Source organism: Branchiibius cervicis (assembly GCF_042661605.1).
GTDB lineage: Bacteria > Actinomycetota > Actinomycetes > Actinomycetales > Dermatophilaceae > Branchiibius > Branchiibius cervicis.
The window spans coordinates 563,345-673,687 of sequence record NZ_JBHSWJ010000002.1 but is presented as its reverse complement, the minus strand read 5'-3'; the positions used below and the strand labels follow the sequence as shown (position 1 = coordinate 673,687).

General features: G+C 67.6%; 122 protein-coding genes and 5 pseudogenes (2 of these 127 only partly in view). 50 read left to right on the top strand and 77 right to left on the bottom strand.

Going from position 1 to position 110,343, the window contains the following annotated elements; translation table 11 throughout:
* The 6 genes in view from ACFQBT_RS03805 to ACFQBT_RS03780 are tightly spaced (at most 56 nt apart) and all read left to right on the top strand, a layout consistent with a single transcriptional unit that may run on beyond the window.
* Window positions 1-840, top strand: the 3' portion of a protein-coding gene (locus ACFQBT_RS03805; RefSeq protein WP_377820501.1) for an ABC transporter permease. It extends 135 nt beyond the left edge of the window; only the last 840 of its 975 coding nucleotides appear in the window; its start codon lies beyond the left edge, outside the window; the stop codon is at window positions 838-840.
* Window positions 837-1,862, top strand: a complete 1,026-nt coding sequence (locus ACFQBT_RS03800; RefSeq protein WP_377820500.1) for an ABC transporter ATP-binding protein — start codon at window positions 837-839, stop codon at window positions 1,860-1,862. The genes ACFQBT_RS03805 and ACFQBT_RS03800 overlap by 4 nt, the downstream gene beginning before the upstream one ends.
* Complete coding sequence (locus ACFQBT_RS03795; protein WP_377820498.1) at window positions 1,859-2,968, top strand: ABC transporter ATP-binding protein; 1,110 nt, start codon at window positions 1,859-1,861, stop codon at window positions 2,966-2,968. The genes ACFQBT_RS03800 and ACFQBT_RS03795 overlap by 4 nt, the downstream gene beginning before the upstream one ends.
* A 49-nt stretch (window positions 2,969-3,017) precedes the next feature.
* On the top strand, window positions 3,018-3,737 hold the full coding sequence (locus ACFQBT_RS03790) for a VIT1/CCC1 transporter family protein (protein WP_377820496.1): 720 nt from the start codon (window positions 3,018-3,020) through the stop codon (window positions 3,735-3,737).
* 56 nt (window positions 3,738-3,793) lie between these two features.
* The gene (locus ACFQBT_RS03785) at window positions 3,794-4,690 is read left to right on the top strand and encodes an alpha/beta hydrolase (protein WP_377820494.1); all 897 of its coding nucleotides are present in this window, start codon (window positions 3,794-3,796) and stop codon (window positions 4,688-4,690) included.
* A 4-nt stretch (window positions 4,691-4,694) separates the two neighbouring features.
* Entirely contained in the window at window positions 4,695-5,375 is a 681-nt protein-coding gene (locus tag ACFQBT_RS03780; RefSeq protein ID WP_377820493.1) for a helix-turn-helix transcriptional regulator, read from the top strand.
* Here ACFQBT_RS03780 and ACFQBT_RS03775 read toward each other — a convergent pair.
* The 6 genes from ACFQBT_RS03775 to ACFQBT_RS03750 form a co-directional block, all read right to left on the bottom strand.
* Complete coding sequence (locus tag ACFQBT_RS03775) at window positions 5,372-7,000, bottom strand: solute symporter family protein (RefSeq protein ID WP_377820492.1); 1,629 nt, start codon at window positions 6,998-7,000, stop codon at window positions 5,372-5,374. The two genes, ACFQBT_RS03780 and ACFQBT_RS03775, sit on opposite strands and share 4 nt — an antisense overlap.
* The gene (locus ACFQBT_RS03770) at window positions 6,997-7,341 is read right to left on the bottom strand and encodes a DUF485 domain-containing protein (RefSeq protein WP_377820490.1); all 345 of its coding nucleotides are present in this window, start codon (window positions 7,339-7,341) and stop codon (window positions 6,997-6,999) included. Before ACFQBT_RS03770 ends, ACFQBT_RS03775 begins: the two co-directional genes overlap by 4 nt.
* 190 nt (window positions 7,342-7,531) lie before the next feature.
* Window positions 7,532-9,043, bottom strand: coding sequence for a sodium/solute symporter (locus ACFQBT_RS03765; RefSeq protein WP_377820488.1), 1,512 nt, complete (start codon window positions 9,041-9,043; stop codon window positions 7,532-7,534).
* Window positions 9,040-9,306: a DUF485 domain-containing protein gene (locus tag ACFQBT_RS03760; protein ID WP_377820487.1), complete on the bottom strand. Its 267-nt coding sequence runs from the start codon at window positions 9,304-9,306 to the stop codon at window positions 9,040-9,042. Before ACFQBT_RS03760 ends, ACFQBT_RS03765 begins: the two co-directional genes overlap by 4 nt.
* Before the next feature lie 108 nt (window positions 9,307-9,414).
* On the bottom strand, window positions 9,415-10,170 hold the full coding sequence (locus ACFQBT_RS03755; RefSeq protein WP_377820486.1) for a LytR/AlgR family response regulator transcription factor: 756 nt from the start codon (window positions 10,168-10,170) through the stop codon (window positions 9,415-9,417).
* A 14-nt stretch (window positions 10,171-10,184) separates the two neighbouring features.
* Window positions 10,185-11,360, bottom strand: a complete 1,176-nt coding sequence (locus ACFQBT_RS03750) for a histidine kinase (protein WP_377820485.1) — start codon at window positions 11,358-11,360, stop codon at window positions 10,185-10,187.
* A gap of 148 nt (window positions 11,361-11,508) precedes the next feature.
* On the opposite strand from ACFQBT_RS03750, the gene ACFQBT_RS03745 reads away from it, so the two are divergent.
* The gene (locus ACFQBT_RS03745) at window positions 11,509-12,666 is read left to right on the top strand and encodes an NAD(P)/FAD-dependent oxidoreductase (RefSeq protein WP_377820483.1); all 1,158 of its coding nucleotides are present in this window, start codon (window positions 11,509-11,511) and stop codon (window positions 12,664-12,666) included.
* A 148-nt stretch (window positions 12,667-12,814) separates the two neighbouring features.
* Window positions 12,815-14,299: an APC family permease gene (locus tag ACFQBT_RS03740; protein ID WP_377820481.1), complete on the top strand. Its 1,485-nt coding sequence runs from the start codon at window positions 12,815-12,817 to the stop codon at window positions 14,297-14,299.
* Here ACFQBT_RS03740 and ACFQBT_RS03735 read toward each other — a convergent pair.
* Window positions 14,296-14,766, bottom strand: a complete 471-nt coding sequence (locus ACFQBT_RS03735; RefSeq protein ID WP_377820480.1) for a glutathione peroxidase — start codon at window positions 14,764-14,766, stop codon at window positions 14,296-14,298. The genes ACFQBT_RS03740 and ACFQBT_RS03735 overlap by 4 nt on opposite strands.
* Before the next feature lie 23 nt (window positions 14,767-14,789).
* Here ACFQBT_RS03735 and ACFQBT_RS03730 point away from each other — a divergent pair, with 23 nt between their 5' ends.
* Both ACFQBT_RS03730 and ACFQBT_RS03725 read left to right on the top strand, forming a co-directional pair.
* Entirely contained in the window at window positions 14,790-15,515 is a 726-nt protein-coding gene (locus ACFQBT_RS03730; protein WP_377820478.1) for a Type 1 glutamine amidotransferase-like domain-containing protein, read from the top strand.
* Window positions 15,515-15,940 carry a DUF1990 family protein gene (locus ACFQBT_RS03725; protein WP_377820476.1) on the top strand — a complete coding sequence of 142 codons (426 nt, stop codon included), beginning with the start codon at window positions 15,515-15,517 and terminating at the stop codon, window positions 15,938-15,940. Before ACFQBT_RS03730 ends, ACFQBT_RS03725 begins: the two co-directional genes overlap by 1 nt.
* 3 nt (window positions 15,941-15,943) lie before the next feature.
* Here the strand turns inward: ACFQBT_RS03725 and ACFQBT_RS03720 are convergent, their stop codons facing one another.
* Together ACFQBT_RS03720 and ACFQBT_RS03715 are read right to left on the bottom strand one after the other, a co-directional pair.
* Window positions 15,944-16,387: an SRPBCC family protein gene (locus ACFQBT_RS03720; RefSeq protein WP_377820475.1), complete on the bottom strand. Its 444-nt coding sequence runs from the start codon at window positions 16,385-16,387 to the stop codon at window positions 15,944-15,946.
* Window positions 16,380-16,850: a DinB family protein gene (locus ACFQBT_RS03715; protein ID WP_377820473.1), complete on the bottom strand. Its 471-nt coding sequence runs from the start codon at window positions 16,848-16,850 to the stop codon at window positions 16,380-16,382. Before ACFQBT_RS03715 ends, ACFQBT_RS03720 begins: the two co-directional genes overlap by 8 nt.
* Before the next feature lie 70 nt (window positions 16,851-16,920).
* On the opposite strand from ACFQBT_RS03715, the gene ACFQBT_RS03710 reads away from it, so the two are divergent.
* Window positions 16,921-18,174 carry an SLC13 family permease gene (locus tag ACFQBT_RS03710; RefSeq protein ID WP_377820472.1) on the top strand — a complete coding sequence of 418 codons (1,254 nt, stop codon included), beginning with the start codon at window positions 16,921-16,923 and terminating at the stop codon, window positions 18,172-18,174.
* Window positions 18,175-18,192: 18 nt separating this feature from the next.
* Window positions 18,193-19,416, top strand: coding sequence for a kynureninase (locus ACFQBT_RS03705; protein WP_377820470.1), 1,224 nt, complete (start codon window positions 18,193-18,195; stop codon window positions 19,414-19,416).
* Here ACFQBT_RS03705 and ACFQBT_RS03700 read toward each other — a convergent pair.
* Both ACFQBT_RS03700 and ACFQBT_RS03695 read right to left on the bottom strand, forming a co-directional pair.
* Complete coding sequence (locus tag ACFQBT_RS03700) at window positions 19,382-20,074, bottom strand: alpha/beta hydrolase family protein (RefSeq protein ID WP_377820468.1); 693 nt, start codon at window positions 20,072-20,074, stop codon at window positions 19,382-19,384. The two genes, ACFQBT_RS03705 and ACFQBT_RS03700, sit on opposite strands and share 35 nt — an antisense overlap.
* Entirely contained in the window at window positions 20,064-20,273 is a 210-nt protein-coding gene (locus ACFQBT_RS03695) for a TOBE domain-containing protein (RefSeq protein ID WP_377820467.1), read from the bottom strand. The genes ACFQBT_RS03700 and ACFQBT_RS03695 overlap by 11 nt, the downstream gene beginning before the upstream one ends.
* A 53-nt stretch (window positions 20,274-20,326) precedes the next feature.
* Here ACFQBT_RS03695 and ACFQBT_RS03690 point away from each other — a divergent pair, with 53 nt between their 5' ends.
* Window positions 20,327-22,207, top strand: coding sequence for an ABC transporter ATP-binding protein (locus ACFQBT_RS03690; protein WP_377820465.1), 1,881 nt, complete (start codon window positions 20,327-20,329; stop codon window positions 22,205-22,207).
* Window positions 22,208-22,220: 13 nt separating this feature from the next.
* On the opposite strand, the gene ACFQBT_RS03685 is transcribed toward ACFQBT_RS03690, so the two are convergent.
* The 5 genes from ACFQBT_RS03685 to orn form a co-directional block, all read right to left on the bottom strand.
* On the bottom strand, window positions 22,221-23,975 hold the full coding sequence (locus ACFQBT_RS03685; RefSeq protein ID WP_377820463.1) for a DUF429 domain-containing protein: 1,755 nt from the start codon (window positions 23,973-23,975) through the stop codon (window positions 22,221-22,223).
* A gap of 4 nt (window positions 23,976-23,979) precedes the next feature.
* Window positions 23,980-24,348: a type II toxin-antitoxin system VapC family toxin gene (locus ACFQBT_RS03680; RefSeq protein WP_377820462.1), complete on the bottom strand. Its 369-nt coding sequence runs from the start codon at window positions 24,346-24,348 to the stop codon at window positions 23,980-23,982.
* Complete coding sequence (locus tag ACFQBT_RS03675) at window positions 24,345-24,542, bottom strand: type II toxin-antitoxin system VapB family antitoxin (RefSeq protein ID WP_377820461.1); 198 nt, start codon at window positions 24,540-24,542, stop codon at window positions 24,345-24,347. Before ACFQBT_RS03675 ends, ACFQBT_RS03680 begins: the two co-directional genes overlap by 4 nt.
* A gap of 119 nt (window positions 24,543-24,661) precedes the next feature.
* The gene (gene ychF / locus ACFQBT_RS03670) at window positions 24,662-25,732 is read right to left on the bottom strand and encodes a redox-regulated ATPase YchF (RefSeq protein ID WP_377820459.1); all 1,071 of its coding nucleotides are present in this window, start codon (window positions 25,730-25,732) and stop codon (window positions 24,662-24,664) included.
* Window positions 25,666-26,331: an oligoribonuclease gene (gene orn / locus ACFQBT_RS03665; RefSeq protein WP_377820457.1), complete on the bottom strand. Its 666-nt coding sequence runs from the start codon at window positions 26,329-26,331 to the stop codon at window positions 25,666-25,668. The genes ychF and orn overlap by 67 nt, the downstream gene beginning before the upstream one ends.
* Before the next feature lie 38 nt (window positions 26,332-26,369).
* On the opposite strand from orn, the gene ACFQBT_RS03660 reads away from it, so the two are divergent.
* Window positions 26,370-27,557 carry a DNA recombination protein RmuC gene (locus ACFQBT_RS03660; protein ID WP_377820455.1) on the top strand — a complete coding sequence of 396 codons (1,188 nt, stop codon included), beginning with the start codon at window positions 26,370-26,372 and terminating at the stop codon, window positions 27,555-27,557.
* Between the two features lie 17 nt (window positions 27,558-27,574).
* Here the strand turns inward: ACFQBT_RS03660 and ACFQBT_RS03655 are convergent, their stop codons facing one another.
* Together ACFQBT_RS03655 and ACFQBT_RS03650 are read right to left on the bottom strand one after the other, a co-directional pair.
* On the bottom strand, window positions 27,575-28,198 hold the full coding sequence (locus tag ACFQBT_RS03655) for a hypothetical protein (protein ID WP_377820453.1): 624 nt from the start codon (window positions 28,196-28,198) through the stop codon (window positions 27,575-27,577).
* 147 nt (window positions 28,199-28,345) lie between these two features.
* Window positions 28,346-29,272, bottom strand: coding sequence for an NADP-dependent oxidoreductase (locus tag ACFQBT_RS03650; protein WP_377820451.1), 927 nt, complete (start codon window positions 29,270-29,272; stop codon window positions 28,346-28,348).
* A gap of 124 nt (window positions 29,273-29,396) precedes the next feature.
* On the opposite strand from ACFQBT_RS03650, the gene ACFQBT_RS03645 reads away from it, so the two are divergent.
* Entirely contained in the window at window positions 29,397-30,305 is a 909-nt protein-coding gene (locus tag ACFQBT_RS03645; RefSeq protein ID WP_377820449.1) for an AraC family transcriptional regulator, read from the top strand.
* An 18-nt stretch (window positions 30,306-30,323) separates the two neighbouring features.
* Here the strand turns inward: ACFQBT_RS03645 and ACFQBT_RS03640 are convergent, their stop codons facing one another.
* The 3 genes from ACFQBT_RS03640 to ACFQBT_RS03630 all read right to left on the bottom strand — a co-directional run bounded on the left by ACFQBT_RS03640 (window position 30,324) and on the right by ACFQBT_RS03630 (window position 33,611).
* On the bottom strand, window positions 30,324-31,694 hold the full coding sequence (locus tag ACFQBT_RS03640) for an HNH endonuclease signature motif containing protein (RefSeq protein WP_377820448.1): 1,371 nt from the start codon (window positions 31,692-31,694) through the stop codon (window positions 30,324-30,326).
* A gap of 262 nt (window positions 31,695-31,956) precedes the next feature.
* Window positions 31,957-32,598 (bottom strand): pentapeptide repeat-containing protein, encoded by a 642-nt coding sequence (locus tag ACFQBT_RS03635; protein WP_377820446.1) that lies wholly within the window; start codon window positions 32,596-32,598, stop codon window positions 31,957-31,959.
* A 5-nt stretch (window positions 32,599-32,603) separates the two neighbouring features.
* Window positions 32,604-33,611 carry a 4-hydroxy-3-methylbut-2-enyl diphosphate reductase gene (locus tag ACFQBT_RS03630; RefSeq protein WP_377820445.1) on the bottom strand — a complete coding sequence of 336 codons (1,008 nt, stop codon included), beginning with the start codon at window positions 33,609-33,611 and terminating at the stop codon, window positions 32,604-32,606.
* 138 nt (window positions 33,612-33,749) lie between these two features.
* On the opposite strand from ACFQBT_RS03630, the gene ACFQBT_RS03625 reads away from it, so the two are divergent.
* The gene (locus ACFQBT_RS03625) at window positions 33,750-35,363 is read left to right on the top strand and encodes an ABC-F family ATP-binding cassette domain-containing protein (protein ID WP_377820444.1); all 1,614 of its coding nucleotides are present in this window, start codon (window positions 33,750-33,752) and stop codon (window positions 35,361-35,363) included.
* A gap of 4 nt (window positions 35,364-35,367) precedes the next feature.
* The gene (gene xseA, locus ACFQBT_RS03620) at window positions 35,368-36,594 is read left to right on the top strand and encodes an exodeoxyribonuclease VII large subunit (RefSeq protein ID WP_377820443.1); all 1,227 of its coding nucleotides are present in this window, start codon (window positions 35,368-35,370) and stop codon (window positions 36,592-36,594) included.
* A gap of 6 nt (window positions 36,595-36,600) precedes the next feature.
* Here xseA and ACFQBT_RS03615 read toward each other — a convergent pair whose 3' ends face one another.
* From ACFQBT_RS03615 to ACFQBT_RS03605, 3 genes are all read right to left on the bottom strand, one after another.
* Entirely contained in the window at window positions 36,601-37,845 is a 1,245-nt protein-coding gene (locus tag ACFQBT_RS03615; RefSeq protein ID WP_377820441.1) for an MFS transporter, read from the bottom strand.
* Entirely contained in the window at window positions 37,845-38,429 is a 585-nt protein-coding gene (locus ACFQBT_RS03610; protein WP_377820439.1) for an ArsR/SmtB family transcription factor, read from the bottom strand. The genes ACFQBT_RS03615 and ACFQBT_RS03610 overlap by 1 nt, the downstream gene beginning before the upstream one ends.
* Window positions 38,430-38,496: 67 nt before the next feature.
* Window positions 38,497-39,573, bottom strand: coding sequence for a glycosyl hydrolase family 18 protein (locus ACFQBT_RS03605; RefSeq protein WP_377820437.1), 1,077 nt, complete (start codon window positions 39,571-39,573; stop codon window positions 38,497-38,499).
* 150 nt (window positions 39,574-39,723) lie between these two features.
* On the opposite strand from ACFQBT_RS03605, the gene ACFQBT_RS03600 reads away from it, so the two are divergent.
* Window positions 39,724-39,948, top strand: coding sequence for an exodeoxyribonuclease VII small subunit (locus ACFQBT_RS03600; RefSeq protein ID WP_377820436.1), 225 nt, complete (start codon window positions 39,724-39,726; stop codon window positions 39,946-39,948).
* Window positions 39,945-41,114, top strand: coding sequence for a cytochrome P450 (locus ACFQBT_RS03595; protein WP_377820434.1), 1,170 nt, complete (start codon window positions 39,945-39,947; stop codon window positions 41,112-41,114). Before ACFQBT_RS03600 ends, ACFQBT_RS03595 begins: the two co-directional genes overlap by 4 nt.
* Here ACFQBT_RS03595 and ACFQBT_RS03590 read toward each other — a convergent pair.
* Complete coding sequence (locus ACFQBT_RS03590; RefSeq protein WP_377820433.1) at window positions 41,084-41,680, bottom strand: DUF4245 family protein; 597 nt, start codon at window positions 41,678-41,680, stop codon at window positions 41,084-41,086. The genes ACFQBT_RS03595 and ACFQBT_RS03590 overlap by 31 nt on opposite strands.
* Before the next feature lie 78 nt (window positions 41,681-41,758).
* Here ACFQBT_RS03590 and glpX point away from each other — a divergent pair.
* A pseudogene (gene glpX, locus ACFQBT_RS03585) lies at window positions 41,759-42,750 on the top strand (class II fructose-bisphosphatase).
* Window positions 42,751-42,755: 5 nt separating this feature from the next.
* Window positions 42,756-43,676, top strand: coding sequence for a carbohydrate kinase family protein (locus ACFQBT_RS03580; RefSeq protein WP_377820431.1), 921 nt, complete (start codon window positions 42,756-42,758; stop codon window positions 43,674-43,676).
* Here ACFQBT_RS03580 and ACFQBT_RS03575 read toward each other — a convergent pair.
* From ACFQBT_RS03575 to ACFQBT_RS03555, 5 genes are all read right to left on the bottom strand, one after another.
* A complete protein-coding gene (locus ACFQBT_RS03575; RefSeq protein WP_377825339.1) occupies window positions 43,673-44,362 on the bottom strand; it encodes an SDR family oxidoreductase in 690 nt (229 codons plus the stop codon). The two genes, ACFQBT_RS03580 and ACFQBT_RS03575, sit on opposite strands and share 4 nt — an antisense overlap.
* A 6-nt stretch (window positions 44,363-44,368) precedes the next feature.
* Entirely contained in the window at window positions 44,369-45,619 is a 1,251-nt protein-coding gene (locus tag ACFQBT_RS03570) for an ABC transporter ATP-binding protein (protein WP_377820430.1), read from the bottom strand.
* 30 nt (window positions 45,620-45,649) lie between these two features.
* Window positions 45,650-46,450 (bottom strand): carbohydrate ABC transporter permease, encoded by an 801-nt coding sequence (locus tag ACFQBT_RS03565; protein WP_377825338.1) that lies wholly within the window; start codon window positions 46,448-46,450, stop codon window positions 45,650-45,652.
* A 63-nt stretch (window positions 46,451-46,513) separates the two neighbouring features.
* Window positions 46,514-47,467, bottom strand: coding sequence for a carbohydrate ABC transporter permease (locus ACFQBT_RS03560; protein ID WP_377820428.1), 954 nt, complete (start codon window positions 47,465-47,467; stop codon window positions 46,514-46,516).
* The gene (locus tag ACFQBT_RS03555) at window positions 47,464-48,693 is read right to left on the bottom strand and encodes an extracellular solute-binding protein (protein ID WP_377820427.1); all 1,230 of its coding nucleotides are present in this window, start codon (window positions 48,691-48,693) and stop codon (window positions 47,464-47,466) included. Before ACFQBT_RS03555 ends, ACFQBT_RS03560 begins: the two co-directional genes overlap by 4 nt.
* Before the next feature lie 146 nt (window positions 48,694-48,839).
* On the opposite strand from ACFQBT_RS03555, the gene ACFQBT_RS03550 reads away from it, so the two are divergent.
* From ACFQBT_RS03550 to ACFQBT_RS03535, 4 genes are all read left to right on the top strand, one after another.
* On the top strand, window positions 48,840-50,519 hold the full coding sequence (locus ACFQBT_RS03550; RefSeq protein WP_377820425.1) for a fumarate hydratase: 1,680 nt from the start codon (window positions 48,840-48,842) through the stop codon (window positions 50,517-50,519).
* Window positions 50,516-51,139 carry a carbonic anhydrase gene (locus ACFQBT_RS03545; protein ID WP_377820424.1) on the top strand — a complete coding sequence of 208 codons (624 nt, stop codon included), beginning with the start codon at window positions 50,516-50,518 and terminating at the stop codon, window positions 51,137-51,139. The genes ACFQBT_RS03550 and ACFQBT_RS03545 overlap by 4 nt, the downstream gene beginning before the upstream one ends.
* Before the next feature lie 70 nt (window positions 51,140-51,209).
* Complete coding sequence (locus ACFQBT_RS03540) at window positions 51,210-52,925, top strand: APC family permease (RefSeq protein WP_377820422.1); 1,716 nt, start codon at window positions 51,210-51,212, stop codon at window positions 52,923-52,925.
* A 10-nt stretch (window positions 52,926-52,935) separates the two neighbouring features.
* Window positions 52,936-53,739, top strand: coding sequence for an MOSC domain-containing protein (locus tag ACFQBT_RS03535; protein WP_377820420.1), 804 nt, complete (start codon window positions 52,936-52,938; stop codon window positions 53,737-53,739).
* Here ACFQBT_RS03535 and glmM read toward each other — a convergent pair.
* The 3 genes and pseudogenes from glmM to rplM all read right to left on the bottom strand — a co-directional run bounded on the left by glmM (window position 53,736) and on the right by rplM (window position 56,302).
* Window positions 53,736-55,082: a phosphoglucosamine mutase gene (gene glmM / locus ACFQBT_RS03530; protein ID WP_377820418.1), complete on the bottom strand. Its 1,347-nt coding sequence runs from the start codon at window positions 55,080-55,082 to the stop codon at window positions 53,736-53,738. The genes ACFQBT_RS03535 and glmM overlap by 4 nt on opposite strands.
* A gap of 228 nt (window positions 55,083-55,310) precedes the next feature.
* A complete protein-coding gene (gene rpsI / locus ACFQBT_RS03525; RefSeq protein WP_377820416.1) occupies window positions 55,311-55,814 on the bottom strand; it encodes a 30S ribosomal protein S9 in 504 nt (167 codons plus the stop codon).
* Between the two features lie 39 nt (window positions 55,815-55,853).
* A pseudogene (gene rplM, locus ACFQBT_RS03520) lies at window positions 55,854-56,302 on the bottom strand (50S ribosomal protein L13).
* Window positions 56,303-56,529: 227 nt separating this feature from the next.
* On the opposite strand from rplM, the gene ACFQBT_RS03515 reads away from it, so the two are divergent.
* Window positions 56,530-57,075 carry an ArsR/SmtB family transcription factor gene (locus tag ACFQBT_RS03515; RefSeq protein ID WP_377820414.1) on the top strand — a complete coding sequence of 182 codons (546 nt, stop codon included), beginning with the start codon at window positions 56,530-56,532 and terminating at the stop codon, window positions 57,073-57,075.
* A gap of 4 nt (window positions 57,076-57,079) precedes the next feature.
* Here the strand turns inward: ACFQBT_RS03515 and ACFQBT_RS03510 are convergent, their stop codons facing one another.
* Window positions 57,080-58,072 (bottom strand): hypothetical protein, encoded by a 993-nt coding sequence (locus ACFQBT_RS03510; RefSeq protein WP_377820412.1) that lies wholly within the window; start codon window positions 58,070-58,072, stop codon window positions 57,080-57,082.
* A 22-nt stretch (window positions 58,073-58,094) separates the two neighbouring features.
* A complete protein-coding gene (locus tag ACFQBT_RS03505; protein WP_377820410.1) occupies window positions 58,095-59,777 on the bottom strand; it encodes an ABC-F family ATP-binding cassette domain-containing protein in 1,683 nt (560 codons plus the stop codon).
* Window positions 59,778-59,886: 109 nt separating this feature from the next.
* Between ACFQBT_RS03505 and ACFQBT_RS03500 the strand changes: the two genes are divergently transcribed.
* Window positions 59,887-60,741 (top strand): DUF3105 domain-containing protein, encoded by an 855-nt coding sequence (locus tag ACFQBT_RS03500; RefSeq protein ID WP_377820408.1) that lies wholly within the window; start codon window positions 59,887-59,889, stop codon window positions 60,739-60,741.
* A 4-nt stretch (window positions 60,742-60,745) separates the two neighbouring features.
* Here ACFQBT_RS03500 and ACFQBT_RS03495 read toward each other — a convergent pair whose 3' ends face one another.
* Both ACFQBT_RS03495 and mshB read right to left on the bottom strand, forming a co-directional pair.
* Window positions 60,746-61,510 carry a DinB family protein gene (locus tag ACFQBT_RS03495; protein ID WP_377820407.1) on the bottom strand — a complete coding sequence of 255 codons (765 nt, stop codon included), beginning with the start codon at window positions 61,508-61,510 and terminating at the stop codon, window positions 60,746-60,748.
* 41 nt (window positions 61,511-61,551) lie between these two features.
* Entirely contained in the window at window positions 61,552-62,487 is a 936-nt protein-coding gene (gene mshB / locus ACFQBT_RS03490) for an N-acetyl-1-D-myo-inositol-2-amino-2-deoxy-alpha-D-glucopyranoside deacetylase (protein ID WP_377820406.1), read from the bottom strand.
* 34 nt (window positions 62,488-62,521) lie between these two features.
* On the opposite strand from mshB, the gene ACFQBT_RS03485 reads away from it, so the two are divergent.
* From ACFQBT_RS03485 to ACFQBT_RS03445, 9 genes and pseudogenes are all read left to right on the top strand, one after another.
* Complete coding sequence (locus ACFQBT_RS03485; protein WP_377820404.1) at window positions 62,522-63,631, top strand: DNA glycosylase AlkZ-like family protein; 1,110 nt, start codon at window positions 62,522-62,524, stop codon at window positions 63,629-63,631.
* 62 nt (window positions 63,632-63,693) lie between these two features.
* Window positions 63,694-64,488: a protocatechuate 3,4-dioxygenase subunit beta gene (gene pcaH / locus ACFQBT_RS03480; protein WP_377820403.1), complete on the top strand. Its 795-nt coding sequence runs from the start codon at window positions 63,694-63,696 to the stop codon at window positions 64,486-64,488.
* Window positions 64,481-65,053 (top strand): protocatechuate 3,4-dioxygenase subunit alpha, encoded by a 573-nt coding sequence (gene pcaG / locus ACFQBT_RS03475; RefSeq protein ID WP_377820402.1) that lies wholly within the window; start codon window positions 64,481-64,483, stop codon window positions 65,051-65,053. Before pcaH ends, pcaG begins: the two co-directional genes overlap by 8 nt.
* A gap of 8 nt (window positions 65,054-65,061) precedes the next feature.
* On the top strand, window positions 65,062-66,276 hold the full coding sequence (locus ACFQBT_RS03470; protein WP_377820400.1) for a lyase family protein: 1,215 nt from the start codon (window positions 65,062-65,064) through the stop codon (window positions 66,274-66,276).
* Entirely contained in the window at window positions 66,276-67,058 is a 783-nt protein-coding gene (locus ACFQBT_RS03465) for an alpha/beta fold hydrolase (RefSeq protein WP_377820399.1), read from the top strand. The genes ACFQBT_RS03470 and ACFQBT_RS03465 overlap by 1 nt, the downstream gene beginning before the upstream one ends.
* A gap of 168 nt (window positions 67,059-67,226) precedes the next feature.
* Window positions 67,227-67,460 (top strand): carboxymuconolactone decarboxylase family protein, encoded by a 234-nt coding sequence (locus tag ACFQBT_RS03460; protein WP_377820397.1) that lies wholly within the window; start codon window positions 67,227-67,229, stop codon window positions 67,458-67,460.
* Entirely contained in the window at window positions 67,457-68,656 is a 1,200-nt protein-coding gene (locus ACFQBT_RS03455; protein WP_377820395.1) for a thiolase family protein, read from the top strand. Before ACFQBT_RS03460 ends, ACFQBT_RS03455 begins: the two co-directional genes overlap by 4 nt.
* Window positions 68,656-69,348 (top strand): 3-oxoacid CoA-transferase subunit A, encoded by a 693-nt coding sequence (locus tag ACFQBT_RS03450; protein ID WP_377820394.1) that lies wholly within the window; start codon window positions 68,656-68,658, stop codon window positions 69,346-69,348. Before ACFQBT_RS03455 ends, ACFQBT_RS03450 begins: the two co-directional genes overlap by 1 nt.
* Window positions 69,345-69,994 (top strand): annotated as a pseudogene (locus ACFQBT_RS03445) (3-oxoacid CoA-transferase subunit B). The gene ACFQBT_RS03450 and the pseudogene ACFQBT_RS03445 overlap by 4 nt, the downstream one beginning before the upstream one ends.
* 7 nt (window positions 69,995-70,001) lie before the next feature.
* On the opposite strand, the gene ACFQBT_RS03440 reads toward ACFQBT_RS03445, so the two are convergent.
* Window positions 70,002-70,796 carry an IclR family transcriptional regulator domain-containing protein gene (locus ACFQBT_RS03440; protein WP_377820392.1) on the bottom strand — a complete coding sequence of 265 codons (795 nt, stop codon included), beginning with the start codon at window positions 70,794-70,796 and terminating at the stop codon, window positions 70,002-70,004.
* Window positions 70,797-70,924: 128 nt separating this feature from the next.
* Between ACFQBT_RS03440 and ACFQBT_RS03435 the strand changes: the two genes are divergently transcribed.
* The 10 genes from ACFQBT_RS03435 to ACFQBT_RS03390 all read left to right on the top strand — a co-directional run bounded on the left by ACFQBT_RS03435 (window position 70,925) and on the right by ACFQBT_RS03390 (window position 81,448).
* Window positions 70,925-71,707: a crotonase/enoyl-CoA hydratase family protein gene (locus ACFQBT_RS03435; protein ID WP_377820390.1), complete on the top strand. Its 783-nt coding sequence runs from the start codon at window positions 70,925-70,927 to the stop codon at window positions 71,705-71,707.
* Window positions 71,704-73,674 (top strand): acetoacetate--CoA ligase, encoded by a 1,971-nt coding sequence (locus tag ACFQBT_RS03430; protein WP_377820389.1) that lies wholly within the window; start codon window positions 71,704-71,706, stop codon window positions 73,672-73,674. Before ACFQBT_RS03435 ends, ACFQBT_RS03430 begins: the two co-directional genes overlap by 4 nt.
* A gap of 8 nt (window positions 73,675-73,682) precedes the next feature.
* On the top strand, window positions 73,683-74,570 hold the full coding sequence (locus tag ACFQBT_RS03425; RefSeq protein WP_377820388.1) for a 3-hydroxyacyl-CoA dehydrogenase NAD-binding domain-containing protein: 888 nt from the start codon (window positions 73,683-73,685) through the stop codon (window positions 74,568-74,570).
* Entirely contained in the window at window positions 74,567-76,063 is a 1,497-nt protein-coding gene (locus ACFQBT_RS03420; protein ID WP_377820386.1) for an acyl-CoA synthetase, read from the top strand. The genes ACFQBT_RS03425 and ACFQBT_RS03420 overlap by 4 nt, the downstream gene beginning before the upstream one ends.
* A 17-nt stretch (window positions 76,064-76,080) precedes the next feature.
* Window positions 76,081-76,947, top strand: a complete 867-nt coding sequence (locus tag ACFQBT_RS03415; RefSeq protein ID WP_377825336.1) for an amidohydrolase family protein — start codon at window positions 76,081-76,083, stop codon at window positions 76,945-76,947.
* Window positions 76,948-76,977: 30 nt separating this feature from the next.
* Entirely contained in the window at window positions 76,978-77,418 is a 441-nt protein-coding gene (locus tag ACFQBT_RS03410) for a MarR family winged helix-turn-helix transcriptional regulator (RefSeq protein WP_377820385.1), read from the top strand.
* A 49-nt stretch (window positions 77,419-77,467) separates the two neighbouring features.
* Window positions 77,468-79,159 (top strand): MFS transporter, encoded by a 1,692-nt coding sequence (locus tag ACFQBT_RS03405; RefSeq protein ID WP_377820383.1) that lies wholly within the window; start codon window positions 77,468-77,470, stop codon window positions 79,157-79,159.
* A gap of 94 nt (window positions 79,160-79,253) precedes the next feature.
* Window positions 79,254-79,997, top strand: coding sequence for a LamB/YcsF family protein (locus ACFQBT_RS03400; RefSeq protein WP_377825334.1), 744 nt, complete (start codon window positions 79,254-79,256; stop codon window positions 79,995-79,997).
* 18 nt (window positions 79,998-80,015) lie between these two features.
* Complete coding sequence (locus tag ACFQBT_RS03395; protein WP_377825332.1) at window positions 80,016-80,588, top strand: 5-oxoprolinase subunit B family protein; 573 nt, start codon at window positions 80,016-80,018, stop codon at window positions 80,586-80,588.
* Complete coding sequence (locus tag ACFQBT_RS03390; protein WP_377820381.1) at window positions 80,585-81,448, top strand: 5-oxoprolinase subunit C family protein; 864 nt, start codon at window positions 80,585-80,587, stop codon at window positions 81,446-81,448. The genes ACFQBT_RS03395 and ACFQBT_RS03390 overlap by 4 nt, the downstream gene beginning before the upstream one ends.
* A 136-nt stretch (window positions 81,449-81,584) precedes the next feature.
* Here the strand turns inward: ACFQBT_RS03390 and ACFQBT_RS03385 are convergent, their stop codons facing one another.
* Window positions 81,585-82,193 (bottom strand): TetR/AcrR family transcriptional regulator, encoded by a 609-nt coding sequence (locus ACFQBT_RS03385; protein WP_377820380.1) that lies wholly within the window; start codon window positions 82,191-82,193, stop codon window positions 81,585-81,587.
* Here ACFQBT_RS03385 and ACFQBT_RS03380 point away from each other — a divergent pair.
* Window positions 82,187-82,726: an MFS transporter gene (locus ACFQBT_RS03380; protein WP_377820379.1), complete on the top strand. Its 540-nt coding sequence runs from the start codon at window positions 82,187-82,189 to the stop codon at window positions 82,724-82,726. The genes ACFQBT_RS03385 and ACFQBT_RS03380 overlap by 7 nt on opposite strands.
* Here the strand turns inward: ACFQBT_RS03380 and truA are convergent.
* Window positions 82,672-83,499 (bottom strand): tRNA pseudouridine(38-40) synthase TruA, encoded by an 828-nt coding sequence (gene truA / locus ACFQBT_RS03375; RefSeq protein WP_377820377.1) that lies wholly within the window; start codon window positions 83,497-83,499, stop codon window positions 82,672-82,674. The genes ACFQBT_RS03380 and truA overlap by 55 nt on opposite strands.
* A 35-nt stretch (window positions 83,500-83,534) precedes the next feature.
* Here truA and ACFQBT_RS03370 point away from each other — a divergent pair, with 35 nt between their 5' ends.
* A complete protein-coding gene (locus ACFQBT_RS03370) occupies window positions 83,535-83,888 on the top strand; it encodes a hypothetical protein (protein ID WP_377820376.1) in 354 nt (117 codons plus the stop codon).
* Between the two features lie 29 nt (window positions 83,889-83,917).
* On the opposite strand, the gene rplQ is transcribed toward ACFQBT_RS03370, so the two are convergent.
* From rplQ to infA, 7 genes are all read right to left on the bottom strand, one after another.
* A complete protein-coding gene (gene rplQ / locus ACFQBT_RS03365) occupies window positions 83,918-84,478 on the bottom strand; it encodes a 50S ribosomal protein L17 (protein ID WP_377820375.1) in 561 nt (186 codons plus the stop codon).
* Between the two features lie 59 nt (window positions 84,479-84,537).
* A complete protein-coding gene (locus ACFQBT_RS03360; protein WP_377820373.1) occupies window positions 84,538-85,563 on the bottom strand; it encodes a DNA-directed RNA polymerase subunit alpha in 1,026 nt (341 codons plus the stop codon).
* A 146-nt stretch (window positions 85,564-85,709) separates the two neighbouring features.
* Entirely contained in the window at window positions 85,710-86,318 is a 609-nt protein-coding gene (rpsD, locus tag ACFQBT_RS03355; RefSeq protein WP_377820371.1) for a 30S ribosomal protein S4, read from the bottom strand.
* Window positions 86,319-86,347: 29 nt separating this feature from the next.
* Complete coding sequence (gene rpsK, locus ACFQBT_RS03350; protein ID WP_377820369.1) at window positions 86,348-86,749, bottom strand: 30S ribosomal protein S11; 402 nt, start codon at window positions 86,747-86,749, stop codon at window positions 86,348-86,350.
* 65 nt (window positions 86,750-86,814) lie between these two features.
* On the bottom strand, window positions 86,815-87,189 hold the full coding sequence (gene rpsM, locus ACFQBT_RS03345; RefSeq protein WP_109683765.1) for a 30S ribosomal protein S13: 375 nt from the start codon (window positions 87,187-87,189) through the stop codon (window positions 86,815-86,817).
* 279 nt (window positions 87,190-87,468) lie between these two features.
* The gene (gene rpmJ, locus ACFQBT_RS03340) at window positions 87,469-87,582 is read right to left on the bottom strand and encodes a 50S ribosomal protein L36 (RefSeq protein WP_013862061.1); all 114 of its coding nucleotides are present in this window, start codon (window positions 87,580-87,582) and stop codon (window positions 87,469-87,471) included.
* A gap of 103 nt (window positions 87,583-87,685) precedes the next feature.
* Entirely contained in the window at window positions 87,686-87,907 is a 222-nt protein-coding gene (gene infA, locus ACFQBT_RS03335) for a translation initiation factor IF-1 (RefSeq protein WP_006946284.1), read from the bottom strand.
* A gap of 539 nt (window positions 87,908-88,446) precedes the next feature.
* Between infA and ACFQBT_RS03330 the strand changes: the two genes are divergently transcribed.
* A complete protein-coding gene (locus tag ACFQBT_RS03330) occupies window positions 88,447-89,778 on the top strand; it encodes a cytochrome P450 (protein WP_377820366.1) in 1,332 nt (443 codons plus the stop codon).
* Between the two features lie 6 nt (window positions 89,779-89,784).
* On the opposite strand, the gene ACFQBT_RS03325 is transcribed toward ACFQBT_RS03330, so the two are convergent.
* The 4 genes from ACFQBT_RS03325 to ACFQBT_RS03310 form a co-directional block, all read right to left on the bottom strand.
* Window positions 89,785-90,006, bottom strand: a complete 222-nt coding sequence (locus ACFQBT_RS03325) for a LuxR C-terminal-related transcriptional regulator (protein ID WP_109688295.1) — start codon at window positions 90,004-90,006, stop codon at window positions 89,785-89,787.
* Between the two features lie 14 nt (window positions 90,007-90,020).
* Entirely contained in the window at window positions 90,021-90,452 is a 432-nt protein-coding gene (locus tag ACFQBT_RS03320) for a response regulator (RefSeq protein ID WP_377820365.1), read from the bottom strand.
* Window positions 90,449-92,704, bottom strand: coding sequence for a sensor histidine kinase (locus ACFQBT_RS03315; protein ID WP_377820364.1), 2,256 nt, complete (start codon window positions 92,702-92,704; stop codon window positions 90,449-90,451). The genes ACFQBT_RS03320 and ACFQBT_RS03315 overlap by 4 nt, the downstream gene beginning before the upstream one ends.
* 85 nt (window positions 92,705-92,789) lie before the next feature.
* On the bottom strand, window positions 92,790-94,154 hold the full coding sequence (locus ACFQBT_RS03310) for an FAD-dependent oxidoreductase (RefSeq protein ID WP_377820362.1): 1,365 nt from the start codon (window positions 94,152-94,154) through the stop codon (window positions 92,790-92,792).
* 313 nt (window positions 94,155-94,467) lie between these two features.
* Between ACFQBT_RS03310 and ACFQBT_RS03305 the strand changes: the two genes are divergently transcribed.
* Entirely contained in the window at window positions 94,468-94,725 is a 258-nt protein-coding gene (locus tag ACFQBT_RS03305) for a hypothetical protein (RefSeq protein WP_377820361.1), read from the top strand.
* Here the strand turns inward: ACFQBT_RS03305 and map are convergent.
* The 26 genes and pseudogenes from map to ppsA all read right to left on the bottom strand — a co-directional run.
* Entirely contained in the window at window positions 94,722-95,582 is an 861-nt protein-coding gene (map, locus tag ACFQBT_RS03300; RefSeq protein WP_377820360.1) for a type I methionyl aminopeptidase, read from the bottom strand. The two genes, ACFQBT_RS03305 and map, sit on opposite strands and share 4 nt — an antisense overlap.
* Window positions 95,583-95,591: 9 nt before the next feature.
* A complete protein-coding gene (locus ACFQBT_RS03295) occupies window positions 95,592-96,176 on the bottom strand; it encodes an adenylate kinase (protein ID WP_377820359.1) in 585 nt (194 codons plus the stop codon).
* Window positions 96,176-97,495, bottom strand: a complete 1,320-nt coding sequence (gene secY / locus ACFQBT_RS03290; protein WP_377820358.1) for a preprotein translocase subunit SecY — start codon at window positions 97,493-97,495, stop codon at window positions 96,176-96,178. The genes ACFQBT_RS03295 and secY overlap by 1 nt, the downstream gene beginning before the upstream one ends.
* Window positions 97,496-97,629: 134 nt before the next feature.
* Window positions 97,630-98,097 carry a 50S ribosomal protein L15 gene (rplO, locus tag ACFQBT_RS03285; protein WP_377820357.1) on the bottom strand — a complete coding sequence of 156 codons (468 nt, stop codon included), beginning with the start codon at window positions 98,095-98,097 and terminating at the stop codon, window positions 97,630-97,632.
* A gap of 1 nt (window position 98,098) precedes the next feature.
* Complete coding sequence (gene rpmD, locus ACFQBT_RS03280; protein WP_377820356.1) at window positions 98,099-98,281, bottom strand: 50S ribosomal protein L30; 183 nt, start codon at window positions 98,279-98,281, stop codon at window positions 98,099-98,101.
* Window positions 98,281-98,976 (bottom strand): 30S ribosomal protein S5, encoded by a 696-nt coding sequence (gene rpsE / locus ACFQBT_RS03275; protein WP_377820355.1) that lies wholly within the window; start codon window positions 98,974-98,976, stop codon window positions 98,281-98,283. The genes rpmD and rpsE overlap by 1 nt, the downstream gene beginning before the upstream one ends.
* A 34-nt stretch (window positions 98,977-99,010) precedes the next feature.
* On the bottom strand, window positions 99,011-99,391 hold the full coding sequence (gene rplR, locus ACFQBT_RS03270; protein ID WP_377820354.1) for a 50S ribosomal protein L18: 381 nt from the start codon (window positions 99,389-99,391) through the stop codon (window positions 99,011-99,013).
* A 3-nt stretch (window positions 99,392-99,394) separates the two neighbouring features.
* Window positions 99,395-99,934: a 50S ribosomal protein L6 gene (gene rplF / locus ACFQBT_RS03265; protein ID WP_377820353.1), complete on the bottom strand. Its 540-nt coding sequence runs from the start codon at window positions 99,932-99,934 to the stop codon at window positions 99,395-99,397.
* A gap of 22 nt (window positions 99,935-99,956) precedes the next feature.
* A complete protein-coding gene (gene rpsH, locus ACFQBT_RS03260; RefSeq protein ID WP_291520748.1) occupies window positions 99,957-100,355 on the bottom strand; it encodes a 30S ribosomal protein S8 in 399 nt (132 codons plus the stop codon).
* A 92-nt stretch (window positions 100,356-100,447) separates the two neighbouring features.
* Window positions 100,448-100,633, bottom strand: a complete 186-nt coding sequence (locus ACFQBT_RS03255) for a type Z 30S ribosomal protein S14 (RefSeq protein WP_377820352.1) — start codon at window positions 100,631-100,633, stop codon at window positions 100,448-100,450.
* A 3-nt stretch (window positions 100,634-100,636) separates the two neighbouring features.
* Entirely contained in the window at window positions 100,637-101,221 is a 585-nt protein-coding gene (gene rplE / locus ACFQBT_RS03250; RefSeq protein ID WP_377820351.1) for a 50S ribosomal protein L5, read from the bottom strand.
* Entirely contained in the window at window positions 101,221-101,592 is a 372-nt protein-coding gene (rplX, locus tag ACFQBT_RS03245; RefSeq protein ID WP_109683752.1) for a 50S ribosomal protein L24, read from the bottom strand. Before rplX ends, rplE begins: the two co-directional genes overlap by 1 nt.
* A gap of 3 nt (window positions 101,593-101,595) precedes the next feature.
* The gene (gene rplN, locus ACFQBT_RS03240; RefSeq protein ID WP_109683751.1) at window positions 101,596-101,964 is read right to left on the bottom strand and encodes a 50S ribosomal protein L14; all 369 of its coding nucleotides are present in this window, start codon (window positions 101,962-101,964) and stop codon (window positions 101,596-101,598) included.
* A 119-nt stretch (window positions 101,965-102,083) separates the two neighbouring features.
* Window positions 102,084-102,365, bottom strand: a complete 282-nt coding sequence (rpsQ, locus tag ACFQBT_RS03235; RefSeq protein ID WP_377820350.1) for a 30S ribosomal protein S17 — start codon at window positions 102,363-102,365, stop codon at window positions 102,084-102,086.
* Window position 102,366: 1 nt separating this feature from the next.
* Window positions 102,367-102,615, bottom strand: a complete 249-nt coding sequence (gene rpmC, locus ACFQBT_RS03230) for a 50S ribosomal protein L29 (protein WP_377820349.1) — start codon at window positions 102,613-102,615, stop codon at window positions 102,367-102,369.
* Window positions 102,615-103,034: a 50S ribosomal protein L16 gene (gene rplP, locus ACFQBT_RS03225; RefSeq protein WP_377820348.1), complete on the bottom strand. Its 420-nt coding sequence runs from the start codon at window positions 103,032-103,034 to the stop codon at window positions 102,615-102,617. Before rplP ends, rpmC begins: the two co-directional genes overlap by 1 nt.
* Window positions 103,034-103,897 (bottom strand): 30S ribosomal protein S3, encoded by an 864-nt coding sequence (gene rpsC, locus ACFQBT_RS03220; RefSeq protein ID WP_377820347.1) that lies wholly within the window; start codon window positions 103,895-103,897, stop codon window positions 103,034-103,036. The genes rplP and rpsC overlap by 1 nt, the downstream gene beginning before the upstream one ends.
* The gene (rplV, locus tag ACFQBT_RS03215) at window positions 103,897-104,265 is read right to left on the bottom strand and encodes a 50S ribosomal protein L22 (RefSeq protein ID WP_377825330.1); all 369 of its coding nucleotides are present in this window, start codon (window positions 104,263-104,265) and stop codon (window positions 103,897-103,899) included. The genes rpsC and rplV overlap by 1 nt, the downstream gene beginning before the upstream one ends.
* A gap of 62 nt (window positions 104,266-104,327) precedes the next feature.
* Entirely contained in the window at window positions 104,328-104,609 is a 282-nt protein-coding gene (gene rpsS / locus ACFQBT_RS03210) for a 30S ribosomal protein S19 (RefSeq protein ID WP_109683745.1), read from the bottom strand.
* A 3-nt stretch (window positions 104,610-104,612) separates the two neighbouring features.
* Window positions 104,613-105,449, bottom strand: a complete 837-nt coding sequence (rplB, locus tag ACFQBT_RS03205; RefSeq protein WP_377820346.1) for a 50S ribosomal protein L2 — start codon at window positions 105,447-105,449, stop codon at window positions 104,613-104,615.
* 24 nt (window positions 105,450-105,473) lie between these two features.
* Complete coding sequence (rplW, locus tag ACFQBT_RS03200; protein ID WP_377820345.1) at window positions 105,474-105,779, bottom strand: 50S ribosomal protein L23; 306 nt, start codon at window positions 105,777-105,779, stop codon at window positions 105,474-105,476.
* Window positions 105,776-106,433, bottom strand: a pseudogene (gene rplD, locus ACFQBT_RS03195) (50S ribosomal protein L4). The gene rplW and the pseudogene rplD overlap by 4 nt, the downstream one beginning before the upstream one ends.
* Window positions 106,434-106,438: 5 nt before the next feature.
* Window positions 106,439-107,092, bottom strand: a complete 654-nt coding sequence (gene rplC / locus ACFQBT_RS03190; protein ID WP_377820344.1) for a 50S ribosomal protein L3 — start codon at window positions 107,090-107,092, stop codon at window positions 106,439-106,441.
* 14 nt (window positions 107,093-107,106) lie between these two features.
* Complete coding sequence (gene rpsJ / locus ACFQBT_RS03185) at window positions 107,107-107,415, bottom strand: 30S ribosomal protein S10 (RefSeq protein WP_006946210.1); 309 nt, start codon at window positions 107,413-107,415, stop codon at window positions 107,107-107,109.
* Between the two features lie 534 nt (window positions 107,416-107,949).
* Window positions 107,950-109,590 (bottom strand): outer membrane protein assembly factor BamB family protein, encoded by a 1,641-nt coding sequence (locus ACFQBT_RS03180; RefSeq protein ID WP_377820343.1) that lies wholly within the window; start codon window positions 109,588-109,590, stop codon window positions 107,950-107,952.
* A 3-nt stretch (window positions 109,591-109,593) separates the two neighbouring features.
* Window positions 109,594-110,343 (bottom strand): annotated as a pseudogene (ppsA, locus tag ACFQBT_RS03175) (phosphoenolpyruvate synthase) (it continues 1,619 nt past the right edge of the window).

The following is a 110,343-nucleotide window of genomic DNA, read 5'->3' as shown; positions in this document are numbered from 1 at the left end:
CGGCGGCTGCGTCACAACCCGATGTTCCTGTTCGGACTGGCCATCGTGGCGATCTTCCTCTTCGTGGCGATCTTTGCCCCTTTGCTTGCGCGGCACGATCCCGTCACGCAGTACCTGATCAGCCAGGTCACCCCCAACACTCCGATCCCGCCGGCCCAACCGGGCTTCCCGCTGGGTGGCGACGACCAGGGCCGCGACTTGCTGTCCCGGTTGATCTGGGGTTCGCGCCAGACGCTGCTGGTGGGGGTCGGCGCGACCGTCGCCGGTCTGCTGGGCGGTCTGATCCTCGGCACGCTGGCCGGCGCACTCGGCGGCTGGGTCGACTCGGTGGTCATGCGCATCGTCGACGTGATGCTGTCGGTGCCGTCGCTGCTGCTGGCGGTCTCGGTCGCGGTGCTGTTCGGTCAGGCGTCGCAATGGACCGTCATCCTGGCCATCGGTATCGCGCAGGTACCGATCTTCGCCCGCTTGCTGAGAGGTTCGATGCTCGCCCAACGCGGCAGCGATCACGTCCTCGCGGCCCGGGCACTCGGCGTACGGGAACGATCGATCGTCTTCCGGCACATGCTGCCCAACTCCCTCGGACCGGTCCTCGTCCAGGCCACGATGGTGGTGGCGACCTCGATCATCGACGCCGCCGCTCTGTCCTTCCTGGGTCTGGGCAACCCCGACGACTCCTCACCCGAATGGGGCCAGATGCTCGGCAACTCAGAGCAATTCATCGACACCTACCCGCACATGGCCTTCTACCCGGCGATCTGCATCATCGTGGTCGCGCTCGGCTTCACCCTGGTCGGTGAGTCACTGCGTGAGGCTCTGGACCCCAAGAGCCGGCGATGAACACCGAGCAGGCGATGAACTCCGAGCAGGCGGCGAGCGCGCCGTTGCTGAGCGTGCGCGACCTCACGGTGACCTTCGGCCGCGGTGACAGCGCGTTCCGGGCGGTCGACGGCGTCGACTTCGATGTGCGGGCCGGGCAGACCGTCGGCCTGGTGGGTGAGTCCGGTTGCGGCAAGTCGGTCACGTCGCTGGCGATCATGGGCCTGCTGCCACGGCGGGGCAACACCGTCACCGGCACGGCCACCTTCGACGGCACTGATCTGCTGTCGCTGTCGCCGCGGGCGATGCGCGACCGCCGTGGCCGCGATCTGGCGATGATCTTCCAGGACCCGCTGTCCTCCTTGAACCCGGTGGTGCCCATCGGCACCCAGGTCACCGAGGTCATGACCCGCCACCGTGGCTTGTCCAAGAAGGCCGCCACTCCCCTGGCCCGGGACCTGCTGGAGCGGGTGGGGATCCCGGACCCGGACCGGCGGCTGAAGGAGTACCCGCACCAGCTGTCCGGCGGGATGCGCCAGCGCGCGTTGATCGCCATGGCATTGGCGTGCGAGCCGCGGCTGCTGATCGCCGACGAACCGACGACTGCGTTGGACGTCACCATCCAGGCGCAGATCCTGGCGCTGCTCAAGGAGTTGGTCACCGACTCCAACACCGCCTTGGTCATGATCACCCACGACCTGGGCGTCGTGGCCGGCTTGTGCGATGAGGTCAATGTGCTGTACGGCGGCAAGATCGTCGAGCGCGCCTCCCGCCATGAGCTGTTCGAGAGTCCGCGCCATCCCTACACCAATGGGCTGCTGGGCTCGATCCCCCGGCTCGATGCCCCTCGCGGGGAACGGCTGAACCCGGTCCCAGGGTCGGTTGCCGACAACCTGCCATGGACGCACGCGTGTGCCTTCGCGCCTCGGTGCTCGCAACCGGTCGAGGCGTGTGTGCAGCAGATGCCGCAGTTGACCGACGACGGGGACCGGTTGTTGCGGTGCCACAACCCGGTCCGGGCCGAGCAGGAGGTTTCAGCGTGAACCTGGTGGATGCCAAGGACGTCGCGGTCCACTTCCCGATCAAGGGCGGCCTGATCTTCGACAAGACCGTCGGTTACGTCTACGCGGTGGACGGCATGGACCTGCAGATCGAGGAGGGCGAAACCTACGGCTTGGTCGGCGAATCCGGTTGCGGCAAGTCGACTTTCGGTCGCGCGCTGCTGTGGTTGGACGAGCCGACCGGAGGCAGCGTCACGATCGACGGCGATGACCTCGCATCGCTGTCGAAGGAGGCGCTGCGGCGCAAGCGCAAGGACATGCAGATGGTCTTCCAGGACCCGCTGTCCAGCCTGGATCCGCGTCAGACCGTCGAGTCCCTGCTGCTGGAGGGGATGGCCGCACACGGCCTGGCCAAGGACAAGAAGGCCGCGGGCACCCGTCTGCGGGAACTGCTCGCCGCCGTCGGTCTGCCGCCCCAGGCGTTGTCGAAATACCCGCACGAGTTCTCCGGCGGCCAGCGGCAGCGCGTCGGTATTGCACGGGCGTTGTCGGTCGACCCCAAACTGATCGTGGCCGACGAACCGGTGAGTGCCCTGGACGTTTCGGTGCAGGCACAGGTGATCAACCTGCTGGAAGACCTGCAGGAGCAGTTCGGCCTGACCTACCTGGTCATCTCACACGACCTGGCGGTGGTGCGGCACATCAGCGACCGGGTCGGCGTGATGTACCTGGGCTCGCTGGTCGAGGAAGCGCACGCGGACGACCTCTACGCCGCGCCGCTTCACCCTTACACGCGAGCGCTCATGTCCGCCGTGCCCGTCCCCGACCCGACCGCCGAGGACACCCGCGAGCGGTTGCTGCTGACCGGTGACCTGCCCAGCCCGGCCAACCCGCCCAGTGGCTGCCGGTTCCACACCCGGTGCCCCTGGAAACAGGAAACCCGCTGCGACACGGAGCGGCCGCAGCTGCGATCGGTAGCCATCGACGGCGTCCCCGAAACTCACCGAGTGGCATGCCACTTCGCGGAAGGAATCTTCGACGGCAGCCTGAAGCAACATGAGGTCGAGGCGGTGGTCGTCGATCCGGCAGCGGCCGGCGCACCCGATGAAGGCGACCTGTTCCAACACGGTTCGGTCTCGGAGTTGTAGAGCCTGACCTTCCTGGACGTCCCCGCTGGTCGCCGGGCACAGTATTGCCGTGAGTGAGCAGACGGTAACCCCGCACGAGGGCGAGGCCCATCACGAAGGTGTCGCCTCGAAGCTGAACTGGCTGCGAGCCGGTGTGCTCGGCGCCAACGACGGCATCGTCAGTGTCGCCGGCATCGTGGTCGGTGTGGCAGGCGCCAGTTCGGAGCGCTCCGACATCGCGGTGGCCGGCGTGGCCGGCCTGGTGGCCGGCGCCCTGAGCATGGCGGCCGGCGAGTACGTGTCCGTGAGCACCCAACGCGACACCGAGAAGGCGTTGATCGCCAAGGAGAAGGCCGAACTGCGGGACATGCCCGAGGAGGAGTTGGAGGAGCTCACCCAGATCTACCAGGGCAAGGGCTTGGACCGGAACCTGGCCGAGCAGGTCGCCCATCAGCTCACCGAGCGCGACCCGCTCGCCGCTCACGCCGATGCGGAGCTGAACATCGACCCAGAGGAACTGACCAACCCCTGGGAGGCCGCGTTCGCCTCGTTCCTGGCGTTCACGGTCGGCGCGGCCCTGCCGCTGCTGGCGATCCTGCTGCCCGGCCCGACGTGGCGGGTGCCCATCACCTTCATCGCCGTGATCATCGCCTTGGTCATCACCGGTTCGGTATCAGCCCGCCTGGGCGGCGCCCCCGTCGGGCGTGCGGTGCTCCGCAACGTCGCCGGCGGCGCGCTCGCCATGGCCATCACGTACGGCATCGGCCACGCGATCGGCATGGCCATCTGACATCCGCCCGGGAACGGTGACACTACGTTGTCGCTCTGCCGTCCCACGCTGGACCCATGGACACCACCACCAGCACCCTGACCCCCGCCGAATCCGCGCTGGCCACCTTTGGTCATGAAAGTGCCGAGCTGAGTGCGCAGCACGCTGCGCAATGGTCCGCCAACACCGGCGACCTCTACGAACTCCCCGCCGGAATGACCTGGCCGCAATATCGGGCCAGCGCCTCGATCGGCGAGCCGAGGCTCGACCCGGGCGGGCGCGATGAGGTGATCGGCGGCGTACCCGTCCGGATCATCGAACCGATCGCGCGGCCCATCCGCGGCACGTACCTCTACCTGCACGGCGGCGGGTGGTGCCTGGGCTCCCATCGCACAACCGATAGCCGGCTGCGGGCGATCGCCGAGCACACCGGAATGCGAGCGATCTCGGTGGGTTACCGGCAACCGCCCGAGCATCCCTTCCCGGCCTGCCTGGAGGACTGCGTAGCGGTCGCGGACGCGACACAGGGGCCGCGACTGATCGGCGGTGATTCAGCCGGGGCTCACGTGGCCGCGCTCGTGCTGCAACAGCGCCCGGGCTCCTGGCTGGGCGCGCTGCTCACCTTCGGTGTCTACGACCTTGCCGGTACGCCGAGTGCGGGCTCCCGCTTGGACACTCCCGTGGCCATGTTGCTGGCCGGGGTCCCGCAGGAGCGGTGGCGCGAGCCGCAGTTCTCTCCGCTCTACGGTGACCTCACGGGGATGCCGCCGGCCCTCTTCACCGTGGGCACCCGTGACACGCTGTTGGACGACACGTTGTGGATGGTCGCTCGCTGGCGACAGGTGGCGCTGGCCCGATTGGAGGTCGTCGCCGGCGCCGGACACGCCTACACACTGGCCGATCTCCCGGCTCGCTACGAGACCGAGAGGCTCTACCGGGACTGGCTCACCGAGCGCCTTGAGGCAGCACACTGAACTCATGACACGGCTGGATCGTCTCTTCGCGCTCACGGAGAGGTTGCGGGCAGCCAGTCCCCGGCTCGTGACGGTCGCCGTGCTCGCGGCGGAGCACGACGTCAGTGAGCGCACAATCCAGCGGGATTTGCAGACGCTCATGGCCAGCGGCGTGCCGGTGCGCTTCGAGGATGGCCGCCGCGGCGGCTGGACGATCGATGCGCAGCACAGCCTGCCGCCGCTGAATCTGACCGAAGGCGAGGCCGTCGCCGTGCTGCTCGCGCTCACCGAGACCGGACGCATGCCCTACGGCTCCACAGCGGAGTCAGCGTTGCGCAAGGTCCGGGCCGGCCTGGGGTCGCGGGCCAAGGATCACGTCGGACAGTGGGATTCGCAGGTCGCCGTGGTCGCCAAGGAACCGGTGGCCCGCGACATCCTGCGCGCCATCGAGACGGCGGTGACGACCTCGACGGCGCTCACCCTGGACTACACCGCGGGCGACGGCGCGATGAGTGAGCGCGTTGTCGAGCCGGTCGGCATGCTGCGCGGACAGGATCATTGGTATCTGATCGCCTGGTGCCGGACCCGGCAGGGTTTCCGCGCCTTTCGCACCGACCGCATGCGTCGCGCCACCGGCAGCGACGAGCCGGTGGCGCGACGGGACCTGTCCGCGGTGTTGCGGGAGGAAGGCGTGCAGATCCGCTAGTGGTCGACTGCTCCTTCAGCCCCCACGCCGGTGAGCGAACGCACTTCCAGCTCAGCCCACTTCGCCTCGTTGTGCTCCTTGCTGGTCACGGTGCCGAGCCAGCCGAGGAAGAAGCCGATCGGGATCGAGACGATGCCCGGGTTGTCCAGCGGGAACCAGTGGAAGTCCACGCCCTGCAACATCGATTCGCTCTTGCCGGTCGCCGCGACCACCGGCTTACCGGACACCACCGGGGAGAAGATGATCAGCGTCACCGACGAGATCAACCCGCCGTAGATGCTCCACACGGCGCCGCGGGTGTTGAATCGCTTCCAGAAGAGGGAGTACAGGATCGTCGGCAGGTTCGCACTCGCGGCGACCGCGAAGGCCAGTGCCACCAGGAAGGCGACGTTCTGGCCGATGGCGAAAATGCCGCCGATGATCGCCACCGCACCCAGCGCCAGTGCGGACAACCGGGCGACCTTGACCTCCTCCTCGGGGGTCGCGGTGCCCTTCTTGATCACCGAGTTGTAGACGTCGTGCGACAAGGAGGCGCTGGCCGTGATGGTCAGACCCGCCACGACCGCGAGGATCGTCGCGAACGCGATGCCGGCGATGATGCCCAGCAGCACCGTGCCGCCCAGTTCGAACGCCAGCAACGGGGCGGCCGAATTCGCTTTACCGGGAGCAGCATTGATCTTCTCGGAGCCGACCAGGGCCGCGGCGCCGTACCCGATGACCAGGGTCAGCAGGTAGAAGATACCGATCAGCCAGATGGCCCAGACGCCCGAGCGACGAGCCTCCTTGGCCGACGGCACGGTGTAGAAGCGCATCAGCACGTGCGGCAGACCGGCCGTGCCGAGCACCAACGCAAGGGACAGCGAGATGAAGTCGATCTTGGTCGTGGTGTCCTTGCCGTACTTCGCACCCGGGTTGAGCAGCTTCTCCCCGCCGGCGTCGGCGGCCCCGCCGAGCAGGCTGGACAGGTTCATCCCGAACTTGCCGAGGGTCCAGACACTCATCACGAAGACGCCGATGATCAGCAGCGTCGCCTTGATCATCTGCACCCAGGTGGTGCCTTTCATCCCGCCGACCAGGACGTAGACGATCATCAGTACGCCGACCGCGATGACCACGATCCGCTGGCCGACGGCGCCGTCGATGCCCAGCAGCAGCGCGACCAGGCCGCCGGCACCGGCCATCTGGGCCAACAGGTAGAAGAAGGACACCGCCAAGGTGGAGATCGCCGCCGCCATCCGCACCGGGCGCTGCTTGAGCCGGAAGGACAGCACGTCGGCCATCGTGTACTTGCCGACGTTGCGCAGTAGTTCGGCGACGAGCAGCAGGGCGATCAGCCATGCGACCAGGAAGCCGATCGAGTAGAGGAAGCCGTCGTATCCGGTCAAGGCGATGGCTCCCGCGATGCCGAGGAAGGACGCCGCCGACAGATAGTCACCGGCGATCGCGATGCCGTTCTGCCGCCCGGAGAAGGCGCGTCCGCCGGCGTAGAAGTCGGTCGCCGACCGGTTCGTGCGCGAGACGCGCAGCACGATGTAGAGGGTGAAAGCGACGAACAACAGGAAGATCCCGATGTTCAGCGCCGGGCTGCCGACGGTCGCTGCGGCCTGGATGCTGAGCGTGTTCATTCGCCCTCCTCCGCCATTCGCGCTTTCATCCTGCTGGCGATGGCCTCGGCCCGCGGGTCCAACTCCTTGTCGGCCCAGCGCACGTAGAGCATCGTGATCGCGAACGTCGACACGAACTGCAGCAGGCCGAAGATCAATCCGATGTTGATGTTGCCGATCACCTTCTTGGACATGAAGTCGTGCGCGAACACCGCGCACAGCACATACAGGAAGTACCAGGTCAGGCCGGCGATCGTCATCGGGAAGACGAAGCCGCGGAACTTCTTTCGCATCTCGATGAACTCGTCGCTGCGCTGCACCTCCTCGGCGAGCGTCGGTTCTTCTTGGACGTCGTTGGCCACGGGCGCCACCTTCCTTGCGTTCTGTGTCGAGGCGTTCTGCGTCGACCACCGGCGGATCGATCCGCCCTAGAGTGACCTGGATCACAGGACGGGCGGGGCGCCCCCGGCTCCCGATGCGCCAGGCGCACGGTTCGGATCGGCGTACGGCGAGGGGTCGGGCGACGAGCGGTAGGCGAGCCGCGACGAACGGTCAGCGCGCGCTGACCCCGACCTGCTCGGGAGTGTGCAGCCGCATCAGCACCCCGACGGTGCGCGCCGGGACACTGCCCGGGGTGGCCAGTGAGACGACGGCCATCACCGCGAAGGTCAGCGGCGTGCACCACGCGGCCGGTTGGCTGAGTAGTGCGCCCGGCCAACCGGCCAGGTCGCGGTTGACCATTGTGATCACGACCGCGCCTGTGGCCGTGAGGCCGCCGACGAGTAGGCCGGCCACCGCGCCGGCCCGGCTCAGGCCGCGCCACCAGATCCCGAGCACCAGCAGCGGCGCGAAGGTGGCTGCGGCGACTGCGAACGCCAGGGTGACCGTGGTTGCCAACCCGACGGAGGGCAGCAGGATCGAGGCGACGTACGGCGTTCCGAGCGCCGCGAGCGCCGCCACCCGGAAACCGCGCAGCGGCTGGGAGCCCCTGGAGCCACGGCCCTCCCACAGGTCGTGGTGCAGAGCGCCGGTGACGGACATCGCCAGTCCGGAGGCGGTCGACAGGAAGGCGGCGAACGCTCCGCCGGCGACGACCGCGGTCAGCAAGTGGGCCGGGACACCGGATGCGGTCGCGTCGGGCAGCCCGAGCACGACGGCATCAGTCGTCGCAGCGGTCTGCGCCGGGTCCAGGTAGACCCGCGCGAGCACGGCCCACAGCGGCGGGAAGAGATAGAAGACCCCCAGCAGGGCGATCACCGCGACGGTGGTGCGGCGGGCGTCGGTGCCGTCGGGGTTGGTGTAGAAGCGCACCAGGATGTGCGGCAGACCCATCGCTCCCAGCGCCAGGGCGACCAGAGTGCTCCAGGTGGCGTAGACCGGATGGCCGTGCTGCCCGAGGCCCCACAGCGGACCTGCCCATCCCGGATCCGGAGGGGCCATCCCAGGCCGGTCCTGCACCCACCAGTAGGCCAGCAGGATGCACACCGGAACACTGATCGCCGTCAGCTTGAGCCAGTACTGCATCGCCTGGACGGCCGTGATGGATCGCATCCCGCCGGAGGCAACGTTGGCCAGCACGACGACCGCCACGATCAGCCCGCCGATCCAGGTGGGCCAGCCCGTCAGGTGGGTCAGCGCGAGCCCGGCGCCCTGGAACTGCGGCAGCAGGTAGAGCCACCCGATCGCGATCACCAGCACCGCGGCGAGTCGTCGCACAGCCACCGAGTCCAGCCGCATCTGGGCAAAGTCGGCCAAGGTGTAGGCACCCGAGCGGCGCAGCGGGGCGGCCACGAGGACGAGCAGTACGACGTAGCCGACGGTGTATCCGACCGGCAGCCACAGTAGGTCGACCCCTCGTTCGTAGACCAGAGCAGCTACCCCGAGAAATGATGCGGCAGAGAGGTATTCGCCGCAGATGGCACTTGCATTGCGCCACGGGCGGACCGTCCGACCGGCGACGTAGAAGTCGCTGGTGGGACGTGACCATCGCAGGCCCCAGGAGCCGACCGCCAGCGTGAGCACGCACACCGCGAGGACGGCGCCGAGCGAGAGCCACTGCGTCACGCACTGTCCTCCGCGACGGCATCGGCGAACTGTTGCTCGATGCGGGTACTGGCCCGCACGTAGAACCGGGCGGCCAGATAGGCGGCCGGGTACACCAGAACACCGAGCAACCACCAGGGCACGCCGATCCCGGCGATGCGCGTGGTGCCGATGGCCGGCACCAGGGAAAAGGCGAGCGGCAGTCCGCCGAGCACCAGGGCGCCCACCGCCAGGACCGTCAGGCTCAGCCGTAGCTGGGCGCGCATCAACCCGGCGAGGTACACCTCCCCGACGTCGCTCTGCTCCCGCAGTTCGACTGCGCGCGGGCGGTTTCGGGGGCTCGGGCAGCGGTCGCGGAACTGGTGATCCGCACCCGGCGGGACTCGGCCATGTCAGCCGGTTTGCCGCAGGAGACGGTCGCGCAGCGCCCGCGTGTGCCGCCGACTGACGCTGAGTTCCTCGCCGTCGACGACGACCGTGCAGTGGCCGTCGCGCATCCGCACCTGACCGACGTATCTGGTCGAGACCAGGATGCTGCGGTGAATACGGATGAATCCGGCTGCTTCCCAGCGCTGTTCGAGAGTGGCCAGCGGGATGCGCACCAGGTAGGAGTCGGTGTCGGTGTGCAACCGCGCGTAGTCCCCCTGCGCTTGGACGTACCGGATCTCGTCGCGTCGTACGAACCGGGTCACTCCGGCGCGCTCGACCGGGATGGTTTCCTCATCCGATGCCGGCTCCTGCGGGCCCGGGAGGGCTCGGGCACCGCTGACCCGACGTACCGCTTCGGCCAGGCGCTCGGCCCGCACGGGCTTCATCAGGTAGTCGGCGACCTGCAAGGCGAACGCGTCGACGGCGTACTGCTGATGCGCGGTCACCAGCACGACCTGGGGCCGCTGCGCGAACCGGGCGATGACCCGGGTCAGGTCCATGCCGTCGAGGCCGGGCATGCTCACGTCGCTGAAGACGACGTCGATCTCCTGAGCGTCCAGGATGCGCAGCGCCTCCGACCCGCTGGCCGCGGCGTGGACGGGCCCGATGCGGTCGTCGGCCGCGAGCAGATGTACCAACTCGTCCCGGGCAGGAGCCTCATCGTCGACCACCAGCACCCGCAACGGTGCAGAGGGTGTGATGGGCGACACAGGACTCACGGGTCCAACCTATTTCACGCGTGCACGTGCTCCGCGAACTTGGGCACGTGAAGAGTCACCTTCGCGCCCTCACCCGGCGCGGTCTCGACGACCAGGCCGTAGGAATCGCCGTAGACCTCCCGCATCCGCGCGTCCACGTTGCCCAGCCCGATGGAGTCCGAACCCTGACCGTCCAGGGTCCGCTGGATGGTCTGCGGATCGGCCCCGACGCCGTCGTCCTCGATGACGATCTCAGCCACCGGGCCGGCGTCCCGGGCGGTGATGCTGAGGACGCCGACCCCTTCCTTGGCGGCCAGCCCGTGCCGGACCGCGTTCTCCACCAGCGGCTGGACGGCCAGGTAGGGCAGCGCGACCGGCAGGACCTCGGGCGCGATCAACAGCTCGATCTGCAGCCGGTCCCCGAACCGCGCCTGCTCCAGCTCCAGGTAGCGCTGCACGTTGCGCAATTCGTCGGCGAGCGTGGTGAACTCCCCACCGCGCAGTGAGTAGCGGGTGAAGTCGGCGAATTCCAGCAGCAGATCCCGGGCGCGGTCAGGATCGGTGCGTACGAAGGAGGCGATCGCGGTCAGGCTGTTGTAGATGAAATGCGGACTGATCTGCGCGCGCAACGCCCGCAGTTCCGCCGCCATGGCGCGGGTGCGCTCACGCCCCACCTCGGCGACCTCCAGCTGGGAGGAGACGTACCCGGCGACCTGCTCGGTGGCGCGTACCAGGCCGGGGCCGGTCTGCGGCCCGTACGCCGCGAGGGTGCCGACCACTCGCTGGTCGACCACCAGCGGGGTCACCAGACCGCTGCGGATCGGACAGTCCGGGTCGGCGCACACCAGGTCGCCGGGATCGATCAGGACCGTGCGGCCCGTCTCGATCGCCCGGCGGAGGTGAGCGGGCGCCGTACGTCGATGGTGGGCTTCCCCGGCGCCCTCCCAAGCCAGCACCCCGCTCAGATCCCCCAGCGCCACAGCGGGCGTACCCAGGATCGCCTGCAGCGGCCGCGCCGCACGGGCAGCGCCGTCCGGGGTCAGGCCCTCGCCGAGGTCACCGGCCGCGTCGGCCGCGGTGCGCAGGGTGCGGTAGGTCGCGCGATCGACATCGGACACGAAACCGGTCGCGCTCTGCCGGCGGTGGAGGGCGACCGCGGCCCACAGGAAGACGAAGAAGGCCGCGACCACGGCAGCGGTGGGCCAATGCATTCCTGCATCGAACCATCCGCGAACCCTTGCCTGGCACCGCGGATTGTGAGTAAATCATTCCGGCCCACGAACGAAACCGAAGCGTTGGAGCAATATCACAGTGGCTTATGAGCATCTATACCGCGATGCGCGACGGATTCCGTTCTGGTTGGACACTCCCGACCGGCCAGCCCCGCGACCGGCTCTGACCGGCGACGTTACGTGTGACCTGGCGGTCGTCGGCGGCGGATTCAGCGGCCTGTGGACGGCACTGTTGGCCAAGGAGGCCGACCCCTCCCGCGATGTCGTGCTGTTGGAGGGCGATCGCCTCGCGTGGGCCGCGACCGGTCGCAACGGCGGCTTCTGCGCGGCAGACCTGACGCACGGCTACGACAATGGCCTGTCCCGCTTCGGTGAGGCGGCGATGCCGGGGATCCAAGCCCTCGGCATGGCCAACCTCGACGCCATCGAAGCCACGGTGCGGAACCTGGGCATCGACTGCGATTTCGAACGCACCGGTGAGATCGACGTCGCCACGCAGTCCCATCAGCTGGCCGAACTCGGCGACGACGTCATGACCGCGCAGGAGGTGCGCGCCGAACTGGACTCCCCCACGTTCCTGGGCGGCGTCTGGGACAAGACCGGTGTCGCAATGCTCAACCCGGCCAAGCTCGCCTGGGGGCTGGCGGACGCCGCGGAGGCACTCGGCGTACGTATCGTGGAGAACACCCCGGTCCGCTCACTGTCGGCCGGGTCGCGCATCGCCTTGGGCACCGACCACGGGACCGTGCACGCCGACCGGGTTGCCCTCGGCACCAACGTTTTCCAGCCACTGCTGCGGCGGCTGCGGCTCTACACCGTCCCGGTCTACGACTACGTGCTGATGACCGAGCCGCTGAGCGACGCGCAACTGGACTCGATCGGTTGGCGCAACCGGCAGGGCTTCGGCGACGCCGGCAACCAGTTCCACTACTACCGCCTGTCCGCGGACAACCGGATCCTGTGGGGCGGCTACGACGCCATCTATCACTTCGGCCGCAAGATCAAGCCGGAGTACGACGACCGGCCGGCGACGTTCGAGACGCTCGCTGCGCACTTCGTCGAGACGTTCCCGCAACTGGCGGGGCTACGGTTCAGCCACCGCTGGGGCGGGGCCATCGACACCTGTACCCGGTTCTTCGCGTTCATCGACACAGCGATGGACGGCCGGGTCGCGTACGCGATGGGTTACACCGGATTGGGTGTCGGGGCAACGCGATTCGGCGCCCAGGCGATGCTGGACCTGCTCGACGGCAAGGACACCGAGATCACCCGATCCCCCTGGTAACGACGAAACCGTTGCCCTTCCCACCAGAACCTCTTGCCTACACGGGGATTCAGCTGACCCGGGCGTCGTTGGCCCGGGCGGACTCACATGAGGGCCACCGCAACCTGTGGCTGCGGACCTTGGACCGGTTCGGGTTGGGGTTCGACTCATGACGTCTGACCGAGAGCTGCGGACAGTTCACGTCCTATCCCGGCAGCTGAAGACCCTGCCGTTGGTCGGGATCATCTTCTTCAGCGTGTCCGGCGGCCCGTTCGGGCTCGAGGAGTCGATCAGCAGCGGCGGCGCGGGTATGACGATGCTGATGCTGCTGTTGATCCCGGTGGTCTTCGGCATCCCGGTGTCCCTGATGGCGGCGGAGCTGGGCTCGGCCATGCCGGTCGAGGGCGGCTACTACTACTGGGTCAAGGCCGGCCTGGGCCGGTTCGCCGGCTTCACCGAGGGCGCCTGGCAATGGATGAACAGCTTCCTGGACACCGCGCTCTACCCGATCGTCTTCGCCGACTATCTAGCGACCTACTGGTCTCCGGCCGAACGCGGCCAGGGAGTGTTGTTCTCCTTCTTCGACGGCCAGTTCAGTGTCGACACGCACTGGATGGTCGCGGTCGTCTTCATGGTCATCCTGGCCGCGCTCAACATCCGGGGCTCGCGGGTGGTCGGCGACAGCTCGCTGCTGCTGTTCGTCGTCGTCATGGTGCCGTTCGCGGTCTTGTCGGTCTACGGCATCGTGCACAACTTCCAGCACAACAGCTGGGACAAGGTCGTCTCGCCGTTCACCCTGCCCGACCAGACGTCGTTCAGCGCGTTCGGGGCATGCCTGGGCATCGTGATCTGGAACTACATCGGCTGGGAGAACCCCTCGACGCTGTTGGCGGAGGTCGACAGACCGGCCCGCACCTTCCGTCGGGCCCTGCTCATCGCGATCCCGTTGATCACCGTGAGCTACGTACTGCCGATGATGGCGGCGCTCGGTTCGGGGTTGCACGAAGATCTGGGTGACTGGGCGGACGGCGACTTCGCCTCTGTGGGAACGCTGCTCGCGGGCCACTGGCTCGGGCTGCTGATCGCCTTCGGTGTCGGTATCGCCCAGATCGGCCTCTTCTCCTCGCTGTTGATGAGCGGCTCACGAGTGCCGCGGGTCCTCGCGGCGGACGGTTACTTACCGCGCTGGGTCGCCAAGGACCACCCGAAGTACAAGACCCCCGTGGCCGCCATCGTGTTGTCCGTGGTCATCTTCGCGATCTTCTGCACCATGGACTTTTCCGCGTTGGTCGACGCCGACGTGCTGACCAACATGGCGGCCATTCTGCTGGAGTTCGCCGCGTTCATCGCGCTGCGCCGCAAACTGCCGGGCATGGTGCGGCCCTACAAGGTCCCCGGTGGCATGGCGGGAGCGCTGTCCCTGGTGGTCTTCCCGCTGATCTTCACGATCTGGCTGGCATGGAGCACCTTCACCGACGAGCCGGCCGCCTTCTGGATCGGCATCATCATCCTGGTGCTGGGCGTGGCGCTCTATCCAGTGGCCAACCGGATGCTCAAACGCGGCGAACCGGACGCGCCGGTGGAGTCGGACCTGGTCGACCTCGGACCATCGGTCGACACCACCGCTGCCCTCAACCGCGGTCTGACGGTCTAGGCGATCACCTGCTGGATCGCGGTGACGACCTCGGGCGCGTCGGGTTCGGTGCGTGATCCGAACCGGGCGACGACGTTGCCGTCAGCGTCGATCAGGAATTTGGCGAAGTTCCACTCGATGTCCTCGCCGTCGCCGATCAGTGTGCGGTAGATCGGGTGGCGGCCCTCACCATTGACCTCGATCTTCTCGCTCAACGGGAACGTCACCCCGTAGGTGGCGCTGCAGAACTCGGCGATCTCGTCGGCAGAACCCGGCTCCTGCCCGTTGAACTGGTTGCACGGGAAGCCGACGACCGCGAATCCGTTGTCGGCATAGTCCTTCTCGAGTTGCTCCAAAGCGGTGTACTGCGGGGTCAGGCCGCACTTGGAGGCCACATTGACCAGGAGGGCCGGCTGGCCGCCGGTCAGGTCCCGCAGGGTGCCCGGCGTGCCGTCGAGACGGGCGATGGATTCGTCGAGGATGCTCATGACCCTCACTCTAGAGTCGGAGTATGACCGCGCCTGAGCCGACCATTCTGGCCACCTCCGGCGGACTGCGCTCCGGTGAGCGCACTTACTGGGAGTTCGCGCCACTCACCACCTATGCCGTCGACCTTTCGGGGGTCGCGGGGCGCGCACCGAGGGTCTGCTTCATCTCCACCGCGGTGGGTGACAACCCCATGGTCATGCACAACCTGTCCGAAGCCGGCCGGGTCGCGGGGTACGCCGTGTCCCACCTCCAACTGTTCGGCATGCCCAACGTGTCCTCCATCGAGGAGCACCTGTTGACCCAGGACGTGGTGTGGGTGATGGGCGGTTCCGTAGCGAACCTGTTGGCGGTGTGGCGGGTGCACGGCGTCGACGTCGCGTTGCGCAACGCGTGGCGGGCCGGCGTCGTGCTGACCGGAGTGTCAGCCGGCTCGATCTGTTGGCACGTGGGCGGGACCACCGATTCCTTCGGCCCGCAGCTGGCGCCCATCACCGATGGACTGGGACTGCTGCCCTACGGGAACGGCGTGCACTACGACACCGAGGAACGACGCCGGCCGCTGCTGCAATCGCTCGTTGCCGACGGGACCCTACCGGACAGCTACTGCACCGATGACGGGGTCGGGATCGTGTATCGCGGTACCTCGTTCGCGGAGGCCGTGGCTGAAACCGGTTCCGGCGGCGCGTACTTCGTCACCCGGTCGGGTGACGGCGCGCAAGAGGACGCGATCGACGTACGGCGATTGTGATGGCCTGGCACGAATTCGAACGCTCCGTCGTGCTGGATTCCCGCAACGTGGCGGGGGCTCGAGCGGCCCTGTTCAACTGGCAGGTTCACCGGGACGCAGGGCTGCGGGTCACCCCCTGCTGCCCGATCACACTGGGTCAGAACGCAACGCTGATCTGGGCCTGGGGCATCGTGCGGGTAACTGCTCCCGTGCAGGTCATTGCAATCACCGAGGACGGGTTCACCTACCGAGCACTACCGGGACACCCCGAAGAGGGCGAGGAAACCTTCACGCTCCGGCAGGACGCCGACGGCTCAGTGCGGTTCACCGTCTCGGCCCGCTCGCGGCCGGCGACCTGGTGGGCCCGGATCGGCACTCCCCTGACGTCGTTGGTCCAGCGGCGGATAACGGATCGGTATCTGGGTGCCGCTCGCAGGCTGCCCTGAGGGCTACGCCTCCGCTAAAGCGGCGAGCCGGTCCAAGGACGCGCGCAACTGATCGGGCCCGGTAGCCCGAGCGCGCACCAATCGCTTCTCGTCGGTGAGGTCAGACCAGTCGTAGACGTGCGTGACCTCGGCACTTGTAGGGCTCAACGGCTTGATCTCCCAACGCCATTCATGTCCTGGTGAGGCCCCGCCCACCTCCGAGGGTCGCCATGCGATGACGCGACCCTCATCGAAAGCCACAACGTGGTTTTCGCGCACGTTGCCGTTGTTGAGGTGCATGACAAAAACGTCGCCTACCGCGTGCACGCGTTGCCCGGCATCCGCGTGGCCGAGGTTGTCGTTGCCGTCCCATCGCGGTTGGTTGGCCGGGTCGGCGATGAGCTCGAAGACGGTCGCTGCGGGGGCGTCGATCACCCGGCTGGCGGACACCCGGCGTAACTCAGTCATGGGCCCATCCCAGCACATCACGAGTGAGTTCGAGTTGACCAAGGTGCTGCGCAAGCTCGTGAATCACATGCAGGACGACCCACTGCGGCGTCACTGTTTCCAGATCGACGCTCGCCGTGGTGCCCCGGGCGTCCCGTCCGGTGATCCCATCCGCGGTGATCTGTTCCATCCAACCGGCGGTATCGGCACGAACCTGCGCGATCCTGTCCAGCAATTCGTCGGCCGTGCCGCTCGCCCGGAACTCGCCGCTGCGGTCCCGCGGCAGACCCAGGCCGCAGCCGAAAGTGCCCAGCCACCAACGACTCATCTCGATGCAGTGATGGACGATCGCGTACGCCGAGTTGGCGCCTTCCAGCCGCGGCCGCCGGTTGACCGCCGGATCACCGAGCTCCGTCACGATCACGGCTATCGCGGTCCAACAGCGTTCGCTGGTGTCCTGACATGCCTGCATCCAATCCGCCACGTCAGCACTCTGGCACAGGCCCCGGGTCGACCTCTCATAGTGTGGCAATGCACAGACCGAAGGAGTTCCCGTGTCATTCGTCCAACTGTTGTCGCTGATCCTCCTAGCGGGCGTCCTCGTCATTGCCATCTGGCGACGGATCAACATCGGAGTTCTCGCGCTGGCCGCCGCGTTCCCGGTGATGCTGATCTCGGGAGTCGACGCTGACACGTTGTACAAGTCCTTCCCGGGCAATCTGGTGGTCCTCATCGCCGGGGTGTCGATGTTGTTCGCACACCTGGAACGCAGCGGTGCACTCGCGGTGATCGTCGAACGGGTCTACGCGACGGTCGGTGACCGGACCTGGTTGCTCCCGTGGGCGGGGTTCTTCCTGGCAGCGGCTTTTTCGACAGCCGGCGCATTCTCGACCGCGCCGATCGCTTTCCTGGTGCCGATGATCGCGCACGTCACGACGCGCTATCGCGCCAGTTTCCTGCTGTGCGAACTGGGCGTCATCATTGGCGCCAACAGCGCCGGCTTGTCACCGCTCAACCCCACCGGGGCAGTCATCAAGACCGCGGCTGACAAGGCCGGCGTGCACTACAACACCTGGGCGCTGTGGGCGGCGTCGATGGGTGCGGCCATCATCGTGGTGGCCGTCCTGCAGGTCATCGATCGCGCGCGAGCCCGGAAGGGGCGCCAGTTCGCTCCCGAACCGGCGCCTGCGCAGGACTCATCGAGCGCCTCGTCGGCAACCCCTGCCTACGCATGGGCCAGTGCCGTCGGCCTGCTGGCCTTCGTGGTCTGCGTCGTCGTCTTCAAAACCGATGTCGGCATCACCTCGATGGTGGTCGTGGTCGTGCTGCAGCTGGTCTTCCGGCCCAGCGAACGGGCGATCCTGGGGCGTATTCCGTGGCCGAGCATCCTGCTGTTGACCGGTCTGCTGACCTACCTGGGCCTGATGAAGGACGTCGGCACGATGGACTCCATCGAGCGCGGCCTGGAGCACATCGGCACCGGAGCGCTGCTGATCCTGGTGATTGCCTACATCACCGTGCTCCTGTGCAACATCGAAAGCTCCACGATTGGGATCTTCGGCCTGATGACGCCCTTGGTATTCGTGTCGTTCGGCGACCAGGCCGGTCTGATCTGGGTGCTGATCGCGGTCTGCGTGCCCGCGGCATTGATGGTGATGAACCCGATCCATGTCGCCGGAACCCTCGTCATCGCCAACACCGCCACCAAGGACCAGGACCGACTCTTCCGCTACCTGTTGGGTACGGCGGTCAGCCTGGCCATCGTCGTACCTGCCGTCCTCTGGGTGCCCGCCGCGCTCCTGACCTGAGACCGGCATGATGGAGTGGTGGACCTGCTCGCCGACGCCGCCGAACGTGACCGCACCGACCCGCTCGCGCATACCCGGGACTTGTTCGTTCCGAGCGCGACACCGCTGGTCGCCTACCTGGACGGCAACTCCCTGGGCCGCCCGTTGAAGGCAACCCGCGAACGGCTCACTGCCCTGGTGGACGGCGCGTGGGGCACGCGGTTGATCCGATCGTGGGATGAGCAGTGGATGGACCTGCCGTTCGTCGTGGGCGATGCCCTCGGCGCCGCCTGTCTGGGAGCCGCACCGGGCCAGACGGCGATCGGTGACTCGACGACGGTCCTGCTCTACAAATTGTTGCGCTCTGCGGTCGCCCACGCCGGTCCTTCCCGTCCCGAGATCGTCCTGGACTCCGAGAACTTCCCTACGGATCGCTATGTGGCAGAAGGCATTGCGGTCGAGACCGGGGCGAAGTTGGTGTGGCTGCACCCGGACCCGTCACGAGGGGTGACCGTCGATGACGTCGCCGCCGTCGTCGGTCCGCACACCGGAGTCGTGCTGCTCTCGCACGTCGCCTACAAATCGGGTTACCTTTCCGATCTGCCGTCGATCACGCGAGTCGCCCACAACGCGGGGGCACTGGTGCTGTGGGATTTGTGCCACTCAGCCGGATCGGTGCCGGTCACACTCGATGCTGCCGGTGTCGACCTGGCTGTCGGATGCAGTTACAAGTACCTCAACGGCGGACCGGGAGCGCCAGCTTTCTGTTACGTCGCCTCGCGACTTCAACCGGTGCTCTCCCAACCGATCCAGGGTTGGATGGGCAACAGCGACGTGTTTGCCATGGGTCCGTCCTACGCACCCGCGGCAGGTATGCGGCGGTTCATCTCCGGGACCCCACCGGTGTTGGCGATGACCGGAATCCAGGACACCATCGCCTTGATCGACTCCGTGGGCATCGAAGCGGTCCGCGAAAAGTCCACCGGGCTCTGTGAATTCGTCATCGCGTACGTCGATTCGTCCTTGGCCGAGTACGGCGTGCAGGTGGCCTCGCCGCGCGACAGCGCCCAGCGCGGCGGCCACGTGACGCTGTCGCATCCGGACGCGCGTTCGCTCGTCGCAGCCCTGTGGGAGCGCGATGTGATCCCGGATTTCCGGGAACCGGACGGCATCCGGATCGGGGCTGCGCCGCTGTCGACCAGCTACGCCGAGGTGGCGCAGGGCCTGCTCAGCCTCGAATCGCTGCTGCGATCTGCGCCCTGACCTGCGGCCAGTACGGCGAGGCCGGATCTACGAGATCGAAGTGATGCGCGCCGCTGATCCACTGGGCGGGCAGATCGGCATTGACGTACGGGGGCACCGACTCGTCACCATCGCCATGCACGATGATCAGTCGCTGCCACTCGCCGATCCCGCTGGGATCCAACGCATTCCAGTCCTTCGGCCGCTCCTCGGGGGTCCCTCCGATCCAGTCACGTACGGCGTGGCTGCCGTGACCGCCGGCATGGGACTTCGCGAAATCACCGACCGGTGCCAGAGCGACCGCACGCCGACCGAGGGTGTTTGCATGGAGCATGACCAGCGCTCCGCCGGCCGAGTGCCCGACCCACGTCCCGTCACCGATCGCCTCGTCGAGGTCGTGTAGATCCCGCACGCTGGCCCACGGGTCACCCGGTAGGCGCCGGTACTCGGCCAGGGCCACGCGATGGCCCTCAGCAGAGAGCGCCGCGGCCATGGGCCGCAGGTGGGTTCGGTCGACGGACGGCCGGAAGTAGCCCCCGTGTACCAGGACGATCAGCGGATGGTGCGGGTCGCCGTACTCCTCCCAGACCTGATCGGGATCCGGCCCGTACGCCGAGAGCCGGCCCGTTGGCTCGTCGTTGGCGAGCAGCCGGGTGAGGACATCGTCCTCAGTCGTCAATCGCAACCATTACGTCGGAGGCCTTGACCACGGCGTACGCCTGCTGACCGACGGTCAGGCCCAGGTCGTCGACGGCCTCGTTGGTGATGGCGGCGGTCACGGTCGAACCGTTGACGTCGAGGCGGACGTGTGAGGTGGTGGCACCTTTCACGATATCCACGACGGTTCCCTGCAACTGGTTGCGAGCACTGATCTTCATGGTCCGAACCTACCAAGGAGCGTGGTGTCGGACCCTCGGCGTAGTTTCGGGGGATGGACGTCCACTCCGCCGCTCGCAGCGCGGTCTACCGGTCCATGCAGTCCCGGCAGGACAAACGACCCATCTCACGCACGTTGCTGCGTCGGATCTGGGGGTTCGGCCGTCCGCACCGCCGCGAGCTCGCGTTCTTCTTCCTCGTCAGCATCATCACCGCCGTCCTCGCGGTCGCCAGTCCGTTGGTCGCCGGGCAGGTCGTCGACGCGATCACGGCCGCTGATCCGGCCTCCCGGGTCGTGGGGCTGGCGCTGCTCATCGCGCTCATCGCCCTCGGCGAGGCCGGTTTCGGCATGTTGCAGCGCTGGCTGTCAGCCCGCATCGGTGAGGGCCTGATCCTGGACCTGCGCACCGCGGTCCACGACCACGTGCAACGCATGCCGGTCGCGTTCTTCACCCGCACCCGCACCGGCGCCTTGGTGAGCCGGCTGAACAACGACGTGATCGGTGCACAACGCGCATTCAGTACGACGTTGTCCGGCTTGGTGGGCAACCTCGTCACGCTCATCCTGACGCTGATCGTGATGATCAGCATCTCGTGGCTGGTGACCCTCGTCGCGCTGGTCCTGGTGCCGCTGTTCTGGTTACCGGCCAGGCTCCTGGGATCCCGCCTCGCGGCCGCTTCACGGGAGGCAGCCGAACACAACGCAGCGATGAGTACCCAGATGACGGAGCGTTTTTCGGCTCCGGGTGCCACGCTGGTGAAGCTCTTCGGCCGACCCGATGAGGAGTCGCAGGAGTTCGCTCGACGGGCCGGACGGGTCCGCGACATCGGTGTCCGCTCCGCCATGATCCAGCAGACGTTCGTGACGTCGTTGACCTTCATCTCGGCACTGGCCCTGGCTGTCGTCTATGGCTTGGGCGGCGTCCTGGCCCTCGGCGGCACTCTGCAGGCCGGCGCGGTCGTGTCGCTGGCGTTGCTGCTGACGCGTCTGTACGCACCGTTGACCGGGTTGGCCAGCGCGAGGGTCGACGTGATGAGCGCGTTGGTCAGCTTCGAGCGGGTCTTCGAGATCCTCGACCTCGTGCCGCTGATCACCGATCCGGCCTCGCCGCAGCCGCTGCCGGAGGGCCCCATCTCGGTCAGGTTCGAGCACGTTAGCTTCGCCTACCCAGCACCGGACAAGGTGTCTCTGGCCTCGCTGGAGGATGTGATGACGCTCGACGCGCGCGGTGGCGAGGAGGTGCTGCACGACATCTCCTTCGAAGCCGAGCCGGGCCAGATGCTGGCGCTGGTGGGTAGCTCGGGGGCGGGCAAGTCGACCATCGCGTCACTGATCCCCCGGCTCTACGACGTGGACAGCGGGTCGGTTTCCATCGGCGGCGTCGACGTCCGCTCGTTGTCGGCGGCGACGCTGCGTGCCGCAACCGGCACCGTGACCCAGGACGGCCACCTCTTCCATGACTCGATCCGGGCCAACCTGCTCTACGCCCGGCCGGACGCCACCGAGGCCGAGCTGACCGCGGTCATCGAACGAGCCCGGCTGGGCGATGTGCTGGCCGCGATGCCCGACGGGTTGGACACGGTGATCGGCGAGCGCGGCTACCGACTCTCCGGCGGCGAACGTCAGCGGCTTGCGATCGCCCGCCTCCTGCTGGCCGGCCCGCGGGTGGTCATCCTGGACGAAGCGACCGCTTCGCTGGATGCGACCAGTGAGGCCGCGGTCCAGGCCGCGCTCGCCGAAGCCCTTGCTCGGCGTACGTCGATCGTCATTGCCCACCGCCTGTCCACCATCAGGGCGGCCGACCAGATCCTGGTGATCGAGGCCGGGCGCATCGTCGAGCGCGGCACGCACGAGACGCTCCTGGCCAGGGGCGGCAGGTACGCGCAGTTGTACAGCACGCAGTTCGACGAGCAGTCGACGACGACCCCTGCCTGAGCGGCTTGTCGTTCTAGTTGTCGGCGAGCTTGCTCAACCGAGCGCGCAACCGGTCGCGCCGGTGGGCGTTGCCGGGCAACGTCACATACCGCTCGCCGAAACTGGCCAACAGCACGTCGTCCAGACGCCGGACCGCACCGGACGGGCGGCGATACCCCATCTGGCGGGTGATCGCGTCGGCATCGGCGGCGCGGATGGTGGCGGCCAGGTCCGACAGACGCGTGATACCAAGAGCTTCGACCAATCCGGCGATCCAGGCGTAGTGCTGGGGCCGGGACCAGTCGGCACCGGGGAATTCGCCGGCCAGGAAGGCCGCCAGTTCACGGGGTGTGATGCCGGTTCCGGTGGACTGTCGCTCCGGTTCGGGGGTGCGCACCTCGTGCTGGAGGCGCTCGCGGATCGTCGCGAACTCCTGATCGGCCAACTCGATCAGCCCGGCCGCCAACGTGAACCGCCGGTCGAAATCTGCTCGATACTCCTCAGGGACGGTGCCCTTGTACCGGATGTCGTGCTCGAACTCGGCCCAGGCGTGCTGCAACACGGTGCGGATCTGGACCTGGATCTCACGATCACCGACCACCGGGTGCTCGCGTTGATCCTCTGCCGAGAGACGGATGCTCAGATGCCTACTGGCGTAACCGAATCCGCCAGTGCTCGCAGTCTCCCGACCCATGTCCCGGTCGTCGAGAATGATCGCCTCGTCGGCCAGCAGGGCTGCCACCGCCGTCACATCGCTGGGGACGTAGGTGATGACCCGCAACCCGATGGTGTCGTGGATCTGCGCCGACGGATCGTCGTAGAGCGGCGCGCCGTCCTTGGCGCGGGCGGCCTTCTCGGCGAAGGAGGCAACCGACTTCGCGCGGCCGGTCACGCTCAGGTAGTTCAACCCGGCGTCGTCGAGAATGCCCGTCACCACGTCAATGGCTTCGGCAGCCGCTGCCCGCAGCGCGGGGTATTCGGCTTCGTAGGCGGCGACGGCCTTGCGTACCTGCTGGACCTGGCCGGAGATGCGCGGCGGCCGCGGTGACGGGGCTAGACCTGCGGGCAGCGTCGGGGTGACGATGGCACCGTCGGGGTACACGCCGTACGTCGTGGTGTCCGCCGGTCGACGCTCCTGGAAGAGCACCACGTAGGCGCAGATGACGGCGTCGACCTGGTCTTCGGCGACGCGCAGCTGCGCCTTGGTGGTGGCCGACTCCACTGCGGCCACCTGCGCGCGCCACTCGTCGTTGCCGGTCAGCCGCAGCGGTGGGTTCGCTGTGGCCAATGACTCCAGCAACCCGATCAGGGTCAGCAACTCGTCGCGCAGCTGGGCAACCGATCGGCCCTGCTTGTTCTTGTACTTCAGCGTCCGACCGAGGTGGAAGAGCGCCACCGTCGCCGGATGCGGGTAGACCTCGACGGCCCGGCCGTCCCGACCGGAATCCGGGTTGAGATCCAGGCTGAGCCGCGCGCTGATCCGGGCGCCGCGGGTGCCGTCGGCGAAGGCCGGGTTGGCGGTGTTGGCCGGGTGCGCACCGGCGTCGAAGCGGGCGAAGTCGGCGTTGAGGGCCTTCTCGGCGGCGCGGTTACCGGTGGGATTGTTGACCACCAACGGGGCGTCGATCCCGACGACGGCGCCGCCGGGCAGGAAGGGTTGCACTGCGTCGACGACCTCGTCGTCGGTCCGCATGGTGGTGAGCTGGATCAGCGCCCCCGTTTCGTCGAGCACGGCCACACCCGTCGGGTTGCGCTCACCCCACGCCAGGTCGATCCCGATGAAGTGCATGTGCTCAGCTTCTCCTACCCGGCCAGTTCAGTCCTCCGGCAGCTGCGGCCAGTCGTTTGTCCCGGGTCCAGAGCCTGGCACCAGGTACCAGTTTGACCGCCCCGAGAAGGGCGGCGTCGACCATGCTCAGCCCTTGCCCCCAGAGCTTGTTTCCGCCCACCAGCTCCAGGAGTTCGCTATCGGTGAGCACGGGAAAGCAGGCAAGGTTCGACAGCAGATCGATCACCACCTCGCGGTCTGCGATGGACCCCAGCGCCAGTTCGGCGATGACATACGGGTGACAACCGACCTCGTCAGCCTCCAACAGGCTGATCAGGTCGGCGTCGGCTCGGTGCAGATGATCGACCCAGATCGAGGTGTCGACCAGAATCATTGCGCCGACGGGCGGCGGCGTGGACCAGGGGTCGCAGACGGGTCAGTGCCGCCCAATGCGGCAAGTCGTCGAGCGCTCTCCACACGCACCAAGGTGCGAAGACCATCCCGAATCAGCGTCGAGCGCTCGTGCACACCGGTCAGCGCCGCTGCTTTCTTGATCAGTTCGTCGTCTACCGTCACGGTCGTTCGCATCACGCACCTCCGTGTGCATCATACGGTGCTATTTGTGATGCTGGATCGATATCAACCGACCAGGGTGACCATCCCGCGACCGTAGTCGTCCAACCAGGTCAAGACCTCTTCGTCGTGTGTCACACGTTGAAGCGGAACTCCACGACGTCGCCGTCCTGCATGACGTAGTCCTTGCCTTCCATCCGCGCCTTGCCAGCGGCCCTGGCCTCGGCGACGGATCCGGTGGCGACCAGGTCATCGAAGGAGATGACCTCGGCCTTGATGAAACCCTTCTGGAAGTCGGTGTGAATGACACCGGCCGCCTGCGGGGCGGTCCAGCCCTTGTGAATCGTCCAGGCGCGCGACTCCTTCGGCCCGGCGGTCAGGTAGGTCTGCAGACCGAGAGCGTGGAAACCCTTACGCGCCAACTGATTCAGACCAGACTCCTCGACGCCGTACGACTCCAGGAGCTCGGCCGCCTCGTCCTCGTCCAGTTCGGTCAGGTCCATCTCCAGCTTGGCGTTCAGGAAGATTGCATCCGCACCGCCGACAAGGTCGGCCAGCTGTGCCTGCAACTCCTTGTCTCCCAACTGGTCCTCATCGAGGTTGAAGACGTAGAGGAACGGCTTGGCGGTCATCAGGCCCAACTCGCGGATCGGCTCGACGTCGACGCCGGCGGCGAACAGCGTCGTACCTTCCTCCAGCACCTTCTGCGCCTCGAGCGCAGCATCCAGCACGGACTTGTCGACCTTCTTGCCACTGACCTCTTTGGTGAGGCGCGGCACGGCCTTCTCCAACGTCTGCAGGTCGGCCAGGATCAGCTCGGTGTTGATCGTCTCGATGTCTGAAGACGGTGAGACCTTGCCGTCGACGTGCACGACGTCGGGGTCGTCGAAGGCACGGATCACCTGGCAGATCGCATCGGCTTCGCGGATGTTGGCCAGGAACTTGTTGCCCAGGCCCTCCTCCGACGCGCCACGCACGATGCCGGCGATGTCGACGAAGGACACCGTGGCGGGCAGGATCTTCTCGCTGCCGAAGATCTCCGCGAGCACCTTGAGCCGCGGGTCCGGCAGCGGCACCACTCCGACGTTGGGCTCGATGGTCGCGAACGGGTAGTTCGCGGCGAGCACGTTGTTGCGGGTCAGGGCGTTGAACATGGTGGACTTGCCGACGTTGGGCAGTCCGACGATTCCGATGGTGAGGGCCACGGGTTCAAGATTCTATGCCGAATTGCCCGAACCCCGAAGTTCACCTCGGCAGCCGGGATCTGCAGGTACGAGGTGTAGTCGACCAACTCCGCGATGGACTCGCGGATGTCGTCCAGCGCCCGGTGCGCTTCGCCCTTGGCGTGCGTCACGCCGTACTTGCCCTGCATGACCAGCTTCCAACTGGAGACGTCGAGCATCCGGTAGTGCAGGCGCTTCGCCAGCCGCGGCCACTCGCGGTCGATGAACTTGCGGTCCTGGTGGATCGAGTTGCCGGCGAGCACCACGGGCGAGTCGGCCGGGAAATGCTCATCGAGGAAAGCAAGCAAACCCTCTTCGACCTCTTCGGCCGGGGTGCCGCCCTCGTTCTGTGCCGCCAGCGCCTCGCGCACGTGCGCGAACTTCTCCCAGAACTCCCCCACCATCCGCCGTCGCACCCGCTCCGGCTCCACGTGCTGCACCGCCTCATAGGTGCCCAGTTCCGCGAAGGACCAGTCGGTGGCGATGGCGGCAACCTCCAGGATCCGGTCCTCCACCGGGTCAAGACCGGTCATCTCCAAGTCCACCCACAACAGCGTCGCGCCCACGTCCGTCGATGTCATTCCCCTAGGTTGTCAGACCCCGCTGACACCCTTGATCCATGAACGTTTTCCTCGCCGCTGTCGCCGGCCTAGCCCTGGGTGCCCTGCTCACCTGGCTCCTGGTCCAGAGCAGGTACGCCGCGCGCCTGGCCTCCGCCGTCACCGAGCGTGACGGGCTGCGCACCCAGGTCCACGCCTTGACTGCCGCATCCGATGAGGATCGCCAGGTAGCCGCCGAGTTGGGTCCGCTGCGCGCGACCCTGCAGCACGTGCACGAGCAGGTGGCCGAGTTGGAACGCGCGCGGGAACACCAGTTCGGCGCCCTGGGCGCAGGGTTGGTCGACGTACGCCGGGTGACCGACCAGTTGCGATCGGAAACCGCAACGCTCACCGGGGCTTTGAAGACTTCGACGCACGCCGGGCAGTGGGGCGAGGCCGAACTGCGTCGGATCCTGGAGGCGTCCGGCATGCTGCCGCGCGTCGACTTCGAGGAACAACTCTCGGGGACCAATCGCGACGGGACCGGCGTGCGCCCGGACGCCGTGGTGAAGTTGCCCGGGGACAAGCTGCTGGTGGTGGACGCCAAGGCGCCGACGGGCAAGTTCCTGGCCGCGAGCGCCGCTGGGTTGACGGACACCGAACGTGCAGCGCTCCTGGCTGAGCACGCGAACGCGCTGCGCGGGTACGTCGATTCGCTGGGCAAGAAGGCGTACTGGACCGCGTTCGACAACACACCCGAGTTAGTGATCTGCTTCGTGCCCAGCGAAGCGCTGCTCGCCGCCGCGTTACGTACTGACCCGGCGCTGTTCGAGCGGGCGATCACCCAGAAAGTGGTACTGGCCTCCCCCGCAAGCTTGTTCGCTATCCTGCGGGCAACTTCCCTTGCCTGGCAGCAGGATTCGCTGACCGCCAATGCCCAGCATCTCCTGCAGGTCGGCCGCGACCTCTACGACCGGCTCAGCACCTTGGGCATCCACGCCGCGACCTTGGGCAAGTCGCTGGAGAAGTCCGTCGCCTCGTACAACGCACTGGTCGGAAGCCTGGAGTCACGGGTGCTGGTCACAGCGCGAAAGCTGCACGAGTTGGGTATCGCCGACCAGCCGCTTGCCGTCACTCACCCTCTCGAAGCATCGCCGCGCAGCCTGTCCGCACCCGAACTAGTCGATGCGCTACCGGATGTGGACCGACCGCAGCTGGATTACCGGATCACGCCAACGGAGCCGATCCAGGACCGGGACAGCGCCTAGCAGCAGCCCGGCTTGCCTCAGATAACGAGGCCCAACCCGTAGACAACTGCCGAAACGATCAGCGAGATTCCAAGAGCGCACCCGAAGCCTTGCCAGCCGGGGCGGCGAGGCGTTCGCACGGAGGGTTGGCGAAGCAACTCAACGACAGCAAAGATGACCATCCCCACGCCAAAGCTGGCCATGCAGATCCAGAACCAGAATCCTTGACTTCCGATCCGCGGCAGCTGGCCACCGAAGAGTGCAGCCATCCCAGCGAGATACAGCATTGACGCGAGAATCAGCACGATGACTGGGATATTCGGTCCACCGGGACTCGCGTCTTCACCGTGACGCACGTTGTACTTATCCGTCAGCCACTGGTTGACCAGTTCTGTGCGTCCGAGTGCGCCCGGATCGATACCTTCGGCTGACGCCACGTGCTTGACGTCTGTCCAGTACTGCATGCGCCCGCCGGTGCTCCAGTGCAGCACTGCGTCGCCGCTGTCCCATCGCAGGAGCCCGAACGGCCCGTGGAGGTCGCTGCTGACAACAGGCGGTCGCGAAGCGAACTCCCACCCCGTGATCGAACCGGTGTCCGCCGCCGAACGCAGTTCGGTGACCGTTGCTTCTCTTGGAGCGGTCCACACCAACGCAGCGATCAAGCCCACCCAGAGGGAAATCAGCAACGCTCCGGTCCACTGTCGTGACAGTCTCCACCAGCGCCCAGTGGTAGCTGGCGCCTGGGAGCGGGCGCCAGCCGGCAACACATCGGTCACAGAGCGAATGGTGGCAGAACCGGGGCAACCTGGCTACGGGATCAACACGATCTTCCCACGGGTACGACGCTGCTCCAGTTGGGTGAACGCGGCGCCGACCTGGTCCAGCGGGTAGGCGCGCTCGATGGGCAACTCGAGTCGGCCGTCGGCCAGTCGATTGACCACCTCGCCGAGGACCGCAGCTGTAGACCCCTCAGCGCTTCCAGCCCCAAGAACGCCGTTCCTGCCCACCTGATCGAAATCGATGATCGTGTTGATCCGATCGCCGGCAACACCCAGATCGAGCGCCAGTTGCACGTAGCCGCCGCCGAAGAGATCAACGAACGCATCAATTCCGTCCGGTGCGGCATCTCGCAACCGGTCCGCGATCGCACTGATCCCGCCGCTGCGATCGATCGGGGTGACTCCCTTACTGCCCAACCAGTCGGCGTTCTCGGCGGACGCGATCCCGAGCACTGTTGCCCCGCGCTCCACCAGCAGCTGCGACACCAGTCCCCCGACACCGCCTGCGGCAGCCGAGACGGCGACCACGTCACCCTTCATCGGACGCACTGCATCCGTTGCCGCCCAGGCAGTCCCGCCCGCCACGAAGACGCCGCCGGCGACCTCCCACGGCAGACTCTGCGGCTTCTGCACCAGGTGCGCTGCGGGGACGGCGACGTACTGCGCGTGACTGGCCCGGGTGTCCACCCACCCCACGACCTCGTCCCCCTCCTGCCAGTCGGTCACCGAAGAGCCCACCTGGGCAATCACTCCCGCGAGATCGCTGCCCTCCCCGGACGGCAACGTCGTGGGATAGAACGCTTCGAGTAGTCCCTTCCGGATCGAGGCTTCTCCTGGGTTGATCCCGGCCGCTCGGACCTGGACCACGACTTCGTCCGCAGCGGGACTCGGCGGATCGACCTCGACAACGTCCAGAACGTCGGGACCGCCGAACTGGCTGAAGCGCACTGCTTTCATCAGGACTCCTCGTGTGTTGTGTCGTCATAGACGCTGCGGATGACCCGCTGACGCCAGTTCACTCGGTCGTACCGGGACGATCCATCCTTGAATGTCCACATTTCTTGTGTCATCGTCCACCCTCATGGACGTTCTGAGTGATCTCCTGCAGCGCTCGCGAGCTCGAGGCGCTGCGTTTTCCCGCACCACGATGTACGGCGATTGGTGCGTGCGATTTCCGGCTGGTGGCACCCTGGCGGTGCACTCCATCATCGAGGGCGACCTCAGGGCGTGGACCGTTGATGACCCGAAGCACCGTGTCCGCGCGGTGGACGGTGACCTCCTGCTTCTTCGTTCCACACCCCACCTCATGGCGTCAGACCCGGACGCGCCTCCCCAGCCGCTGCCTCGCAGCGACGTCTCGCGTTCTGCGTCGGCCGGAGATTCGAAATCAGAACAACGGGCTCAATTCTTCTGCGGTGCGTACGTCTTCGAGGGTGACCTGTCGCGTTCGTTGCTCGCATCGCTCCCGCCGATCGCTCGCCTAAGACCACGGGCCGGGAGCGCGCTCCGAAGCACCCTCGACCTGCTCGTCGGTCAGGTCGACGTAACCGACGCCGGTCAGCAGGTACTGCTCGACCGGTTGCTCGATGCCGTCCTGGTCCTGGCCTTACGCGACTGGTTCACCGCATCGACCGCCGCCCCCGCATGGCTGCGCGCGTTGGACGACCCGGCGTTGGCACCGGCCCTCCAAGCTATTCATGCTCAACCGGAGCAAGCATGGACGGTCTCTTCGTTGGCGGGACTGTCCCACCAGTCTCGCTCCGGCTTCGCGCGCCGCTTCACTGAAGTGCTCGGAGTACCGCCGTTGCAGTACGTCGCGGACTGGCGGATGGCCCTGGCCAAGGAGGCGTTACGTGACACCGACGACAGCATCGGCACCATTGCGACCTCGGTCGGTTATGGGTCGGAGTATTCGTTCGCGGCCGCCTTCAAGCGGCTCACTGGTCAGGCCCCCGGCCGATGGCGTACGGCGCAACGAAACGCTGCGTAGTCGTTCTCCGGCGCGTGGTCAGCTGACGTCGACACCCCAGTCCACTCTCAGTCGGATTGTGAACCGTTGGATGCGGTCGCGCATTGCGCAGGCGCTGGGCGTACGACCCGGCGGACTAGGTGGTCGACTGGTTTCTTCCAGTCCACGGACCGTGATTGTGTACTGATCGGCGTCCCCGCGCTCGGTGACATCGGGGTTCTGTTTCGCGTAGTTGCATTGCGCGCACTTGCCATCCGCGTTGTCCACACTGGTCGCACCACCTTCGGCGTACGGCGTGATGTGATCCGTGTGCTGAATCTTTCCACCGCAGAACGGGGTTCGACACACCTGATCTCTCAGCCGAACGAAGGCGGCCAGCAAGCCCGGGAACGCGCGGGCTCGTGAATCCATGGCGACCAACTGGCCGCTACCCGGGGCGGTGAACACCCGGCGGATCAACCCACCGGCCTGCTCATGATCGGCCAGGAACTGGCGGACGACGTCTGATGGGATGGGTCCGAACCCGTCCAGATGACCTTCAGCGTTGCCGGACAAGGCTTCCATCGGCACCAACAGATGCACCGCGACGGGCGACGATACGGGCCGGGTATCCGCCGTCACCGAACCGGTCTGCCCCTGCGAAACTGGCTGCCCCTCTGCGGCGGGTGGCTGTGCCGGGGCGTATCGCGCCGGTCGACCGGTCAGCCGCTCGACCAAGGCGTCAGCCATCAGCTGGCCCTTCCCCCGGTCATCGTCGGGTCCGCTCGCGCCCTCTCCGCCGAGTGCCGCATAGCAGGCAACACCGTCGGCCACCGGCAGCAACGCGGTGAGCAGCGTCATGCAGTCCGGCGCGGGTCGTAGCGACACCCGGCGGTCCTTCTCGGCCTTCGACCGGCGCGCCACCGCTGCCTCGGGGTCCGCCCGATAGGCCGCAGCCCTGGCTGCCCCGGCCAGGCGGGAGTCCGGCACCTTGCCGAGGATGTCTTTGACGGCGCTATCGACCAGCTGCCGGTCGGCGAGGGACAGGAAGGCGGTTTCGGCCACGACCTGCGTCGCCTGCCATTCACCGATGACACCAGAGCGCAAGGCGGATGCAGTGTGCGGCATCTCCGTCATAGCTCGCGCCACCCCGAGGAACCGTCGTCCCAACCGAGGACTACACCGACGAGCCAAGCCCACCTGGACGCCGACGACACGAGCGGTCTCGTTGGCACCGATCCCACGCGCCTTGTCGGCGGCCGTCTGCGCGTCATGCACGACGACCGTGAGTGCCGCCTGAGCAGCGGTCGCAGCGTTCTTGACCTCCTCCAGGACGCGGATCAGCGTCAGCGCCTCATCCGGATCGATCGCTCCCAGATCAGAAGAGACACGATCCTGGAATGCACGCACCTCCCCAACAGACAGTGACACCTGGCCAACCTCCCCCTGCGACCTAACCGACCCTCCCCAGAGCCGCTGCCCCCATCATACCGGACAGATGTCCACCCCGGGTAGAGAACATTCGCCCAGTTCGCCTGCAGCGCAACGGTATTCATGACCGCAGTGCAAGACACACATCCTCGAAACGACTCTATCGTCGACCACCGACAGCCTCGGCGTTCTCAGTCCCCGCGACCGCGAAATCTCTGCCAGTACTTCGCACCCTGCAGGCAGTCGCCCGCACGGCGCAGGCTCACTCCTCGACGAGTAGCCCGGTCTCCGCAGCCAGCAGCGGTGCCACCAGTGAGAGCTGAAGATCACTGACGGTGGCACCTCGCGAGCCCGAGATCGACCGCAGCGCAGCGAAATCCAGACCCCGCAGATCAAGATCGACATTGCTGCAACCCCGCAGGTCGATCTCCTCGCACCGGCAGTCCACGAACGCCACCCGCTCCGACGACGCACCCGGCATGTCCACCGACTCGAAGACGCAGTCCTCGAAGAGCACATCGGTCAAGCGGGCATCGCGCAGGTTCACGTAACCGAATCGCAGACCGCGCACGAGCACTCCGCGCAGCGTCGCCGCCGACAAGTCCCAGGACCCCACCCGGCCCGCGCCCACAACGCAGTTGCGCCAGATCGAACCCGCCGCCGCCCACGTCACCGCCTGCACCGATGACATCGATACGTCCACGAACGTCGTTCGTGCAGAAACGAATTCATCCAACCTGAGCGAGGTGAACGAGCATTCGAAGAACTCTGCCCGGTCCACGTCGAGCGCGCCGGACAGATCGGCGTACGCCATGCCCTCGGCGTCGTCCTCAGCGCGCGGTGGCAGCGACGCGGCCACCACATCGGAAACGGACGGCGCCAACAGGCGCGGGGCCGCGACCATGGGTCTTAATGCAGCGAGCCAGCGTCGTGCCGGACCTTGGTGCCCTGCCCGGCGGCCTTCAGGTCTCGGCGCAACTCGTTCGGAAGCGCGAAGAGCAGCGACTCCTCGGCGGCGGTCACGGGCTGGACGTCGTCGTACCCGCGGTCGGCCAGGAAGGTGAGCACATCGCGCACCAGCACCTCCGGCACCGAGGCACCCGAGGTGACACCCACCGTCGACACCCCTGAGAGCCACGCCTCGTCGATCTCGTCGGCGTAGTCCACCAGGTGCCCGTCGCGAGCGCCGTGCTCCAACGCCACCTCCACCAACCGCACCGAGTTGGAGGAGTTGCGCGAGCCCACCACGATCATCAGGTCGGTCTCCGGCGCCATCTGCTTCACCGCCAGCTGACGGTTCTGCGTGGCGTAGCAGATGTCGTCCGACGGCGGATCCTGCAGCGCGGGGAACTTCTCCCGCAGCCGTCGCACGGTCTCCATGGTCTCGTCCACCGACAACGTGGTCTGCGAGAGCCACACCACCTTCGAAGGGTCCCGCACCTCGACCTGATCCACGTGGTCGGGCGACTGCACCAGGATGATGTTGTCCGGCGCCTCACCGGAGGTCCCGACGACCTCTTCGTGACCCTCGTGGCCGATCAACAGGATGTCGTAGTCGTCGCTGGCGAAACGCTTGGCCTCGCGGTGCACTTTGGTCACCAGCGGACACGTCGCATCGATGGTCTTCAGGCTGAGCGCCCGCGCCTCCTCGTGCACGATCGGTGCCACACCGTGCGCCGAGAAGATCACCGTCGCGCCTTCCGGCACCTCGTCGGTCTCGTCGACGAAGATCGCGCCACGCTTCTCCAACGTGGTCACCACGTGCTTGTTGTGCACGATCTCTTTGCGCACGTAGACCGGCGGACCGTAGAGATCCAGCGCTTTCTCGACCGTCACCACGGCCCGGTCCACGCCGGCGCAATACCCGCGGGGAGCCGCGAGCAGGACCCGCTTCGCTGAGGACGTCATGGGTTCCATGGTAGGCGGCGCCCGGAAATCGATTGGTCACCCGGCAACCACCCGGCGTACCGTGAGACACATCATGAAGAACTGACCGAGCCCCGTCCCGCGCCGAGGATGACCCCTCGGGATTGTTCTCGACTGCTCGGAGTCTTCATGTCGAACACGTTTTTCGCTGACCCCCTGGGTCCCCTGATCGCCGAGGACGTCACCCGCTCCTTCGACGGCCGGACCGTCCTCGACCACCTCTCCTTCACCGCCGCACCGGGCACCCGCCTGGCCGTCGTCGGCGAGAACGGCGTGGGCAAGACCACGCTGTTGCGCATCCTGGCCGGTGTCGACGGGCCCGATTCGGGTCACGTACGCCGACCCGCCGACCTCGTGTACGTCCCCCAGGACCCGGATCCGGTCGCCGGCACCGTCGCCGACCTGCTGGCGGCGGCGCTGCGACCGCTGCGGGAGGCGGTACTGGAACTGCAGCGCTTGGGCGAGGCCCTCGATAGCCCGGATCCGGACGGCACGCGCGCCGCGGCGTACGACCGGGTGCTGGCGTGGGTCACGGCCTACGACGCCTGGTCGGCCGACGAACGGGTCGCGGCCACCGCGAGCGCCCTCGGCGTCGCGGACCTGACGCCGGAGCGACCCGTCGGCAGCCTCTCCGGTGGTCAACGCACGCGGCTCACCCTCGCCGCCGCGCTGGTGCGGCGGCCGGCTCTGCTGATCCTCGATGAGCCGACGAACCACCTGGACCCGGCCGGTGTCGAACTCCTGGAACACGAATTGCCAACGCTGCCAGGGGTTGTCGTCTTCGCCAGCCACGACCGGACCTTCCTGGACCGAGTGCCCACGCAGTTGCTCGATCTTGATCCGAACGCGTTCGGGACCGATGGCGAAGGTGGCCGGCGCTTCGGCGGCGGCTGGTCGGCGTACGTCGATCATCGCGACGCGGCCCTGGCCCGGTGGGCGCAAACCCACCACGAGCAGCAACAGGAGCTGCGCGCATTGCGTGCACAGACCCGGCTCGGCACCGAGTCAATCGCCCACAACCGGCCGCCGCGCGACAACGACAAGTTCATCTACGGCTTCAAAGGGCAGCGGGTGCAGAAGACCCACGCCCGCCGGCTGGCCCAGACGGAGCGACGCCTGGCGGACGCGGAGCGCACGCAGGTGCGAAAGCCCCCGCGGCGGTTGAGCTTTGACGCTCCGCTGACCGCAGGAGCGCGCGCGTCCGGTGAGGTGGTCCAGCTGCGCGACGTGCACGTGAGCGGCCGGCTCCGTCTCGACCGACTCGACGTCACTGCGGGTGAGCATCTGCTGGTCACGGGCGCGAACGGAGCCGGGAAGTCGACGTTGCTGGCGGTGATCGCCGGACGGCTCACCCCGGATCACGGGACCGTGCGCGTCACCGCACGACGGATCGGCTACCTGCCCCAGGACGTCACGTACGACGACCCGGACCGTACGCCGGCCGACCTCTTCGGCGCGGACCACCCGGTCACCCTGCGCGAACTGGGCCTGTTGCTGCCCCGGGACGAACACCGTCCCGTCGGAGACCTCAGTTCCGGGCAGCGACGACGATTCGCACTCGCTCTGCTTATCGCGCAGGCACCGGACCTGTTGCTGCTGGACGAACCCACCAACCACATCTCGCTGCAACTGGCCGGCGAACTCGAGGAAGCTCTTGGCCGCTCACCCGGCACAGTGGTCGTCACCTCCCACGACCGGTGGCTGACGCAGCACTGGGCCGGGCCGAGCGTGGCTTTACGGTAGGGCCATGGCCTCCCTGCCCGACCGCGCGCTGGACACCAGCGCCGAGCAACCCTGGCCGGTGCGCGTGCTCTCGATGAAGATCGAGGAGTACGTCGCGAAGATGTCGCCGCTGTGGGTCGAGGGGCAGATCGTCCAACTGACCCGGCGACCGGGATCACCCACCTGCTACGTCACGCTGCGCGACCCCGAGGTCGACATGTCGCTATCGGCCACCGTGCACACCAACACGCTGGCCGCGATGGGTCCGAACATCGCCGAGGGCACGCGCGTGGTGGTGCATGCCAAGCCGACCTTCTGGACCAAACGCGGCACCCTGCATCTGGACGTGCGCACCATGCGGCACGTCGGCGTCGGCGAACTGCTCGCCCGTCTCGAGCACCTGAAGCAGCTCTTGCGCTCCGAGGGCCTCTTCGACGCTTCCCGCAAGAAGCCGCTACCCTTCCTGCCGCGCCGGGTCGGCCTGATCTGCGGGCGGGGTAGCGCGGCGGAGAAGGATGTCGTCGAAAACGCTGTGCGCCGTTGGCCGGCAACGCGATTCGAGATCCGCACGGTTGCGGTTCAAGGCATCGGCACGGTCGAACAGGTTAGCGCGGCGCTCGCCGAACTCGACGCGGCCCCGGAGGTCGACGTCATCGTGATCGCCCGCGGCGGTGGGTCGTTCGAGGATCTGCTGCCGTTCAGCAACGAGGCGCTGCTGCGCGCTGTCGCGAGCGCCCGCACCCCCGTCGTGTCCGCGATCGGCCACGATGTCGACACTCCGTTGCTGGACTACGTCGCCGACGTGCGAGCCTCCACGCCCACCGACGCGGCATCGCTGATCGTGCCGTCGCTGGCCGAGCAGACCGCGCTCCTCGCCGCGTTGCGACAGCGCTCCGGCCAGCTGCTGCGAGCCCGGGTGGCCGGCGAGCGCCGCCACCTGCGAGCGCTGACCAGCCGACCGATCATGGCGCAGCCGGGCACGATGGTGACCACTCGGCGTACGTCGATCGAGGACTTGCACGAGCGTGCGCTCCGGGCGACCTCCCGCCGGCTGGAGCGGGAACGCACCGCCGTCACTCATCAGCGAACCCATCTGCGCGCGCTGTCTCCGCTGCAGACGTTGCAGCGCGGGTACGCCGTGGTGCGTCTGGCCGATGGTTCGGTGGTGACCGCCGAAGGGCAGGTCACCACCGGGGACGCGCTCACCGTCACCGTCGCCGACGGCCGGTTCCGCGCCACCCGCACCGACTGATCCTCGCTACGGCGACGACACCGCCGGAGCGCCCGCAGCGAGCGGTTGTCGGTCGTCCATCTCCCGCCACCGCGGGTCCAGCGCGGGAAGCATCGTGACCAGGAAGTACGCCGCGCCCACCGCCGCCAGGGCCCAGGAGATGCCCAACCGGCTGGCCAGCAGCCCACCGAGCAGGCCGCCCAACGGCATCAACGACCAACAGATCGCGGTGGTCAGTGACGACACCCGGCCCATCAGCGGCTCCGGAATGCGCTCGTAGATCACGGCACCCAGCACCGGGTTGATGAAACCGGACGCGAACCCGGCCCCCACCGCGACCAGCAGCAACGCGATGAGCGGTACGTCGATGGCCATGGCGATGAATCGCGGAGCTCCGGCGACCAGGAAGGCCACGAGGTAGACCGCGTAGCGGGGTAGCCGCTGCGCCCAGACCGATGCGACCAGAGCACCGAGCGCGGCAGCCGCCCCGAAGGTCGCGAACAACAGCCCGATGACCCGGGCGCCTCCCCCGCTGTCGACCGCCCAGACGGGGACGAGCACGGTGCTCCAGGAGGCATCCAGCAGGTTGGTCAGGGCCACCATCGCCGTGATACCGACCAGCACACGGTCCGTGCGCAGGAAGGCGAACCCCTCGCGCAGGTCGGCCACGTAAGACGATGAGGACGCTGTCGAAGACTCGGGAGAGACCCGCAGAGCCGTTGTGGCCCAACCGAATACAACCGCCGACACGGCGAAGCTCGCTGCGTCGATGAGGAGCGCGTTCGCGGCTCCGGCGCTGGCGATGAGCAGTCCGCCCAGCGCAGCACCGACCATGGATGCGGTGCGTTCGATCGTTCCGAACAGCCCCGTGGCCCGCTCCATGGGGATCGCGGCATGCCGCACCACCGACGGAATGATCGCGCTCTTGGCCGCGTCACCGGGACCCCGCAGCGCACCCGCAAGCGCAACCAACGCCACGAACACCGGGAACGGCAACCGGTCGGTGTCGTGCAACACCGGGATCGCGCCGACCACCACCGCCGAGCCCAGATCGCAGGCGATGGCCACCGGGCGAGCTCCGAGCCGGTCGATCACCGGCCCCACGAGCACTTTGCCGACCACCAGGGGTAGCGCCTCGGCAAAGGCGACCACGCCGGTCTTCGCGGCGCTGCCGGTGGTGGCGAGTACGTAGAGCGGGATCGCGATCATCGTGATCCGTGTGCCCAGCAGCGAGATGGCCTCGGAAACGAGGGTTCCGACCAGCGCCCGCATCACTCCTCCTCGGGCAGGTCGTCCCCGGGGGCGATCGCGCCGGGGTAGGGGAAGGCGTTGATCTGCACGACGAATCGCTCGGCGCCCGGGTCGTCGTCCTCCGGCAGCCCGGACAACCAATCCTCGAGCTTGGCCGTCAGCTCCTGGGCGTGCTCGGGCGTCATCCGGTGATGGAAGTCGCTGAACGTCGAGGCTCGACGCCACTGAGCCGGTAGCAGAGGTCGTTCCTCCACGGCGCGCTGCAACTGCTGCTGGTAGATCGTTACGACCGTCTGCAGATAGGCCTCGACCTGGTCCCGCTCCTCGGGGGTCGCAACCTCCTCGGCGTCGACGCTGGTGGAGGTGTGCCTGGCCCGCCACCAGCGCTCGCGGCCACCGGCGCGGTCGGGGTCATCCTCGATGAACCCGTGCTGGGCCAGCTGCCGCAGGTGGTAGGAGGTCGCCCCGGTGTTCAGACCCAGCTGCTGCGCCAGGGAACTAGCGGTCTGCGGACCGTTGACGCGCAGCAGCCCGAGCATGCGCAACCGGGCCGGATGCGCCAAGGCGCGCAATTGATGGGGCGAGGGGCTCACGGAATCAGGCACACCCCGAGTGTGCCACTCCAAAGAACCGTTTGCAAAGACTTCTTTGCAAACGGTTCTTTGCGAGAGGTTAGAACCAGGAGGTGAAGCGGGCGTACGCCGTGCTGAAGGCCCATGGCGACTGAGCGATACCGGAGCAGTCGTTCTGGCCGGCCTTTCCGGCGCAGGTTCCGTTGTCGCGTTGCAGGGCCCAGAAACTCATCAAAGACACACCCTTCTGCCGCGCCCAGGACACCAAGGACCTCGCCTGGTCGACGCTGTAGGTCTCCGTCGGGCCGAAGTCGTCGATCCCGATCATCTGGGTGATCCCCACACTGCGCCACAACTGCGTGGTCGTCGCGTGCGGCAGGATCGTCGACTTCAGTTGGGCGGTCAGACCGGTCGCGGCCGTCTCGGCATCGGCCAGCATGTCGTGCTGGACGCCGTCCCAGTAGTCGAAGGTCATGATGTTGACCACGTCGATCTTCGCGTGGAACTTCGCCGCGGACGCCAGCACCGCCAGCCCGCTGGGCGCAAGACCCTGGGGCGTCGAGGGTAACGTGTAGGAGAAGGACACCGGGTAGTGGTGTCGCCTACCCCATTCCTGCACCTTCGCAATGGCCAGGTTGCGACGATCGACACCTGCGGCGTTGTTGATGGAGTCGGCTTCGATGTCCAGGTCCACCCGGTGCACCCGATACGTGGTGAAGAGCTTGATCAGCGACGCGGCGATCTTGTCCGGGTCGCTGCAACTGTCGCCCAGTTCGGTGCCCGTGGTGTCCGCGGTGTATCCGCCCAGCGACGGGATCACGTTGCCACCACGCCGCTGGATCGTGCGGATCTGGTCGCCGAAGGCGGCAGCCTCGACGGGCTTGGTCGCGTCGCCGGCCCAGGTCAGATCGCAGGAGCCGGGAGCAGCGGTTTGCAGGAAGGCCAAGGTGAGGAACCGCGAACCCGACTGCTGGGACACCGCGGCCAGATCGTCGACCTCGGTGACATCGACGTACGGCGCGGCCACCTGTGAGGGCAGACCGGACGTGACGATGGACGGCGGCCAGTGCCACCCGTGCACCGCCGCCGGGTTCGTCGTGGCCGTGGCCGTACCCATCCCCGTCGTGACCGTGGCCAGCGCGGCGGCCAGGCCGGCCGCGTACCGAATTTTCCTCATGATGACCTCTTTAGTAAGGATTGTTAACAAATCCCGCCGGTACCCACGCTATTGCAGTCACGACGGCCGTGGCGCTGTGCGCTCAGGCCGATTCCGGCGGCAGCCACCAGCCGTCCGCAGTAACGGTCCCGTGCGCCTACGCTGGAGCGCATGACCGACCCGCAGATCGAGGACCTGTCCTACGAAGAGGCGCGTGACGAACTGACGGCCATCGTTGCGACGCTGGAGGCGGGCAACCAGAGCCTGGAGGAGAGCATGGCGCTGTGGGAGCGCGGCGAAGCCCTGGCCCAGCACTGCCAGCAGTGGCTCGACCAGGCCGAGAAGCGCATCGAGGCGATGACCGCCGAGCAGATCCAGGAGTTGCACGAAGAGTGACCGCGCTCGACACCGCCGACCCCGGATTCATCGACGATCCCTATCCCACCCTGGCCGCGTTGCGGGCTGAAGCGCCCGTCGTGTGGCATGACGGCTGGGGCATGTTCCTCGCGACGACGCACGCCGCCGTCACCGACACCCTGAAGAGCCGCGACTTCGGTCGTATCTGGTCCGACTTCGAGCCCGAGGACCAGATGGCACAGGTCAACTCATTGCACCGCAACCAGTTGATGGAGAACGAGCCGCCCGCGCACACCCGGCTGCGCCGACTGGTCGCCGGCGCGTTCGGACGTGGGCACGTCGAGCGGATGCGCCCCCGCGTGACCGCCCTGGCCGAAGAACTGATCGACTCGTTCGAGGGCGGCGACATCATTGCCCAGTACGCCGAGCCGCTGCCCGTCTTCGTCATCGCCGACCTGTTGGGTGTCCCCCGGACCGACCACGCCGACCTGCGCCGTTGGTCGCAGGCGATCGTGCACCTCTACGAACCCGGCACCACGCAAGCCACGAAAACCGCTGCGGCACAGGCAGCCGATGAGTTCTCGGCGTACGTGCGGGACGTCGTCGCCTTCCGCGAGCAGCACCCGGGCGATGACCTGATCACCGGGTTGATCGCCGAGCGCGCGGAAGGCGACCGGCTCAGCGAGGACGAACTGGTCGCGACCGTGGTCCTGCTTCTGAACGCCGGCCACGAGGCGAGCGTCAACGCGTTCGGCAACGGTCTGGTCGCCGCGCTGCAGCACCCTGACCAATGGCGGCGCCTTGTCCGGGCGGAGACCGACATAGCCGTCGCCGCCGAGGAATGGCTGCGTTTCGACGCGCCGCTGCAATTGTTCGAACGCACCGCCGTTGCCGACACCCAGGTCGCGGGTGTCCCCATCGCGCAGGGTCAGAAGATCGCCTGCCTGATGGGTTCGGCCAACCGCGACGAAACCGTATTCGGCGAGAGCGCAAACCGATTCGACCTAGGGCGCGACCCGAACCCGCACGTCGGGTTCGGTCTGGGGCGGCACTTCTGCGTCGGTGCCCCGCTCGCCCGGGTGGAGTTGCAGGCCTCGATCGCGACCGTCGTACGCCGATTCCCGGCTCTGCGACTCGAGGCCACCACGCGGCGACCGACCTGGGTCCTTCGAGGCTACGAAGCCGTCGAGGTCTTCAGCGCCTGACTGATCGGCTGGAGGGCGCCGGCGAACTGCTGCAGTTGCTCCCAGCTACCCAGCCCGGTCACCGCGGTCGACAACCCGGACAACGGGGTGCTGCGCACGAGCGACTTCTGGTCCTTGCTGGCCCGGTCGTACTTGGTCCAGGTGACCCCGTCGATGGTGACGGTGCCCGCCGGCACACCGGAATAGGTCTGCTGCTTGACCCAGTCCGCGTCACCGTCCTTGGTCTGCAGAACCGCGACGTAGCCGCCGTTGGGTGCGTCGTAGCCGGCCTGCCATGTGGCGGGCTGCTTGTCGAACGTGAGCAGCGTGACGTTCTGTGCGGCCCAGCCCTCCGGTAGACCGACCGGGATCGCGACATCCCACTTCTGCCGGGCGCCGATCTCCCGCGCGATGCCCTGGGGGTCGGCGACCGGCGTACTGACCGAACTGACCCGCGGCACCATCGCGACCCACACCGCGACGGCGGCCAGCAACACGATCATCGAGATCACCATGCTGCGCACGCCACCACGCATGCGGCGCGGCGCCGGCGCGGGGGCCTCTTCCTGCGTTGCGGTGTCACTCACCGGTCCATCTTCCCTCATCGGGCCCGATAGGCTCGGATCGGCCGACGCCACCGGGCGATCGGGAGCAAAGGAGCACCCATGTCTGAGATCAGCGACATCCCCGACCGCAACCTCGCCCTCGAACTGGTGCGGGTCACCGAGGCGGCCGCGATGGCCAGTGGCCGGTGGGTCGGCCGCGGCGACAAGAACGCGGCCGACGGCGCTGCCGTCGAGGCGATGCGCAAGCTCATCTCCTCGGTCTCGATGCGCGGCACCGTCGTCATCGGTGAGGGCGAGAAGGACGAGGCACCGATGCTCTACAACGGCGAACTCGTCGGTGACGGCACCGGTCCGGAGGTCGACGTGGCGGTCGACCCCGTGGACGGCACCACTCTCACCGCCAAGGGCATGAACAACGCGGTCTCGGTCATGGCGGTCAGCGAGCGACACTCGATGTTCGACCCCAGCGCCGTCTTCTACATGGACAAATTGGCGGTCGGCCCGGAGGCCGCCGACGTCGTCGACATCCGCCTCCCGGTGAAGGAGAACGTCAAGCGGGTAGCAAAGGCCAAGGGCAGCAGCGTCTCCGACGTCACCGTAGTCCTGCTCGACCGGCCGCGGCATGCACAGATCGCCGAGGAGATCCGCGAGGTCGGCGCCCGCATCCGCTACATCTCCGACGGTGACGTGGCCGGCTCGATCAGCGCCGCCCGCCCCGGCACGGGCATCGACCTGCTGCTGGGTATCGGTGGCACCCCCGAGGGCATCATCAGCGCCTGCGCCATGAAGTGCCTGGGCGGCACCATCCAGGGACGGCTGTGGCCCAAAGACGACGACGAGAAGCAGAAGGCACTGGACGCCGGCCACGATCTGGACCGCGTCCTGTCGACCGATGAACTGGTCACCGGCGACAACTGCTTCTTCGTGGCCACCGGGATCACCACCGGCTCCTTGCTCAAGGGCATCCGCTACTACGCCGGCGGCGCCACGACGTACTCCTGGTGATGCGTTCCAAGAGCGGCACGATCCGCACCATCGAGGCCGAACACCGCCTCGACAAACTGCGCACCTACGCACCCGGTGTGAAGTAGGCGCGATGGCCCGGGTTCTCGTCGCCGGAGAGGCCTTGATCGACGTCGTACGGCGACAGGACGGATCCGTCGAAGCGCACGTGGGCGGCAGTCCACTCAACGTCGCCGTCGGGCTGGCCCGCCTGGGCCACGAGACCGAACTGGCGACCCACATCGCTGGGGACCCCTACGGTGCGCTCATCGTGGGCCAGCTGGCCGAAGACGGCGTCGGTCTCACCCCCGGCTCGGACACCGCGGCCCGGACCAGCACCGCGCAGGCCACCTTGGCCCAGGACGGTTCTGCCAGCTACGCGTTCGACATCGACTGGCGGTTCGAGCAGCAGCTCTCCCACGACTTCGGGCATTTCCACACCGGCTCGATCGCCGCCGTCCTGCAGCCGGGAGCGATCCAGGTCGAGCACGCCGTCCGCACCGCCCGCGAACACGCCACCGTCTCCTTCGACCCCAACGCGCGACCGTCTTTGATGGGCGACCCGCACGATGCTCGCGCACAGGTCGAGCAGTTGATCGGCCTGTCCGACGTGGTCAAGGCAAGTGATGAGGACATCGCCTGGCTCTACGGCCAGGAGGCCTCCCTGGATGCGGTGCTGAACCTGTGGGGTCAACTCGGCCCGTCGCTCACGGTCGCTACTCTCGGCCCGTCCGGCGCACGGATGCACCTCACGCGTACCGGGGAGTTCGCCGACGTGCCAGGGGCTTCCGTGGATGTCGTGGACACGGTGGGCGCCGGGGACTCGTTCCAGTCCGGGCTGATCTCAGGCCTGCTGGGCGCCGGGCTGCTCGGCGGCCCCGAGTCCCGCACCGCCCTGCGCTCAGCCGGCCTTCAGGACGTCCTACCCGCTGCCCTACGGGCGATCGCCTGCTCGGCGATCACGGTCTCCCGCGCAGGGGCCGACCCGCCCCGCCGCGACGAACTCCCGGTCTAACGCGGGCCGGGGCGGATCGAGAGCTCCTCGATGCAGGCATCCCGACCGATGGTGAGCGCCAATCGCACTGCGGCAGCAACGGATTCGGGTTTGAGGTAGAGCGACTCGTCGTACTCCTCCCCTTCGATCTGCTTCAACTCCCGCTGCATGTCGGTTGCCACCCGACCGGGATGGATGCCGGACACTCGTACGCCGTGCGACCGCTCCTCCTCCCGCAGCGCGTCGGTGAACGCCCGCAGAGCGAACTTGGAGGCGGAGTAGAGACCACCCTTCGCGTTGGACCGCAGGCCGCTGCCGGAGTTGATCGTGACCACGGTCCCCCGTGCTGCCCGCAACAGCGGCAGCAACTCACGCGTCAGGTCGGCAACCGCAACCACGTTGAGCTCCAGCGTCTTACGCCAGTCATCACGTGACAGGTCGGCAACCGTGCCCGACCCGAGGACGCCCGCCGAGTGCACCACCGCATCGAGGCGCTCCACACCGGCCACCGCCGCCGCGACCTCGGAGGGCGAGGCCAGATCGGCTACGAAACCCGACGCCGACGGGTACGACGCGACCGCTTCGGTCACCGACGAAGCCGACCGTCCGCCGATCAGCAGGTGATGATCGGGCGCCAGGGACTCGGCGACGGCGGCGCCGATCCCGCGCGTGCCGCCGGTGATGAGGACAACGGGAAGCTGCACGATGCCAGCTTAGGAGGCGATCTTCTCCTCGCGCGCCTTCGCCCGGGACAGGGCGGCCTTGCGCGCCTCCTCCGACTCCTTGGCGATCTCGGCGGCCTTCTCGTCGTCGCGGGTGAGATTCTCACCGGTCTCCGGGTCGAAGACGTGCATCGTGCCCGGGCTGAACACGAAGGTCACGTCGTCTCCCTCCAGGATCCGGGAGCGCGAGTCCAGGTTGACCACCAGTTGGGTGCGCATGCTCTCCCCGTCCAGGTCCCGGTCGAGGTCGGCGAGCGCCTGGGCCACCTTCGGGTCGGCGTCGAACGGCACGTAGGCGTACTGCTCGTTGCCCAGCCACTCGGTGACGTCGACGACCGCGTTGAAGGCGGCTCCGTCGTCGATCGGGTTGACCTCGGCGTGCTTGATCTCCTCCGGCCGCAGCCCGACGATGACGACGTCGTGGCCGGAGACTTTCTCAGCGAGATCGTCCGGGATCGGCACGTCGACGAAAGGCAGCTTCAAGGTGTTCCCGTCGACCTGGGCGGGCAGGAAGTTCATCGGCGGTGAGCCGATGAAGCCCGCGACGAAGAGGTTCACCGGCTGTTCGTACAGCTCCCTCGGTGAGGCCACCTGCTGCAGAACGCCCTTGGAGAGTACGGCGACCCGGTCCCCCAGCGTCATGGCTTCGACCTGGTCGTGGGTCACGTAGATCGTGGTGATGCCCAGTCGGCGCTGCATGCGGGCGATCTCGGTGCGCATCTGGCCGCGCAGCTTGGCGTCGAGGTTCGACAGCGGCTCGTCGAAGAGGAACGCGTCGGCGTCTCGCACGATGGCCCGGCCCATGGCGACGCGTTGACGCTGGCCACCGGACAGGTTGGCGGGTTTGCGCTCCAGGTGCTCGGTCAGCTCCAGCATTTCCGCGGCCCGGTCGACCTTGGCCTGGATCTCCTCCTCGGAGTGCTTGCCCTTGGCCAGCCGCAACGGGAAGGCGATGTTCTCGCGCACCGTCAGGTGCGGGTAGAGCGCGTAGTTCTGGAAGACCATCGCCAGGTTGCGATCCCGCGGGGCGAGGTCGTTGACCCGCTTGTCGTTGATGTCCAGCTCACCGGAGGTGATGTCCTCCAGTCCCACGATCATTCGCAGCAGGGTGGACTTACCGCAGCCGGACGGGCCGACCAGGATGACGAATTCCCCGTCGGCGATGTCGAGCGAGACGTCGTTGACGGCAGGGAACCCATCGCCGTACTTCTTGACCAGGTGTTTGAGTTCGATGTGTGCCATGGGCGCTCCTCGGGAGTCGGAATGGTCGCGTTAGCCCTTGACCGCACCGGACGTCAGTCCGGTCACGATACGACGCTGGAAGACCAGCACCAGGATGACTACGGGAATGGTGACGACGACGGCGGCCGCACAGATGGCACCCGTCGGTTGTTCGAACTGGCTCGCGCCGGTGAAGAAGGCCAGGGCGGCTGGGACGGTGCGCGCGTTGGACGAGGTCAGGTTGGAGGAGAAGACGAAATCGTTCCACGCGGTGAAGAAGGAGATGATCGCCGTCGTGAAGACGCCGGGCGCGGCCAGCGGCACGATGACCTTGCGGAATGCCTGCCAACTGCTGGCGCCGTCCACCTGAGCGGCCTGCTCCATCTCCCACGGGATCTGCTGGAAGAACGCCGTCAGCGTCCAGATGGCCAGCGGCAGCGTCAACGCCAGATAGGGGATGATCAGGCCGGGGATGGTGTCGAACAGGCCGATCTGCCGCCACAGGTTGAACAGCGGCGTCACCATCGCGATCACCGGGAAGAACGACACCGCGAGTGCTGTGCCCAGGATCAGCTTCTTGCCGGGGAAGTCCAACCGCGCGATCGCGTAGGCGCAGAACGTTGCCAGGATGACCGCGATCAGCGTCGCGATCAGGCACACCACGATCGAGTGCCACAGCGCCGGCACGAACAGATCCTTGGCGCCACCGGTGAAGATCAGCGAGTAGTTGTCCCAGGTGGGCTCCTTCGGCCAGAAGTTGCCGAAGGAGTTCTGGGTCGGATCACCTAGCGCCGCAGTTGATTTCAGCGACGTGGCAAAGATCCAGAGCAGCGGGATGATCGTCCACAGCATGATCGGGATGGAGACGGCGAACAGTCCCCACTTGGTGCGGTTCTCTCTCGCGCTGGCCACGGTTCAGCTCCTCCCTGCCGTCAGGTCGACCTTGAATCCCTTGATGAAGATCCAGGCGATGATCAGGACGAAGATGAACAAGATGACGGCCAGGGCCGAGCCCATCCCGATCTCGACCCGGTTGATCGTCTCGTTGGCGACCAGGATCGACAGTGTCGTGGTGTTGTTGGCCCCGCCGGTCATGATGAAGGGGTTGTCGTAGATCCGGAAGGCGTCCAGGGTCCGGAAGAGCGCGGCCACCAGGATCGCGGCCTTCATGTTCGGCAGCACCACCCGGGTCATCCGCTGCCACCAGGTGGCTCCGTCGACCTCGGCAGCTTCCTCGAGTGAGGAGTCGACGTTGGCCAGACCGGCCAGCAGCAGCAACGACACGAACGGCGTGGTCTTCCAGATCTCCGACAGGCAGATGATGAAGATCGAGGTCCACGTGCCGCCGAACCAGTTGAAGTTCAGGTCCCACGCCCCGAAGGTCAGGGTATGCAGCCAGTGGTTGATGAAGCCCGTGTCGACCTGCGCGGCGTACTTCCAGCTGAAGGCGGACACCACGGTGATGATCGCGTACGGGATGAGTACGACGGTGCGCAACGTGCGCCGCGGGATGACCACCTTGTTCATCACCAGCGCGATCAGGAAGCCGAAGATGAGCTCGAAGAAGAGGGTGATGACCGTGATCACGACGGTGACCCCGACGGCCCGCCAGAACAACGGGTCGCCGAAGGCAGTGATGTAGTTCTGTAAGAAGACGAATCTGCGGCCCGAGGGGTCGGTCAGACGGTAGTTGAACAACGACAGGTAGACCGCGTAGGCGATCGGATACAAGGTGACCAGCAACATGATCACGAACGCCGGGCCGGCCAGCTTCCAGCCCAGTGACCGTTCGGCCTTGGCCCGGTCGGACAACCGCGGCTTGTTCTCGTTGCGTGCGCTACGCGTCTGCGGCGCTTCCACCGCGGTCACAACAGGGCCTTCCCGTTGAGCACGTCCAGGATGAACTGCTGCGCCTTGGCCGGAGTCTGCTGGTTGACGGCATTCGGCGGGCTGAACTTCTGCTGGATCCCGGTGGAGATGTCGCCGTAGTACTGCGACTGCGGACGCGGCGCGGCCTGTTGCAGCGACTGCTGGATCAGGCTGGCCATCGGGAACGCCTTCTTCACACTTGCCTCCTCGAAGACCGCCTTGCGGCTGGCCGGGTTGCCCGTACCGAGCATGTACGTCGTCTGGTTCTTCTCGTTACTGATGCAGGCCGCCGCCTGGTAGGCCAGATCCTGATGCGAGCTCTTGGCGCCGACCCCGAGCTCGATACCGCCGAACGGCGGCCGGGCCTGCTGGCCGGCGACCGTTTGCGGGTAGGTGGTCCAGCCGATGTCGTTCATGAACGGCACCTTCGCGGTCTGCAGCGCCGCGTAGGTGTAAGGCCAGTTCACCAGGAACCCGCTGGTGGTGGTGTTCTGGAACAGGTTGAGCGCCTCGGTCTCGGTGGCTGAACCCATGGCCGGCCCGCCGACCCCCGTGGCGGACACCTGCTGGATCACCTTGGCCGCGTCGCGCCCGGCCTGACTGTCCAGACCGAGCTTCAACTCGTCGTACGTCGCGCCCGGGTTCTCGACGATCTTGCCGCCCGCTCCCGCCACCAGCGCATTGATCCAGACCATGTAGCCCTCGTAGAGCGAGGCCTGCACGCCCAGGGTGGTCTTGGTCTTCTGCGCGGCCGAGATCACCTGGTCCCAGGTGACCGGTTTGGTCATGTCCAGCCCGGCCTTGGCGGCGACGGACTTGCGGTACCACAGCACCTGGGTGTTCGCCCAGAACGGCACCGCGACCAGCTTGCCCCGCCACTTCGAGGCGTCGACCGCCGATTGCACTCTGTCCTGGGTGAATTCAGCCTGCATCGACTGCGGCACCGGAGCCAGGTAGCCGGCTTCGGCGAATTCGGCCACGAACACCGGGTCCATACTCATCAGGTCCATCGACGCGTCCCCCGCGGCGAGGCGCCGCAACAACTGGATCCGCTGGTCGCTTGCGCTGTTGGGCAATTGCTGGATGGTGATCGTGTATTTCCCGCCCGAGGCCGCGGTGCATTCCTTGGCCAACTGGGCCTGACCGCCCTTGGTCGGGTCCGAACCGCCGCCGTCGGGGTTGATGTACCAGGTGAGGTTGGGCGTCCCCCGCTCGCCGACGAGCACGCAGCGATCCCGGCAGATCCGACCATGGTGATCACGACGGCTGCGGCTTGCTGCTTGATCGTCCGACGCATATGTAGTGCCTACCCAATCCCCCGCCGGGCAGCCACCGGAAGGTCACCCGCAGGGGTGTCGATAATCTGGAAGACATGGCCGACTTCGCCTACGAGGACCTGCTTCCCGCTGGAACGGACGACACGTCGTACCGTCTGCTGACCACCGAGGGGGTGCGCACGGTCGCCGGGCCGGGCGGGCGGACCTTCCTGGAGGTGGAGCCGGCCGCGCTGAGGTCGTTGACCGACACCGCCATGCACGACATCGCCCACTACCTGCGCCCGGCGCACCTGGCCCAGCTGCGCTCGATCCTGGACGACCCGCAGGCCAGCGCCAACGACAAATTCGTGGCGACCGACCTGCTGAAGAACGCCAACATCGCCGCCGCCGGGGTGCTACCGATGTGCCAGGACACGGGTACGGCGATCGTGATGGGTAAGAAGGGATCCCACGTTCTGGTCGAGGGTGGGCGGCCCGACGAGGAAGCCATCGCGCACGGCGTCTTCGACGCCTACACCCGCCTGAATCTGCGCTACTCGCAGATGGCGCCGATCACGACGTGGGAGGAGAAGAACACCGGTTCCAACCTGCCCGCCCAGATCGAGCTGTACGCCGACACGGCGGCGGGCCACGAGACGACGTACAAGTTCCTCTTCATGGCCAAGGGCGGCGGCTCGGCCAACAAGTCCTACCTCTACCAGGAAACCAAGGCCATCCTGAACCCCGACTCGATGATGCGCTTCCTGGACGAGAAGCTGCGCGCGATCGGGACGGCCGCGTGCCCGCCGTACCACCTGGCCATCGTCATCGGCGGCACCAGCGCCGAGTTCGCGCTGAAGACGGCCAAGTACGCCAGCGCCAAGTACCTGGACAACCTGCCCACCTCCGGCGACATGACCGCGCACGGCTTTCGAGACACCGAGCTGGAGCAGCAGGTGTTGGAGCTGACCCGCAACTTCGGGATCGGTGCGCAGTTCGGCGGCAAGTACTTCTGCCACGACGTGCGCGTGGTGCGCCTGCCCCGACACGGTGCGTCGCTGCCGGTCGCGATCGCGGTCAGTTGCTCGGCCGACCGGCAATGCCTGGGCAAGATCACCGCTGAGGGCGTCTTCATCGAGGAACTCGAACGTGACCCGGCCCGCTTCCTGCCCGACACCACGCACGAGGACCTGGAAGACGCCGGTGACGTCGTGCACATCGACCTCAACCAACCCATGCCGGCGATCCTCGCCGAACTGTCGAAATACCCTGTCAAGACACGGCTTTCGCTGACCGGGCCGTTGATCGTGGCCCGGGACATCGCGCACGCCAAGATCAAGGAACGGCTCGACGCCGGTGAGCCGATGCCGCAGTACCTGAAGGACCACCCGGTCTACTACGCCGGCCCGGCCAAGACTCCCGACGGTTACGCGTCCGGCTCCTTCGGACCGACCACCGCGGGGCGGATGGACTCCTACGTGGAGCAGTTCCAGGCTGCGGGTGGTTCGATGGTCATGCTGGCCAAGGGCAACCGGAGCAAACAGGTGACCGACGCGTGCGCGAAGCACGGCGGCTTCTACCTCGGCTCGATCGGCGGCCCGGCAGCCCGCCTGGCCAAGGACTGCATCAAGCACGTCGACGTCATCGAGTATCCGGAGTTGGGTATGGAAGCAATCTGGAAGATCGAGGTCGAGGACTTCCCGGCCTTCATCGTCGTTGACGACAAGGGTGAGGACTTCTTCGCCTCGGTCGCCAAACCGGTCGCCTTCTCGATCTCGACGCGGCCCGGCTTGTGAGCCACCCGCTGACCCCGCAGTGGGCCTGGGACGAACTGGCCGCCGGCAACGAGCGGTTCATGGCCAATTCGCCCCGGCACCCCAACCAGGACGCACAGCGTCGCCACCTGCTGGAGGCCGGCCAGACGCCATCGGCGATCTTCTTCGGCTGCGCTGACTCCAGGGTCGCGGCCGAAATCATCTTCGACCAGGGCTTGGGCGACCTGTTCGTGGTGCGGACGGCCGGGCACGTGATCGACAACGCGGTCCTCGGCTCCATCGAGTTCGGCGTCGCTGAGCTCGGAGTTCCGCTGATCGTCGTCCTGGGCCACGAATCCTGTGGAGCGATCAAGGCGACGATGGATGCGGTGCAGTCGGGAACGGTGCCGGGCGGGTTCCTGCGCGACATCGTCGAGCGAGTGACACCCAGTGTGATGACTGCCCGGCGCGATGGGGCCACCACGCTGGAGGAGTTGGAGGCTGAGCACGTCCGCGTGACGACGAACCTCCTGAAGGAACGCTCGGTGGCGATCCACGAGCGAATCAACGCCGGCACGCTTGCGATCGTCGGCGCGACGTACGAGATCGGCGACGGCAAGGCCAGCGTGGCGACCACCGTGGGCGACATCACCACCGCGTGATACCTGAATGCCACCTGCGAGTTCGCTGTAACGCCTTACCCCGGCGCACCGGTCGCTCTACCGTCAGCTGGTGAGCACTACTCCTGACGCCGCACCGATCGGCTTCCCGGAAACCTCCGGCGACAAGGGTCTGAAGTCCGGAGCGGTCGGGCTGCTGTCCACCATCGTGGTCGGGGTCGCCTCGACCGCCCCTGCCTATTCGCTGGCTGCGAGCCTGGGCTTCGTGGTCGCCAGCGGCGGCGCACTGCTGGCCGGGGTCAAAGCACCCGCCATCATCCTGCTGGCCTTCATCCCGATGTACTTCATCGCGGTCGCCTACCAGGAGCTGAACAAGGCCGAGCCGGACTGCGGTACGTCGTTCACCTGGGCCTCGCGGGCCTTCGGACCCGTGGTCGGGTGGATGAGCGGGTGGGGCATCATCGCCGCCGATGTGATCGTGATGGCGAACCTGGCCCAGATCGCCGGCTCGTACTCGTTCTCCTTCGCCGACACCCTCGGACTGCACAACACGTTGTCCAGCAGCACCTTCTGGTCCACGGTCGCCGGGATCATCTGGATCGCCGTGATGACCTACATCTGCTACCGCGGGATCGAGATCAGCGCCCGGATCCAGTACGGCCTGCTGACCATCGAGGTCCTGGTGCTCTTCCTCTTCGCGGCCGTGGCGCTGATCAAGGTCTACACAGGACACGCGGAGTCGTATTCCCTGCATCCGCAATGGAGTTGGTTCTGGCCGGGCGGTCTGTCCTTCACGCAGGTCATCGCGCCGGCCCTCCTGACCGCTGTCTTCATCTACTGGGGCTGGGACTCGGCGGTCTCGATCAACGAGGAAACCGACGACCCCGCGACCACTCCGGGACGCGCAGCAGTCCTGTCGACCCTCATCCTGCTGTTCACCTACGCGATCGTCACGGTCGCCGCAGTGGCGTTCGCGGGCACGGGCACGAAGGGAATCGGCCTGGGCAACCAGGCCAACTCCGAGGACGTCTTCTCGGCCATCTCCCCCGCGTTGTTCGGCAGCAGCGCCCTGGGACACGTGGGCCAACTGCTGCTGGCCGCCTCCATCCTGACCTCCGCCTCAGCCTCCACCCAGACCACGATCCTGCCGACGGCCCGCACCGCGTTGTCGATGGCGGTCTACAAGGCGATCCCGGAGCGGTTCGCCCGGATCCACCCCAAATACCTGACCCCCACCTGGTCGACCATCGGCATGGGCGTCATCTCGGTGGTCTTCTACCTGATCTTCACCCTGATCAGCCAGAACCTGCTGTCCGCCCTGATCGGCTCGATCGGGTTGATGATCGCGTTCTACTACGGCCTCACCGGCTTCGCCTGCGTGGTCTTCTACCGGCGCAACCTGCTCAGTTCGTGGCGCAACTTCGTGATGCAGGGCCTGTTCCCGTTGCTCGGCGGCCTCATCCTGGCGGGCGCCTTCGTCTACGCGGTGAAGTCCTACTGGGCCCCGGACTGGTTGACCGACGACGACGGCAACAACATCACGATCTTCGGTCACGGAGCCGTCGCCGTGGTCGGCATCGCGGCCCTGGTACTGGGTGTCGTGCTGATGGTGGCGTGGTGGCTGATCAAGTCCGACTACTTCCGGCAGAAGACATTGCCTCGCAAGGCGGCCCACGAACTCGTCCTCGCCGGTATCCCACACGATCCCGCCGGGGACGCCGAGGTGCGCTTGCCCGACTCCGGGCTGCCGGACATCCTCATCAAGGAGGACTTGTCCAACCTGCCGCCCGGTCAGCGTGCCGTCCGGCGCGAGGATCTGGACGACTAGCCTGGAGACCGTGCGCGTCACCGCCCTCAACCTCCACCCCGTCAAGTCCACGGCCATCCGGAGCGTCGACTCGGCGTACATCGGACTGGCCGGTCTGCGCGGCGATCGGGAGTGGATGATCGTCGACGACGCCGGTGACATGGTCTCCGCTCGCGAGATGAACCAGCTCTTCACGATCGTCGCGGACACGCCCCAAACCGGCGGCAGCGCGGACCTGACCCTGTCCGCGCCCGGCGCCGAGACCATTGAGATCTCCTTCCCCTACGACGGCCGGCTGGCTCCCGCGCGTCTCTTCACCCGGCCGCACACCAAGGTCCGCTACGCCGGCGCCGACGCTGACGCGTGGCTGGCCGGCGTCCTCGGCCGCGGCGATCTGCACCTGGTGTGGTGCGAGGACCCCACCCAGCGCTCGCTCAACCCGGAGTTTTCCCGCAGCGGGGATCACGCTGTCTTCCAGGACGGGTACCCGGTCACACTGGCCAGCACGGCCTCGGTGACTCAGCTCAGCCAGTGGGCGAGCAATGACCTTGCGGTGCAACGGTTCCGGGCCAACGTGATCATCGACGGGGAAGAAGCGTTCGTCGAGGACGAGTGGAGCGCCGTGCGCATCGGCGACGTACCGTTCCGCGTCGCCAAAGCCGTGGACCGCTGCGTGATGACGACCATCGACCCGATCAGCCTCGACCGGGGCAAGGAGCCGATCGCGACCCTGGCCAAGCACCGCCGGTGGGACGGTAAGACATGGTTCGCGATCCACCTGATCCCGGACGCCGAGGGTGAGATCCGCGTCGGCGACGAGGTACTTCCCCTCTAGAGGGCCAGCTCAGTGCGCACGACCGCCGCCAACCGGTGCGCGACGTCCTCGGCGTGCGCGGCCGTGGCCGCTTCGACCATGACCCGCACCACGGGTTCGGTCCCGGACTTGCGAAGCAGGATCCGGCCGGTGCCGGCGAGCTCCTGCTCGACCGTGACAACGGCCGCCTGCACGGCTTCGTTGCTGTCGACGGCGTTCTTGTCCACGTCCGCAACGTTGAGCAGGAACTGCGGCAGACGGATCATACACGCGGCGAGGTCGGCCAGCGACTTGCCGGTGCTCGCGACCCGCGCGGCCAGCGTCAACCCGGTCAGCACCCCGTCCCCGGTGGTCGCGTGATCGAGCATGATGACATGGCCGGACTGCTCGCCGCCGAGGGAGAAGTTGCCGGCCTTCATCTCTTCGAGCACATAACGGTCCCCGACCGCCGTCTGCAGGACGCTGACGCCCTCACGCTCCATCGCCTGCAACATGCCCAGGTTGCTCATGACCGTGGCCACGAGGGTGTCGCCGCGCAGGACGCCGCGTTCCTTGAGGTCCAACGCGAGGATGGCCATGATCTGGTCGCCGTCGACGACCTGACCACTGGCATCGACCGCCAGGCACCGGTCGGCGTCCCCGTCGAAGGCCAGCCCCAGGTCGGCGCCGACCTGGGCGACCATGACGCGCAGGTGTCCCAGGTGGGTCGAGCCGTACCCGTCGTTGATGTTCAAGCCGTCCGGCTCAGCGCCGATGACGGTGACCTGCGCCCCGGCCCGGCGGAAGACCTCCGGGCCGACCTCGCTGGCCGCACCGTGCGCCGCGTCGAGCACGACGCGCAACCCGTCCAGGGGTGCGGGTACGGCGCTCAGCAGGTGCTCGACGTACCTCTCCCCTCCGCCGGGCAGCGTCTTGGCCCGTCCGACCCCGGCCCCGGTCGGGCGCTGCCAGTCGGCACGCAGACTTGCGGCGATCGCGTCCTCGGTGGCGTCGGGCAGCTTGAAGCCGCCGCGGGAGAAGAACTTGATGCCGTTGTCGGGCATCGGGTTGTGCGATGCGGAGATCATCACGCCCAGGTCGACGTTCAGATCGGCGGTGAGGTAGGCGATGGCCGGTGTCGGGAGCACTCCGGCGTCGTAGACGTCCACGCCCGCGGACGCCAGGCCGGCGACGGTCGCCGCCGCGAGGAACTCGCCGGAGGCACGCGGGTCGCGACCGACCACGGCAGAGGGCCGGTGACCTGCGAACTCGCCCTTCTCGGCCAACACCCGGGCCGCAGCCACGGACAGGTCGAGCGCGAGTTCCGCGGTGATGTCCCGGTTGGCGACACCCCGGACACCGTCGGTCCCGAACAATCTGCTCATTGGACCAAAACTAGCCGACGCGGGCCGTCAGAGACGAAACGTCGCCCGCCATTGCTCCTCGATGTCGTCCCGCACCCACCGATTCTGAGGAGATCACGGGTTATGAGGGCGGGCGCCTGGGCGCGCGCCCTCAGAACCGTCGATTCCCTCAGAATCAGCGGGCGTCAGGCAGGAAAGACCGAAGCCCGGACCCCATCGGAGTCCGGGCTTCGGGCGCAGCAGCAGCGATCAGCGCTTGCTGTACTGCGGAGCCTTACGGGCCTTCTTCAGACCGGCCTTCTTGCGCTCCGGGACGCGAGCGTCACGGGTCAGCAGGCCGGCCTTCTTCAGCGCGGGACGGTTCAACTCTTCGTCGACACCGTTCAGCGAGCGCGCGACGCCCAGACGAACGGCACCGGCCTGGCCGGAGGGGCCACCGCCGTGGACACGGACCAGCACGTCGTACGCGCCATCCAGCTCCAGCACCTTCAGCGGCTCGTTGACCAGCTGCTGGTGGACCTTGTTGGGGAAGTACTCCTCCAGGGTGCGGCCGTTGACCTTCCACTCGCCGGTGCCCGGCACGATGCGGACGCGAGCGATGGCCTGCTTGCGGCGGCCGGTGGCGGCGCCGGGAGCAGAAGCGGTCGGGCGCGGACGGTTCTCGTCGACGACGTCCGCGTCGCTCTCGGTGGTGTATTCGGTCAACTGCGGCTCGTCGTCCTCCAGGACGTCGACCTCGGTGTAGTCAGCCACGATTCTCCTTCAATTCAAAGTGTGTAGAGGGGGCGCGGCTTACTGCGCGACCTGGGTGATCTCGAACTTGGCCGGCTGCTGCGCGGCGTGCGGGTGCTCCGGGCCGGCGTAGACCTTCAGCTTCTTGAGCTGGGCGCGGCCGAGGAGTTGTGCGGCAGCATCCCCTTGATGGCCTTCTCCACCGCGCCGGCCGGGTCCTTGGCCATCAACTCGGTGTAGGAGGTGGTCTTCAGACCGCCCGGGAAGCCGGAGTGGCGGTAGGCCTTCTTCTTCTCCAGCTTGGCACCGGTCAGCGCGACCTTGTCGGCGTTGACGATGATGACGAAGTCACCGGTGTCCGCGTTCGGGGCGAAGATCGGCTTGTGCTTGCCGCGCAGGAGGATGGCGGCCTGGCTGGCCAGACGGCCGAGGACGACGTCGGTGGCGTCGATGACGTGCCACGTGACGTTGTCCTGCAGGTCCGCCGGCTTGGGCGTGTAGGTACGCACTGTCGTTACCTTTTCCGTTGGTTCTTGCTGGTGAAACGTGCCGCGAACCCCGATCGAGAAGGTCGCACACAAGTCTGCGGGGCGATGAACACCCGAAGAACCATTCTACGGATGGGCTCACGGTGCCCCAAATCGCCGGAGACCCCCGGAATTCCGGCGAATTCTGCCGCCCGTGCGGCTACCGCCGGCGTTGTGCACAGAGATTATGCACAGGTATTGTGCAATCTGTGGCCGGTTCCGACTCCCCTCTACGCACCCTCGCGCATCCGCTGCGCTCGCGGATCCTGGCCCACCTGCGCGTGCACGGCGAGGCCACGGCCACCGAGTTGGCCGGCGCCCTCGGGACGCACACCGGGGCGACCTCCTACCACCTTCGTCGACTGGAAGCCGCGGGACTGGTGCTGGACACCGGGCACGGTGACGGGAAGCGGCGCGTGTGGGGCGCCGTACGCGAACCGGCCGTCGACGACGCTCCCCTGGACGAGGACGACGAGGCGGCCGCGCGATGGTTGCAGCACGACTACGTCGAGCACTTCGCCCAGCGCGCCGGGGCGTGGATCGAGGCCCAGGACGACTGGCCGGCGCCATGGCGCACCGACTGCGGGCTGGCCGACCACGCGGTGCTGGTGACACAGGAGCAACTGACCGCGTTGGCGGCCGAGCTGGGTGAGGTCTTCGAGCGCTACCGCCGAGCAGGAGCGGGTACGCCGGGGGCACGCCGGGTGGCGGGATATTCCGCCCTGCTGCCGATCGACCCGCCGCCCGCAGGCTGAAGCCTCAGTCCGAAACCCACTGCCAATCGGGGTCGAACGATTCGAACTGCTCGTGGAACTGGTGCTGCCAGGCAGCGACCGTCGTCGTGAAATCGGCGCCGGTCGCCCGGTGGAACTCCTCGGCGATCGAGCCGTGGGTGGCCACGAGCATGGCCCGGTAGTAGGCCAGTGCCTTGCTCGTCCCGAAGCGGTCGGCAACGTACTGCACGAACATGCCGGCCCGGAAGTAGCCGTCGTCGGTGTCGTTCACGACCTCGGTGTCCGAGGGCAGTCGTGCCGGAGGCTCCTTTTCCGGGCCGGTCGAAACCTCTTGGTTGGCGGCCCATTCGGCGTAACCCTCCACCATCCACTCCGGGACCGACGGGTCGTCGAACCCGACCGGCAGGGTGTCGGCGTGGAACACCTCGTGGTCCATCACATGGCGGAAGTAGTCGTCATCGTCGATGACCCGGCCGCCGTCGCTGAAGCGGTGGCCGGTGGGGATCACGATCCACGCCGCCTTCCCGTAGGGCATCGTGATGCCGTCGGCGTCGGCGACGTTGGAGTCGCCGGTCCACTTCTGTGCGGTGCTGTCGTTCGCGGCGGCCAGGATCAGGTACTTGTCCTTGGCGTGCTCACCGGTCAATGACTCGATCCGCGGGATCGAGTCATTGGCCGTCTCGACCAGCGTCGTCAGGACGGTGTCCGTGGTGTTGCCCACGGCCACGACTCGCGGACTGAGCCGGTAGTGCAGCCCTTGCACGCCGGCGACCTCGAGGAAGACCCGGCTCAGCGTCAGCCGGTCGACCACCTCGTCGGGAAGCCCCTGGCGCATCGAGCCGTCGGTCGTCGTGGCCGCAGCGGAGGGGGTCGGGCTGGCAGCAGGCGTCGAGCCGGCGGACGGCGCCGAGGTGGCGACTGACGCGGTGGGAATCGCCGGTAGCGTGATCGCCGCGCCACAGGCGGACAGCGACATCGCGGCCGCAGCGAGCGCGACGGCCCCCGTGCGGCGATTCATGCGCGAACTGTATCCCGGTGCCTCACCGGGCTCGCACGACCCGCTTCTCATCCCACACCGGCTCGGGTGCCTCGTAGACCCGGCCATCGGCGCCGAACACCAGGTAGCGGTCGAATCCCCTTGCAAACCAACGGTCGTGGGTGACCGCTACCACGGTCCCGTCGAACTGCTCCAGACCCTCCTCCAGCGCCTCAGCCGATTGCAGGTCGAGGTTGTCGGTGGGCTCGTCCAGCAACAGCAGGGTGGCGCCGGACAATTCCAGCAACAGGATCTGGAAGCGGGCCTGCTGGCCACCGGAGAGGGAGCCGAACGTCTGCTCGGCGGCGTGCGCCAGCTCGTAACGATCCAGGACCCGCGAGGCCTGTTCCCGCGGCATACCTGCCCGGTGCTCGTCGCCGCGGTGCAGGATCTCCAGCAGCGTGCGCTGCATCAGCTCGGGGTGGGCATGGGTCTGGGCGAACCAGCCCGGCCGGACCCGCGAGCCGAGGCGCACTGTGCCCTTGTGCGCAACGGGATCCGGGGCCACATCGCCCACCGGTCGGTGCTCCACATCGGGGTCCGAACCGCCCGCGGCCAGCAGCCGCAGGAAGTGGCTCTTGCCCGAACCGTTCGATCCGAGCACGGCCACGCGCTCGCCGTACCAGATCTCCAGATCGAAGGGCTTCATCAACCCGGTCAGTTCGAGTCCCTCGGCGATGACGGCGCGTTTGGCGGTCCGCCCGCCCTTCAGGCGCATTGTCACCTTCTGCTCGAAGGGGATCGCCTGCGGCGGCCCGGCCTCCTCGAACTTGCGCAGCCGGGTCTGGGCGGCGTGGTAGCGCGGCGCCATCCCGTCGTTGTACGCCGCCTTCACCTTGAGCGTGTTGACCAGCGTCTTGAGTTTGGCGTGCTCCTCGTCCCATCGGCGACGCAACTCCTCCAGCCGGGCGTTCCGGTCGATGCGTGCCTGGTGGTACGTCGAGAACCGGCCCGGGTGCGTCCAGGCGATCGCGCCCGCGGCCTGGGGTTCGAGCGTGACGATGCGGGTGGCGACCTGCTCCAGCAGCTCCCGGTCGTGACTGATCAGCAGGACCGTCTTGGGCGAGTCCTGTAACGCGTGCTCCAACCACCGCTTGGTGGGGACGTCCAGATAGTTGTCCGGCTCGTCCAGCAGCAGCACCTCTTCGGGCCCGCGCAGCAGGGCCTCCAGCACCAGTCGCTTCTGCTCCCCGCCGGACAGCGTGCTCAGATCGCGGAACTGCGCCCGGTCGTAGGGGATCCCCAGGGCCGCGACCGTGCAGACGTCCCACAACGTCTCGTACTCGTAACCACCGACCTCGGCCCAATCTGCGAGCGCCTGCGCGTAAGCCATCTGGGCCGGCTCGTCGTCCCGCTCCATGATCGCCAGTTCGGCGGCATCCACGGCTCTGGCCGCCGTGGCGATCGACTCCGGTGCGACGCTCACCAACAGGTCACGGACGGTCTGCTCCTGACCCTGTTTGCCGACGAACTGCGACATGACGCCCAGTCCGCCGGAGCGGGTGATCGCCCCTTCGTGCGCGTCGATCTCACCGGAGATGATCCGCAGCAGCGTCGTCTTGCCTGTGCCGTTCGGGCCGACCAGAGCGACCTTGGCGCCCTCCCCCACGCGAAGTCCGACCCCGCCGAGCAGCGGTCGACCGTCGGGCAGGTAGTACTCGACCGAATTCACATCGATATGACCCACGATCGTCAAGCATGACGGACGGCAGCCGCGGATCGCATTCCAATTCCGGCTGCATCCGGGCCCGGGAGCGGTATCGTTGAATTATCAACTATCAACCGGAGGCGCCACGATGACCCAGGCCGACCGCCAGCTCAAGCTGCGGGAGTTACAAGACCGGCAACGAAAGAGCAGCCGCCGGCCGCTGCTGATCGCGGTAGCCGCGGCAATCATCGCGATCGCGGTGGCGCTGGCTATCGCACTGTGGCCGAAAGGCTCGACGCAGTCCACCCCGGTCGCGGACCCGGCCCTGAACGTCGCCGATCAGATCATCCCCGCCGACCCGGCGGGCGCGACGACGACGCAGGCCACGCCGGCGAAGGTCACCAACCCCTCGGGCATCGACGGGGTGATCGCCTATGACACCTCCGGGTACCCCGCCGCCGGGACACCGACATCGGGCACCCTGCAGCACGATCACGTGCTGGGTCCGGTCAGCTACACGATCACGCCACCGGTCGGCGGGCCGCACAACCCGGTGTGGATGAACGCCGGTGTCTACACCAAGCCGATTCCCAGCGAACGGGCCGTGCACAACCTCGAGCACGGCGCGGTGTGGATCACCTACCGCCCGGATCTGCCGGCCGCGCAGGTCGACCAACTGGTCGCCTTCGTCGGCAAGCAGAGCCTGATCGATGAGTCGGCGGCCACGCAGATCCCCGGACAGCGCAGCCGTTACCTGGACCTCAGCCCGTGGTCGACCAACGCCCTTCCCGCCCCCATCGTGATCTCGTCGTGGGGATACCAGCTGCAGGTGGATTCACCGACCGACCCGCGGCTGCAGCGCTTCGTGGACACCTTCCGGCACAGCGAGAAGTACAGCCCCGAATTCGACGAACCCGTCGACGGGGTGCCGGTGCAGACCGGCGGCCGACCCGCGGCGTACGGCGCTACGCAGCCCAATCCCGCTGGCGCCGTGTCGCAGTGAGCGCTCAGGACGTCAGTTCATCGAGGTCACGGACCGCGAACCGGTGATGCCAGAAGGCCTCGTTGAAGACGACACGTAACGCCTCGGCGACGGTCGGGCGCTCATCGGGCCAGTTGGGATTGGGCGAACCCAATGCCGCCTGCTCGAGTCGATCGTCGGTCAGGTCGGCGAGGTACGCCGAGAGCCGGGCGGCCGAGGCGTCGTACAGTCCGCGCGCATCGGCCAGGCTGACATCCGCGTCGCGGTCCGAGGGGACATCGGGGTGCGGCGGCATCTGGTCCCACGGCAGGTCCAGCGGCTGCCACGGATTGGCTCTGCCCAGGATGGCCGCATCCAGCCAGCTGGTGATGGCAAAACTCAGGTGCCGCAGCGTCTGGATGAACGACCACTCCTGTCCCACGTGGGCGTTCAGGGTGGCGGCATCGAGGGTCGTCGCACGGGCGATGGTGGCATCCCAGACGGCGGCCAGCCGGGCCCACGAGTCGCGATAGCCCTGAGCGTCAGTAGGGTTCAGACCGGCGTACTCCGGATAGAGCCTGGTCAACTCGGCCTGCACGAGCGGGGCCACCGGCACGCCGTTCACCGTCAATCCGTCGATATCACCCTGAATGTGCACGTCTTGCAGGTTGACGTTGTCGAACCGGCTGCCGGCGAGGTCCACCTCCCAGAAGTGCGCACCGGTCAGTTCGACGCGGCTGAAGTCGCTGCCGGCAAGACGCACCCGGGAGAAGGTGGACCCGCCCAGATCTTCGCTCTCAAAATCGACCATGGCCCGACCATAGGGCCGAATGCGGACGGATCGTTGCCGGTTCAGCTGTCGGGTAGTCCCGCGAAAATGTCGGTGGCGCCGGCGGGTGCCGGGAGACCACCGGCCAACCGGTAGCACTCGTCCCACCACACCCCTTGCGGGGCGCCCTCGATCTTGAAGAAGAACTCGTCGGGCTTGATCTGGCTGCGGTAGGCCCGGAGGGCCGCAAACCGTTGGGCAGCAACGGGATAGCCGTCGACCCGCACGGCGACCTCATCGTCCGCCACGCACATCGGCGGCTTCTCACCTGAGTCCAGATCGAAGTTGGCAAAGAACGCCTCTTCCGGTTCTTCATCGGCGTCGATCGCGGCCTGACGCGCCGCCTTTTCCTGGGCGATCACCGCCCGCATCTGACTCTCGGAGAACGCCGGCCACAGCACTCGCTGCACCTGCCACGGCGCGCCGAGGTCGGGGCGATAACTCGGCACCGCCGCGAGCGCCATCGCATAGGTAGCAACCCGATGCGCCTGGATGTGGTCGGGGTGGCCGTAGAAGCCGAACTGGTCGTAGGTGATCAGCACCTGCGGTCGGCGGTCCCGGATCAACGGGACCAGTTCATCGGCCGCGGCGAGTAGGTCAGCCCGCCAGAACGAATCCCGGTCGGCGTCCGGCGGCGGCGCGGCCAGGCCGTCAGGACCGAAAACCATCCCCGTGTCGTGCCAGCGGCCGTCCCCACCCAGGCGGACGAAGTCGGTCACCCCGAGCGCCGCCATCGCCTCCGTCAACTCCTGGATCCGCAACTGCGACAATGAGATATCGCCCGACTGCACGCGCTCGGCCAAATCCGCATCCACGATGTCACCCCGCTCCCCCAAGGTGCAGGTGACCAGAGTGACGGCGGCACCCTGGCCGGCGTACGTCGCCATGGTCGCCCCCGTACTGCTGCTCTCGTCATCGGGGTGGGCATGCACGAGCATCAGACGACGGCTGGTGGTCACCGCCCCACGGTAGGGCACCTGCTCTACTGGGTTCATGACCCAGGAGGAGGTCACCCTCACCCGGGCACAGGCCCGGGCCATCGCCGTACGGGCACAACTGCTGACGGCCCGCCGGCCGACCGACCTGCTCGATCTGGTGCGTCACCTGGGCTCGGTGCAGATCGAGCACACGGCGTACGTCGCGCCGAGCGCTCACGTGGTGGCGTGGAGCCGGCTGGGCGCGGACTATCGACCCGATGACCTGGACGACGCGGTCGCGCGCGGTGATTTCGCAGAAATCCTGATGCGGCTGATCCCGGCCGAGGACGTCGCCGACTATCGCGCCGAGATGGCGAACTGGCCCGGGGATCCGCCGTTGCGCGAATGGCAGCAGGCGAGCATCGAATGGCTGGCGGCCAACGACGAGTGCCGGCGGGACATCCTGTCCAGACTCGACATCGACGGACCAACCCCCGCGGCAGCGATTCCCGACACGACGCTGGTGCCGTGGAAGTCTTCGGGCTGGACGAACGACAAGAACATCAACGCGGTGCTGTCGATGATGGTGCGACGCGGCGAGGTGGCGGTGGCCGGCCGCGAGGGACAGGACGTGCTCTACGACCTGGCGAGCCGGGTCTATCCGGAGGTTCCGTTGCCCCCGTTGGACGAGGCACGCGCCCGCCGGTCGGCCCGATTCCTGCGCGCGATGGGCATCGCTCGCAGCGGCGGGCAGCAGGATCCGCGCGAGCCGCTGACCATCGCGCAGGCAGGAATACCCGCACGGGTCGAGGGGCTGCGCGGCCTCTGGCGCGTCGACCCCGCATACCTGGACGACGAGCCGAATCGCCCCCGCACTGCGTTGCTATCGCCGCTGGACCGGCTGGTCTTCGATCGGCGACGGACCGGCGAACTCTTCGAGTACGACTACAAGCTCGAGATGTATACCGCCAAGACGAAGCGGCGGTGGGGTTATTGGGCGATGCCGGTGCTCCACGGTGACCGGCTGGTGGGCAAGCTCGACGTCCAGACGGACCGGGCGCACGGTCGGTTGCTCGTGCACGCCCTGCACTGGGATGTCCGGCCCACCGGCGCCCTGCGCGCCGCGGTGGAGCGGGAGATCGCCGACCTGGCGAAGTGGCTCAGCCTACCCGTTGTGTTCGCATAGCAAACACTTGTGCAACATGCGAACAGTGACTAAGGTCTCATCCGGGAGCAAAGGAGTGACTCATGTCAGAACTGACCATCGAGACCGCGGACCAATCCGGTGGTCTGGATTCGCAGGCCACCATCACCGACGAGATCGCCACGATCCAGGCCAAGGACGCCACCGGTGAGCCGCTCCTACAGCCCCGGGTGGACTTCCCGCCGTACCGCAGCTCGCTGCTGCGGCACCCGACCAAAGCGCCCTGGCACGCCGACCCGGAGGAATTGGAACTCCTGGCGCCGGTATTCGGCCAACGCGACGTCGATCCGTTGGAAGCCGACCTGACCCTCGCCGGGAAGGGCGAGCCCATCGGTGAGCGCATCCGGATCAGCGGACGCATCGTGGACGGCGACGGCCGACCGGTCCGCCGGCAACTGGTGGAGATCTGGCAGGCCAACGCCGCCGGTCGCTACGTGCACAAACGCGACCAGCACCCCGCGCCCCTTGACCCGAACTTCACCGGCGCCGGCCGGGCACTGACCGACGACAACGGCTACTACGAATTCACGACCATCAAGCCGGGTCCCTACCCGTGGGGCAATCACCGCAACGCCTGGCGGCCCGCGCACGTGCACTTCTCGCTGTTCGGGACCGAGTTCACCCAGCGGATGATTACCCAGATGTACTTCCCGGGTGATCCGCTCTTCCCCCTCGACCCGATCCTGCAGTCGATCACCGACCAGTCCGCCCGGGACCGGCTGGTGGCAACCTATGACCACGCCCTGTCCGAGCACGAGTGGATCCTCGGCTACCGCTGGGACATCGTGCTGACCGGTACGCACGCCACCCGGATGGAGCAGGAGCACGACGATGCCTGAGTTGATCCCCACGCCCGGACAGACCATCGGTCCCTTCTTCCACTACGGATTGCCCTGGGAAACAGGCCATCTCATCGCCCCCGCCGGTACACCCGGTGCGATCCGGCTGCACGGGAACGTGCTGGACGGCCATGGCGAGGGCTTGCAGGACGCGATGGTCGAGGTCTGGCAGACCGACGCCGAGGGTCGTATCCCCCAGCAGCAGGGATCGCTGCGCCGAGATCGTGACGAGTTCACCTTCACCGGCTTCGGCCGGGCCGCCACCCGGCGCGACGGTTACTACACCTTCTCGACGGTGACTCCGGGTCCGGCCCGGCTGGGCGGCGCCGCCTTCTTCGCGGTGACCGTCTTCGCGCGCGGCCTGCTCAACCGGCTTTACACCCGGGCCTACGTCCCGGGTGACGACGCAGCCCTGACGGGTGATGCCCTGCTGAGTTCCGTTGACAGCGAACGCCGCTCGACCTTGCTGTGTGTCCAGGAGGACGAGCGGACACTGCGCTTCGACATCCGCTTGCAGGGTGATGGCGAAACCGTCTTCCTGAAGTACCCGCGCCACCAGGACTGAGTCCCTCAATGCTGCTCACCCCCGGTTCCGGACGCGCCCGCCACCTGACCGACGACGCCGCGATCCTGTCCGCGATGCTGTCGGTCGAGGCGGCGTGGGCGATGGTGCTGGGCGATCTCGGGGTGCTCGGGGTGGACCAGGCGCACCTCGTTGCCGACCGCTGCGACCCAGGCGAGTACGACGTGTCGCAGCTGGCCGACTCGGTCGAGTCCGGAGGCAACCCGGTGATCCCGCTGGTCGCACGCGTCCGCACTGCGGTGGCCGAATCCGACCCTGCAGCGGCGGCGCTCGTGCACAAGGGACTGACAAGTCAGGACGTCGTCGACACCGCGCTGATGCTGATCGCTCGTGACAGCACTGCTCTGCTGTGCGACCGCCTGCTCTCCTGCGCCGATGCGGTCGCAGACCTCGCGGGTCGTGAGCGTGACACCGTGATGACTGCCCGCACCCTCGGTCAGCCGGCTGTCCCGACGACGTTCGGCGCAAAGGCCGCCGGCTGGTTGCGCGCCCTGGATGCTGCCATCCGGGGCCTTTCCGCACTGCGCTACCCCGTACAGTGCGGTGGCGCCGGTGGCACCCTGTCGCTGCTGGAGACGCTCGCGCCCGGGCGGGCCATCGACGCGCCCGCTCTCCTGGCCCACCGGCTCCAGTTGACCGAGCCGGTCGCCCCGTGGCACACCGACCGTTCACCGGTGACCGCCATCGGTGACGCGATCGCTCGATCCACCGACGCCCTGGGCAAGGTCGCCGGCGACATCGTGCAGTTGTCGCGACCCGAGATCGGCGAACTGTCCGAGCCGGTTGCCGAGGGCCGTGGCGGCTCCTCCACGATGCCGCAGAAGCACAACCCCGTGCTGTCGGTCCTGGTGCGCTCCGCCGCAATGCAGGCCCCCGCCCTCGCGGCCTCGCTGCACACCAGTGCCGCCCTCGCCAGCGACGAGCGACCGGACGGAGCCTGGCACGCCGAGTGGTCGCCGTTCCTTCAGTTGCTGACCATCGGGCCGATCGCCGGCGGACAGGCTGCCGAAGTGCTCGAGGGGCTGCAGGTCCATCGGGAAGCCATGCAGGCCAACGTGATCGCGGCGTTGCCCGGCCTCGTGGCCGAGCGCAGGTCCGTCGATCCGGGCCCGGTGGACGTCTCGGATTATCTGGGCGCCGCACCGTCCTTCATCGACCGGTCGCTGGCGGCGCACGCCGACGTCCGAAAGGACCTGGCCTCCTGATGACACCCACTCTGTCTCTGCTGCGCGACGACGGACCGGATGCCCCGCTGCTGATCGTCGGTCCCTCGCTGGGCACGGCCGTCACGCCGTTGTGGGATGCCTGCGCCCGGGCGCTGACCGGGCCGGTGACCGTCGCGGGGTGGGATCTGCCCGGACACGGCCGCAGCGCCCCCGATCCCGGACCGTTCACCGTCGCCGACCTGGCTGAATCAGTCTGGGCCGCGACGACTGCACTACGCCAGCAGAATTCGCACCCGACCCGGTATGCGGGGGTCTCCCTCGGCGGCACGGTCGGACTGCAACTCGCACTCGACCACCGCGATGCTCTTGCCGGCGCTGCCATCATCTGCTCCGGTGCCAGGATCGGCGAGCCGGACGCGTGGCACGAGCGGGCCGATCTGGTCCGCCGCGCCGGAACCCCGGTGATGGTCTCCGGCTCGGCGCAGCGGTGGTTCGCGCCCGGGTTCCTGGAGCGGGATCCGGGCACCGGCACCACGCTGCTGAACGGCCTGCAGCACACCGAGAAGGACTCCTACGCCGCGTGCTGCGAGGCGCTCGCCGGATTCGACGTCCGAAACCGGTTGTCGGACATCACGATTCCGATCCTGGCCATCGCCGGCGAGCACGACCAGGTCACCCCGCTGCCCTTCGCGCAGGAAATCGCCGAAGGCACCGGAGGGCGCGCCGAACTGGTCCCGGACGCTGCCCACCTGGCCCCGGCGGAGCAACCCGCAACGGTCGCCGGACTGCTGACCCGATTCCTGACCCAGGAGGACGCATGAATCCCGACCGCACCGAAGCCGACGCGGCCCGGGACGGCATGGCGGTGCGTCGCGCGGTGCTTTCCGACGCGCATGTCGACCGGGCCGACGCGGCCACGACCGACTTCACCGAGCCGTTCCAGGACCTCATCACCCGCTACGCGTGGGGAGATCTGGACCCGGCCCGGCTTGGATCGACGTACCCGCAGCGCCATCACGTTGACGGCGCTGATCGCCCGGGACCACTGGGACGAGTTCGCGATGCACGTGCGGGCCGCCCGGCGCAACGGGATGAGCGCGCAACAGATCCAGGAAGTGCTGCTGCAGGCGGCCATCTACCTCGGCGTCCCGAGCGCCAACCATGCCTTCGCGATCGCGCAACGCGAGATCGCGGCCTACGAGGAAGAAGAGGGAACCCAGTGACCCAGTCAGCGTTCGTCTACGACGCGGTGCGTACGCCGTTCGGCCGGTTCGGGGGTGCGCTGGCCGGGGTGCGACCCGACGACCTCGCAGCCACCGTGGTGCGCGCCATCGTGGAGCGGACCCCCGCAGTCGCCGACGACCCGGCCCTGCTGGACGAGGTCATCTTCGGCAACGCCAACGGCGCCGGGGAGGAGAACCGCAACGTCGCCCGGATGGCCGCGCTGTTGGCCGGTCTGCCCACGAGTCTTCCCGGCACGACCGTGAACCGGTTGTGCGGCTCGAGCCTCGACGCGGCGATGATCGGTTCCCGGCAGATCGAGACCGGGGATGCCGACATCGTGCTGATCGGTGGCGTCGAGTCGATGACCCGGGCTCCGTGGGTGCTGCCGAAGACCGAAAAGCCCTATCCCGCAGGGAATCTGCAGCTGTCGTCCACGACCTTGGGCTGGCGCTTGGTCAATCCCGAGATGCCGTCGGAATGGACCGTGTCGCTCGGCGAAGCGACCGAGCAGTTGCGCGAGAAGTACGACATCAGCCGCGAGCGTCAGGATGAATTCGCCGCTCGTTCCCACCAGCTGGCCGCGCAGGCCTGGCAGGACGGGTTCTACGACGACCTGATCGTGGCGGTCGACGGGATCGAGTTGGCGCGTGACGAGTCGATCCGCCCCGACACGACCTCTCAGACGCTGGCGGGATTGCGTACGTCGTTCCGCAAGACCGACGGCACGGTCACCGCTGGGAATGCCTCGCCGCTCAACGATGGCGCGTCGGCGGTACTGATCGGCTCCGAAGCCGCCGCCGAGCGGCTGGGACGGGCACCGGTGGCGCGGATCGCCGGCCGGGGCGCCGCCGCCAACGAGCCGCAGTACTTCGGCTACGCGCCCGTCGAGGCGGCCAACACCGCCCTGCGCCGGGCGGGCATCGGCTGGTCCGATGTGGCCGCCGTGGAGTTGAACGAGGCGTTCGCCGCCCAGTCGCTGGCCTGTCTGGACGCCTGGGAGATCGACCCGCAGATCGTCAACCGGCACGGCGGCGCGATCGCCATCGGCCACCCGCTGGGTGCCTCGGGAGGCCGGATCCTCGGCACCTTGGCCAAGGAGCTGCGCACCAGCGGCCGTCGCTGGGGCGTGGCCGCGATCTGCATCGGTGTCGGCCAGGGTCTGGCCGTCGTGCTCGAGAACGCCGAGGGCGCGTGATGGTGGCGATCATCGACAGTGCCGCTGAGGCGGTTGCGCAGATCCCGGACGGCGCGACCATCCTGGTCGGCGGTTTCGGCACCGCCGGGCAACCGGTCGAGCTGATCGACGCGCTGGTCGACAGCGGCGCTTCGGAGCTCACGATCGTCAACAACAACGCAGGCAACGGCGACGTCGGGTTGGCCGCACTGATCGGCGCCGGCCGGGTGCGCAAGATCATCTGTTCCTTCCCGCGGCAGAGTGACAGCTACCTCTTCGACGAGAAGTACCGCGCCGGCGAGATCGAGCTGGAGTTGGTGCCGCAGGGCAACCTGGCCGAGCGCATCCGCGCTGCCGGTGCCGGCATCGGCGCCTTCTTCACCCCCACGGGCTACGGCACACCGATCGCCGACGGCAAGGAAACCCGCGAGATCGACGGCAAGCACTACGTCCTGGAATACCCCATCCACGGCGACTTCGCCCTCATCAAGGCCCACCTCGCCGACGCGGTGGGCAACCTGGTCTACCGCAAGACCGCGCGCAACTTCGGGCCGATCATGGCAGCGGCCGCTGCCCGGACGATCGCTCAGGTGCACCGGGTGCAGCCGGTCGGCTCGATCGATCCGGAGAACGTCATCACTCCCGGCCTCTACGTCGACCAGCTGGTCGAGATCCCGCAGGCCGCCGTACCCGACCAGGAGCAGGGACAGTGAGCACGACCTCCGAGGCCCGTCTGGGCAAGAACGAACTGGCTCAGCTGATCGCCCGCGACATCCCCGCCGGCGCCTATGTGAATCTGGGGATCGGGCAGCCGACGCTGGTGTCCAACTACCTGGATCCGGCCAGCGGTGTCACGCTGCACACCGAGAACGGCATGCTCGGGATGGGCCCGGAAGCCACCGGCGATCAGATCGACCTCGACCTGATCAACGCCGGCAAGATCCCGGTAACCGAGCGGCCCGGAGCGTCCTACTTCCACCACGCCGACTCCTTCGCGATGATGCGCGGCGGACACCTGGACATCTGCGTGCTCGGGGCCTACCAGGTCTCGGCAACGGGCGACCTGGCGAACTGGCACACCGGCGCGCCGGACGCGATCCCTGCCGTCGGTGGCGCGATGGATCTGGCGATCGGTGCCAAGGACACCTTCGTGATGATGAATCTGCTGACGCGCGAGGGCGACTCGAAGCTGGTCCCCGAGTGCACCTACCCCTGACCGGGGTCGCGTGCGTCAGCCGCATCTACACCGACCTGGCGGTGTTCCTGATCGAGGACGACGGCGTCGTGGTCCGCGAGACGTTCGGCATCAGCTTCGACGAGCTGGCCGACGTGGTGAAAGTCCCGCTGCGGCAGGCCTGATCGCGAGCTAGAGCCCGGCGAGCCGGGCATCCTGCCCGATCACGTCGGCCGCGTGCAGCAGTGCCGGCAGGAACTGCTCGGTTCGCAACTGATCGGCCGTGCCGGCGCGGGTCGAGACATTTACCGCCGCGATCACCCGGCCGTCCGAGCCTCGGATGGGCGCCGCCAGCGACACCAGCCCGAGTTCCAACTGCTGATCGTTGAGGCTGTAGCCGTGCTCACGGACCGCAGCCAGCTCTCTTGCCAGCTCGCCTCGGTCGGTCACGGTGTGCGCAGTCAGCGGCACCAGGTCGACGTCCGCGAGCAGCCTGTCCAGCTCCTGCGGCGCGAGGTCGGCCAGAAGGACCTGGCCCATCGACGTCGCGTACGCCGGGAACCGGGTGCCCACCGTGATCGCCACTGTCATGATCCGGGTGAGCGCGACCCGTGCCACATAGACGATGTCGGACCCGTCCAGCACCGCCACCGAGGAAGACTCCCCCACCCGCTCGGACAATTGCTGCAGATGCGGCTGGGCGATGTCGGGCAGTTTCATCGAGGACAGATAGGCGTACCCGAGATTGAGCAGCTGGGGCGTGAGCCGGAAGAGCCGGCCGTCCGAGCGCATGTAGCCCAGATCCATCAACGTGAGCAGGAACCGGCGCGCCGTCGCGCGGGTCAGGCCGGTACGCCGTGCGACATCGCTCAGCGTCATCTCCGGGTGGGCGGCGTCGAATGCCTGGATGACGGCCAGGCCCTTGGCCAGGCTCTGCACCCGGCCGTCACGTTCCGCCGCCGGTGCGTCGGCGTCGTCAACGGTCATAATGCCCCCACTGTGCGCAGGACGGACGGAAGTTCGTAGATCGCACCATCGTAGCCAGGGCGGCCCGGTCCTTGACGAACCGTGCTCGCGTCGTCAATACTCAGGAAACCTGATTATTAGGAGTGACCGTGGACACAGCCCTGCCGGAGACCTTGCGGCTCGAAACCCGCGACGCCGTCGCCGTCCTGCACCTCGCCCGACCCGAGAAACGCAACGCGCTGGACGACAAGACCGTCCGCGGGGTCGAGGACTTCTTCCGGCACCTGTCCCCCGGTATCGGGGCGGTCGTCCTGGCGGCCGAGGGGGACCACTTCTGCGCGGGCCTCGACCTGTCGGAGATGACCGAGCGCTCGGCCATCGAGGGTGTTGCTCACTCACAGATGTGGCACCGCGCCTTCGCCGAGATCGAGCACGGCCCGGTGCCGGTGATCGCGGCGCTCAAGGGCGCGGTCGTCGGCGGCGGCCTCGAACTCGCCGCGGCTGCCCATATCCGCGTCGCCGAGGAGTCCACCTTCTACGCACTGCCGGAGGGCCAGCGCGGCCTCTTCGTCGGCGGCGGCGCCTCGGTGCGCGTGCCCCGCCTGATCGGCGTCTCCCGCATGATGGACATGATGCTGACCGGGCGTCGCTATGACGCGCAGGACGGCGAGCGCATCGGCCTGAGCCAGTACGTCGTCGCCGACGGGACCGGGGTCGACGTCGCCGTGGAGCTGGCCTCCCGCATCTCGCAGAACGCCGCCCAGACCAATTTCGCGGTGACACAGGCCCTTCCGCTCATCGCTGAAGCCAACCCTCGCGAGGGCTATCTGATGGAATCCCTCATGGCCGCGCTGGCCCAGGGCACGGACGACGCCAAGCGCCGGATGAACGACTTCCTGGCCGGCAAGGCCGCCAAAGTGGGTCGCCCGTGACCACGATCGCCACCCGCCCCGACGTCGTGCGGGCACCCTCTCCCGACGTACTCGACACCACGGAGATCGGCCGCTTCGTCCGTTGGCTGGGCGACCACCGCGGCCTGCGGATCAGCACCGCTCAGGAGCTGTGGCAGGCCTCCGTGGATGACATCGACGGCTTCTGGTCGGCGATCTGGGAGTTCTTCGACATTCGCAGCCACACGCCGTACACCGCGGTCCGCACGCCCGGTCCGATGCCCGGGGTCCAGTGGTTCCCCGGTGCCACTCTCAACTACGCCGAGCACATGGTCGGCACCGACGACGATCTGGATTCGACGGTAGTTCTTGGCCGTTCGCAGACCCGCCCGGATGTCGACCTGACCTTCGGTCAGTTGCGCTCGCAGGTCGCCGCCGCTCGCGCCGTTCTCCAGAAGCTCGGGGTCAAGCGCGGTGACCGCGTCGTCGGCTACCTGCCGAACGTGCCGGAGACCCTCGTGGCCTTCATGGCGACGGCCAGTCTCGGCGCCACCTGGGCCTCCTGCGCAACGGAGTTCGGCGCCCGGAGTGTGATCGACCGCTTCGGTCAGATCGAACCCGTGGTGCTGCTGGTGGCCGGTGGCTACCGGTTCGGCGCCAAGGACGTCGACCTCGCGGGCAACGTGGCAGCGATCCGAGCCGGTCTCCCGACGCTCAAGGCTGTGATCGACATCGAGTACGGCGAATGGCGAGTACCCGAGTCCCTCCCGTGGAGTGGCTTGTTGGCCCAGCACGCCGACGCCGACCTCGCGTTCGAGCCGGTGCCCTTCGACCACCCGCTGGTGGTGCTCTTCTCCTCCGGTACCACCGGGAAGCCGAAAGCCATCGTGCACGGCCACGGCGGATTGCTGCTGGAGCACCTCAAGAACGACGCGCTGTCCTGGGATCTCAAGCCCGGCGACCGGATGCTGTGGTTCACCACCACGGCCTGGATGATGTGGAACGCCCTGGTGTCGGCGCTCCTGACGCGGGCCAGCGTCGTGATGATCGATGGCAACCCGGCCTACCCGGACCTGCGGTGGCAGTGGGAGCTGGCGCAGGAGACCGGTGTCACGCTGATGGGTGCCGCCCCCGGCTTCGTCATGGGCTGCCGCGCCGCCGGCGTCGATCTGCATGACCTGGACCTGAAGATCCGGACCATCGGGTCGGCCGGATCCCCTCTACCGCCAGAGGGATTCGACTGGATCTACGACCAACTCGGCCCCGACGTCCTGCTCAACCTGGGCTCCGGCGGCACTGACGTGTGCAGTGGCATCGTGCAGAACAATCCTCTCCTGCCGGTCATCCGCGGCCGGATCTCCGGGCGCGCCCTCGGCGTCGCGGCGTACGCCTTCGACGACAGCGGTCATCCGGTCCTGGACCACCCCGGCGAGTTGGTCATCACCGAACCCATGCCCTCGATGCCGGTCGGCTTCTGGGGTGATGCCGACGGCGAACGGCTGCGATCGACGTACTTCGACCGATGGCCGGGTGTCTGGCGGCACGGTGACTGGGTGAGTTTCGACTCCGACGGCAGCTGCGAGGTCTCCGGTCGCTCGGACGCGACGCTCAACCGCGGTGGGGTGCGCCTGGGCACCGCCGAGTTCTACCGCGTGGTCGAGGAATTGCCGCAGGTGACCGACTCCCTGGTCGTGCACCTGGAGGACACCGCCGGCGGCAACGGTGAGCTGCTGCTCTTCGTCGCGCTGCCCGAGGGCGCCGAACTCGACCAGGACCTTCAACGCAGCATCGGCCGGGAGTTGCGCACCGCCTTGTCTCCCCGGCACGTCCCCGACCAGATCGTCCAGGTGCCGGTCATCCCCCGTAACCGCACCGGCAAGAAGCTGGAGCTGCCCGCCAAGCGGGTGCTGACCGGTGCCCCGGTGGAGGTGGTCGCCGGTCCGGACACGCTGGCCGATCCGACCTCGCTGGATGCCTTCGTCACCTGGGCGGCGGAGAACCCGCGATGAAGCCGCCAGTGCGCGCCGCCGCCGTCGTCGGCGCAGGAGCCATCGGCGTCAGCTGGGTCGAACTGCTGACCCGCCATGACATCCCGGTCGTCGTCGCCGATCCGGACCCGGCCGCAGCGGACCGGGTCCGCAAGAGCCTTGGCGATCAGGCCGGCGTGACCTTCGTGACCGACCCGGCGCGGGCCGTCGCCGATGCGGACATCGTCTTCGAGGCCGGACCCGAACGGTTGGACGTCAAGCAGGAGCTGTTCGCCCGGATGGACGCAGCGGCCCCGCTGGACACCCTGCTGACCAGCAGCTCGTCGGGCTTCACGCCGACCAACATCCAGGCGCGGTGCGCGCACCCTGAGCGGGTGCTCGTGGCGCATCCGTTCAATCCGCCGGATCTCGTCCCCCTGGTCGAGGTGGTCGGCGGAACTCGCACGGCCGGCGCCGCGATCGAGCGCACTGTCGACATCCTGGCCGCCCTCGGCAAGGAGCCGGTCCGGTTGCACCGCGAGTTGCCCGGACACGTCGCCAACCGGCTGCAAGCGGCCCTGTGGCGCGAGGCCTACTACCTGGTCCAGGAAGGCGTGGTCTCGGTGGCCGATCTGGACCGGGCGATTGCATCCGGTCCGGGCCTGCGCTGGGCACTGCTCGGCCCGATCGCCACCCAGCACCTGTCCGGCGGCGAGGGCGGTCTGCGGCACGTGCTGGAGCACCTGGGTCCGCCCATGGTGGCGTGGTGGGCCGATCTGGGTGAGCCGACCTTCGACGCCGCGCTGATCGACCGACTGGTCTCCGGCGTCGAGGACGAGGTCGGCGGACGCGAGGAGGCCCTGCGCGAATCGCGGGACCACGCCTTACGAGAACTGTTGACGCTCAAAGCCCGAGCGGGACTGCAGGAGGATCAGTGAAGGATCAGGGGATCGGTTCCTGGCCGGCCCGCAGGGCCCGCATGACACCGCGCAACGTGGCGCTGATCGAGGGCGACGACACCGTCACGTACGCCGACCTGGACGACCGGGTCCGTGGCCTGGCCGCGGGCTTGCACCAGCGCGGTGTGACCGCCGGTGATCGGGTTGCGTTCCTCGGGCTCAACTCGATCGCCTTCGTCGAGACCATGTTCGCGGTCGCCCGCCTCGGGGCCATCTTCGTACCGGTCAACACCCGCCTGGCCCAGACCGAACTGGCCTACGTGCTGACCGACAGCGGGACGTCGGTCCTGTTGCACCAGGACCAGTTCAGCGCGGTGATCGATGCGGCGGCCCCGGAGTCCGTCACATCGATCCCGGTCGGGGACGGCGCAGACGCTACGGCGCAATTACGCTCCGGGACAGACGATCCGGCGAGTGAGGTCGGTGTCGCGCTGGACGACGTTTTCATGTTGCAGTACACCTCCGGCACCAGCGGCCGCCCCAAGGGCGTCATGCTGACGCACGGCAACGTCACCTGGAACGTGATGAATCTGCTCGTGGATGTGGACCTACGCAGTCGCGAAGTCGCCCTGGTCACGGCCCCGATGTTCCACACGGCCGCCCTGAATCAGGTCTTCCTGCCGGTCTTCCTCAAGGGCGGCACCAGCCTCTTGGAAGGCCGTTTCGATGCGGGCCGCGCCATCGAGCTGATCGAGCAGCACCGGGTGACGATGCTGTTCGGTGTCACCTCGATGTATCAGTCGATCGCCGCGCAGCCGGCTTTCGCGGATGCTGATCTCAGTAGCCTGACCCATGCCCTCAGCGGCGGGGCGCCGATCCCGGAGAGTCTGCTGACCCTCTATGCCGACCGCGGGCTGGGGTTGTTCCAGGGCTACGGCATGACCGAGACATCTCCCGGCGCGACGATGCTGCGCGAAGCCGACAGCATCCGCAAACTGGGCACCGCCGGCACGCCCTGCTTCTTCAGCGACGTGCGGGTCGTCGACGCAACCGGCGCGGACGTGGCCGTCGGGCAGTCCGGTGAGGTGTGGGTGCACGGTCCCAACGTCAGTCCCGGCTACTGGCACAACGAGACCGCGACCGCAGCGACCTTCACAGACGGCTGGGTGCATTCCGGTGACATCGCCGTGATGGACGACGAAGGATATGTGCGGATCGTCGACCGGCTGAAGGACATGTACATCTCCGGCGGCGAGAACGTCTACCCAGCAGAGGTCGAATCGGCGATCTACAGCCACGACGCCGTCGCCGAGTGTGCCGTGATCGGGGTGCCCGATCAGCAATGGGGTGAGGTCGGCCGGGCCTTCGTGCGCCTCACGCCAGGCGCGACGCTGACCCACGAGGAGTTGCTGGAGCATCTGGCGCCCCGCCTGGCCCGGTACAAACTCCCCCGCTCTACCGTCTTCGTGGCGGATCTGCCGCACAACGCATCGGGCAAGCTGCTGCGCGCCCGGTTGAAGGAGGACGCATGACCCGCTATGAGCCCACGGTGAACCTCGACGCGATCCGGGCGATCGACGTACACGTGCACGTGGAGCAGGACGATCACGGTCACTTCTCATTGGACGAGGAGTTGATGCGGGCCTCGGACGCCTATTTCAGGGGCAGTGAGAACCGCACCCCCACGGTCGCGGACCTGGCCGAGCGCTACCGGGATTCCGGCATGGCCGCGGTCATCTTCACCATTGACGCAACGACCGCGATGGGGCACCCGGCGCTGTCCAGTGAGGAGATCGCCTCCGCCGCAGCTGAATTCGCCGACACGCTGATCCCGTTCGGTTCCGTGGACCCGCACCAGGGCGGGGCTGCGGTGGACCGCGCGCGGGTGTTGGTGCAGGAGTACGGCGTGCGCGGATTCAAGTTCCACCCGAGCGTCCAGGCGTTCGACCCCTCCGACCAGCAGTTCTACCCGTTATGGGACGCCGTGCAGGAGTTGGGCGTCCCGGCGCTGTTCCACACCGGCCAGAACGGCATCGGGGCCGGCCTGCCCGGCGGCCGGGGCATCAAACTGCGCTACTCCAACCCCATCCTGCTGGACGACGTCGCCGCGGACTTCCCGGGCCTGACAGTGATCCTGGCCCATCCGTCGGTGCCCTGGCAGGCCGAGGCCATCTCGATGGCCACCCACAAAGCCAACGTCTTCATCGACCTGTCCGGCTGGCGGCCGAAGTACTTCCCACCGGAGTTGGTCCGCGCGGCGGGCGGGATGCTGCGGCACAAGGTCCTCTTCGGCACGGACTACCCGCTGATCACCCCCGAGCGATGGCTGGCGGACTTCGAGGAGTTGCCGATCGGGGCAGAGCACCACGAACAGATCCTCAAGCTCACCACCGCCCGGATCCTGGGTCTGTCCTGATCGGCCGGCAGCCCTCACTACGCTGAGCGCATGAACCGAGCGGAACCGAGCTTGCTCTACCAGGTGAAGCAACTCGAGCTTGCGGTGCGCTCCCAATTGGACGACGTCGTAAGGCCGTTCGGCCTGACCACCATGCAGTACACCGCCATGACGGTGCTCGAGCGCGATCCGGACATGACCTCGGCCAGGTTGGCCCGCGCCTCCTTCGTCACCGCCCAGAGTATGGCCGACATCGTGACCGGTCTGACCGAGCGGGATCTGATCGACCGGCATCGCGACCCGCAGGACCGGCGCCGGTTGGTCCTGTCGCTGACCGACCGCGGTCGTGAGGTGCTGGCGCACTGCCGCGGTCCGGTCGCCGACCTCGAGCGCCGGATGATCGTCGGCCTGGACACGGAGACCGTGACGCAGTTGCGCACGGCGCTGCGCGATTGCCGTCGCAACCTGACGGACCCCTCACCGCCAAAATAATCATCAGGAAGTCTGTTCATCAGGTTTCCGTTGTGATTTACTTCACTCCATGAGCGCAACTGTTGATTCGTCGCGGAGTACGTCGGGCACCATGCACCGGCTGAGCAAGGGCACCCTGCTCGCCAGTTGCTTCGCGGTCGCCGTCGCCCAGATCGGCCTGTCCATCCCGGCCGTTCTGAATGGATCGATCCAGCTGGATCTGAACACCACGTCCACGCAGCTGACCTGGGTCTCTGACGCCTTCCTCGTGCCGGTCACCCTCTTCGAGCTGACCTTCGGCGTGCTGGGCGACCTCTTCGGTCGCAAGCGGCTGCTGGCCATCGGTGGCGCCCTGGTCGCCGTCGGTATGGTGCTGGTCTTCTTCACCCCGACCTCCGGATCGCACAGCACCCAGCTGTTGTTCCTGTTCGGCGGCCAGGCGCTCGGCGGCCTGGGCGCCGCAGCGATCTTCCCGACGTCGGTGGCGATGCTCGCCGCCGGCACCCACTCGGTGAAGGAACGCTCGAAATCGATCTCGATCTGGGCCGCTTCGCTCACTGCCGGCGGATTCATCTCGCCGCTGATGGCCGGGCTGCTCTTCGAGCTGCCGCACTCCGGCGGCGAGCACGCCAGCTGGCGCTGGGGCTTCCTGGCCCTGGCCATCCTGGGCGCGATCAGCATGCTGATCACCCTGGCCTTCGCCAGCAATTCCGCCTCGCCGTTCGGCCGCTCGCTCGACATCCCGGGCCAGATCACCGTGGCGGTCGGTCTGTTCGCGCTCGTCTTCGGTGTCATCCAGGGCGCTGAGGGCGACTGGACCTCCCCGCTGGTGTTGGGCAGCTTCGCGCTGGCCGTCATCTTCCTGGCGGCGTTCGTCGTCATCGAGCGCCGCACGACCCACCCGCTGGTCCAGCTGGACCTCTTCGCCAACCGGGTCTTCGTCGTGACCGCCGTGGTGACGATTCTGACGATGTTCGCCTACCTGGGCACCGCCTACGCCACGAGCATCCGGCTGTCGGCCATCCAGGGCTACTCGCCGCTGATGACCGCCATCGGCTTCGTCTGCCTGAACATCATGGGCGTGGTGCTGTTTCCGTTCAGTTCGCAACTGCTGCAGCGCTACAACCCCGGTTGGGTGCTCGCCGGCGGTGCCGCGCTGATCGCCATCGGCGACCTGTGGATCGCGGCCGTCCCGGCGACCCACATCTCCATCGCCGCCATCGCGATCCCGCTGCTGATCGTCGGGTCCGGCTTCAAGCTGGCGGTCACCTCGATCACCGCGGTCTCGGTCAACAGCGTGCCCACCGATAAGGCAGGAATGGCCAGCGGCATGACCAGCATGCTGCGTGACTTCGGCCTCACGATGGGCCCGGCGATCGTCGGTGCCATTGCGCTGACCCACGCCGCCAACGAAATCTCGGCAAAGGTCGCCGCCTCCCCCGCGCTGACCAAGGCCCTGGCCGCCTTCAACGCGGCGCCAGCCCACGTGCCCGCCGAACAGCGCGAGGCGGTCGAGGGTGCGGTCCACGCCGTCAACTCCGGTCCGATCGGGGCCAACGGCGTGCCGGCGACAGTCACGCTGCCCAACGGTCAGACCCAGCCGTTCAACCCGTTGAAGGACACGGCTTTCCACGCCCTGTCCAACGCCTACGCCATCGGCTTCCTGGTCTGCGGGATCGCGGCGCTCGTGGCCGCCGTCATCGCCGGTGTGCTCCTGGGCGGCCGACCGCACTACCACCGGTTCGTGGAGCAGGACTCCTGAGCCGCTGACCGCACCGCCGATGATCGCCACCGGGACCTCTCGGTGGCGATCATCTGCATCACGCGCACGCCATGATGGGGACGTGAGCGACCACATCGACCTCAACGCCGACCTGGGCGAGTCCTTCGGCCGGTGGCAGCTCGGCGACGACGCCGGTCTGCTGCCCCATCTCACCTCGGCCAACGTGGCGTGCGGCTTCCACGCCGGCGACCCGGCGACGCTGGTGCGCACGTGTTCCATGGCCGTCGAGCACAACATCCGGATCGGCGCCCAGGTCGCCTACCGGGATCTGGCCGGCTTCGGCCGCCGGTTCGTGGACGCGTCGTACGACGAGTTGTTCGCCGACGTGCTGTACCAGATCGGCGCACTGGACGGCATCGCCCGCAGCCAGGGCGGCCGGGTGGCCTACGTCAAACCGCACGGCGCGCTCTACAACACCGCAGTGCGTCATGAGGCGCACGCCCGCGCGGTGGTGGACGCCGCCATCGCGGCGGGCGGTCTGCCCGTGATGGGATTACCGGGATCGCGGCTGCTCTCCTACGCCGGCGCTGCCGGATTGGTTTGTTACGCAGAAGCATTCGTGGACCGTGCCTATGCCGCTGACGGCACCCTCGTGCCGCGCTCGGCGCAGGGTGCGGTGCTCACCGATCTGTTGGAGGTATGCGACCGGGCTACGTCGATCGCCGTGGATCACCGGGTCCGATCGATCACCGGTGAGATGGTGGCGATCGAGGCGGACTCGTTGTGCCTGCACGGGGACACCGCCGGCGCGGTGGGCCTGGCGCACGCCGTACGGGATGCGTTGCGGGCCGCGGGCGTGCGGGTGGCTGCGTCGTGATCCTCCGCCCGTACGCCGATCGCGGACTTCTCGTCGACCTCCTCCCGCTCGCAGCGGCGAGCGCTCCTGCAGGCGCTGGACAGCCGGGCGGACCTGGAGGTCGTCGCCGGGGAACAGTCGGTGCTGGTGCTCGCGCCGCCCGGCCGGCGGAAGGCGCTCGCCGAAGAGGTGCGGGCTCTGGACCTGCGCCGACCCGTGGCGGCCGATGACCTGCGTGCACACGTCATCCCCGTGCACTACGACGGCGCGGATCTCGCGGCCGTCGCGGAGGTCTGGGGCTGCGCACCGGAAGCGGTCGCCGACCGGCACGCACTGATCCCCTGGACCGTCGAATTCCTCGGTTTCACACCGGGTTTCGGTTATCTCGTCACCGATGTAGACCTCCCGCAGATGCCACGTCGCGAATCACCGCGCACTCGCATCCCCGCCGGCAGTGTGGCCCTTGCCGCGCACTATTGCGGCATCTATCCCCACGCCACGCCCGGCGGCTGGCAGTTGATCGGCCGCGCCGACGTCACGCTCTTCGACCCCACCGCGCAGGACCCGGCGCTGCTACACCCCGGTGACACGGTCCGCTTCATCCCGGCATGACCGCGCTACGCGTCATCGCCGTCGGGCCGCAGGCCCTGATCGAGGATTTGGGCCGCCCCGGCCACCTCCGGATCGGTGTCGCACCGAGCGGAGCCGTCGACGCACCCAGTTTGCGGCTGGCGAATCGTGTGGTCGGCAACCCGGAGGACGCTGCCGGCCTCGAGGTCCTTCTGGGTGGGCTTGTGCTGCGACCTGATGCGGCGGTGGTGGTGATGGTCACCGGTGCTCCCACGCCCATCACCGTCGAAGGCAGACCGGTCCCGTTCGGTGAGCCGGTGACCGTGGCGGTCGGGTCACGGCTGTCCCTCGGGCGTCCCCCGAGCGGTCTTCGCAGCTACGTGGCCGTCCGCGGTGGCATCGAGGTGGCGCCGGTACTCGGTTCGCGCAGCACCGATACTTCCAGCGGCCTCGGGCCGAAGCCACTGCGCGCGGGCGACCTGCTTCCTGTCGGCCCGCCCCCGGACCGTCCGGTGAACCACACCGACAGCGTGCGCGTCCCCGACGGCGCACACCGGTTGGTGGCGGACCTCGGACCGCGCGACGATCTCCTGACCAGCGCCGCGAAGGACCAACTGGCCCGGTGCGATTGGCGCGTCTCGGCGCACACCGATCGGATCGGCGTACGACTGGAGGGCCCCCAACTGGAGCTCACGCACACCGGCGAACTGCCCAGCGCCCCGATCATTGCGGGCGCCATCCAGGTGCCGCCCGACGGCCAGCCGATCGTCTTCCTGCAAGACCACCCGACCACGGGCGGCTACCCGATCGTGGCGTGTGTGCGGGCGCCGGATCTGAGTAGTCTGGGGCAGGCTGCACCGGGCGAGATCGTCCGCATCGTCGTGCGGGAGAACCGGGTCTGAGCGATGACCGCCAGGTCAGTTCGCGCGGCTCAGCAACGTTTGCGCGGGTTGTAGCTCGCGCAAACGTCGATAACCCGCGCAGATCCAGTAGTCCGATGCGCTGTAAACCCAGTCCCGGGCCGAAAGCCCGGGTGGATTAGACCATCGGCCGGGTGGCCTGCCGGGCGATTCCGTCCAACAACTCAGCCTCGGCCGGCCAGGGGAAGCGCCGCACCGCATCGGTGAGGCTGACCAGGCCGTGGATCGCGCACCACAGCAGCACCCCTCGCTGGCGTGCTTCATCCTCCGGAAGCGGCACCCGCCGCAGCACCGAGACCGTCATCTCGAACTGGTCCTTGCCCGGGTACTGCTCCCCCACCAGCTGCGTCACGCCGAGGGTGGTGGTGAACAACGCCTTGTAGGCCCCCGGATAAGCGCGAGCGAACGCCAGGTAGCCATCGCCGTACGCCCTGATCTGCTCGTACGGCGTGGGACCTGCCTGGGCGGCCGCCTCCTGTAGCGCGGCTCCGAAACGTTCGTAGAACGCGGTCTTCATCGCCATCAGCAACTCATCCAGGGAGTCGAAGTGCAGGTAGATCGATGTGGTGGCGACACCGACCTCGCGCGCGACCGCCCGCAGGGACAACGACCACGGGTCCTCAGCCTGTTCGGTGAGCCGCATGGCCGCCTCGATGATTTCGGTCCGCAGCTGGCCCCCTTCACCACGAGCGGCGGGGCGGCGGCGGGCGGCAGTGGTGGATGCCATGGCGACAGTCGCACCTCGACGCCGCCTCCGATTGGACTGCGACCGCGCCGGGTTTCGTCGTAGCCGGACTCGGCCTGGGCGCCTCCAGCGCCGTCCTGTCCGCAGCGGCCCTGGCGACCGTCGAGCCGGACCGCTCGGGGATGGCGACCGGGATCGTGAACACCCTCCGGCAAATCGGCACTGCCACCGGCGTAGCGATCTGCGGCGCTCTCTTCACCGGGGCCGCATCGTCACATGTGCACACCGCTCTGGACGGGGCTGCACCCGCCGCGCGGATCACCGCGCTGGCCGACGCCGTGTCTTCGGGCGCCGGAGCCCGGGTGGCCGCCGGATTGCCTGCGGCGCAGCGGGAAACGGTAGCGCAGGTCGCCCGCGCCGCCACCGCCGAGGCGATTCACACCATCTTGTGGGTAGGCGGCGCCGTTGCCCTGATCGGCGCCGTGGTCTGCCCCCTGTTGTTGGTGCAGAACCGGCCGGTTCAGTCCGCCAATGAGCGCACCGAGCGAGACTCCCTGGCCCGTACGCCGAGTTGATCGTCGCGCGGGTACTTCACCTCTTCGAGACACAAGCCGTGCGGCGGCATCACCAGGATCGCTGAGTCCCGTTGTCGCGCAGCGAGTTTCTGCCCCGGCCAATAGCGCGGCTGTCGTCCCTCACCCACCGGAACGACCACACCGACCAGGGACCGCACCATCGAGTGGCAGAACGCGTCGGCGATGACGGTGGCCACCAGGACGCCGTCGTCGTCGCGCGTCCAGTCATAGCGCAGCAGCGTACGGACCGTCGTCGCGCCCTCGCGCCGCTTGCAGAAGGCGGCGAAGTCATTCAGACCCACCAGCGCATTCGCGGCCTCGTGCATCGCTTCGACATCCAACGGCTTGCGCCAGGACACCGTGTCGCCACGCCGGATCGGATCCGCCCAACCGTCCGCGAGCCGGTAGCTGTACCGCCGCGATGTCGCCGAGAACCGTGCGTCGAAGCCGTCCGGTGCCACGCTGACCGCGCGCACCCGGAGGTCCTGCGGCAGCACGCCGTTCAGGCGCGTCACCGCCGCCGCGTCCGGGGTGCGGTCCGAGCGGCCCGGCAGATCGTCGTACGCCGATGGGTCCACGTCCAGGTGGGCGACGGCTCCGCGGGCGTGGACTCCCGCATCGGTGCGCCCGGCGGTTGTCAGCCTCGGCGGCGGTGTCCGAAGCACGGTCCCCCAGGCCGAGGACAGTTCGGATTCGACCGTCCGCAGCCCGGGTTGGGCGGCCCAGCCGGCGAACCCGGCCCCGTCGTACCCGAAATCCACCCGCACACGCACTCGCTCAGCCTAGCCAGGCGCCCTAGTCTGAACAGATGCCGGAGGTCACCGTCGACGACGACCAGCTGCAGATCTCGCTCAACCATCGCGAGCACCTGCTCACCCTCACCTCGACCTTCGAGGTGCCCCTGTCAGCGATCGCCGACGCGAAGGTCTTCGAGGAGGGCCAGCACCTGCCGTGGTGGCGGGTCGGCACGCACTTCCCCGGCGTGTTCCGGGCGGGCCGCTTCCGCGGCGATGGTCTGCGGTATTTCATCTTCCACCGCGCCGGCCGGCCGGCTGTCGACATCACGCTGGTCGACCAACGGTTCGACCGGTTGATCGTCGACGTTGCCGATCCGGATGCGCTGGTCAGCGAGCTGCGAACGCACGAAGGTCCCGCCCGGTAACCCGGGCGGGACCTTCGCAGCGTCAGCGATCAGGCCTTCGCGTCGTCCTCGGCGGTGTCGTCGCCGGCGACGGCGTCCGCTTCCTCGGCGACGGTGGGCTCCTCGACCGGTGCCTCGGCTTCGACGATCTCCTCGGCGGGAGCAGCGTCCTCGTCAGCAGCCTTGGTCGAGGCGGCCTTCTTGGTCGCACCCTCGGCCTCGGCCACGACGGCGCGCTTCGGCTTGGCGTTCACCGGCTCACGGACGAGCTCGATGACGGCCATCGGCGCGTTGTCGCCCTTGCGGGGACCGATCTTGGTGATGCGGGTGTAGCCACCGTCACGACCGTCCATGTCGGGGGCGATCTCGGTGAAGAGGCGGTGCACGACACCCTTATCGCGCACCACGGTCAGCACACGGCGGCGCGAGTGCAGGTCACCGCGCTTGGCGAAGGTGACCAGACGCTCGGCCAGCGGACGCAACCGCTTGGCCTTGGCCTCGGTGGTGGTGATGCGGTCGTACTCGAACAGGCTCGTCGCCAGGTTGGCGAGGATGAGCCGCTCGTGTGCGGGTCCGCCACCGACGCGGGGGCCCTTAGTAGGGGTAGGCATTGGTTCTCCTAGTAGTTATCCGGAGGCTCGGACGACATAAGTCCGACTCCCGTTGCGGCTCAGTACTGCTCGTCCTCGGCGAAGGCGGCGTCGTCATCGTCGACGTCGTCCTCGTAGCGGTCGGCGATGGCGCTCGCGTCGAACCCGGGCGGGCTGTCCTTGAGCTGCAGACCCATCTCCTGCAACTTCTCCTTGACCTCGTCGATGGACTTCGCACCGAAGTTGCGGATGTCCAGCAGGTCGGCCTCGCTGCGCGCGACGAGTTCACCCACGGTGTGGATGGCCTCGCGCTTGAGGCAGTTGTAGGAGCGGACCGTCAGGTCCAGGTCCTCGATCGGCAGGGCCAGGTCGGCGGCCAGCGCGGCGTCGGTCGGCGAGGGGCCCATGTCGATGCCCTCAGCCTCGACGTTGAGCTCACGGGCCAGACCGAACAGCTCGACCAGCGTCTTACCGGCGGAGGCCATCGCGTCGCGCGGGGCGATCGCGTTCTTGGTCTCCACGTCGACGATCAGCTTGTCGAAGTCGGTGCGCTGCTCGACACGGGTCGCCTCGACCTTGTAGGTCACGGCCAGCACAGGCGAGTAGATCGAGTCGACCGGGATGCGGCCGATCTCCTGGTCAGCGGACTTGTTCTGCGCCGCGGACACGTAGCCACGACCGCGCTCGACGGTCAGCTCGACCTCGATCTTGCCCTTGTCGTTCAGGGTGGCGATGTGCAGCTGCGGGTTGTGCACCTCGACACCGGCCGGCGGCGCGATGTCCGCAGCGGTGACCTCACCGGGGCCCTGCTTGCGCAGGTACATCACGACGGGCTCGTCGTGCTCGGAGGAGACGACCAGACCCTTGACATTCAGGATGATCTCGGTGACGTCCTCCTTGACCCCGGGGATCGTGGAGAACTCGTGCTGCACACCGTCGATGCGCAGGCTGGTGACCGCCGCGCCCGGGATGGACGACAGCAGGGTGCGACGCAGGGAGTTGCCGAGCGTGTAGCCGAAACCGGGCTCCAGCGGCTCGATGACGAACCGCGAACGGTTGTCGGAGACGAACTCCTCGCTGAGGGTGGGGCGCTGTGCGATGAGCACTGTTCATTCCTTCCCACGGGCGACCGCTATATGACGCCTCGTGAATGGCCGCCGGGCCATCTGTCCGAACCGGCGGGGTTCGGTACGCCGAGTGCGCGCCTGCGCTTGTGACAAGCCCGGGCGAGCGCTCGGCGTACCGGCGTGGATCAGTTCTTCGAGTAGAGCTCGACGATCAGCTGCTCCGAGAGCGGAACGTCGATCTGCTCACGGGTCGGCAGCTGGTGGACCAGGACCTGCAGGGTGCCCTCGGACACGTGCAGCCAGGCCGGCACCGGACGATCACCGAAGGTCTCGCGAGCCAGCTGGATCGGGAAGGATTCCCGGGACTTCTCGCGGACGGTGATGATGTCGTACTGCTCGACGCGGTAGGACGGGACGTCGACACGCACGCCGTTGACCTCGAAGTGGCCGTGGGTGACCAGCTGGCGGGCGGCCCGACGGGTACGGGCCAGGCCGGCGCGGTAGATCACGTTGTCCAGGCGGGACTCCAGGATGGTCAGCAGGTTCGCACCGGTCTTACCGGGGCGACGCGCCGCTTCCTTGTAGTAGCGGACGAACTGCTTCTCCATGACGCCGTAGGTGAAGCGAGCCTTCTGCTTCTCCTGCAGCTGGTTCAGGTACTCCTTCTCCTGGATGCGACCGCGGCCGTGCTGGCCGGGCGGGAAGGGGCGCTGCTCGAAGCTCTTGTCGCCGCCGACCAGGTCGACCTTGAGGCGACGGGACTTCTTGGTGATGGGTCCGGTGTAACGGGCCATGATTCAGATCTCCTTTTCGGTCCGTCGCGTCAGCTGCGGCGCTTGGGCTGGCGGACACCGTTGTGCGGCTGCGGGGTGACGTCGGCGATCGCGCCGACCTCGAGGCCCGCGGCGGCCAGCGAACGGATGGCGGTCTCACGGCCGGAGCCCGGACCCTTGACGAAGACGTCGACCTTGCGCATGCCGTGCTCCATGGCGCGGCGGGCGGCGGCCTCGGCGGCCATCTGGGCGGCGTACGGCGTGGACTTACGCGAGCCCTTGAAGCCGACCTGGCCGGCGGAGGCCCACGAAATCACCGCACCGGTCGGGTCGGTGATGGAAACGATGGTGTTGTTGAACGTGCTGCGGATGTAGGCGTTGCCTGCGGCAACGTTCTTCTTCTCCTTGCGGCGCACCTTCTTGGCGCCCGCTACACGGCTCTTGGGAGGCATTCTCTTAAACTCCTGTGTCAGTTCTCAGCTGTGCTCGAAAAGGAAGCAGTCCGCTTAGAAGCGGATTACTTGGCCTTCTTCTTGCCGGCCACGGTCTTCTTCGGGCCCTTACGGGTGCGCGCGTTGGTCTTCGTGCGCTGACCGTGGACGGGCAGGCCACGACGGTGGCGCAGGCCCTGGTAGGAGCCGATCTCCACCTTGCGGCGGATGTCGGCGGCCACCTCGCGGCGCAGGTCACCCTCGAGGCGGAAGTTGCCCTCGAGGTAGTCGCGGAGCTGAACCAGCTCTTCGTCGCTGAGGTCACGGACACGGGTGTCCGGGTTGATGCCGGTCGCTGCCAGCGTTTCCTGGGCGCGGGTCTTGCCCACGCCGAAGATGTAGGTAAGGCCGACCTCGACGCGCTTCTCGCGCGGCAGGTCGACACCGATCAAACGTGCCATGGCGGTGCGTTCTCCTGTGGTGTGTCGCTGCGAGCCTTGCGGGCCCGCAACGTGCGGAGGTCTGGTGCAACGTCGGTCCCGTTGGTCGACGGCTCCCGGTGTGTGGGTGCCGGCTCGAACCGGAGTGGTTCTTGCGGGTCCCCGGCCTCCGCGGCCGGGGGTGGCGTCCTGCGCGTGCTGCGCAGGGGCTGGGCGTTGCGGTTGGTGTCGTTCAGTTGTGGGTACTACTTCTTGCTGGTCTTGAAGACCGGCGGGTCGTGCGGGGCGGTGGCCCTGCGATCAGCCCTGGCGCTGCTTGTGGCGCGGGTTCTCGCAGATCACCATGACCCGGCCGTGACGGCGGATCACCTTGCACTTGTCGCAGATCCTCTTGACGCTCGGCTGGACCTTCATCTGCCTACCGTCTCGAAGTCGGGCCGCTTCTCGTGATGAGCTGCGGCGGTTGATCTGTGGGTGGGTGCGTCCGGATGGACGCGGGGTGTTGCTGGTATCGCGGTCAGCGGTACCGGAAGACGATCCGGCCGCGGGTCAGGTCGTACGGGCTGAGCTCCACCACCACACGGTCCTCGGGGAGGATCCGGATGTAGTGCTGGCGCATCTTGCCCGAGATGTGAGCGAGAACCTTGTGACCGTTGGTCAACTCCACCCGGAACATGGCGTTCGGGAGAGCTTCCACGATCGTGCCCTCGATCTCGATGACACCGTCCTTTTTGGCCATAAATCTGCCCCCGCCTGCGCGGGTTAACCTCCAGAATTGTCTGACTACGATGAGTGCGGACCGGAATGCATGGTCGGCATCCGTCTCAACGGCGTGCCTTCACAGGACATTCCTGACCCGACGTACTAGCCTACCGGTCCGCGCGATACCGCCCAAATTGGCGGCGAGGGAGCGTGAGCGGAGGTTGCCGACGGAGCGCAGCGCAGTCGGCGGCCGCAGCGGAGCGCGAACCGAGCGCCACGACGATTTGGCGGCGAGGGAGCGTGAGCGGAGGTTGCCGACGGAGCGCAGCGCAGTCGGCGGCCGCAGCGGAACGCGAACCGAGCGCCACGACGATTTGGCGGCGAGGGAGACACCCCCGATGTGCGCGGGTTGTCGACATACGCGCGGGCTATAGGGCGCGCATGTGTCGATACACCGCGCGAATCCCGGGCGAAGAAGTCGGCGTGACGGTCGCCCGACCACCTACCACTGCGTAGCCATCGGAATGTAACCTGGGTCACTACAGCTGTCGTAAAACCACCGGGAGCAGCACGACCATGAGCCTGACCCACCTGCCCAGCCTGCATCGCCCCATCAACCAGGGTGTCGGCGTACGTCATAAGGCGCAGTCGATGCTGCACTGGGGGCTCTCGCAGGGCTTACCCATGGCGGTGGTCAAGTTCGCCGGCCGCGACGGCGACCCGCAGGCCCGCTTGATGGAGGCAGGCGGCGACGACGACGTGTGGGAGGTCATCGAGCAGGTCCGCGCCCAGGGCCCACTGGTCAAGGGCCGGGTCACCTTCATCAGCGCCGACCACGCGGTGGTGGACGAGGTGCTGACCTCCAAGGCGTTCCGCACCGGCAACCCGCTGGATCGACTGGGCTTCCTGGCTACCGCCAGCGCCCGCCTGCGGCCGGCCACGATGCACCCGCTGGTCGAGCCATCGCTCCTGGTCACCGAGCCACCGGACCACACCCGCTACCGCAAGCTGGTGACCCGGGTCTTCACGATGCGCGCGGTCGAGAAGCTGCGCGACCGCGCCGAGACCGTCGCCGCCGAGTTGCTCGACGAGCTCGACGGCCGCACCGACCTGGTCGAGCAGTACTGCAGCCTGCTACCGGTCACCCTGATCTCCCAGATCCTCGGGATCCCGACATCCGAGCGCCGGGAGGTACTCGCGATGGGCTCGGATATCGCCGCCAGCCTGGACTTCGGGCTGTCCTGGCCGGAGTACCGCGATGTCGACGCCGGCCTGCGCCGTTTCGACGCCTGGCTGGAAACCCACATCGAGACGTTGCGCGGCAAACCCGGCGATGACCTGCTCAGCCAACTGGTGCAGGTCCAGGACGAGCACGGCGCGCTGGACATGGCCGAGCTCAAGGCAACCGCGGGCCTGGTGCTGGCGGCCGGGTTCGAGACCACGGTCAACCTCCTCGGCAACGGCATCAAGCTGCTGCACGACCACCCCGATGAGCTTGCCGAACTCCGGCAGGACCCGGCCCTGTGGTCCAACGCCGTCGAGGAGATCCTGCGCATCGATCCCCCGGTGCTGCTGACGGCCCGGTTCGCACCGGAGCCGACAACCCTTGAGGGTCAACACATTTCCGCGGGCACCCAGGTCGTGGTGCTGCTGGCCGGAGCGAACCGCGACCCCAAGGTCTTCCACGACCCGAGCCGCTTCGATGTGACCCGCGCCAACGCGCGCGAGCACCTGTCGTTCTCCGCGGGCCGCCATCACTGCCTCGGTGCGGCCCTGGCCCGGATGGAGGGCGAGGTCGGTCTGAAGGCGTTCTTCGACCGCTACCCGGACGTCACCTTGCTGCCCGGCGCCAAGCGCCGGCCCACCCGCATCCTGCGCGGCTGGCGAACCCTTCCCGCGCAGGTCTGAGCGGGCCTACAGGTCGACGTACCCGTCCTTGGTCGCCTCCCGTAGCGAGGCGTACAGGTTGCTCACCGGTCGCCCCAGCTCGGCGTACCGTGCGGCGATCCGCTGCACGTAGGTCTCCACGGTGCGCGCCGAAACAGGTTGCGGCAAGGACTTTCCGATCGCCTTCTTGGGTACGCCGGCCGCCAGCTGCCGCAGCACCTCCACTTCGCGCGGCGCGAGTGAAGCCATCAAACCCTCTTCGGTCAACAGCGCTTCCGCGAAGTGACTGGACACCGCGAATTCCCCGCCGCAACCGACCGGATCGCGTCGACCAGGTCCTCCTCCGGATCGGACTTCAGCGCGAGCCCGGACGCGCCCGCACTCACCAACGCCCGAAGTTGGGCCGGCCGGGTGCTGGCGGTGAAGAGCAGCACCCGCAGACCACGCCCGACGACCATGGCGACATTGGCCTCGGGGTCGCTGCCGTCGTCGAGATCGACGTCCAGCAGCACCAGATCGGGTCGGGCGTTGCGGTCCCAGTCCAGGTCCTTGACGCTGGAAACCAGGAAGTCGACCTCGATGTCCGGCGCGATCTGGGCCAGTCCGCTGATCACCCCGCGTAGCACGATCGGATGATCATCGACCACTCCGATCCGGATCGATCCGGGCGCCTGATCCGTCAAGTGCTCGCTCACTCTGTCATCATCGCCGAGCCCGGCGGCCCCGGGACAGTCCGGTGAACTCCGGACACCTGAGCCGAATCGAACTGCACCACAAGGTACGTCGACCCATCCGTTCGCAGGGATCCCACCCCGAGTGCACTGAGCCGGTCAACCGAATCCCGGTCCGCGGGTCGCACGGTGACCGTGGTCCGCAGACCGTCCGGGCCGTCGGTGCTGGACACGCCGATCCGGGCGGGCACCGAGCAGACCAGGCTTTCCAGGACCCGCGCCACCGCGTCGATGTGCGCGTCCGGCATGGGTGCGACCTGGCTCAAGGTGACATGCCCGCCCATCTCCCGCAGGCGGTGCACCGCGGCCCGCAGCTCGGCCGGCCACCGCGTCGTCGGCCCGCCGAGGCTGTCGCGCACCCACGCTTCGAGCACGGCGGCCCGGAGTCGCACCGCGGCCGCGCGAGGATCCTCGCGGTCGTTGGCGATGTCGGCGAGGAAGGGCTGGATCCGGGCACGCAAGCCCCCGACCCTGTCGCGCAGCGCCTGCTCCCGCAGATCCGCCTCGACCTGGCGCACCACGCTGTGCTGCCGGATCTCATTGTCCTGCAGCGCTCGACCCACCCCGCGTTTGGTCCACCAGGCGCCGCCGACGATAAGCGGCGCCAGAGCAAACGGCGCGAACAACGCACCCGCCAGGCCGAGGATCTGGTTGAGACCCGCGCCGCTGGCGACCAGCAGGGTGATCGGAAGTATCGCGATGACCAGCACCGCAACCGCACATTCCACCAGCGAGCGCCCGACGACGGAGAACGCCACCAACGGCATCGCCGAGGAGGCCAACCAGAACAACGTCGGGTCGGCCGCGCCCGCCGGCAGGGCATAGGCGTTCAAGGCGATCGCTGTGCACGCGATCACGACCATGGCCAGGTGCATCCGCCAGCCGATGTCCCGCCGCCGATAGGTCCACGCTCCGTAGCACCACGCCAGCACCACCAGCATGGTGCCCAGAACGGCGGCCCAGGGGTGCTTCAGTTCGCCGGCGCGCAGGGCGCACTGCAGCATGCAGGCCACGACGAAGGGCCCGCTGATCAGCACCGCGACACGTCGGGCCCGGATCTGATCGACCCAGTCCGGATCGTCACTGGGGTCGCGGTCCCACTGCAGCCGCACGCGGGTGCCGTTCGCGCCGGAGGTGATGCTCGCCGTACCGGCTATCTCGCCCATCCGCGCGACGATCCCGTCCCGCACGCCGTACCGGTCGCGCGGCACGTGAGCCGGTTTGAAACCCCGCCCGCGGTCGATCACCTCGACCGCGACCGTGTCGCGCTCGTAGCGCAGTACGACGCGCGCCTCCTGGACCCCCGCGTGTCGCCGGACGTTGCGCAGCGCCTCACGCACCGCGGCGGCAACCACCTCGACGACGTCCGGGGCGACGACCACCGACGCGAGGTCGAGATCGACCGACAGACCGCTCTCGGAAGCGACCTCGGCCAGCACGCCCCCGAGGTCGACCGTCGGCGGGTCGATCGTGCTCAGGTCGGTCAGCCGATCGCTGGCTTCCGCGGCGATGGAGCGCACTTCGGCGCGGTCGAGACGCTCGCTCAACGTCACAGCGCGCAGCGCATGCGCCACTTCGTCGTGCAGGAAACGGTCGACCCATCGGGTGTGTGCCTCCTTGCCCAGCGACCTGGCCTCCGCGGCCAACTGGCCCACCTGCCGGCGCTCCCGGGCATCGTTCACCTGGCCGACCCGGCGCAACAGTGCGGCGGCCTGGGCGGTGGCGACGGCCGCCGCGCAAGCACCGAGCACCTCGACGATCGCCAGCGCCGGCCGGTGCGGATCGACGACCCACCGCGCCACGACCGCCAACACGACGACCGCGGAGGCGAGGACGCCGCCGCGCCAGTCGGGCAAGCCCAGCAGGATGTAGAGCAACGGCAGCGCAAGCACCACGGTGACCCACCACCCGGCACCGTCCTCGCGGAAACCCACCCGGCCCAGCCCGCAAACCAGAGCGATGACCGCTGCCACGACGCTCACGACGATGGCCACGTCGCTGCGAAAGCCCCAGCGCCATACCCCGCCTGCGAGGGCGATGAGGGCCAGCGTCGTCAGGACCCCGGCCATCGCCGCGGCTGTCGAATCCAGCAGTAAGTTCGCCGAACTGCCCCACATGACCGCGAGGAACAGCACCGACGCACCGCAGTAGAACCCGCGGCTGACTCGCTCCATGGTCCCTGACCACGAACTCGTGGGTACTTCGACGACAGTCACGACACCTAGCGTGTCATCTGCATCGTGTACGGCGACATCAGGGACGTGCCGATCCAGCGGGGATCGGCGTACTCCGAGTGCGGGCTCAGGCGCTGATCCGGGCGATCCGGACCATGTCCTCGCGGGGGACGACCTTCACCCGCTCACGGGTGTGCTGGTGGGTTTCGCCGAGGGATCGCTCGTGCTCATCGAGGCGCTGCCAGCCTTCCCAGGTGGTGAACTCGATGCCGCGCTCTGCAAGGTAGCGCTCGACGGCCTCGGGGCGCGGGGATTCCGGAGCCGCCAGCTGGTCAGCATCATCCAACAGCAGGGAAATAGTCTGGGCCGCATCCGATTTGGTGTGGCCGATCAGCCCGACCGGTCCGCGCTTGATCCACCCGGTGACGTAGGCGCCCGGCAACGGCGAACCGTCGATCTCCAGGACCCGGCCACCGTCGTTGGGCACGATGCCGCGGGCCGCATCGAAGGGCAGGCCGGTGAGACTGTCGGAGTAGTACCCGATCGCCCGGTATACGGCCTGAACCGGCCACTCCTTGAACTCCCCGGTCCCCCGGACGTTGCCGGTGCCGTCGAGTTCGGTGATCTCGGTACGCAATCCGACGACCTGGCCGTCCTGTCCGAGCACCTCGACGGGGTTGTTGCAGAAGTGGATGTGGATGCGATGCGCCGCACCGGTCTCGTCCTTGGCGAGGTAGTTCTGCAGGACGTCGACGGTCAGCTTCTGGCTCTTGGAGTTGCGCAGCGCGTCCATCGAGCCCTCGTCGAACTCGAAACCTTCCGGGTGGACGATGACGTCGATGTTGGGACTGTGGGACAGCTCGCGCAACTCCATAGGGGTGAACTTGACCTGAGCCGGCCCACGACGCGCAAAGACGTGGATGTCCTTGGCGGCGTTGGATTTCAGGCCCTCGTAGACGTTGTCCGGGATCTCGGTGACCAACAACTCGTCGGCGGTCTTGGCCAGGATCCGCGCGACGTCGAGACCGACGTTGCCGACCCCGATGACCGCGACCTGCTCGGCGTGCGGCTGGAAATCCCACGTGCGCGGCGCTTCGGGGTGCCCGTCGTACCAGGCTACGAAGTCCGCCGCACCGTACGAGCCGGCCAGGTCGATGCCCGCGATGTCCAGGTCGCGGTCCCGGCGTGCGCCCGTAGCGAAGATGACCGCGTCGTAGAACTGGCGCAAGTCCTCGAGTTTGAGGTCGTTGCCGTAGGACACGTTGCCGAAGAACCGGATCTGGGGCTGGTTCATCACCCGGTGCAGGGCTTTGACGATTTCCTTGATCCGCGGGTGGTCCGGGGCGACGCCGTACCGGATGAGCCCGAACGGTGTCGGGTCGGCCTCGAGGATATCGACGCTCACATCCCGATCCGACTTGGTCAGGATGTCCGCGGCGTAGATCCCGGCGGGACCGGCGCCGACCACGGCGACGCGCAGATGCCTACTCAATGGTGTGCTCCATCAGCAACAGAAACGATCAGAACTAAGGCCATCCTAACTCCGTGATGCGTCACGACGAAATGGCAACCCAACACTAAGTTATGTGTTCCATAAGCCTTTACGCTGTCCACGATCTGACCAACGAAGGCAAACAATTCCACTCTCTACGGTGTGGCTTCACCTCGCGTTCAGCTACATGTATGAGCATCCATAGGAAGCACTGTGCCAAGGATGTCCGAATGCGCCACGACCCGACTCCTTCATCGGTGTGCACCAACGAGTCGCCGGCACCGGTCGCTCGAGGCAACAACGAGGTTTACCGATGAGCAGTCAGAGCAGGCCGCTGCTGGTGTCGCTGATCGCGATCGCCGTACTGACCGCGGTGGGCGCTGCCACCAATCACCCCTCGAGCGCCCCCGACCCGGCCACCACGAACGCCTTCGAGCAACTCGCCCATCGGGCGGGTGGCCGGTCCGACTCCGGTATCGCCCCAGCCGGCGAGGCCGCCGGACATGCGGCCGTCGTGGCACCGCCCGCCCCGGGCAACGCCACGGTCGCCTGGCACAACCGGACGCGCTAGTCCGCCAACGGAGCGAACGGCAGGCCGTGAGCGGCCAGCTCGGCGGCTCCCCCGTCCTGTGCCGTGAGCACCCACAGCCCACCCGGGGTGCAGGCCACGGTGTGTTCCCAATGCGCGGCCCGTGAACCGTCCAGCGTCACCACGGTCCACCCGTCGTCCAGTTCCTCGGTCTCGAAGGTCCCGAGCGTGACCATGGGCTCGATGGCCACAGTTGCTCCCGTACGGACCCGGGGGCCCTTGGCGCTGACCCGTTCGTTGAAAACCGTTGGTTCCATGTGCATTTCGCGCCCGATGCCGTGGCCGGTGTACCCGTCCACGATCTCGAAGTCCAGATCGAGTCCGGCCTCGCGATAACCGGTCGCGGCGGCGTGCACACTGTCCTCGATGTCGCCGCCGAGTTCGTAGACGCCGCGGCCCTCGCGGAAGCCGCCGATACCGGCCCACATCGACTCGCGCGTCGCCTCGATCAGCGCCAGGTCCTGCGGCTGCCCGTGGTCGGGGCCGCCGACCACCAGACTGATCGCACTGTCGCCGTGCCAGCCATCGACGATGGCACCCCCGTCGACCGACAGCACGTCTCCGGTGTGCAACACCTGCTCCCCTGGGATGCCGTGGACGACCTGCTGGTTGACGGAGGTGCAGATGACGCCGGGAAACCCGTGGTAGCCCAGGAAGTTCGACCGCGCGCCGTTGCGGGCGATCACCTCGGCCGCGACGTCGTCCAGTTCACCGGTGGTGATGCCGTCCCGGACGGCATCCGCGACGGCGGCCAGAAGCTGCGCCACCACCAGACCGGCCCGGCGCATCGCGAGGAGCTCGTCGGTGGACTTGGTAGGCAGTTGCTCCCGTCCGAACACAGGGGGAACTCAGGCCGGCTGCTCGTCGCCGACGGTGTCCAGCACGGCGTTGATCCGCGTCTCGACCTCGTCGATACTGCCCAGGCCGTCGACCTGACGCAGCAGTCCGCGCTCGGCGTACCGCTGGGCCAGCGGAGCGGTCTCGCGCTGGTAGATGTCCTGGCGTTCGCGGATGACTTCCTCGGTGTCGTCGGCACGACCGCTGGTCTCGGCGCGCTTGAGGATCCGCTGCACGATCTCGGCGGTGTCCACGGTCAATTCGATGACGGCGTCCAGGCTCACGCCCTGCCCTGCGAGGTAGGCATCCAGGGCGTCCACCTGGGCCAGGGTGCGGGGATAGCCGTCCAACAGGAAACCCTGCGCCGCGTCGGGTTCGGCGAGCCGGTCCGCCACGATCTGGTTGGTGATCTCATCGGTCACGTAACCGCCGGAGGCCAGGATGTCCTTGACCTGCAGACCCAGCGGTGTCTCGTTCTTGATGTTGGAACGGAAGATGTCACCGGTCGAGATGTGCGGGATGCCGCGGTGGGCGGCCAGCCGCTCGGCCTGGGTACCTTTGCCCGCTCCGGGAGGACCGAGGATGATCAATCGCATCAGCGCAAGAACCCTTCGTAACGGTGCTGCTGCACCTTGGACTCGATCTGCTTGTAGGTGTCGATACCGACACTCACCAGGATCAGGATCGACGCACCGCCGAACGGGAAGTTGCCGCCCGCGTTGAACTTGGCGAGGGCGACCACCGGGATCAGCGCGATGAACGCCAACCACAGCGCACCGACGACGGTGATGCGGTTCAACACGTAGCTGATGTAGTCCGCTGTCGCCTTGCCGGCGCGCACCCCGGGGATGAACGATCCTGACTGCTTGAGGTTATCGGCCACCTCGTTCGGCTGGTACGTGATCGACACGTAAAAGAACGTGAAGAAGATGATCAGCACCGTGTAGGCGATCATGTAGATCGGGTGGTCGCTGCGGGCGAGGTTGTTCAGGACCCATTCGGCCCAGCCGCTGGTGGCCCCGTTGGCCGGCCGGACGAACTGCGCGATCAGAACCGGCAGCGACAACAACGACGTCGCGAAGATGATCGGGATCACCTGCGCCATGTTCACCTTGAGTGGGATGTACGTCGAGGTGCCGCCGTACTGCTTACGCCCGATCGTGCGCTTGGCGTACTGCACCGGGATCCGGCGCTGGGAGTTCTCGACGTACACCACCGCCGCGGTGATCGCGATCCCGAGCAGGATGATCAGGACGAACTGACCCCAGCCCTGCTGACGCGTGGCCCACACCGAGGCCGGCACGCTGGAGGCAATCGCCGTCAGGATCAGCAACGACATACCGTTGCCGACGCCGCGCTCGGTGACCTGCTCACCCATCCACATGATCAGGCCGGTTCCCGCAGTCAGCACCAGGACCATCAGCACCAGGGTGAACGGGCTGTCGTCGCTCATCACGGTCGGGCAGGTCAGCGAGGTACCGCCCAGCAACCGGGACGGATCGGCCTTGGCGGCCGTGACCAGCGTCGCAGACTGCAACAAGGCCAGGCCGATCGTGATGTACCGCGTGTACTGCGTCAGCTTCTGCTGGCCCGCCTGCCCTTCCTTGCGCAGGGTCTCGAACCGGGGAATGACCACGGTGAGCAGCTGCACGATGATGCTGGCGGTGATGTAGGGCATGATCCCCAGCGCGAAGATCGACAGCTGTAGGAGGGCACCGCCGGAGAACAGGTTCGCCAGGCCGAGCAGGCTCTGGCTGCCACTGGCGGCTCGCTGGCACTGCTGGACGAGGCTGAAGTCGATACCTGGCGTGGGAATGTGCGACCCCAGCCGGAAGATGGCCATGACCCCGAGCGTGAACAAGATCTTGTTCCGCAGCTCGGGGGTTCTGAACGCGCGGCCGAAAGCGCCTAGCACGGGTCCTCCTACGTAAGTTCTCGCCTGAGATTACTTCAGGCCAGACAGCAACACCTCGGCGCACGTCCCGGACGAACCGGGACCTGCGCCGAGGCGTGTGCGATGAGCAAGTACGTCGTCGCTTGGCTGAACGATCACGCGAGGGTGATCGTGCCGCCCGCAGCTTCGATCTTGTCCTTGGCGGTTGCCGAGAACTTCGCAGCGGTGACGTCGACCTTGACGGTCAGCTCACCGGTGCCGAGAACCTTGATCGGCTGGCCCTTGCGGACCGCGCCCTTGGCCACCAGCGACTCCGCGTCGACCTGGCCGCCCTCGGGGAAGAGAGCGGAGATCTTGTCGAGGTTCACGACCTGGTAGGTCACCTTGAACGGGTTCTTGAAGCCGCGCAGCTTCGGCAGCCGCATGTGGATCGGGGTCTGACCACCCTCGAAGGCGGCCGACACCTGGTAGCGGGCCTTGCTGCCCTTGGTGCCACGGCCGGCGGTCTTACCCTTGGAGCCCTCACCGCGACCCACGCGGGTCTTGGCGGTCTTGGCGCCCGGGGCGGGCCGCAGGTGGTGCACCTTGAGGGCGTGGCCCTCGTTCTGCGTCTCGTCAGTCATGTCAGTCAATCTCCTCAACGGTCACCAGGTGGCGAACCGTCTGGACCATGCCGCGGAACTCCGGACGGTCCTCTTTCACCACCGTGTGACCGACGCGCTTGAGACCAAGCGAGCGCAGCGTCTCGCGGTGGTTGGCCTTGGCGCCGATGTCGGAACGGGTCTGGGTCACCTTCAGGGAAGCCATCAGGAACCTACCTTCGCGGTCTTGGCAGCGTCGGCCTTGGCGGCCGCTTCGTCTGCCAGGGCACGCTGCAAACGCACCGGGGCCACCGCATCCAGCGGCAGGCCACGGCGGGCGGCGACGGCCTCGGGCCGCTCGAGGCCCTTCAGCGCGGCGACGGTCGCGTGCACGATGTTGATCGGGTTGCTGCTGCCCAGGGACTTGGACAGCACGTCGTGGACCCCCGCGCACTCCAGGACGGCGCGCACCGGGCCACCGGCGATGACACCGGTACCGGCGGAGGCAGGGCGCAGCATGACCACGCCGGCGGCGGCCTCACCCTGCACCGGGTGCGGGATGGAGCCGGCGATCACCGGGACGCGGAAGAAGTTCTTCTTGGCCTCTTCGACGCCCTTGGCGATCGCGGCCGGAACTTCCTTGGCCTTGCCGTAGCCGACGCCCACGGTGCCGTTGCCGTCGCCCACCACGACCAGCGCGGTGAAGCTGAAGCGTCGGCCACCCTGCACGACCTTGGCGACGCGGTTGATGGTGACGACGCGCTCCAGGTACTGGTTACGGTCATCGCCCCCGCCGCGACGGTTGTCGCGGCGGTCGTCACGGCCTCCGCGACGGTTGTCGCGGCGGTCGCCGGTGTTCTCGGTGTTGGAGTCGGTCGTCCCCTGGGCGGTACCAGCGGCGCGACGCTGCGGTCCAGCCATCAGTTCTTCCTCATCTCGATCGAAACGTTGCTCATCACAGGGTCAACCCGCCTTCGCGGGCGCCGTCGGCGATCGCGGCGACGCGGCCGGTGTAGCGGTTACCGCCCCGGTCGAAGACGACGGCGTCGATGCCGGCTTCCTTCGCACGAGCGGCGACGAGTTCGCCGACGCGCTTGGCCTTGGCGGTCTTGTCACCGTCGAAGCCGCGCAGGTCCGCTTCCATGGTCGACGCGGACGCGACGGTCTGGCCGACGGTGTCGTCGACAACCTGCACGAAGACGTGCCGCGAGCTGCGGGTGACCACCAGACGGGGACGCTCGGGCGTACCGGTGAGGTGCTTGCGCAGCCGGAAGTGGCGGCGGTTACGGGCGGCCGAGCGGGTGCTCGAACGCTTGACGATCCTGGCGTTTGCCATGGCTTACTTACCAGCCTTTCCGACCTTGCGGCGGATGTGCTCGCCTTCGTAGCGCACGCCCTTGGCCTTGTACGGGTCCGGCTTGCGCAGCTTGCGGATATTTGCAGCGACCTCGCCGACCTGCTGCTTGTCGATCCCGGAGACCGAGAAACGGGTGGGGTTCTCGACGGCGAAGGTGATGCCTTCCGGCGCCTTCACCAGGATCGGGTGGCTGTAACCCAGGGCGAACTCGAGGTCCTTGCCCTTGGCGGTCACGCGGTAACCGGTGCCGTGGATCTCCAGCTTCTTGGTGTAGCCCTCGGTCACACCGACGACCATGTTGTTGATCAGCGTGCGGGTCAGGCCGTGGCGGGACCGCGCATCGCGGCCGTCGTTGGGGCGGCTGACCTGCAGCGCGCCGTCATCACCCTTGGCGACCGAGATCGGCTCGGGGACGACGAAGCTCAACTGACCCTTGGGGCCCTTCACGGCGACGGACTGACCGTCGATGGTGACATCCACGCCGCTGGGCACGGAAACCGGGAGACGTCCAATACGTGACATCGCAGTACTCTCCTTTTCCCGATTACCAGATGTAGGCGAGGACTTCCCCGCCAACACCCTTGGAGGCCGCCTGCTTGTCGGTCAACAAACCGGACGACGTGGACAGAATCGCCACCCCCAGGCCGCCGAGGACTCGGGGCAGGTTGGTGGACTTGGCGTAGACGCGCAGACCCGGCTTGGAGATCCGGCGCACACCCGCGATGGAACGCTCGCGGTTGGGGCCGTACTTCAGGTCGATGATCAGCGTCTTGCCGACGGCCGCGTCCTCGACGCGGAAGCCGGCGATGTAACCCTCGGCCTGCAGGATCTCGGCGATGTGCGACTTCAACTTGGAGTACGGCATCGACGTCGAGTCGTGGTGGGCCGAATTGGCGTTGCGGACGCGCGTCAGCATGTCCGCAATCGGATCGGTCATGGTCATGGGCTCTTGCCCTCCCTCACCGGGGTTTCAGTTCCCGCTGCGGCGGGACCGACCTACGGTGTAGTTGTTTCGGAATGAAGAAGGTTGGTGGTCTACCAGCTGGACTTGGTCACGCCGGGCAGCTCGCCCCGGTGCGCCATGTCGCGCAGGCAGATACGGCACAGGCCGAACTTGCGGTACACCGAGTGCGGCCGGCCACACCGCTGGCAGCGGGTGTAGGCGCGCACGGCGAACTTCGGCTTCTTGTTGGCCTTGTTGATCAGTGCGGTCTTAGCCATTGATCAGTTCTCCTTGAACGGGAAGCCGAGCTGCTTGAGCAATGCGCGGCCCTGGTCGTCGGTGGTGGCGGTCGTGACGACCGTGATGTCCATACCGCGGACTCGGTCGATCTTGTCCGGGTCGATCTCGTGGAACATCGACTGCTCGGTCAGACCGAAGGTGTAGTTGCCGTTGCCGTCGAACTGCTTACCCGACAGGCCGCGGAAGTCGCGGATACGGGGCAGCGCGATGGCGATCAGCCGGTCAAGGAACTCCCACATGCGGTCGCCGCGCAACGTGACGTGCGCACCGATCGGCATTCCTTCACGCAGCTTGAACTGCGCAATGGACTTGCGGGCCCTGGTCACGGTCGGCGCCTGGCCGGTGATCGCGCTCAGGTCGCGGATCGCGCCCTCGATGAGCTTGGAGTCCTTGGCCGCGTCGCCGACACCCATGTTCACCACGACCTTGGTCACGGTGGGCACGAGCATCACGTTCGGGATGTCGAACTGGCTCTGCAGCGCAGGACGGATCTCCTCGGCGTACCGCGTCTTCAGGCGCGGGGTGACCTTGGCGGTCGTCGCTTCGGTGGTCTCTACGGTCGTCATCACAGGTCCTTACCGGAGCGAACCGACACCCGGGTGCGCACCGTCTTGGTACGACCGTCGCGCTCCACGCTCTCGACCCGCGTCTTGATCCGGGTCGGCTTGTTCGTCTCGGGGTCGACGATGGCCACGTTGGACACGTGGATCGGCGCCTCGACGACCTCAATGCCACCGGAGCTGCTGCCCGGCTGGCCGGCCCGCACGTGCTTGGTCACCCGGTTGATGCCCTCGACCAGCACCCGCTGGGTCTCGGGGTACACGGCGATGACCTTGCCCTGCTTGCCCTTGTCGCCACCGTTGGCCTGGGACCGGCCGCTGATGACCTGGACGAGGTCGTTCTTCTTGATCTTCATCTTGGGCTTACGAGTTGCCATGGTTCACAGCACCTCCGGGGCCAGCGAAATGATCTTCATGAATTTCTTGTCACGCAGTTCGCGGCCCACCGGGCCGAAGATGCGCGTACCACGCGGGTCACCGTCACCCTTGAGGATCACGGCCGCGTTCTCATCGAATTTGATGTAGCTGCCGTCGGGACGACGACGCTCCTTCTTGGTCCGGACGATGACCGCCTTGACGACATCGCCCTTCTTGACGTTGCCACCCGGGATGGCGTCCTTGACGGTCGCCACGATGGTGTCACCGATGCCGGCGTAGCGACGTCCGGAACCACCGAGCACCCGGATGCACAAGATCTCCTTGGCACCGGTATTGTCGGCGACTCGCAGTCGCGACTCCTGCTGGATCACAGTTCTTCTCCTGTCGTCTCACTGGTTCTCACGTCTCCGTGAGCCTTGCGGAACGGATATGGGTCTTGGTGGGTACGACGGCCGGTCACCGACCGCCGTACCTGAGGGTCAGGCGCTGGTTACTTGGCGCGCTCGAGGATCTCGACCACGCGCCAGCGCTTCTGCGCCGACAGCGGGCGGGTCTCCATGATCTGCACCAGGTCGCCGACACCGCACTCGTTGTTCTCGTCGTGCGCCTTCAGCCGGCTGGTGTGCTTCATGACCTTGCCGTAGAGGGCGTGCTTCTTGCGGTCCTCGACCTCGACCACGACGGTCTTGTTCATCTTGTCGCTGACCACGTAGCCCTGGCGGGTCTTGCGGTAGTTGCGCTGAGTGGTTTCAGCGGTCTTCGTGTCGGCCATCTCAGCCCTCCTGCTTGCTCGTGTCGGCGGCACGTCCGATGCCGAGCTCACGCTCACGCATCTCGGTGTAGAGCCGGGCGATGTCTTTCTTGACCGCGCGCAGCCGGGAGTTGTTCTCCAGCTGGCCGGTGGCCGACTGGAAGCGCAGGTTGAACAGCTCGACCTTCGCCTTGGCCAACTCCGACTTCAACGACTCGTCGTCGAGTTCGCGCAACTTGGCCGGAGCCAGGTCCTTGCTACCCACTGCCATCAGTAGTCACCACCTTCACGGGACACAAACCGGCACTTCATCGGCAGCTTGTGGATCGCCAGGCGCATCGCCTCGCGGGCCACATCCTCCGGAACACCGGCAATCTCGAACATCACGCGACCCGGCTTCACGTTGGCGACCCACCATTCCGGGGAACCCTTACCGGAACCCATGCGGGTTTCGGCCGGCTTCTTGGTCAGCGGACGGTCCGGGTAGATGTTGATCCACACCTTTCCGCCACGCTTCATGTAGCGGGTCATGGCAATACGAGCGGACTCGATCTGCCGGTTGGTGACGTATGCCGGCTCCAGAGCCTGGATGCCGTAGTCACCGAACGCCACGGTGGTGCCGCCCTTGGCGGCGCCGCTGCGGCCGGGGTGGTGCTGCTTGCGGTGCTTCACACGACGCGGGATCAGCATCAGCCCTCGCCTCCTTCGACGGATTCAACGGTCGCGACCTGCGCGACGGCTTCTTGCGCCGGCTGCTGGTCGTTCTCGACCACGCCGGGCTCGATGGTCTGCTGCTCGGAGCCGGACTCCTCGCGGCGCGGACGACGCGAGTCGCGTCGGTCATCGCGGCGGTCGTCACGACGACCACGGGCGGGACGCGACGGCGCGGCCGCCTGCTCACGAGCCAGTTCCTTGGCGGTCAGGTCACCGTTGTAGATCCAGACCTTCACACCGATGCGGCCGAACGTCGTACGGGCCTCGTAGAAGCCGTAGTCGATGTTGGCGCGCAGGGTGTGCAGCGGAACGCGACCCTCGCGGTAGAACTCGGTGCGGCTCATCTCGGCGCCGTTCAGACGACCGGACACCATCACCCGGATGCCCTTGGCACCGGCGCGCTGCGCGGACTGCATACCCTTGCGCATCGCACGACGGAAGTTCACGCGGGCAGACAACTGCTCGGCGATGCCCTGGGCGACCAGCTGGGCGTCGGCCTCGGGGTTCTTGACCTCGAGGATGTTCAGCTGAACCTGCTTGGCGGTGAGCTTCTCCAGCTCGCTGCGCAGGCGGTCCGCCTCGGCGCCACGACGACCGATCACGATGCCCGGGCGGGCGGTGTGGATGTCGACGCGGACGCGGTCACGGGTGCGCTCGATCTCCACGCGGGAGATACCGGCACGCTCCATGCCCTTGGCCATCAGGTTGCGGATCGCGACGTCTTCCTTGACGTAGTCGCGGTAACGCTGGCCGACCTTGCTGCTGTCGGCGAACCAGCGACTCTTGTGCTCGGTGGTGATACCGAGACGGAAACCGTTCGGGTTGACCTTCTGCCCCATCAGCGGCCTCCATCCTTGCGCTCGGGCTGGGTGACAAACACGGTGATGTGGCTCGTGCGCTTCAGGATCTGGCTGGCCCGACCCTGGGCACGCGGGCGGAACCGCTTCATGGTGGGACCTTCATCGACGTACGCCTCGGACACCACCAGGTCACGCTCGTCGAACGCGGTCGAGTTCTTGTCGGCCTCGAACCGGGCGTTGGCGATCGCGCTGCGCAGAACCTTCAGCACCGGTTCGCTCGCGGTCTGCGGCGCGAAGGTCAGCACGTTGATGGCCTCCATGGCCTGCTTGCCGCGGATGAGGTCCACCACACGCCGCGCCTTGGTCGGCGTCACGCGCACGTAGCGTGCCTGCGCCTTGGCTTGCATCGCTGTCCCTTTGCTCTCGTCAGTCTTAGTACTCATATGGGTGCTCCGTAACCCCCGCCGCGTCAGCGGCGGCGGCCCTTCTTGTCGTCCTTCTCGTGACCCTTGAAGGTCCGAGTGGGGGCGAACTCACCCAGCTTGTGGCCGACCATCGACTCGGTCACGAAGACCGGGACGTGCTTGCGGCCGTCGTGCACGGCCAGCGTGTGGCCGAGCATGTCCGGGGTGATCATCGACCGGCGGGACCAGGTCTTGATCACGGTCTTGGTGCCCGCTTCGTTCTGCGCCGCCACCTTTTTGGCCAGGTGGTCGTCGACGAACGGGCCCTTCTTCAAACTACGGGGCATGGCTTAGCGCTTCTTTCCAGTACGACGGCGACGAACGATGAGCTTGTCGCTCGACTTGTTCTGACGACGGGTACGGCCCTCGGCCTGTCCCCAGGGGCTGACCGGGTGGCGACCACCGGAGGTCTTGCCCTCACCACCACCGTGCGGGTGGTCCACCGGGTTCATCGCGACACCGCGCACGGTCGGGCGCTTGCCCTTCCAGCGCATGCGGCCGGCCTTGCCCCAGTTGATGTTGCTCTGCTCGGCGTTGCCCACCTCGCCGACCGTGGCGCGGCAGCGCACGTCGACGTTGCGGATTTCACCGGAGGGCATACGCAGCTGCGCGTACGGGCCGTCCTTGGCCACCAGCTGCACGCGACTGCCCGCGCTGCGCGCGATCTTGGCGCCGCCACCGGGTCGAAGCTCGATGCAGTGGATGACGGTACCGGTCGGGATGTTGCGCAGCGGCAGGTTGTTGCCGGGCTTGATGTCGGCACCCGGGCCGTTCTCGATCGAGTCGCCCTGGCGCAGCTTGTTCGGCGCGATGATGTAGCGCTTCTCGCCGTCGGCGTAGTGCAGCAACGCGATGCGGGCGGTGCGGTTCGGGTCGTACTCGATGTGAGCGACCTTGGCCGGCACGCCGTCCTTGTCGTTACGGCGGAAATCGATCACGCGGTAGGCGCGCTTGTGACCGCCACCGATGTGCCGGGTGGTGATGCGACCCGAGGCGTTACGGCCACCGGTCTTCGTCAGCGGCTTGACCAGCGACTTCTCCGGGGTCGTCCGGGTGATCTCGGCGAAGTCGGCCACCGACGAGCCACGGCGACCGGGGGTCGTCGGCTTGTACTTGCGGATTGCCATGTCAGTCCTTCAGTCCTCGTCGCTTCAGCTGATCTCGCCGAAGATGTCGATGGCGCCCTCTTTGAGGGACACGATCGCGCGCTTGGTGTCCTTGCGCTTGCCGGAACCGGTACGGGTCCGACGGGTCTTGCCCTGACGGTTCAGGGTGTGCACGGAGTCGACCTTGACGTCCCAGATCTGCTCGACGGCGATCTTGATCTCCGTCTTGTTGGCGCTCGGGTCGACGATGAAGGTGTACTTGCCCTGGTCGAACAGGGCGTACGACTTCTCCGACACGACCGGCGCGATCAGGATGTCGCGGGGGTCCTTGCGCTGGATGCTTGTGCTCACTTCGCGCTCTCCTTCTCATCTGCGGCGGCCTTGTCGTTGCCACCGAGGAACGCCTCGAGCGCGGCCTGCGTAAAGACGATGTCGTCGGCGCACAGCACGTCGTAGGTGTTCAACTGGTCGGCGTACAACACGTGCACGTCGGCCAGGTTGCGCACCGACAGCAACGCGTTCTCGTTACCGCGGTCCAGCACCACCAGCAGGTTCTTGCGCTCGGTGAGCCCACCCAGCAGCGTGGCAGCGGCGCGGGTCGAGGGTGTCCCCGGCGACGACCGAGCTGAGCACGTGGATGCGACCGTGGCGGGCGCGGTCCGAGAGCGCACCGCGCAGGGCGGCGGCCTTCATCTTCTTGGGGGTCCGCTGCGCGTAGTCACGCGGCTTCGGACCGTGCACCACGCCACCGCCGGCGAACTGCGGCGCACGGGTCGAGCCCTGGCGGGCGCGCCCGGTGCCCTTCTGGCGGTAGGGCTTGCGACCACCGCCGCGGACCTCGCCGCGGGTCTTGGTGGAGTGCGTGCCCTGACGGGCGGCGGCCAGCTGCGCGACGACGACCTGGTGGATCAACGGCACGTTGGTGGCCACGTCGAAGATCTCGGCGGGCAACTCGATGCTGCCGGCCTGCTTCCCCGCGGGGTCAGTGATCGAAATAGTGGTCATGAGGCTCAAGCTCCCTTGGCAGCCGTCTTGACGAAGACCACGCGGCCGCGAGCGCCGGGAACGGCACCCTTGACCAGCAGCAGGCCCTTGTCGGCATCGACGGCGTGGATCGTGAGGTTCTGGGTGGTCTGGCGTACGCCGCCCATGCGGCCGGCCATGCGCATCCCCTTGAAGACGCGGCCCGGGGTGGCGCAGCCACCGATGGAACCCGGCTTGCGGTGGTTGCGGTGCGCACCGTGGCTGGCGGAAACGCCGTGGAAACCGTGGCGCTTCATCACACCGGCAAAGCCCTTGCCCTTGGTGCGGCCGACGACGTCAACCTTCTGGCCGGCTTCGAAAGCCTCGACCGTGATCTCCTGGCCGGGCTGGTACTCGGCGGCGTCCGCGGTGCGCAGTTCCACCAGGTGCCGGCGCGGGGTGACCCCGGCCTTCTCGAAGTGGCCGACCAACGGCTTGGTGACCTTGCGCGGGTCGATCTGACCCCAGCCGAGCTGAACGGCGTCGTAGCCGTCGGCCTCGCCACGCACCTGGGTGACGACGCACGGACCGGCCTGGATGACGGTGACCGGCACGAGGCGGCCGTTCTCATCCCAGACCTGGGTCATGCCCAGCTTCTCGCCGAGCACACCCTTGACGGTCTTGGTTGCAGTGGTAGTCATGTCGTTACCCCCGCTCAGAGCTTGATCTCGATGTTGACGTCCGCCGGGAGGTCGAGACGCATCAGCGAGTCGACGGCCTTGGGCGTCGGGTCAACGATGTCGATGAGCCGCTTGTGCGTGCGCATCTCGAAGTGCTCGCGGCTGTCCTTGTACTTGTGCGGCGAACGGATCACGCAGAAGACATTCTTCTCCGTGGGCAGCGGCACAGGGCCCACCACCGTCGCACCGGCACGAGTCACGGTGTCCACAATCTTGCGCGCGGAAGAGTCGATGACCTCGTGGTCGTACGACTTCAGCCGGATGCGGATCTTTTGTCCCGCCATTCGCGTGCGTCTCTCTCTCGCCGGATTACCTACAAAATTCCTACAAACTGTTGTGATCGACCCGCCGGTTCGTCCGCCCCCCGCGGTCGGGCGTGTCGCGCTGTGCCCGAGGCACAACCACTCACATTTCCCATGGGTGGGGCGGTCGGTCCTACCGGATCGACCTGCTTACGCTTCCCATCACCGCTGTGCGGCCCTGCACGTCTCCCGTAGGAGAACCAGGTCCAGCTACTGCTCGTGATGAGGCGGCGCTCGCCGTACTTTCCCGGTCTTTTCAGTCCGGAACGGCACGTGGGCGCGCGTCAAGCAACCGTTCTAGTGTGCCAGAGACGGCCGGGCCGGGCCAAATCGAGGTACGCCGATCCCTCGCGTCTGCCGGATCTGCCCTGGAACGTGCCCCGGGTCCAGTGTCATCGTGCACCGGGTCCAGTGTCCCTGTCTTGCGCCCGTACGACGACCCACCCGACCACGACCGGGTCCAGTGTCCCTGTCTCGCGCCCGTACGACGACCCACCCGACCACGACACGGTGGCCCTAGCGGGTGACGTAGGCGAAGCCGGTCGGCGACATATCGCCGTACACCGCCAGCATCAATCCTGACTCGGTCGCGGCATTCGGGGCCGCCTGGGCGGGTACCGCCACCGACCAGCTGCGGGCACCTGTCGCGATGTCGTATCCGGCCAGGACGCCGGGGCTGGCCACCGCGACGTCGGAGCCGGAGCAGTTCAGGGCGCTCTCCGGCGAGACACGCAGTTGCCAGGTCGTCTTGCCGGTCTCGAGGTCGACAGCCCGCACCGTCGCACTCTGCTTGGCGGGACTGTCCTGGGGGTCGCCCGAACCGCCGAACTCCTCCCCCGACACGGTGAACAACCGGCCGCCGCAGAACGCTTGAGCGCGTCCGGGCACCGTGCGCTGCACTGCGAAAGGTGCCTGGCGGCGGTGGACCTCACTGGAATCGACCCGGCCTTCGTCGGAGGACATGGTCACCAACGGCATATCCGCCGAGGTGTCATGGGACAGCATCGCCAGCTGTGCCCCGGCCAACGGACGATCCCCGATCATGAGGTTGCCGCCCTGCGCCGCCGAGGTCACGATCTGCCCCCGGTAGCGGTCGATGGCCATGCCGTGCGGCAGTTCGACGACGGAGCCGTCCTCCCGGCGGAATCCGATGCCCTTGCCGGCGGCGTCAGTGACATAGGGCAGGTAGTCGACGCCGGCCACCGAGAGCACGGGCGGTCCGCCGTAGCCGGCACCGTCCACGCCCTTGGGCAACGTGCTGCTCCACGCTCGCCCGGCAGCGCCGTCGTACTTGTCCACCTGCATGGCAACGGTGGTCGGCCCCTGCCCTTGCGCCTCGTCGGCACTGTTCCCGCTGGAGCGATTACCCACCAGCACGAAGTCGGGCCCGATCCCCACGATGTCGTGGAACCCGCTGCTGCCGAGGACGGCGGACCCCGTGGGTCGGCCGCTGTCGATGTCCATGGCGAGAAGCTGCGCCGGCCCTGCGGGGTCGTAGGGCGCGTACTCGTCGGCCTCGGTGGGCGTGGGGGTCGGTCCGCCCGAGACAGCCACGCACCACAGGGTGCGATCCGAGGAATTGCAGGTGGTGTCGGTGCCCGCGGGCAGGTCACGACGCCACGCGACCGCGCCCGTGGTCAGGTCGATCCCGAGCAACGTGTCGTCACCCGATGCCGGCTGCACCTGCAGGACCATCCGGTGGGCAGAAAGCGCGACCTGCACGACCCGGCAGGCGTGCTCAGCTTCCGTCCGCACCGGGGCGCACCCCGGCGCCCAGTCCTCGACCGCTCGGTGCCACGCCAGCCGGGGATGGCTGCCGAGGTCGACCGAGAACACCGCCTCATCCGGTTCGGCAACCGGGGCGGCACTTCGTGGCCAGGCCCACGCCGCGCCGGCCCCGACCGCCACCAGGACTGCGGCCCCCGCGGCCGGCCAACGCCACCGGCGCCACCTGCCCGACGACGGCGCATCTCCGTCCGCAGGTACGCCGGGCCGCACCTGATCATCGACCGCCGCCGATGCGCGGAGTGGGCTGGGCGCGGCGACCGTTGGCGCAGTAAGGGACTCGTCGCCATCACCGGGCCGCAGATCCCTCCCGCAGCCGGGGCAGTAGCGCAGATCGGCCCAGTTGGTGTTACCGCACGAGGTGCAATACACGGATCAGGCGTTCGCCTTCTTCGCCAGGCGCAGCCAGGTCTCGACCACGGTGTCGGGGTTCAGCGACATCGACTCGATGCCCTGCTCCAGCAGCCAGTCGGCCAGGTCGGGGTGGTCCGAGGGGCCCTGCCCGCAGATGCCGACGTACTTGCCCTGTCTGCGGCAAGCGGTGATCGCCATGGTCAGCATCTCCTTGACCGCGGGGTCACGTTCGTCGAAGCCCGCGGCGACCAGACCCGAGTCGCGGTCCAGGCCGAGAGTCAGCTGGGTCATGTCGTTGGACCCGATCGAGAAGCCGTCGAAGTGCTCGAGGAACTGGTCCGCGATCACCGCGTTCGAGGGGACCTCGCACATCATCACGACCTGCAGGTCGTTCTCTCCGCGCTTGAGTCCGTACTTACCGAGCAACGCGATGACGCCCTCGGCCTCGGCCAGGGTCCGCACGAACGGGATCATCACCTTGACGTTGGTCAGGCCCATGTCCTCGCGGACGAAGCGCAGCGCTTCGCACTCCATCGCGAAGCACTCCTCGAAGTCCGGCGACAGGTACCGCGACGCGCCGCGGTAGCCGATCATCGGGTTCTCCTCGTGGGGTTCGTAGCGCTGCCCGCCCAGCATCCCGGCGTACTCGTTGGACTTGAAGTCGCTCATCCGCACGATCACCGGCTCAGGCGCAAACGCCGCCGCGAGCGTCGCGACCCCTTCGGCCACCCGCTTGACGAAGAACTCCCTGGGTGAGTCGTACGCCGAGAT

What these genes read in the sequence shown, in the direction of transcription:
- rplX (WP_109683752.1), bottom strand. Translation starts at nt 101,592, where the DNA reads ATGGCAACTCGTAAGCCCAAGATGAAGATCAAGAAGAACGACCTCGTC.
- ACFQBT_RS03730 (WP_377820478.1), top strand. Translation starts at nt 14,790, where the DNA reads ATGACCGCGCCTGAGCCGACCATTCTGGCCACCTCCGGCGGACTGCGC.
- pcaH (WP_377820403.1), top strand. Translation starts at nt 63,694, where the DNA reads ATGTCAGAACTGACCATCGAGACCGCGGACCAATCCGGTGGTCTGGAT.
- ACFQBT_RS03625 (WP_377820444.1), top strand. Translation starts at nt 33,750, where the DNA reads ATGTCGAACACGTTTTTCGCTGACCCCCTGGGTCCCCTGATCGCCGAG.
- ACFQBT_RS03725 (WP_377820476.1), top strand. Translation starts at nt 15,515, where the DNA reads ATGGCCTGGCACGAATTCGAACGCTCCGTCGTGCTGGATTCCCGCAAC.
- rplB (WP_377820346.1), bottom strand. Translation starts at nt 105,449, where the DNA reads ATGGCAATCCGCAAGTACAAGCCGACGACCCCCGGTCGCCGTGGCTCG.
- glmM (WP_377820418.1), bottom strand. Translation starts at nt 55,082, where the DNA reads ATGAGCAGATTGTTCGGGACCGACGGTGTCCGGGGTGTCGCCAACCGG.
- ACFQBT_RS03255 (WP_377820352.1), bottom strand. Translation starts at nt 100,633, where the DNA reads ATGGCTAAGACCGCACTGATCAACAAGGCCAACAAGAAGCCGAAGTTC.
- ACFQBT_RS03740 (WP_377820481.1), top strand. Translation starts at nt 12,815, where the DNA reads ATGACGTCTGACCGAGAGCTGCGGACAGTTCACGTCCTATCCCGGCAG.
- ACFQBT_RS03775 (WP_377820492.1), bottom strand. Translation starts at nt 7,000, where the DNA reads ATGAACACGCTCAGCATCCAGGCCGCAGCGACCGTCGGCAGCCCGGCG.
- rplR (WP_377820354.1), bottom strand. Translation starts at nt 99,391, where the DNA reads ATGGCAAACGCCAGGATCGTCAAGCGTTCGAGCACCCGCTCGGCCGCC.
- rplC (WP_377820344.1), bottom strand. Translation starts at nt 107,092, where the DNA reads ATGACTACCACTGCAACCAAGACCGTCAAGGGTGTGCTCGGCGAGAAG.
- ACFQBT_RS03580 (WP_377820431.1), top strand. Translation starts at nt 42,756, where the DNA reads ATGGCCCGGGTTCTCGTCGCCGGAGAGGCCTTGATCGACGTCGTACGG.
- ACFQBT_RS03645 (WP_377820449.1), top strand. Translation starts at nt 29,397, where the DNA reads ATGGACGTTCTGAGTGATCTCCTGCAGCGCTCGCGAGCTCGAGGCGCT.
- ACFQBT_RS03380 (WP_377820379.1), top strand. Translation starts at nt 82,187, where the DNA reads ATGCCATGGCGACAGTCGCACCTCGACGCCGCCTCCGATTGGACTGCG.
- ACFQBT_RS03390 (WP_377820381.1), top strand. Translation starts at nt 80,585, where the DNA reads ATGACCGCGCTACGCGTCATCGCCGTCGGGCCGCAGGCCCTGATCGAG.
- ACFQBT_RS03605 (WP_377820437.1), bottom strand. Translation starts at nt 39,573, where the DNA reads ATGAGGAAAATTCGGTACGCGGCCGGCCTGGCCGCCGCGCTGGCCACG.
- ACFQBT_RS03615 (WP_377820441.1), bottom strand. Translation starts at nt 37,845, where the DNA reads ATGCGGGCGCTGGTCGGAACCCTCGTTTCCGAGGCCATCTCGCTGCTG.
- rpmJ (WP_013862061.1), bottom strand. Translation starts at nt 87,582, where the DNA reads ATGAAGGTCCAGCCGAGCGTCAAGAGGATCTGCGACAAGTGCAAGGTG.
- rpsD (WP_377820371.1), bottom strand. Translation starts at nt 86,318, where the DNA reads ATGGCCCGTTACACCGGACCCATCACCAAGAAGTCCCGTCGCCTCAAG.
- ACFQBT_RS03565 (WP_377825338.1), bottom strand. Translation starts at nt 46,450, where the DNA reads ATGCTGTGGACGATCATCCCGCTGCTCTGGATCTTTGCCACGTCGCTG.
- ACFQBT_RS03635 (WP_377820446.1), bottom strand. Translation starts at nt 32,598, where the DNA reads ATGGTCGCGGCCCCGCGCCTGTTGGCGCCGTCCGTTTCCGATGTGGTG.
- ACFQBT_RS03785 (WP_377820494.1), top strand. Translation starts at nt 3,794, where the DNA reads ATGGACACCACCACCAGCACCCTGACCCCCGCCGAATCCGCGCTGGCC.
- rplO (WP_377820357.1), bottom strand. Translation starts at nt 98,097, where the DNA reads ATGACTGACGAGACGCAGAACGAGGGCCACGCCCTCAAGGTGCACCAC.
- ACFQBT_RS03695 (WP_377820467.1), bottom strand. Translation starts at nt 20,273, where the DNA reads ATGAAGATCAGTGCTCGCAACCAGTTGCAGGGAACCGTCGTGGATATC.
- pcaG (WP_377820402.1), top strand. Translation starts at nt 64,481, where the DNA reads ATGCCTGAGTTGATCCCCACGCCCGGACAGACCATCGGTCCCTTCTTC.
- ACFQBT_RS03660 (WP_377820455.1), top strand. Translation starts at nt 26,370, where the DNA reads ATGAACGTTTTCCTCGCCGCTGTCGCCGGCCTAGCCCTGGGTGCCCTG.
- rpsK (WP_377820369.1), bottom strand. Translation starts at nt 86,749, where the DNA reads ATGCCTCCCAAGAGCCGTGTAGCGGGCGCCAAGAAGGTGCGCCGCAAG.
- ACFQBT_RS03410 (WP_377820385.1), top strand. Translation starts at nt 76,978, where the DNA reads ATGAACCGAGCGGAACCGAGCTTGCTCTACCAGGTGAAGCAACTCGAG.
- rpsE (WP_377820355.1), bottom strand. Translation starts at nt 98,976, where the DNA reads ATGGCTGGACCGCAGCGTCGCGCCGCTGGTACCGCCCAGGGGACGACC.
- ACFQBT_RS03385 (WP_377820380.1), bottom strand. Translation starts at nt 82,193, where the DNA reads ATGGCATCCACCACTGCCGCCCGCCGCCGCCCCGCCGCTCGTGGTGAA.
- ACFQBT_RS03735 (WP_377820480.1), bottom strand. Translation starts at nt 14,766, where the DNA reads ATGAGCATCCTCGACGAATCCATCGCCCGTCTCGACGGCACGCCGGGC.
- infA (WP_006946284.1), bottom strand. Translation starts at nt 87,907, where the DNA reads ATGGCCAAAAAGGACGGTGTCATCGAGATCGAGGGCACGATCGTGGAA.
- rpsQ (WP_377820350.1), bottom strand. Translation starts at nt 102,365, where the DNA reads ATGGCCGACACGAAGACCGCTGAAACCACTCAGCGCAACTACCGCAAG.
- ACFQBT_RS03295 (WP_377820359.1), bottom strand. Translation starts at nt 96,176, where the DNA reads ATGCGATTGATCATCCTCGGTCCTCCCGGAGCGGGCAAAGGTACCCAG.
- ACFQBT_RS03675 (WP_377820461.1), bottom strand. Translation starts at nt 24,542, where the DNA reads ATGCGAACGACCGTGACGGTAGACGACGAACTGATCAAGAAAGCAGCG.
- ACFQBT_RS03630 (WP_377820445.1), bottom strand. Translation starts at nt 33,611, where the DNA reads ATGGAACCCATGACGTCCTCAGCGAAGCGGGTCCTGCTCGCGGCTCCC.
- ACFQBT_RS03440 (WP_377820392.1), bottom strand. Translation starts at nt 70,796, where the DNA reads ATGACCGTTGACGACGCCGACGCACCGGCGGCGGAACGTGACGGCCGG.
- ACFQBT_RS03750 (WP_377820485.1), bottom strand. Translation starts at nt 11,360, where the DNA reads ATGCATTGGCCCACCGCTGCCGTGGTCGCGGCCTTCTTCGTCTTCCTG.
- ACFQBT_RS03470 (WP_377820400.1), top strand. Translation starts at nt 65,062, where the DNA reads ATGCTGCTCACCCCCGGTTCCGGACGCGCCCGCCACCTGACCGACGAC.
- rplP (WP_377820348.1), bottom strand. Translation starts at nt 103,034, where the DNA reads ATGCTGATCCCGCGTCGTGTGAAGCACCGCAAGCAGCACCACCCCGGC.
- rpsM (WP_109683765.1), bottom strand. Translation starts at nt 87,189, where the DNA reads ATGGCACGTTTGATCGGTGTCGACCTGCCGCGCGAGAAGCGCGTCGAG.
- ACFQBT_RS03685 (WP_377820463.1), bottom strand. Translation starts at nt 23,975, where the DNA reads ATGCACTTCATCGGGATCGACCTGGCGTGGGGTGAGCGCAACCCGACG.
- rpsS (WP_109683745.1), bottom strand. Translation starts at nt 104,609, where the DNA reads ATGCCCCGTAGTTTGAAGAAGGGCCCGTTCGTCGACGACCACCTGGCC.
- ACFQBT_RS03465 (WP_377820399.1), top strand. Translation starts at nt 66,276, where the DNA reads ATGACACCCACTCTGTCTCTGCTGCGCGACGACGGACCGGATGCCCCG.
- ACFQBT_RS03780 (WP_377820493.1), top strand. Translation starts at nt 4,695, where the DNA reads ATGACACGGCTGGATCGTCTCTTCGCGCTCACGGAGAGGTTGCGGGCA.
- rplV (WP_377825330.1), bottom strand. Translation starts at nt 104,265, where the DNA reads ATGCAAGCCAAGGCGCAGGCACGCTACGTGCGCGTGACGCCGACCAAG.
- ACFQBT_RS03550 (WP_377820425.1), top strand. Translation starts at nt 48,840, where the DNA reads ATGGCCGACTTCGCCTACGAGGACCTGCTTCCCGCTGGAACGGACGAC.
- ACFQBT_RS03495 (WP_377820407.1), bottom strand. Translation starts at nt 61,510, where the DNA reads ATGGTCGATTTTGAGAGCGAAGATCTGGGCGGGTCCACCTTCTCCCGG.
- ACFQBT_RS03600 (WP_377820436.1), top strand. Translation starts at nt 39,724, where the DNA reads ATGACCGACCCGCAGATCGAGGACCTGTCCTACGAAGAGGCGCGTGAC.
- ACFQBT_RS03305 (WP_377820361.1), top strand. Translation starts at nt 94,468, where the DNA reads ATGAGCAGTCAGAGCAGGCCGCTGCTGGTGTCGCTGATCGCGATCGCC.
- xseA (WP_377820443.1), top strand. Translation starts at nt 35,368, where the DNA reads ATGGCCTCCCTGCCCGACCGCGCGCTGGACACCAGCGCCGAGCAACCC.
- rplE (WP_377820351.1), bottom strand. Translation starts at nt 101,221, where the DNA reads ATGACGACCGTAGAGACCACCGAAGCGACGACCGCCAAGGTCACCCCG.
- ACFQBT_RS03690 (WP_377820465.1), top strand. Translation starts at nt 20,327, where the DNA reads ATGGACGTCCACTCCGCCGCTCGCAGCGCGGTCTACCGGTCCATGCAG.
- rpmD (WP_377820356.1), bottom strand. Translation starts at nt 98,281, where the DNA reads ATGGCTTCCCTGAAGGTGACCCAGACCCGTTCCGACATCGGCGCCAAG.
- rpmC (WP_377820349.1), bottom strand. Translation starts at nt 102,615, where the DNA reads ATGGCAGTGGGTAGCAAGGACCTGGCTCCGGCCAAGTTGCGCGAACTC.
- ACFQBT_RS03330 (WP_377820366.1), top strand. Translation starts at nt 88,447, where the DNA reads ATGAGCCTGACCCACCTGCCCAGCCTGCATCGCCCCATCAACCAGGGT.
- ACFQBT_RS03370 (WP_377820376.1), top strand. Translation starts at nt 83,535, where the DNA reads ATGCCGGAGGTCACCGTCGACGACGACCAGCTGCAGATCTCGCTCAAC.
- ACFQBT_RS03485 (WP_377820404.1), top strand. Translation starts at nt 62,522, where the DNA reads ATGACCCAGGAGGAGGTCACCCTCACCCGGGCACAGGCCCGGGCCATC.
- ACFQBT_RS03650 (WP_377820451.1), bottom strand. Translation starts at nt 29,272, where the DNA reads ATGAAAGCAGTGCGCTTCAGCCAGTTCGGCGGTCCCGACGTTCTGGAC.
- ACFQBT_RS03510 (WP_377820412.1), bottom strand. Translation starts at nt 58,072, where the DNA reads ATGAATCGCCGCACGGGGGCCGTCGCGCTCGCTGCGGCCGCGATGTCG.
- rplF (WP_377820353.1), bottom strand. Translation starts at nt 99,934, where the DNA reads ATGTCACGTATTGGACGTCTCCCGGTTTCCGTGCCCAGCGGCGTGGAT.
- ACFQBT_RS03720 (WP_377820475.1), bottom strand. Translation starts at nt 16,387, where the DNA reads ATGACTGAGTTACGCCGGGTGTCCGCCAGCCGGGTGATCGACGCCCCC.
- rpsJ (WP_006946210.1), bottom strand. Translation starts at nt 107,415, where the DNA reads ATGGCGGGACAAAAGATCCGCATCCGGCTGAAGTCGTACGACCACGAG.
- ACFQBT_RS03680 (WP_377820462.1), bottom strand. Translation starts at nt 24,348, where the DNA reads ATGATTCTGGTCGACACCTCGATCTGGGTCGATCATCTGCACCGAGCC.
- rpsC (WP_377820347.1), bottom strand. Translation starts at nt 103,897, where the DNA reads ATGGGGCAGAAGGTCAACCCGAACGGTTTCCGTCTCGGTATCACCACC.
- ACFQBT_RS03405 (WP_377820383.1), top strand. Translation starts at nt 77,468, where the DNA reads ATGAGCGCAACTGTTGATTCGTCGCGGAGTACGTCGGGCACCATGCAC.
- ACFQBT_RS03800 (WP_377820500.1), top strand. Translation starts at nt 837, where the DNA reads ATGAACACCGAGCAGGCGATGAACTCCGAGCAGGCGGCGAGCGCGCCG.
- ACFQBT_RS03500 (WP_377820408.1), top strand. Translation starts at nt 59,887, where the DNA reads ATGACCCAGGCCGACCGCCAGCTCAAGCTGCGGGAGTTACAAGACCGG.
- orn (WP_377820457.1), bottom strand. Translation starts at nt 26,331, where the DNA reads ATGACATCGACGGACGTGGGCGCGACGCTGTTGTGGGTGGACTTGGAG.
- ACFQBT_RS03325 (WP_109688295.1), bottom strand. Translation starts at nt 90,006, where the DNA reads ATGGCTTCACTCGCGCCGCGCGAAGTGGAGGTGCTGCGGCAGCTGGCG.
- ACFQBT_RS03570 (WP_377820430.1), bottom strand. Translation starts at nt 45,619, where the DNA reads ATGGCACACATCGAACTCAAACACCTGGTCAAGAAGTACGGCGATGGG.
- ACFQBT_RS03450 (WP_377820394.1), top strand. Translation starts at nt 68,656, where the DNA reads ATGGTGGCGATCATCGACAGTGCCGCTGAGGCGGTTGCGCAGATCCCG.
- rplQ (WP_377820375.1), bottom strand. Translation starts at nt 84,478, where the DNA reads ATGCCTACCCCTACTAAGGGCCCCCGCGTCGGTGGCGGACCCGCACAC.
- rpsH (WP_291520748.1), bottom strand. Translation starts at nt 100,355, where the DNA reads ATGACCATGACCGATCCGATTGCGGACATGCTGACGCGCGTCCGCAAC.